Source organism: Rickettsiales bacterium Ac37b, from assembly GCA_000746585.2.
Classification (GTDB): Bacteria; Pseudomonadota; Alphaproteobacteria; order Rickettsiales; family Arcanibacteraceae; genus Ac37b.
This window is the reverse complement of the sequence record CP009217.2, coordinates 1,672,472-1,787,814: the sequence shown is the minus strand read 5'-3', so window position 1 is coordinate 1,787,814 and position 115,343 is coordinate 1,672,472. Positions and strand designations below refer to the sequence as shown.

Below are 115,343 nucleotides of genomic sequence, written 5' to 3'. Positions count from 1 at the left end.
TAAGAATAAAAGTTTACAGCCTATATCTTCTATTAAATTCCTAGTTCTAGCTGACTTATGGAACGTTGCATTATCAAGTATTACAACTTGACCAAATCTTAGTTCGGGCACCAAACACTGACTAACCCACTCGTTAAAAACTTCTGTATTACATGTGCCCTTGAAACACATTGGCGCAATAATTTTCTTCCCAACCTTACCTGCAATAAAGCTTTCTCAATCATGTTTTTTACCTGAGATATCACCATAAACTTTACTTCCTCTGAGACTGTATCCCCAAGAATAGTACAAATAGCTATCAATTCCACTCTCATCAATATAAACTATATCTTCCGCTTTATAGTTTGCGATAGCTGCCAAAAATAATTGCCGTTTTGCTTCATCCCGTTCACGATAGAGTGTGGTCTTTTTTTTCGTGTGATCCCCAAAGTCTTGAATGCCAAACAGATAGCAGCTGTAGACACATTAAAAACCTTTGCAAAATCAGATAATAGCCAATTGCTGTTTTTAGACACCTCGTTTAATAATTTGATTGGATCAAGCTTCTTCCATGGCTTAGCTGCTCGTGTGGCTGCTAAATTCCCGGATTTCGATCTCGATAACCATCTATAAATTGTTCTTTCACCTATGCCAAAAATTCTTGCAGCTTCTTCTCTGGTATAACCTTTATTAACATAGTGAATTACTTTTTTACGTAAATCTAAGGAATATGCCATTGCTTCTACTGTTTTGGGTTTATGAGCTTTTTAATATATCATATATCATGTCTTTATCAACTTAATTTACTATAGTATAGACCACTTTGAGAAAATCAGCTTATATATTTCAATATTTTATATTATTTAATTACAATTAATTATTATATTATTTATACTTAAAATTTAAGAGAAATTAGCAATTTAAAATACAATATAAATTATTGAATTAGGAGTAGGCTCAAATAGAACGAGGGCAGATAAAGTAAAGCCTACAAAGAGTAGGAGAGCTTTGATGGGACGATGTATGGAAGTTCAAATGCTTTGACTATAAAAGATATGCTAATAATAAAAATGCTATTTAATCAGTAGTATTCTTGTTAGATAAACTCAGCCAGTATTCAATTCTTTTTTTAATTTCTCGTTCAAAACCACGTTCTATAGGAGAGTAATAAACTGCCTTTTGCATATTATCAGGAAAATAATTTTGTCCAGAAAAACCTTCTGGTAAATCATGGTCATAAATATATCCCTTGCCATAATCATGTTCTTTCATCATGGAAGTTGGAGCATTTAAAATATGTTTGGGAGGGGGAAAAGATCCGGTTTCTTTTGCATCTTTTATAACCTTTTTATAGGCTAGATAGCTTGCATTTGATTTAGGAGCAGTTGCAAGATAAATAACCGCTTGGCTAATTGCTAGCTCTCCTTCTGGTGATCCTAGAAAATCGTAAGCATCTTTTGCAGCTATAGTTTGGGTAAGGGCATTGGGATCGGACATTCCTATATCTTCAACAGCACACCGTACTAGTCTCCTTGCAATATATAATATATTTTCGCCGCCAACTATCATACGTGCTAGGTGTACGGTTTCAGTAGTTGATGGTTAGGATTAATTCTAAAATTATTAGCATTTTGTGTGTAACAAGTCAAGATCATTTCAAAAGGCGTTTTTCTAGCAATAGAAGAAAGCCTTTTAGCATAATTATAAGCCATAACAAAAGCTTGTAGATGACTATCTAACTCTTCTCTACTAGTATAATGATACTTCTTAGTAGTAGCTTCTTTTATAGTCCTATTCATTCTTTCTACTTGACCATTGGTACTTGGACTATAAGGCCTTGTTGTGCGATGCCTGATACCGTAATCTTTACATTTTAGATCAAATCTATGTCTTGCTTTAGGAGCTCTGTACCTGGCTAAACCATTGTAAGCAAATTGAACACCATTATCAGTTAATATGGTATGTATCTTAAAGGGACAGCTACTTACCAAGTTATCAAGAAAATTAACTGTAGTATCGCCATTGCTATTATTATGCAGCTCAACATAAGCAAATTTACTCACTCTACATATTGCCACAAATATGTAAAATTTTCCCTCACCAATTCTTACTTCTGTGATATCAAGATGCATAAATCCTATTTCATAAGCCTTAAATTTCTTCTTCTCTTTGATATTATCTTCTTTGGGTAAACAAGATAAACCGTACCGTTTAAGGCATCGGTAAAGATTTGAACGAGTTAAATAAGGTATTTCTTTAATAAGTGCATCAAAGCAATCATCCAAAGGTAATTGCGTAGACTTACGAAAAGCAATAATCAAAGCTTCATCTTCGGGCTTCAAAATAGTAGTTGCTTTTTTAGGAGCATTAGAGCGATCTTCTACTCCTTCTTCTTTTCTTTGACGCCATTTTATCACAGTTTTAGGGTTAATATTATATTGTTCACTTAATTCTTTGATCGTAGCTTGCGATCGCTGTAATTCTTTTCTAATTGCGTGCGTAGTCGTGGCGCAGCCATGTAATATTTGTCCCACAATTCCTCCAAATTAATTATATCCCTAGCTCTTACTTATATACTCTTTTTTTCTTCCATCAACCCTTGAAATTGTACACCTAGGTTGTGTGCACTTAATATTTATCTCATCCATATAATCAAGGAAGCAAAAGCCAAGAATCCCATAAAAGAAGTAGCTTTCTTATCAAATCTTGCAAAAATTCTTCTAAAATGCTTTATTTTGCCAAAAAAACATTCTATTAAATGTCTTTCTTTGTATAAATCTTTGTCAAAATCTCGTAAAATCTTACGATTACGTCTTGGTAGAATAATAGCTTCACATTCCTGGTTTTCAATCTGTTCCAGTAATCTATTACTATCATAGGCCTTATCTGCTATAATATTACTGCCTTTAAATCCAGCTATCAACTCAGATGCTTGAGTGATATCATTCCTCTGTCCCCCAGTTAATCTGAATCTTAGAGCTTGTCCTAATCCATCGACTACTGCATGAATTTTAGTGGTAAAACCACCTTTGCTCCTGCCCAAACACTCTGCTTCTGCTGAATCTTTTTTATAACCAGCAGAACAAGGATGTGCTCGTATAATAGTAGAATCAATCATTATATTTTCTCCATCATAATCTCTGGTAAAATGGCTTAAAATATTGCTCCACAGATCTTTGGTACACCATGATTCATACCTCTTATGAATACTACGCCATTTGCCGTAATAACCTGGAAGTTCTCTCCATTGAGCACCTGTACGCATAATAAAATATACTGATTCTACAAATTTTCTGGTTACAAATTGATTTTTTATTCTGATGCCTTTGATAGTTTTTAAAGTTTGATAAATTGCTTTCCAATCTGATTTTTTTATGTAATAATTGCGCATGGTAATTCTCCTGTTTTGACAACGGAGATATTACCACCTATCCTTTATTTTTCAACCATCTTATACAGCTTTTTTTTTATTTAGGTGCACATGGCCTAGCTTTATTACATGCAACTATAATAAATAAAAGTATTATTAAATATCTTATTTTAAAAGAAATTATGCGGATCGACATCAATTTTAACTTTAATATTGCTATTTTTTTTAATTAAACTCAGCCAATAATTTAAATATTTTTGTAAATTTATACTACGTTCTGCTTTTACTAATATACGATATCTATATTTAGCCCGTAGTTTATACAAAAACGCTGGAACAGGGCCGAGCACTGTGATATTATCATATATAGGAGCAACTCGCACCAATTCTCTGCTATATTTTTGTACTTTTTCTTCATTATGTCCTGAAATAATAATAGCCGCTAATTTGGTAAAAGGCGGCATTTTGCCATGGCTTCTACTTATCATTTCATTTTTTAAAAATTCTTCTCTGTTATTGGAAGCCAGTGCTCTAATAATAATATTATTACTATTATAAGTTTGAATAATAATTTTACCAAATAGTTTTTCTCTCCCCGCTCTTCCTCCAACTTGATGTAATAATTGATAACTGCGCTCAGCTGCCCGCAAATCTCCTCCAACTAGACCTAAATCTGCATCCACTATACCCACCATGGCAAGGTTAGGAAAATGATGCCCTTTAGCAATTAGTTGAGTACCTATAATTATATCAACTTCATTGGCAAGTATAGAGTTAATTAATTGTTCTGCTTTGCTGGTAGTATTAACTGTATCCTTAGTCATCAATGCTATTTTAGCCTCGGGTATAAAAGATAACACCTCTTCTACTATACGCTCTACTCCAGGTCCACAAGCTCTTAATGTATCTTTAGAATTACATTCAGGGCATATCTCAGGATAAGAAGTACTATAACTACAATGATGACATTTAAGCTGCTTGAGTGCTTTATGTTCTACAAGCCAGGATGTACAAGATTTACAAATAAATCTATAACCACATTTACCACACAAAGTAAGGGGTGCATATCCTCTGCGATTTAAAAAGAGCAAAGATTGCTCTTTTTTGTGATAATTATCTATTAATTCTTTACGCATCAAACTAGAGAGCCAATTATTTTTATCAAGCTGTTCTGTGCACATATCTACTATACGTACATCTGGAGTAAATCCCTTATTATAACGATTATCTAAGGTAATATGATGGAATTTTCCTTTGTTACAATTATAAAAACTTTCCAAAGAAGGGGTAGCTGAGGCAAGTAACACGGTATTATTTTCTTTTGAGGCACGTAATACTGCCATATCACGAGCATGATAACATACTCCATCTTCTTGTTTATAAGATGCATCATGCTCTTCATCGACCACTATTAATCTTAATTTAGAAAATGGCAAAAATAACGCGCTTCTAGCACCAATAACTAATTTTGCTTTACTACTTACAATATCAGCCCAAACCTTTGCTTTATGTGCTGGAGTTAAACCTGAATGCCAAGAATATGGTGTAAAACCAAATCTTTGAGTAAAGCGCTGAATAATTTGGCTAGTTAGTACAATTTCAGGTAATAGTATTAAAGCTTGTCCTATATCTTCTTCTAATATTTTAGCAATAGATGCAAAATATACTTCTGTTTTACCAGCACCCGTTACCCCATCCATTAAAACAACATTATATTCTTTACTATCTATTTTATGATTAATTAAATGTACAACCTCTTTTTGATTATCAGATAACTCTGGCAATACAATATTATATCTTTCCCCATTTAAATTTCCATGTTGTCGTGCTTCATGAATTCGGTCTCTGTCACATACTATAGTACACTCATCTACCTCATCACTCATACTCCTGGTGGATAATTTTAAATGAGAAAAGGTATTATAGTCAGCGAAGTTAGAATGGTCACGTTGTCGTTCGTCCTTCACCGAGCATTTAGTCGGCTTCGAATCCTCACTCCTAGTGTCATTCTCAACTTCCCTAACTATATCTAAAGTACTTTTTTGATACTCGATTGTTTTTTCATAGAAAGCCATTTTTTTATGTAAATTTAGGCCATTTGGTATTACCATTTTTAAAATACCGCCTAACGAAACCATATTATAATTTGCGGATTTGATAATAAAGTGCATAAGAGATTCTGATAATATAGGTATCTTAATAGAGGATTTTACTTTTTTAAGCCTTTCCTGATCTACATTCGTAGAATTATGAATTGCCCATATAATTCCTACCATTTCTTTGTTACGAAATGGAACAATAACAAAAGAACCTATGACTATTTCCTGTTCTCCACACCATATATAGTCTAGCGGTCCTAGGTGATCGATAGGTAATAATATTTTTACTAACTTATTTGATAGCATCTATTACCAATTGCTTACTTAATAGTTTATTAGGATAAATATAACAAAAATAATTTAAAATAATATTAGAAACAAGAAGAAAATGCACAAAATAGTTACGCTACCAGACAAAAAAATTGTAAGCTAGGTTATATAGTTTTTTAATTTGCATACTCAGTTAGCTCTTCGCTTCCCTACCAATAGTTATGGTTAAAAAAGATTTCTTTATTATTACAAAAGCGATACTGATAAAGAAAGTAGCGCAATAATAAGTACCATGTAGGTAATATCCACTAGTAGCGAAAAAGGTAATCAAGTAATGTGCCAAACCTCACTAAATACCTATTTATGGTACTTTAATTAAATGTTCTAAATAGTACACATAATATGTTAATGAATAATTTTTGTATAAGTTAATAGATATAGTACTAATATATAAAATACTATTAAAATATCCTTTTAAGCTGTTAATATCTTGATTTGAGGTAATGAAAAGAAAATTTTTACCTAACAAATTATAGTCAACTTTTTTGGTTAAATCATAGTGATCACGGATAGCTGTAAAATAATTCCATTTATATATATCTACGGGATAAGATTTTACATAATAATTGAGTTCTACTAAAAGTTTACGATCATCTACTAATAAACTAGTTTGAGGATAAGCCAATTTAAGTTTTGTTATGGATTCGCCAAGTTCTTTCCATCCCTTTAATTTTTTGAATGGATCCCTAGTTAAAACTTGACCATTTGCTGCTAGTTTTACGTTAAAAAATTTAGCTAAATCATGGTAATTATAAAAAATCATTGCAGTTAAGAGATGTAAGATAAGAGAATATATTAATAAATGCCTTTTAGTAGAATAAAACGCAAAAGCAGTTGCTTGTACCGTAGCAGTAATATATATAGGAGCTGCCCAATTTGCAAAAGCGCCGGAAAGTAAACTAAGTATACTAATAATCAAGAAAAACGGAATAATAAATGACAATAGTATTTTCTTCTCCTCACGTAATGCTCGAAGAGAACGGATAAATAAATAAACCATAATAGGACCAAAAATTATAATTTGGGCTCCCCAAAATTCTAATAGTTTTTCAGGGTGAAATAATGAACGATGTAAATTACTGATTTCTTTAGTATGTTGATAACTAACAAAATGATTATTAAAATTCCATAAAAGATTAGGCAAGTAAATAAGAAAGACAATGATAAGGCCATACCACGTACGATAATTAAAAAGAAATTGTTTAAGAGAATGTTGCCTAGACCACAATATATATAATAATCCTGAAGGCAAAAAAATAATCATGTTATATTTACTTAAGCATCCTAAACCTATGCTAATTGCAGCTAGTGTCCAATATCCAATATTTTTAGTATCTTCTAAAATGCATAAAAAGAAATAGACACCTAATGCCCAAAAAAATAATAATAAAGTATCAGTAGTAATAAGAGCGGATGATAGGGTAACTGCTGGTAAAGTAATATATATAATTGCTGTAATTAAAGATAATAAAAGATTCTGATATAATTTGTAACTAATAGCAATTAAAACGAAACTTGTTAATAAATGCATAATTGGTGATCCTAAACGAATACAAAATTCTGTATCACCACAAACATTTGTAAATAACCGAATTAGCCATGCGATCATAGGCGGTTTAGAATAATAACCAAAAAACAGATTCCGTGACCAATCCCAATATTGTGCTTCATCTGCGTAGAGATTAAAGCCATTGATACTTAAAAAGTGGATACGATATAAGGTTATAATAATAAGAAAAATAAATAATATATAATTTAAAACTATATTATAAAATTTAGGGGAAAAAGACAGAAATTTTAAATTATACATTAAACTCAATTCATCGATATTACTTATATATTATAGTAAAAAAAATCTAATACGTACACAACGTCACTTCAAAGATCAGTATGTATTCCAATTTAATTAACAGTCGTATTATTATAAAATATTATAATATTGTAAAGTGTCTTTCAGATCATTGTTAAAGTTTTTTGCTAATAACTACTGCTGTACCATAGCAAAATACTTCTGTAGATGGCGTATTTGCACTAATATCTGAAGAATCATAATGAATTCCTATAATAGCATTTGCACCCAAAGAATGTGCTTGCTTTAACATATTTTTAAAAGCCTCATATCTTGTTTGTTCGCACATTTTGGTATAAGAGCCAATAGAACCACCGATAGTGCTCTTTAAAATACCAAGAAAACTTTGCTTTATAGTAGGTGCTCTTACCGTAATGCCTGTTACCAAACCTTTATACTCAATAATCTCGCATCCTTCTATTGTAAAAGTTGTAGTAACTAATATTTCCATAACACTACCCTATATATTATTTTGAAATAAAATTTTATTAAAAGAGGAGTCTAAGAAGATATATTTAATTTTTAGTTAAGATATTCGAGGATCAATATTTTATTATTTTAATAAAATATATAACTGATAAGATTAACCGAAACTTATAAGCAATTATAGTTTTACATTAATTAATTAATATAATAATTAATGTAATAAATTAATTCTAATTAAACATTTACACTTTATTATAAAAATGCTATAAATTTATTGTTATGAAATATAAAAATTATATAAAAAATGCTGAATACTACAAAATCATTTTCATTAATTGCTAATCAATTCGTAGTAAATTTTTTATTACAAATAGGGCATGCAAAAACTCAAGAAGATATAAATCAAATCAACAATATATTAGCAAATGAACCTAATAGTATTATGGCTACTAATAACAAGTCCTGTAATGTGTTACACGCTATAGCTTTAAATCCCAATAATATAGCTGACTCATTATTAGAAACAATTGAGCAATATATTACATTAGATTCTATGCATTTATATTACGATCAATGTTTTGGAGGATATACACCTCTTATGATTTCACTTTCACAAAAACAGGAAAATAATTTTTTTCCTCTACTAAATTCACAATATAGAATGCTAAAAAAATATATACCAAACCAAATACAACATAATCTAAAGTATACAATTAATATCCAAGATAATCTAGGTAAGTCACTTCTGCATTTAGCTGTAGAAATACAACATTCTGAGTACACTACAACTTTATTACAACAGGGGGCTGATCCTAATATGCTAGATAATTCTGGACAATCTCCACTGCATTTAGCTGTACTACAGAATTTTAACTACCCTAAAATTTTAGCAAAAGGCGTTGATAATCCCATTGTAATATATAACTGCAAAAAATCTATGCCTCATTTAGCTATTACACCCAGTTTCAATCACCCTAAAGCTTTATTACAACAGGGAGCTAATCCTAACATGCTAGATAATTCTGGACAATCTCCACTTCATCTAGCTATAGCAAAACATAACTACGAGTATACTGAAGTTTTATTAGAATATGCCGCCAATCCTAATATATAGTCAATTAAGTTGAGAATGGCATAGAGAAGCCATAATCAATAGCATCGCTAAGGTTATTAAAATTAGTAATGATAGGTTTGATTTTAGCTTTTAAATGAGCCCAATATTTTTCAATTGGGTTGAGATCAGGAGAGTAAGGTGGTAAGAATAAAAGTTTACAGCCTATATCTTCTATTAAATTCCTAGTTCTAGCTGACTTATGGAACGTTGCATTATCAAGTATTACAACTTGACCAAATCTTAGTTCGGGCACCAAACACTGACTAACCCACTCGTTAAAAACTTCTGTATTACATGTGCCCTTGAAACACATTGGCGCAATAATTTTCTTCCCAACCTTACCTGCAATAAAGCTTTCTCAATCATGTTTTTTACCTGAGATATCACCATAAACTTTACTTCCTCTGAGACTGTATCCCCAAGAATAGTACAAATAGCTATCAATTCCACTCTCATCAATATAAACTATATCTTCCGCTTTATAGTTTGCGATAGCTGCCAAAAATAATTGCCGTTTTGCTTCATCCCGTTCACGATAGAGTGTGGTCTTTTTTTTCGTGTGATCCCCAAAGTCTTGAATGCCAAACAGATAGCAGCTGTAGACACATTAAAAACCTTTGCAAAATCAGATAATAGCCAATTGCTGTTTTTAGACACCTCGTTTAATAATTTGATTGGATCAAGCTTCTTCCATGGCTTAGCTGCTCGTGTGGCTGCTAAATTCCCGGATTTCGATCTCGATAACCATCTATAAATTGTTCTTTCACCTATGCCAAAAATTCTTGCAGCTTCTTCTCTGGTATAACCTTTATTAACATAGTGAATTACTTTTTTACGTAAATCTAAGGAATATGCCATTGCTTCTACTGTTTTGGGTTTATGAGCTTTTTAATATATCATATATCATGTCTTTATCAACTTAATTTACTATACATAATGCTAAGCAAGAGTATAATAATGAAGAACAAAAACTAGAAGTGTTAATTACTAATGAATATGTGGGACAGGTAAATGTTGCTAAAAAAGAGCTGAATAAATTAAAGGAACTTCTAGAGCAAGAAGCAAATGGATTATATAGCTATTTTGTAGCAGAGCTTCCTAAATTAGTGGCACAGGAAAAGAATAAAAAAGAAGAAATTTCGGATGAAGAGTTTGTTGATTTTAATGAACTCACTAACCAATTTGTGTTAACACAAAGAAATCAAACTATATTAAATTCTGAGGTAAAAATAAATCCAGAAACATTGTTTATGCCTATGATGCGAGGTTATGGTGAATTACCATCCTTCCATATTGCTATGAGTGAAAATGCTAATCTTAAAGCATTGGTTGAAGAGTTTATAACTCTTGGCTTAGATAGCTTAGATTACATACAGACTAAAATAATGAATATAGTTTATGAGTGGGCAGGGGTTACTCATATAGATGAAAATGCTAGAATTGCCGCAGGTGGAGCTAATATTGAAGCTAGAAAAGTAGCATTTGTAGAGCAGTTAACTGGTCAAGCATTTAGGCAGCTTGGAGCTGCAAAATTTGTGGGGCAACATGCATCAACCTCAATCCAAAAAGTTTGGGATACAGCTTTGATTAGGATAAGTAAAAATTTATTGGTGCAAGGGCCGATGATGGAAATCTTCGCTAAAGCTGAGTATTTTTTCGATAATGATAATATTATGCTTAATACTAACTTTGCTGAAACAATTGCTATCCTGCAAAACTGGAAAGGAAAGCTTAGCTATTCTACGTGGGTGCAAATTGGCTATATACTTGCTACCAGTACGCAGGAACTTGGAATTTCTATCGAAGAGATTAAAGCCAAGTTATCAGAGCTAGCGGGAGAAGCTATAATGCTTAATTCGGGTATGTTTGGACTTATTGGTGATGATTTTGATAATATCATTAAGGGAACAAGCGGTAGTGATTATATCAAAGGATTAAAGGGCAATGATAAGTTATATGGCAGCGATGCTTCTGATCATCTAGAAGGGGATGAGGGTGATGATGAATTATATGGTGATAGCGGGAATGATCATATATATGGCGAAAAGGGTGATGACCATATTGAAGGGGGAGAGGGCGCAGACTATATGGATGGAGGAGAAGGAGAAAATACGCTTTCTTATGGCGATTCTCCGGTTGGTGTTAAAATACACTTGGCTAAAGGTGAAGCTAATTATGGTCATGCTGAAGGTGATAATTTTAAAAATTTTCAAAATATAGGTGGCTCTGAATTTAATGATCATTTAACTGGTGATGAAAAGGATAATTACATTAATGGTGAAGGTGGAGATGATGAAATCCATGGCGCAGAAGGAGATGATGATCTTTTTGGTGCTAAGGGCCATGATGCTCTATATGGGGAAGAAGGTGATGATACCTTGTCTGGTTTTGAAGGGATAGATAATATGGATGGGGGAGAAGGGGTGGATACTGCATCTTATCATCATCCTTATGCAACAGTTGGGGTAAATGTGGACTTAGCACGAGGCTATGGGATAGGTGGATATGCAAGTGGTGATACATACCAAAATATAGAGAATGTAGTTGGTTCAAAATTTAATGACGTCATTAAAGGGAATGCAGAAAATAATCTTTTGAAAGGTATGGAAGGTAATGATTTATTATATGGAGAAGCAGGAGATGATAAGCTTGTAGGTGGCAGCGGGGAAAATAAGATATTTGCTGGCGCTGGTAATGATTATATTCTAACAGGTATTGGGGCTGATGAAATAGATGGTGGAGAGGGTGAAGATACTATTAGTTATGAGTATGCAAGCTCTGGTGCTGTCGTAAATATGAAGCTGGGTATGAGTATAACTGGTATTGATCAAAACAATTTTATAAATATTGAGAATGTAATAGGCAGTGAGCATAATGACCAAATTAATGGCGATTATAAAGATAATAAATTATATGGTTTAGGTGGTAATGATGTTATAGAAGCAGGTGCAGGTAATGATATCATAGCGCCTGGTGAAGGCGATGATAAAGCATTTGGCGAGGATGGAGATGATTATTTCCTTGGGGATCTTGGGGCTGATGAAATAGATGGGGGTAAAGGGAAGGATACTGTTGATTATTCTAAATCTTTTGAAGGAATTAAAATAAATCTTGCTAAAAATATAACGTCTGGCGGAATTGCAGCTGGTGATAAATTATACAACATTGAAAATATAGTTGGTACCAATTTTGCAGATAATCTAATTGGTGATGATCATGATAACCAGCTGCATGGAATGGGCGGAGATGATAAAATCTGTGGCGGTAAAGGAAATGATATAATAAGTGGAGGTAAGGGTAAAAATCAACTATATGGAGAAGAAGGAAACGATCTATTTCTTTTACATGAAGGTATAAACAACGTGATTGGCGGAGAAGGATATAACACCGCTGATTATAGTAAAGCAAGTGCTGGGGTTAATATTAATTTAGCTGAAAAACAAGGAAAAAAATCTACTGGTGAAATTGATAGTTTTGTTGATATTAAAGGCACTATAGGTTCTAATTATGATGATATTATTATAGGTGATGAAGAAGATAATATTTTATCTGGCAATGCAGGAAATGATTATATTAATGGTGGTGAGTGGCATGATACTATTTCGGGTGGAGAAGGCAATAACACTCTCGTTGGTGAAGGGGGAAATGACATCTTCTTAGTGAGCGCAGGATCTAATGATATAGATGGAGGTAATGGAGTTGATACTATAAATTATAGCAATTTACGTGAAGATGAATATAAGCTGATAATCGAAAAAGAATTGGAAATGCGTAGCTCAAATCAATCTCTTCCTACTTATGCATTGCAGCAATTTAATGAACCTGTTTTAAGTGATACTAAGGGTTTAAAAATAGATTTAAACTTAGGTTATGTAGAAAAATCTGAAGGGTATGATATATTTACTAATGTAGAAAATATAGTAGGAAGCCATTATGATGATATTATTATAGGTGATAAACAAAATAATATCTTAGATGGTTTTGATGGTGATGATGAAATCCATGGTGGAGAAGGCAATGACATGCTCATTGCAAGAAGAGGAAAAAGCAAGCTATACGGGGATGAAGGAGATGATACCTTTAAAGTAATAGCCGGTACTGCTGATATTTATGGGGGTATAGGTCATAATAGTATTGATTTAATACTATATAATTTGCCGGCTCAGGTGAACCTAGATAAGAAATATATAATTTATGGAGAGCATGTTGCTAATATGTTAGAAAATATTACAGATGTTAGAGGAACTGCTTATAATGATGTAATATATGATAATCATGAAACAAATATAATAGCTGCTGGTAATGGTGATGATGAAATCTATTTAACTGATGGGGATGATTCAGTGAATAGCGAAAAGGGGGATGACAGGATTTATCTTGGAGGTATAGGCAAAAAACAAATCTGGGGAGGATTTGGTAAAGATACTTATATAATTACTCCTAAATATAGTTCTACTGCAGATAATAAAACGATTATAGTAGACTTTGAATATCAAACACCTACCGATAAAATAGACGTTAGTCAATTTCCAGCTATTCACAGTATAGAGGATTTATCCATAGAGCAGATTTACGATAATGACATAATGTATGCCAATATAAAAATCAGCGAAGATAAGGAAATCAGGCTATTTGATGTTAAAGTTTTTGATTTAACAGCAGCGCATTTTATTTTTACAGATCATTAGTTAAGTGTTATAGTAAATTAAGTTGATAAAGACATGATATATGATATATTAAAAAGCTCATAAACCCAAAACAGTAGAAGCAATGGCATATTCCTTAGATTTACGTAAAAAAGTAATTCACTATGTTAATAAAGGTTATACCAGAGAAGAAGCTGCAAGAATTTTTGGCATAGGTGAAAGAACAATTTATAGATGGTTATCGAGATCGAAATCCGGGAATTTAGCAGCCACACGAGCAGCTAAGCCATGGAAGAAGCTTGATCCAATCAAATTATTAAACGAGGTGTCTAAAAACAGCAATTGGCTATTATCTGATTTTGCAAAGGTTTTTAATGTGTCTACAGCTGCTATCTGTTTGGCATTCAAGACTTTGGGGATCACACGAAAAAAAAGACCACACTCTATCGTGAACGGGATGAAGCAAAACGGCAATTATTTTTGGCAGCTATCGCAAACTATAAAGCGGAAGATATAGTTTATATTGATGAGAGTGGAATTGATAGCTATTTGTACTATTCTTGGGGATACAGTCTCAGAGGAAGTAAAGTTTATGGTGATATCTCAGGTAAAAAACATGATTGAGAAAGCTTTATTGCAGGTAAGGTTGGGAAGAAAATTATTGCGCCAATGTGTTTCAAGGGCACATGTAATACAGAAGTTTTTAACGAGTGGGTTAGTCAGTGTTTGGTGCCCGAACTAAGATTTGGTCAAGTTGTAATACTTGATAATGCAACGTTCCATAAGTCAGCTAGAACTAGGAATTTAATAGAAGATATAGGCTGTAAACTTTTATTCTTACCACCTTACTCTCCTGATCTCAACCCAATTGAAAAATATTGGGCTCATTTAAAAGCTAAAATCAAACCTATCATTACTAATTTTAATAACCTTAGCGATGCTATTGATTATGGCTTCTCTATGCCATTCTCAACTTAATTGACTATAATATACCACCAATCTCTTTATTTTCAACCACTTTAGCCTATTCTTACTTTAGAAAACTTCACACAACCTAAATTGTCCATAAAGAATTAGCATTAAATGATCCCAGCTTAGAAAGCTTTTGTAATAACGATTGCTATTATATTTAGATATAATTTTTTTTTATAGATTCACGTGGAATTAACTTTAAAATTTGACAAAAAATACTACTGTTAAACATGGGCTGCTCCAAAATTAAGTTGTCGAAACCTGATTATGGCATTTATGCTGGAGCAGCTCTACATTTTATTCTCATGATTACTTGTTTCTCCGGCTACTTGTGCGCGCATGCGGTAATCTAGTAATACTATTCCTAACTTCCCTAGATACCCGCATACGTGGGTATGACCAAATAAAAACTTCTTTCTTTGCCCTATACTCCTGTACTTGCAGTTTTTTCAGCCAACCTTCCTTCAGCAATTTTTTGCTGCCATAAAGGTTTCTTAGATTTTTGAGTAATTTCCTGTGGTTCAGATTTGATAGGGGATAAGATTAAATTCTCATATTCTTTTAATTTTGCCGTACAATTTTCTAGATATTCCTTCACATTATATTTAGCTATATTTTTCCCTAGTAAATTTAATTCTACTTCCTCTATCTTATGTACTACCAAATTATTTAATAATTTAATCATAATATCTAAACCAGATCGTTTATATTGACTAAAAAATTCCTCAGATTTTTTACCAAATTTCTCTTCTATAATAAAGCTATTAACTAACGCTTCTAGCAGTTGGAAAGAATAATTTACATATACTTCTTTGAAGGGTTGATCAAAATTATATCCAAAATAATAGGTGGATTGTTGTAATAAATAATTAGTTACATCTCCAGCATTTTTTAATAAGTTATAGAAGGGTATTTTAGATTGTTCAAAGATATTGTGATCTTGATTATTTTTATATTTTTCATATAATTCGTACAATTCTGCATAACAATTTCCTACTATTTTATAAGATGCCCAAAATATCAATCTTTCTAATTCGCCTTCTTGTGCTTTTATCTTTGAATCATTATATGAGCTATAAGCATTATGATAATTGCCCTGGCATAAAAATTGATCACCTGTATCAAGTTTTTCTATTATTGTGAATATTTTTTCTCTAGATGATAATTCTTTTTCATAGGGCATAAGTCGTGCATTTAGGATATTATGTCTTACATTATTCAAATTCATTACTTCTGAAATTTTAAGCTCAAGAAATTCTGCACCAAGTTTAGGGTATTTTAAAGTATTATTGCCATATATATCTAAATAAAATGTTGAGATACCTTCTAGAAAATCTACCATATCCCATGCTAATGCTAATATACTTTCATTTTCTAAATGTGCTAATTTTCGGACATTAGGAGTTTTCATTAAATATTGATAATTTTTTTCAACTACTATGATCATATTTATTATAAACTCGTGAAATAATTCTGATTTGATTACCGTTGGTGATACTTCTTTTATTAAAGATAATGAATCATCATATAGTTCTGTGGCTTTATATATACTATCAAAAATTTCCCTATAAAGTTTTTCAAGTTTTATTATAGTTTCCTTATTTGCTAAAAGATTTTGTTGTGAAGCTTCTTGGTAAGCTTGTACTCCAGCAATTAAAGCCTTTTTTATATCACTTTGAGCTAACCCAAATAAAACGTCATAACATTTTAAAAGACTTAAAGGATTACTTTTTGCACCCTTAGAGTTAATTATTTTTATTATATTAGAGCGAATAGAAGGCTCCACTATATTTTCTTCTATTAATGTTAAAGCTTCCTTTACCTTATTATTCTCTATATTGTTCTTAATTTTTTTTATTATTAGATCTTTTTCCATGTTTTATAACCTAATTCCTTATTTTTAATAAAAATATATATTAAAATTTATATAACTTAAGATGATTCATCCTACTAATTTATCAATAACGATAAGCTGAAGGTTTTTCAACTACCCTTTCATTATTAATTTTTTCCTCCCAGGATTGAGGCTGATTAGTGGTATGAGTAATTTCTTTTGCTTCTAATTTTGAAGGAATTGGTATCAATTGCTCTATAGCATTTACAGCCTTAATATAATATGCTAACAATTCCTCTACATCATAGGTATCTCGTTTTGTTCCGAATAAATTTAATTCTACTTCTTTTAGATTATGGTCTAGTAAATTGCTGGCAAGGATATTTACAACATCTAAATTATATCTTAGCCATTTTAAAATAGGTTCATTTAAATTTTTACAAGAATTTTTTTCTATGCATAAGGTATTAATTAAAATTTCTAGTATTAATGTAGAGCATTTTATATTTGAATCTTGCAATTCTTTATCAAATCTATGGTGAATATATGATTTAGCTTGCTGTAATAGATATTCAGTGATGTCTGTGATATTTGTTAATAATTTATATAAAAGTGTTTCATGTGTTTTAAATAATTCTTTCTTGCCTGTTTTGTATAATTCTGATATTTCTGCCCAGTAAGCTCCTGCTATTTTATACGATATCCAAAATTGTACTTTATTTAAGCCCAAATCTTGTATAGCTTTTTTTGCTTCATTATAAAATTTATGAGCCCCTGAATAATTATTCTCAAGTAACAGTTTATCTCCAATATCAAAATATTCATTTACTTTTGCTATCTTTTCTTTTGCCTCAGCTTCTTGATTACATCTTTCTAATCGTGCATTTAAAATCTTTTCTCTTTTAGCATATAGGTTAATTACTTCTAAAATTTTAAGAGGCGTATTTTGAGGAGAAGTTGTATAATATTCTAAAGTATGATTACCATATGTATTCATATAAAATTTTGATAAATTATTTTGAAGCTGTGCCATATCTAGCAATAAAGATAATACCGTTTTATATTCTAGATGGGCTAGTTCTGTAATATTAGGGTTTTTCATAATATAGTTAAAATTTTTACCAACTATTGAGATAGCGTCTTTTATAAATTCTCTAAATACTGGTAAAGGGAATGTTGTTGATGGAGTTCTTTTTATTAACGATAATGTATTATTATAAAATTTTATTCCATCACGTAGATTATAAAAAATTTCTTTATAAAGTTTTTGTATGGAAATTTGAGTATTCTCATCTTTTAAAAGGTGATTTTTGGATGCCTCATGGTATGCTTCTAACCCATCACTTAAGTTTTTATCTATATATTCTTGAGTAACACTAAATAATAAATCATAATATTTCACAGCAATTAAAGGAGTAACTTCTAAAGCTTCAGCTTTCATTATTTCTATAGCTTTATAGCGGTTAGAAGGGTCAGGTATGTTCTTTATAAAATTTAAAGCATCATATGATTGGTTTTTACGTATTTTATACTTAATTGTTTTTATTAACTCTTTTTCCATATTTCATAATCCAGTTGCTTATTTTTAATAATATATTAATAAGTTATTTTTTTATAATTTATTATGAAATTATAATATTTGTTATAAAATAACAATACGCTTTTTATATGATGCAAAATATTATAGCTTTTATATAATTAATTAAGGTGGAATATGTGTAGGTTTTGCTTTATTCTTAGCCTAGTCCCAAATACACCTTAATTTACTTATAAAGATAAACTAGCCATTTTTTCAGCTATTCTTTCATTACTAATTTTTTGCTCCCATGATGCTGACTTATCCTTTTGAGTGCTAGGTTCTTTTGTTTCAGATATTTTATTAGAGGACGTTATCTGATCTAAATAGGTTAATTTTTGGCTGTAATGAGCTAATAGTTCTTGAACATTATATGTAACTGAATTTGTTCCTAGTAAATCTAGCTGTATATCTTCTATATTATGTGCTACTAGGTTACTAAGAAGCTTATTTATAATACTTACATTATATGATAAATATTCTATAATAGGTTTATTGGATTTTTGAGAAAAATTTGTAGTTACAGAACACGTATTAATTAATGTTTCTAATGTTAATTTAGAATGTTTTATATAGAAGTCTTGCATTTCATAATCAAAATTATATTCTAAATACCAAGAATGTTCTTCTAAAAGGTAATTAGCAATTTCTTCAGCATTAATTAATAGATTATAAAAAGTTGCTTGCTGTTTTTCAAATAGATTATTTGATTTATTCTTTCCATGCATTTCATATAACTCAGAGAGTTGTGTATAACAATTTACTACTATTTTATATGATGACCAGAATATCCATCTATTTAAGTTCAATTCCTTGGCGATTTCTTTAGTTTGATGATATTGATCATAAGCTTCATTATATTTTTTTTGGAATAAGAGTTGGTCTCCTGAATCAAGACTATCCTTTATTAAGACAGTATCTTCTTGATAAGTTAATTCTCTTTCATGTATTAATAATCTTGTATTTATGACATTACTTCTTGAATTATTCAAGTTTATTATGTCCGAAATTGCCATAGGTTGATATACACACCTATAAGTTTCAAGATCAATTGTAGGATATTCTAAAGTGAGATTACCATGAGTTTTCATATAATGCTCTAACAAAGACTTCTGCACTTCCATTATGTTCCATGCAGAATCTAATATAGATTTATCTTGAAGATGCGCTAATTTTTTTATGTTTGGGGTATTTATTAAAAATCGATAACTTTCTTCAGTTTTTATTATACAATTTTTTATAAAATTATCAAATATAGGGAGTTGTAAGGTTGTATGTATAGTATTTTCTATTAGATCTAAGGCTTCTTTATATAATTCTACTGAATTATAAATATTATTAAAAATTTCTTTGTAACATTTTTCTAGCTCAGCAAGTAAGGATTTATTTTCTGTAAAATTATTTTGTAAGTTTTGGTTGGCTTTTTCTAAACTATGTTGGAAACTCTTATAAAGACGGATATGATTATCAGTAAATAAGAAATCATAATATTTTACTGCAATAAGAGAGGGAGAGCCTTTCGTTTGATGTTTAATTGTTTCTATCACCCTAGAGCGCATAGAAGAATCTGCTATTTTATTTATTAAGCTTAATGCTTGATTTTGCTGGTCTTGAAGTATTTCAGTTATAATCTCATTTATTAATTCTTTTTCCATAGTTTATCATCCAATTTTGTACTTATGATCAACCACACATATAAATTATATCCAAATTCAGAAGATAGTAATCCAGTAATATGGTCAAATTCATTAGATACCCCTTTACACTTTAGGCTATCAATAATATTAATATATATTAATATTATATTAATACATTATAGTATTTATTATGAAATTACAATCGCTTTTCTTACTGGCAGGAAAAATAAAAATTAACATATTAGTATAATAGATACATTATGCATATAATCATTGCTTATGTAGTAATTTTTATATAAGTTATTGCTTAAACAATTTAAAATTTGCTATGAGCAAAATTTAATTAAGAATGTATTTCACACTAGGTATTTATGGCAAAAATTAATAGTATTTCAGGTTTTCCTGAATTTCTTCCAAATGATCAAATTATTTTTAATAAAACTTTAGAATTAATTAAAAATTATTTCGAAAAAAGCGGATTTATGCCTTTGGATACACCAGCTGTAGAGCGTATTACAACTTTGACTGCTAAAGGAATTGAGAGTCATGAAATATATGGTATTTACAGATTAGCTGGCAATGAGGGGGATAATAAAAAAGATTTAGCCTTACGTTTTGATTTAACAGTACCTTTGGCACGTTATGTTGCGCAGCATTATGATAAGTTAATTTTCCCTTACAGGCGCTATCATATAGCTCCAGTGTGGAGAGGGGAGAGGGCTCAAGCTGGCCGTTATAGGCAGTTTTATCAATGTGATATAGATGTCATTGGCGATGGGGAATTATCTATTATCCATGATGCCGAATTACCTGTAATAATATTTCAAATATTTAAGGCCTTAAATATAGGGAAATTTACTATTCGTATTAATAATCGTAATATTCTGAGGGGATTATTATTTTCACTTAATTTAGAGAGTGGGGAGATTATTAAAGAGGTTTTGCGTATTATAGATAAGATTGAAAAAATTTCTACCAATAATTTTAAATCCGAACTTATTAAATTAGGATTATCCGAAAAAAAAATAGAATTTTTATTGGAATTTATTAATAAAAAACTATCTAATAGTGAGTGGATTAATTATCTAAAAACACCTAAAGTTAATGAAGAATTTTCAAAAGGAGTAGATGAACTTGAGCAAGTAATAGGATATATGCGCATTTTAGGTATAGAAGAAGAGTATTTTGCTATTGATCCAACTATAGCACGAGGATTAGATTATTATACTGGTACTATATATGAAACTAGATTAGAAGAATATCCAGAATTAGGTAGTATTTGTAGTGGAGGTAGGTATGCCAATTTGGCTGAAAATTTTACCAATAAGGAATTACCAGGAGTTGGGTTATCTATAGGAATTAGTAGGCTAATACCTAAATTAATTGAGGTGGGTATATTAGAAAATAAGGTGTCTACTGTAGCTCCAGTAATAATAACCACCCAAAATCAAAATAGAATAAAAGGTTATCTTGAGATAGCCTCATTATTACGTACTGCAGATATTTATACGGAAATATATTTGCAACCTAAGAATTTAGCTGCGCAAATGAAATATGCCGGAAAAAAAGGATTTTTATTGGCCGTTATAGCTGATGAGTTAGAACTAGATGAAAATAGGGTAGTAATAAGAAATTTATTAACAGGAATACAGGTCAGTACCTCAAAAAGTAATTTAGTCGAGAACATAAAAAATATGTTAAAAGAAATGCAAGTTAAGAATTAACATGATTTATCTATGTTTTAAGAGACTAATTTGTTTCTTTATGCCTAGTATTTCTTACCTTTTCATGTACTATTACTTTGGTCATTACCACTCTCGCTACTCCTATTCAGAAGACATTTATTCTCAAAATATTATAAATATAACTAGGGTTCTTAGCACCTAATGTTTAAACTCTATGATAAGGCGCTGTTACCTTGTAATGCTATTAGACCTCTAAGCTTTTCTAAAATCCTTACCTCGATTTGCCTTATTCTTTCTCTTGATATGTTATAATATTGACTTAATTCTTCAAGAGTAGCAGGTTCGTCTTTTAACCTGCGTTCTGTTAAAATATGCTTTTCTCGATCTGTTAATGTATTAATAGCATTTTGCAATAAATTTGATTGATAGTTATATTCCTGCTTGCTTACTAACATTTTTTCTTGATTGGCACGTGTTTCAGGCAATAAATCTATTAATTCGCTACTATCATCATACTCAGAAGCTAAAGCATTTAAAGATATATCATTGCCGGACATTCTTTTTTCCATTTCTTTTACTTCAGCTGTTGAGACCTGAAGCTCATTGGAAATCATGTTAATTTCTTGATCATCCAAACTCTTGGTTCCAATAGCTTGAATTTTCTTTTTTAATTTGTTTAAGTTAAAAAATAGCTTTTTTTGTGCTGAAGTAGTGCCTATCTTGACAAGAGACCAAGATTTTAATATATATTCTTGTATTGCGGCTTTAATCCACCATACCGCGTAGGTAGATAACCTAAAACCTAACTCGGGGTTAAATTTTTTAACCGCCTGCATCAACCCTATGTTACCTTCAGAAACTAATTCTATCATAGGTAACCCGTAATTTTTAAAAGACATAGCAACTTTGGCCACTAATTTTAAATGGCTAGTTACTAATTTATGTGCAGCACTTATATCCTGATGTTCAGTAAAGCGTTTTGCAAGCATATATTCTTCTTCTTCACCTAAAGAAGGAATTTTTCTAATTTCTTGTAAGTACCTTAAAAAACCTGTTTCACCATTTAAAACTGGTAGTGATAACATTGTTGACATTTTATTGCTCCCTTAAAGAAAAATATAGCTATAACATAATAAATATGATCTAATTATATATTTTCAAGTAAATGTACCAAAAAAATACACCTTTTTTATATTATATGCATAATATAATATTTATGCAAGTAAATTAACCTTTTGATAACATTTTTGTAATATTAGGAAACCTTCATTGCAGATTTATTAAAGATGTTTAGCATTTAAGCGTTAATTTTTTATAATATATCATATTATTTTGAATTTATCTAGGAATAAAAATCTAAAGATGGTTTATATTAAGAGTATAGACTATTTTTGTCTCACGTGTTATTAAAGTAATGTATTAACTTAAGTATACTATATGATGGAACAATTATCTTTAGATCAACAAATTTCAGCTCAAAGTAAATCTGTTGAATTATTAACCATAGTTGAGGCAACTCAAGAATTAGAACGTTTAGCAAAAGAAATATCCTATCATAGCACTCTTTATTTTCAATATAGTAACCCCAAAATTAGTGACGCTGAATATGATAAGCTAGTGAAGCGTAATAATGATATTGAAAAGCGTTTTCCAAATTTAATACGTGAAGATAGTCCATCTTTTAAAATTGGTGCGCTTGCTGCAGAAAATTTTGCTAAAATAACTCACACCAAACCAATGCTTTCTCTAAGTAATGGCTTTTCAGAAGAAGATATACAAGAATTTCTTGATAGGATCCATAAAAAGTTGCTATCTGATGTTGGTCAAGAAAATGAAAAACCTAATATTTCTTTAAATAGTTTTACTGAAATGATATGTGAACCTAAAATAGATGGAGTTTCATTCTCAGCTAAATTCCAAAATAAATCTCTTATCTATGGAGCAACACGTGGAGATGGATTTGTTGGAGAAGATATTACCGAAAACCTTAAAACTGTTATAGATTTTCCACATCATTTAGAAGGGGATGTACCAGAACTACTTGAAGTCAGAGGGGAAATATATATTGATCATCACACTTTTGCTATTATTAATAGTCAGCGTGCCAAAGAAGGTCTCCCTGTTTTTGCTAACCCTAGAAATGCTGCTTCTGGATCCCTCAGACAGCTAGACTCTACAATTACTGCTGCGCGTAAGCTAAAATATTTCGTTTATTCTTTGGCATATATAGATAATACAGCACCAAATAATCAATGGGATGCTCTTCAACTTTTAAAGAAATATGGATTTCAAATTAATCCTAAGCTTGCATTATGCAAAAATCTTGCAGAAATGATGGAATTCTATACCAATCTTTATAATATTAGAAGCTCTTTAAGCTATGATATAGATGGGGTGGTTTATAAGGTAAATAGCTTTAGCTTACAAGAAAAATTAGGTTTTATAGCACGCACTCCAAGATGGGCTATAGCTCATAAATTTCCAGCTGAACAAGCGAAAACAGTTATAAAGCAAATTACTATTCAAGTAGGAAGAACAGGTAGTTTAACGCCTGTAGCAGAATTAGTTCCTGTGAATATTGGAGGAGTGATGGTATCGCGTGCAACTCTGCATAATCGTGATGAGATCCAGCGGAAAGATATAAGAGAAAATGATACTGTAACCATTCAAAGAGCCGGTGATGTCATTCCTCAAATAATAGAGGTAGATAAAAATTTGCGTTCCAAAGATAGTGTAGCTTTTATTTTTCCAGAATTTTGTCCATCATGTAAAAGCAAAGTGATTAAGGAGGAAGGGGAAGCAGTAACACGCTGTGTTAATAGTTTATCCTGCGCTGATCAAGTGGTAGAACATTTATGCCATTTTGTATCAAGACATGCTTTTAATATTGAAGGACTTGGAGATAAACAAATAAAATTTTTCTATAAATTAGGAATAATTAAAGATCCCGCTGATATATTTTCGCTTGAGGAATACAATAATCATACAGAAAATCCTATCCATTTGATGTATGATTGGGGAGAAAAATCTGTTAAAAATCTATTTTCTGCTATAAATAAGGCCAAATATATTACTTTAGATAAATTTATATATAGCTTAGGAATTAGGCATACAGGAGAAACTACAGCAAAACTACTTGCTAGATATTACCAAAATTTTGATAACTGGTTTAGTAAAATGCTCATAATACAAGATGATTTCTCGGAAGAATTTATCGAACTTCTATCAATAAATGGGATAGGGAGTAAAACTGCCCATGCAATTTATACTTTTTTTCAGCAGGAAAATAATAGAATCATTGTAGAAAAACTATCTAAAATTGTAACTATCTTAGAACTTAAAACCCAAACAACTAAGTTATCAGGTAAAACTGTAGTATTTACTGGGAATCTTAAAGCTATGAGCCGTAATATTGCAAAAGAAAAAGCAGAACTTTTAGGCGCTAAAGTAACTAATACCATATCTTCAGCAACAGATTATTTAATAGCCGGAGAAAATTCTGGTAGTAAACTAGCAAAAGCAAGAGCTTCAGGTACTACTATATTAACTGAAGAAGACTGGTTAAAAATGATTGAGTAATATGTATATTAATTCATACGTTGATTTTTGTTATTCGTCAGCTTTTATCATTTGATCCTCTGATCCTCTTTTTATTTTCTTATTTTATTTTTTATATTTAAACTTAGTTGAAAAATATCAATAATCGTCTAAATATTTTTGCCAGTTTATTTCATTTAAAGACTTTCAGAATCCTATATAGCAAATTTAAATATTACTTTGTTGCTAACATAGCATTTCTACGCTTTGTCTCTTACTCATCGTAATGTTAAATTCCCTTTGCTCTTCATGCACTTAGTATCAAACTTAAACTATTTTGACTATAATTAATTTTTTAATAGAATGGTATAATTAGATTTTTCCCTACAGACATCAGTAGTGAGAACAGGTATTCAATTAAACTATAATCAGGTAATCTCTAATTTATAAATTTAAAAGTTTTAATAATTTTTCCCGTTAAATAATAATAACTTTCTAGAATTTTATCTGATATATCTTGAGGGTTTGGATTTGACATTCTATTACTACCTGCTTTAATTTGTTCAATTACAAAGCACTTATTATCGTGTACAGTACGGTAACTTAGGCCTTTAGCATATTGCATCATGCCAGCTTCTTCTATATTAAATACTTGAAAATTTACATTATTAATATTAAGCGAACTATTTGAAGGAGAGTTTTCAGTACTTAGAACACAATTTTTAACAGTATTGGGGTTATTGCTAATGCCAATTCTTACTTCTGTCCAAAAATATTTGGGATAAACATCTTCTGTATTATTTATTATTAATACTGGCACACTTACTATTGCTGTACCTGTACCTAAACTATATTCAGCATCATGTGACCATTTATCTGTTATATGAGAAGAAGTAAGAAATTCTGAGCTAGTATGTAAACTATCAGGGTAACTAAATTCGAATCCATACTCAGAGTTTTTATAGGTAGTCCAAGTCGATTTTACTAATTCTTCTGCATCTTGTAATAATTCCGATGCTTTTAATGGATTAGAAAAAGACAGTGGAAGAAAGATAATCACTAAGAATTTTAAAAATGTTTTCATATAACACTCTACTAAATTTTATCTACCATCTATGAGACTAGCTAATAGATACTTTGTTAACAGCCCATAGCAAATTCACTTGAACTCGGGACGCAGTTAATTCAAAGCTCTCCTACTATTTTTTCTACTCTTAGACAAAAAATGTAAGTAATGAACCGAAATTATACCATACCCAAAAAAGCGGGTATCTCATGAATCTTGAACATTACTAGATTACCGCTTTTGCGGTAATAACAAAAAAGAGTATATCTGATATATAGCCTCTCTTACAATTTTTTGTCTGGTAGTGTAATTCCCAAATACAACTTAGTTTACTATAACCTAGATTATACCATAAAATTATATTATAAAAAACCAATATCATCAATAGAAGAAAAATATATGCTAAGTCTCGGTTAATTATTTGGTGATTTACCTTTTAATTTATAAACATAACTTATAATTTCGGCTACTGCTTGATAATGTTCTACTGGTATATACTGATCTATTTCAACTACTGCATATAATGTTCTTGCAAGTGGAGGATTCTCAACGATAGGTACGTCATGTTTTTCTGCAATTTTACGTATTTGCATAGCCATATGATCTTTTCCCTTAGCTACAACTTTAGGAGCCTGCATAGTTAATATGTCATATTGTAATGCAATAGCAAAATGCTCTGGGTTTGTAATAATAACATCCGCTGTCTTTACTGCTTTCATCATCAATTTACGAGCCCGTTCCATTCTAATTTTTTTAAGTCTACTTTTAACTTCTGGACTTCCTTCGCTCTTCTTATATTCATCTTTTAGTTCTTGTTTAGACATACGCATATTTTTATAGAATTCATGGCGTTGATATAAATAATCAAATAAAGCTACAAATAGCATGAAAATACATATACCTATCATCATTTTTATAATTAAAAATAATAAAAATGATATAATGTATATTATACTGTAATCATGTAAAATACTTAATTTTATAAGATATTTTTTGATTGAAAAAAAACAAATTAAAGTTAATAAAATTAATTTGATCACTGACTTAAATAACTCAGCTAAACTTCTAAAAGAAAATAACTTATTAAACCCTGTAATAAGAGATATATTAGATAATTTAGGCATAATTTTTTCTGTAGCAAGGGGTAGTCTACCTTGGTTTTGAATAAAAGATGAAAATATAGAAGTGACTACAATTAATAATAAAGGAATTATTAAGACGAGGGATAAATCTTTTAATACTTTTATTAAAACATGTCCTAAATTATTTTTATCCAAAGGAATTTGGTAAGAATTTTCTATATATAGAGAAAAATTAGTTTTAGCGATACTTCCAATTATAGGAGAAAACCAAGCAATAATCATGGTAAAGATAATTAGAATCAGGAAATGAGTTACTTCACGCGAACTTAGTATTTGTCCTTTTTGAAATGCTTCCTTTAGACGTTGTTCCGTAGGTTCCTCAGTTTTTTGTGAAGGATCTTCTTGATCACTCATCTACACATCCTAATTATGTCCTTTGCTATAAAATGATATAGTAAAAATATTTGAATTTGAGTACGGTGTTACTCGTTATTCCTTGTATCAAGAGTCAATTGCTTTCACTATAGATATCTATTATTAATGCACTCTTCGTTATAAATTGCAAACCTTATATGTATGCTACTGTTAATAAAATCTTTATTAGCAGTATTTTGATCTAATTTTATCTAAAAATACTTTGTTAATAATCCCATATAGCAAATAAATTTTATAACAGGGGAAAGTATAAACGATTTTTTAACTATTTCTTTTATATGCTTACAAACATATAATTATTATTAATGTTAATAGGATATATATGAAAACTGCAAATATTAAGGATTTGTATTCAGTAAAGAAAAAACACTTATTGGAATATTAGATAGTTATGTAATGAATGAAGCAAATAAATTAGGATTTACTACTAAGGAATTATATGAAAAATATCATAAATTATCTAATTTTAATGAAAAAACTAGAATGCTAGATTCTTTATTAAATAATCAGGATCCAAATTTAGAAAAACTCTTACATTATATAGCAAATAGAATACAGTTAGCTGCAAGAAAGCCTATTATAAAAAGGCAAAAAAATTACACTCAGCATAATGAAGAATTTAATACAAGTGATGATATATCAACTGCTCAAACAATAGCTGCAACTATTTTTGACACTATTAAAAATCTAGCTGATCAACATATGCCCTTAGATAATTTACTTGATAACCTAAAAAATATACATGTAGGATTGATTTTTACTGAACATCCTACTGATCCTTTATCGAAACATGCTAATCATGCTTTATCCAATATTAATAATAATACAACAAAAGCTGATTTAGAAAAATATATTGGAGAATTGTGGCATAATCCTTTAACCCCTTCAAACAAAAGATCGGTTATGGAAGAGATAGATCGTGATTTGATAATGCTACAAAAAGTATTTAATGTTTATCCACAGTTCATAAAACGCCTTAGAGAAGCAATAAAAACTTATTATCCTACAGCTTCAAGAGAGCAGCTTGTAATTTTAGATAATATTATGGCTGCAAAATTAGGAAATAACTTTTTGCAAGGTGGAGGTTGGGCAGGTTTTGATGCAGATGGTAACGATGAAGTGACGCCAGACCGTACTTTATATGCTTTATTAAAAAGAAGAACAACATCAATGGAGCAATATATTATATATATTAAAGATAATATTTTAATTTATTTAGATACAGTTAAAGATCATATCATAATTGAAGAATATAATAACCTAATCAATTCTATAAAAGATAAAAAGCTAAATTTAGAACAACAAATAAACAAGCTAGAATCTCATATTCAGGGTGTGAGTAATGATATAGAGCATTTTGAAGCGGTAAGTGAAATAGAACAAGAATGTAAAGATTATTATTTAACCAGTGAGTTATTGTTAACTACTTTAGATAGAATAAATAACAAGCACAGTATTTTACAAAACAATAAATCATATCAGGATTCTATATATGTTTTCACTGGATTAGTGAATAATTTTGGCATGGGTATGGGCCGCGCAGATATTAGGCAAAAATCTTATACCAATCTAAGAGCTATAACAGTAATTTTAGAAGATCTAAAATTAAATCAAGATGTTTCTAATTCTATTATTTTTACCCAATTTCTAAAAGAAAAAACATTTGTTGAATTAGAAGAAAAAGAAAAAATCTGTTTATTAGAAGAATTATTAAATAATTCTACAAACAGTAATTCAATTTTGAATCTAATACAGTATAAATTTCAAACAGGATATTATTTAAAAGATGAGGAGTCATATGCATATCTAAAAAAGAAAAAATCCTTTCCAAGTGATAGTAAAATTCCTTTAAATCAAGAAGTACATCGTGAATTATGGAGAAATAATATCAGTTGTAATAATGATCAAATAATTCAGAAGAGCATTATATCTAATACAGAACATTGTTCGGATTTGTTTATTCAGGATTTTTTACTTAATATTTTTAACTATAATAATAAAATTGTTACTATGCCTTTAATTGAATCTATGAAAGATTTAGAACATAGCGAAACCATTATACATGAATATATACTATATAAAATTGAAAATTTCTTTATAAAAACTATAAAGGCTGAAATAAAACAATATGGTAAAAGTAAATTGCAAGAGTTATTAGCTATTCCCGATATTAGTGGTATTAAAAGTTTACTTAAAGAAGGACCTAACTATTTTGTAGAACGTCGCAGAGCAAATCCTGAATTAGATCAATATCTTAAACAAATTAGGATTGAGAGCATGGTAGGATTTAGTGATTCTGAACGTGAATCTGGTACCTCTGCACTCCATTCAGTAGATAAATCTATACAATTGCAACGTGCTTTAGCTGACAAATATGGAATTCAATATAATTATTTTGGAGGAGCAGGAGGTGATATTGAAAGAGGAGGGGAGAGTAGAAATTGCCAGGAGCAAACCTTTCAAGGTAATGTTAAACGTAATTTAGCCTCTACAGAAAATGATTTATTATGGAAATTGGAAAAACAATTTAGTACAGGTTGCAAAGAATTGATATTTAAAGAAATTTTTGAAGAGAGTATGTATATTTTGTTAGAAAAATATAAAGATCTTTCTTCTAAGGCATATGAATTTCTATATGATATTGGCCATGGATATGGTAAACTTACTGCAGTATTATATGGTATAGGTGCACATAATACCATAGTTGATGCTAGTAATTTTTCTTCTCGAGCAACTATTTTGGGTAATAAATCCAATGTATCTTTTATGCCTTTGCCTAAATTACGTGCTATTACTAAGGTTCAAGACGATGAATTATCTAGGCATTATTTAGGATTAAATGTAGGCCCTGATATTGCAATGAAAGAATTAGGTACAGAAGATTTTATTAAATTATATAGAAATTCGTCTACACAAAGAGATATTATAGTAAAAACTGCTATTGGGATTGCTTTAACAGATTGGTCTATAGTATGGTTAAATTTTCCAAAAGAACTAAGGCCATATAACAATGACGGAACTCTTGATAAATTACGTTTAGCTAGTATGGCTTGGCAATCTCAAGAAGATTTAAAACTTTTAAAAAATCTTGAGGTAGAAAATATTATAAAAAAACATGATTATAAGGACCCAGAATATCGCCAGATTATTTCAATGGTGGCAAATTTAAACGCTATGTTACACCAGAATAATCTAGAATTTGCAGAAAATTTATTTAATACTCTAAAGCAAATTTATCCTGGGTATCAGGCTTCTGAAACATTAAAAAAATCAACTGATATACTGTTTTTTATGCCTGAGTTAAAAAAATATTATGATTTGCTATTATCCGAAATAGAGCCAATTTCAATTTTGACTAATTTAATAAGCTTAAATACGCAAGTATATGCTAAACATATATCAGAATTATTTGGTGATAATTCATCAAAAATTGTAGGTAATATTGCTGCTGCTTTTGAAGCATTTCGTATAGATCCAGTTTATCACTCTGATCCATTATATTTTGACCATCAAGAGCCAATAACTAACTTATCTAAGAAGTATGAAAATCGTTATATTAAGCAATCTCTTACCAATATTCAGGTAGAAAGCTCTATGCAATAAAAATATAAAAATTGCATTTCAAATATATAATTTATATTATAAAAACTTGAAAATTAGGAAAACGTTATTTAATAATGTTTTCCTAAGCAATTTTAAAATGTATTATCTAATTTACATTTAGTCATTATACTACTATATACTCAGATAGTAAAAGATAGTTGAATCTTTTAGTAGAAACTTATTAAATAATAAGTTATTTAATAATATGTAATATATATTTTACTGCTAAAACCTTTTTAAAAGAGAAAATAGTGCTAAAAATTAGATCTATATATAAACAATATCTGTTTTTCGTATTTATAGCACCATTAATGATTTTATTATTATCTTTTGTGGTTGGTTGGTTTCATTATAGTTCAATACAGCAAGATAAGCTAGCTCATTATAACGAAGACCAAGTCAGAATTAGTAATTTTATAGAAAGAAATTTTTATTATATATCGCATTTTTGCTTTTTAGCTGGTAAAAAAATACAAAAACTTCCATCAATATCTCCTAAAGAAGTGGCTACAATTTTGTATGATACCTTTGCATCTACAAGCGTATTACTTGAGGTAATAAATTTAAGTATATTTGATTTTACTACTTCCAATGGCCTAATTATTGCCAATTCCACTGGCACCACTTTTGATCCTCCACTGATTATTAACGAACATAATAGATCATGGATGAAAACAGCTCCAGAGCATCCATGGACGCTAGTATTTTCTAGTCCAGATGCGCCCATTAGTAATGTTGATCCTGTAAAAACTTATAGTATTATTCCTGTAGGTTATGGTATTACGAATGAACAAAACAAATTTATTGGTACTATTTCTTTGGGAATTAATATTGCTCAATTAACACATGACATTATTGAAACCATTGATAGCGATACAAGTTTTTTATTATTAACTGATGATTTTAAAATAGTTGCCTCATCTTCATTTTATATTCAGGATGTAAATAACGAATTAGCAATCAATGATAGCTATTTAACTTCTATTCAGGATTTATCTTTTGGCTTATTGCCTAAACCTATTGAATATAGAAATGAAGTTTTTGATTATTACAGCAAAATAAAAGATTATCCTTATATCATTTTACTTGGTAGAAGCAAAGTTATCGTAAACCAGGAATTTAATCATATAGTATTGCCTGAAATGCTAAAAACTATAGTAATATGCTGCTTTTTGTTAGCACTTTTATATTTTTTTAGTACACAAATAGTTAATCCTATTATGATTTTGTCTGAAAAAGCACGTTTAATTTCTACAGGTCATTTGAATATTACATTACCTAAACCTAATAGCATTGAAACAGCTCATGTAGTAGATACTTTAGAATTAATGAAGTCTACTTTAAAACAAGAGCAAAAATTAAAGCTTGAAGTTTTGGAGGCAAACGCAGAAGTACAAAAGATAAATGCTGAACTTGAACACAAAATTGAAGAGCGTACGGCACAATTAACAAAAGCACTTGCTGCAAAAACAGAATTTTTAAATAATATTAGCCATGAGGTAAGAACGCCAATACAAGGTATTACTGCTTTATCACAAGGTTTATCAAGCCATTGGGATAATTTTAGTGATGAGGAAAAATATAACTTAGCTTGTAAAGTGACAGAAAATGCAGAACGTCTTTTTAATTTAATTGGTCACATATTAGATGTTTCAAAGTTTTTTTCTAATAAAGTTACATTAGCTTGGCAAGTGGTTGATTTAGTACCTTTAATTAATGATATAATATATGAGTTTCATGCAATTTATTTATTTGATAAGAAAATAACAATTAGTTTTAGTAGTAATGTAAAACTAGCTATAGCTATTGTTGATAAAGAATATATTATACAAGTTTTTAGGAATTTGTTAGCCAATGCTTTAAAATTTACGGAATTTGGAAAAATTAATATTAAATTAAAAGAAACTGTACTATCTAGTAATAATGGTATTACACTTAAAGCTTTTCAATGTTCTATACAAGATAGTGGTATTGGTATACCAGATGAAGAACTAGCAAGTATTTTTGAACCCTTTGTCCAAAGTTCTAGAACTAAAACTTCTGCTGGAGGCACAGGACTTGGACTGACAGTATCTAAAGCTATAATTCAAGCACATGATGGTGTGATGTGGGCCGAAAACAATAAAGATAGAGGTGTTACTTTTTCTTTTATTATACCAACTAATCAAGATAAAATTTCTAATTTAAAATCTATAAATAATGAAGAAATTTTAGAGGATGAACATTTACAAAACTATCCGATGAATATATTAATTATTGATGATGAAGAAGTATGTTTAATGAGCATGAAAATCATATTACATAATAGTAATTATAATATTACTACAATTGATAAAGGGTTGGATGCTTTAATTTATCTTGAGTCTCATTCTAACGAAGTAGATTTAATATTACTTGATTTGATGATGCCTGATATTAGTGGTCTTGAAATAATATATAAAATTAAAAACAATCCCAAATTGTGTAATATACCTATTTTATTACAAACAGGTGTAAACGATGATACTGAAATTAAAAAGGCTTTTACAGCCGGTATTGTCGACTGTATACAAAAGCCCTATCAAAGAAAAGACATATTAAATAGCTTGAAGAAAATTTTATTATTAAAACATTATTCTTGAGTTAATCTAATTTAATTTAAGATATGCAAAAACATTTGAGTTTGTGTACGTATAACTTATTGTTTACTTAGATTTATCCGGTCTGTATATTTTCTGTGATTATTCCCATACAGGCGGAATCTAGTAATGTTCCAGCTCATTAGATACCCGTTTACACGGGTATGACCTAATTTCTTACTCATTACTTACATTTTTTGTCCGCAAGTAAGAATAATTGTAGGGATTACTCTCTCTAGTTTCTATTAATGATTAACATTTTTGTTATATGCTATAATTTCTCTTTAATACTATCAAATACATGATTAAATCTTCTTGGGATAAATTCAATAACCTCATAGGTAGCTGCTTTTTCTTTAATAAAAGGGTCTTGCTGAATAATTTTTTCTAATTCTTTTTTATTAGAACCAATTGCTATGATTATTCCTCCAATTCGAGGATTTTTGGCACCAGAAATTAAAAACTGACCCGAATTATAATACTGCTCTAGAAATTCTTTATGAGCTTCAAAAAGTTGATCAATTACTTCAAGTGGTTTTATGTAGGTTAAATTAATTATAAACATGTAAACCTTTTAAATTTTATAATTACTTACTAAAATATGGATAATAAAAATGTAAATAGCATAAAAATAAGCTCTTGCAAATAGGGTTTATACTTTTGAATAACAGGCATTCAAGAGTGTCTACTATGATGCTTGCATTTCCAGTATAAAAATCCTTACAAAATAATTATATATAGTAAGCGTAATAAATATATTTAATTAACTTATTAACTATTTTTTTAATAAAAAATTAACTATTTTACTAATAAGATTGATAATAGTTATCACTGAACTTTGAGTATAGAAGGAGAGATGAGATGGCTACAATTCAAACTATATTAAATCAAGTTATACATTGTAACGGTAAGCATTATACTATTACAACAGATGATTATCCAGTACATCTACAAAGAAACTTAAATCATCATATACAAGAAGTGAGATCAGATCAATTTACTGAGCCAGTGCCAGGCGTTTATATGGGCTTTAAAATAGAGACCAATCATGGTGTGTTAGTAGTAAATTCAACTAAAGTTCCGTGCCATGAAGACTTCTATCTTATTAATATATATCCACGCTTTAAATTAGAAAGTATTGTAGATGATCTTACTCCTTTTTTTCCTGAACATGTAAAGTGTATGAATTTATGTTTTGCCGGAGTAACTAATGAAAGCAATGATATTTGAATCCATATAATCAAACAAAATAAACAGGAGCTATTAGGATGGCTATAATGCGTGAAGCATATAAGCAAATAATGGATCGAATTATATATTGTAATGGTCATTATTATACTGTGAGAACAGATCATTATCCAGCAAATATGCAAGAATATTTAGATAAGCACATACAAGAGGTGAGAGAAGGTAAGTATGTTGATCCAGAACCAAGTAGTTATACAGGTTTTAAAATAAGTACCTCTTCTGGAACATTAGTAGTAAATTCAACAGAGGTTTCTTGTCCTGAAAATCTATATCTTATTAATGTATATTCACGTTTTCAAATAGAACATGTAATTACTAATAGCACTAATGCTTTTTTTCCTGAACACATTAAGTGTATGAATTTATGCTTTGCAGGAGTAACTAATGAAAATACTGAGATTAACATTGCTTTTTTCATTAGATTTTAATTATATCACTACTTATTTATTAATAAAAATAGAGGTGGTAAATGAAATTTAAGAGGAGCTATTATCATGTCCATAATACCAGCATATACATATCGGTTAAGAAGTAAAGTTATAGAATGTAATGGTGAGGAATACATTATTCTTAAGGGTAGTTATCCCAAGAATATAAGAGAAGATATAGATAATTTTAGAGCAGAACTCAGAGCAGGTCACTTTATTGAACCAAAACCTAATGGTTATATGGGCTTTAAAGTAAGTACCCATGCTGGTACATTAGTAGTAAATTCAACAGATATTACGTGCCCTCAAAATTTACATCTTATTGATATATATTCGCGTTCTAAGCTAGAAAAAGCAGTTCTTCACGATGATACTATTCTGTTTTTTCCTGAAAATGTGAAATGTATGAACGTATGTTTTTCAGGAATAATCATGGAAAGCAATGATATTGAAGCTGCATAATATTTTGCTAACTAACTCAACAATTAAAAGGAGATATTATCATGTCTGTAATACCAACACAATCAACCCAGTTAACCAATAAAGTTATCCATTGTCATGGCAAGAATTATACTCTTAATATAAGCAATTATTCAGTAAATCTAAAAACGTCATTAGATAAGCATATGGAAGAAATCACTACAGGTGATTATGATTCTTTCCAACCTAAAGGTGGTTATCCTGGATTTAAAATAGTTACAAACTCTGGTCTAACAATATTAAATTCCACTCATGTTCCTTGTCCTGAAGATTTACATCTTATGAATGTATATCCACGCTCTACAATGGAAACTATTTTTGTGGATGATATTAATACTTTTTTTCCTCCAAATGTTCATTGTATAAATATGTGTTTTGTAGGTACAACTACCACAAGCCATGATATTAATAATGGGTAATATTTAATGCATCTCAGAAAAACTTTAATTTTCTAAGATCCATAGTTAAAGTATTTGAGCATTACACAAGGAGTGAGCAATCAAAGCTTAGAGAAAGCAGGAGAATGACGAACGACGCTGTTCAAGTGCCAAGTACTTTGACTATAATATAGTCTTTCTATCATTTTTTATGATAAGGATGATTAGAATTGATAGTATAACTTCTATAAATTTGTTCTATTAAAAATACTCGTGCCATAATGTGGGTAAGGGTCATTTTACTTAGAGAAATTATATGATCTGCTTCATCCATAACCTGTTTACTATGACCATAAGCACCACCTATAATAAAGGCCAATTTACTTTCTTGTAGTTGAATATTAGTAATAAATTTTGCAAATTCATTACTAGAAAACATTTGTCCCTTTTCATCTAGGACAATTTTTTTATAATTTTTATCTATGGATTTAAGTAATAACTCACCTTCTTTAGTTACATTATTCGTATTTTTTACTTCGAACTCTTTGATAGTAACATTCCATGGAATACGTGTAATATATTCCTTTATAATATTATATTCTGCAGAGTTTTTGGACAATTTTCCTATTGCTGAAATAATAATTCTCATGTAACTTGATAATCATCTAGTATAAATTTTAGGATTCTAGTATTTATATATAATATTATGATGTTAAGCAAGAATATTAATAAAACCTCTTTACAGTTTGTATGTAATGAATGTGGAGCAATTGCAAAGAAATGGATTGGAAAATGCATAGATTGTGGTGCATGGAATAGTCTAGTTGAAGAGGTAGCGCCAGCTCGTAATACTAAAACGGCTAATATTGCTCCCAACGCTCTATTATTAAATAGTTTAAGTAGCAAAGAAGACATAGAAGTCTCAAAAATTAAAAGTAAAATTGTAGAACTTGATCGAGTACTCGGGGGAGGAATAGTGAGGGGATCTACTATATTAATTGGTGGAGAACCTGGTATAGGTAAGTCTACATTGCTGTTACAACTTGCGGCACAGCTTTCATTGGAAGGTACAAAATCCATATATATTTCAGGCGAAGAATCAGTTGAACAAATTAGATTAAGAGCAAAAAGGTTAGAACTTGCAAACTCCCCATTGCATGTGTTATCTGCGACTAATGCTACTGAAATTGTTCATACCTTAAATAAGCTGGATAATATAGAATTAGTTATTATAGATTCAATACAAACGATGTATATTGAGGAATTTACCTCCAACCCTGGTACGGTATCTCAAATTAGATCTACAGCTCATGAGTTTATAACCTTAGCAAAAAAATTAGATATAGTTATCGTATTCGTTGGTCATATTACTAAAGAAGGCAGTTTGGCAGGACCTAAAGTTTTAGAACATATGGTAGATGTAGTATTATATTTTGAAGGAGATCAAGGACATAATTTTCGTATTATTCGTGCCACAAAAAATCGCTTTGGAGGCGTTAAAGAAATAGGAATTTTTGAAATGGCTGAGGTTGGTTTAATAGAGGTAACCAATCCTTCATCTTTGTTTTTATCAAATATGGATGGAAATATTAGTGGTTCATCAGTTTTGGCTGCAATTGAAGGTACTAGAGCTTTAATGGTGGAAGTGCAAGCACTTATTTCTTCTTCTACTATGGTTATGCCACGAAGAGCTGTAGTAGGATGGGATATTAACCGTATGGCTATGCTTATTGCAGTATTACAAGTTAGATATGGTTTAAATTTAAGCGATAAAGAAGTATATCTTAATATAGTAGGGGGGTTAAAAATATTAGAACCAGCTGCAGATTTAGCTATTGCTGCAACATTAATTTCAGCTGCCACAAATATTATATTACCAGAAAAAACGATTATATTTGGAGAAATAGGCTTAGGAGGGGAGGTGCGTAACGTGAGCTATCCAGATATTAGGTTAAAAGAAGCTATAAAGCTCGGTTTTAAAAATGTTATTATGCCTAAAGGCACAAAAATTAATCAAAATTTTAAGCAAGAAATAAATATTTATGATATTACACACGTTAAGCAGCTAAAAAGCTTGTTTAGTAGTAATTTTAAGAGCCAGTAATAAAAAAAAAGGAAGCGCAGGAATGGTAGCTTGGGAAGCGATAAAAAGAAAATAGTATAATAGATTGTTGCTAATTTTAAATGGAAAATGGTATTATATATTTTGATACATTTTACATAAACTACAAAATTATTTGAGTAGTTTGTCAATTTTCGTTGTATTTATAATATTACTGATTATATTGTAAATATTATTTTTATAAGTTGTAGGAAAGAGCGTTTATATACCATAATAGCAAAGGCAATTTAAATAATACTAGGAGTAAGGAGAGAAGCGTAGAAATACTACGTGAGCGACGAATAACAAAGTAATATTTAAATTGCCTTTGCTATATTTTAAAATTTAGGTATATAACTTTAGACTATTGTTTTAACTCGTAATATGTATAAGATAATCTAGATATGGCTATTAATTTAAAACCAGTAATATTATCTGGAAAAGAGCTACTACCAATTATTGAAGGTGGTAAAGGTATAGGTGCAAGTAATGGACATAGTTCAGGTGCATTTGCTGCAAGTAATGCAATAGGCACATTTTCTGGTGTTAATGCATGTTCATATGATCAAGATGGTAACGTTATTCCAGTAGTATATCATGGTAAAACTAGGAAAGATAAACATGATGAATTGATAGCATATGGTATTCAAGGTGGTATTACACAAGCACGTATTGCTCGTGATATAGGTGGTTCATCAGGCTGCATACATATGAATATATTGTGGGAAATGGGCGGTGCAGAGCAGATTCTACATGGTGTGCTTGAAGGTGCAAAAGGATTGATCAATGGTATTACTTGTGGAGCTGGAATGCCATATCGCTTAGCAGAAATAGCGGCTAAGTATCAGGTATATTATTATCCCATTATTTCATCTATGAGAGCGTTTAGAGCTTTATGGAAAAGATCATATGAAAAATTTTCTTCTTTACTTGGTGCGGTAGTATATGAAGATCCTTGGCTTGCAGGTGGTCACAATGGTTTATCTAATAATGAGGATCCAGAAAAACCTCAAGATCCATACCCAAGGATAGTAGAATTACGTAAATTTATGAATGAGGTTGGATTAAATAATGTCCCGATAGTTATGGCTGGAGGGGTGTGGTATTTACGGGATATGAATAGCTGGCTTGATAATAAAGACGTAGGGCCTATAGCTTTTCAATTTGGTACAAGACCAATTTTAACTAAGGAAAGTCCAGTGCCAGAGGCATGGAAAAAGAAGCTTTTAACTTTAAAAGAGGGTGATATTTTTCTTAATAGATTTAGTCCTACAGGATTTTATTCATCTGCAGTACGCAATAATTTTATCCAAGAATTACAAGAACGTAATGAACGTCAGATAGAATATGTCACTACAGAAGATGATATGTATAATGCTAGCTTAGCGCTTGGACCAAGAGGGCGTCCTGTATATGTACGTTTGGATGATAAGATTAAAGCAGAGAAGTGGATGAATAATGGCTATACTGAAGCTATGAAAACTCCAAATTCAACTCTTATTTTTGTTACAGCTGCAAAGTCGGATGAAATATTAAGAGATCAAATTGATTGTATGGGATGTCTTAGTGCTTGTAAGTTCAGTAATTGGGCTGATCATGGTGATTATAATACTGGCAAAAGGGCTGATCCTAGAAGTTTTTGTATACAAAAAACTTTACAAGAAATAATTTTAAATGGTGATGTAGAAAATCAACTGATGTTTTCTGGTCATAATGCGTATAAATTTGCTACAGATCCATTTTACAAAAATGGCTTTGTTCCTACAGTCAAGCAATTGGTTGATCGTATTGTAACTGGCGATTAATTGAATTTGTATTGTAAATAATGTATATTATTGTTATATGGGAGATCGTCTAGTGGTAGGACAATGGACTCTGACTCCATTAACCTTGGTTCGAATCCAAGTCTCCCAGCCATTTATATAAAGGATTAAAATGGTACATGTAATTACTATAGGCAATGAGAAAGGTGGGGCAGGGAAGACCACTTCTGCTATGCACTTAATTTCCAGTTTATTGTGGCTAGGTTTTAAGGTGGCTAGTATAGATACAGATTGTCGTCAATTATCATTATCAAGATATATTGAAAATCGTAAAAACACTTGTATTAAGAAAAATATATCTTTACCTCTTCCAGAACATTATATCACTACGGAAAGCAAAAATTTACATATACCAGAGAAAGAAAAAGAAGAAGAGATACAACTTGTTAATTTAATTAATAAAGCACAAAATAATGATTTCATAGTGATAGATACTCCTGGAAGTAATAGTTATCTTTCAAGAATTGCTCACTCATATGCTGATACAATTATTACCCCAATAAATGACAGTTTTGTAGATTTAGATGTGCTTGCTAAAGTGAGCATTGATCAATATAAAATAGAGCAACCAGCAATTTATAGCCAGATGGTTTGGGAACAAAAAATGGTTAAAGCTAAACGTAGTGAAACCAGCATTAATTGGGTAGTAATGCGTAATAGATTAAGTAACCTTAATGCTAAAAACAAGCGTAATATAGGGAGTATATTAGGAAAACTATCGCAGCGTATTGGCTTTAGAATAATACCAGGCTTTGGAGAAAGAGTAATATTTAGAGAGTTATTCTTACATGGGCTTACCTTGCTTGATATTAGGGATAATAATTATAAAATATTAAATATACAATTAAACATGTCACACATAGCTGCACGTAATGAGCTCCGTAATTTTGTTACTTCTCTTGAAATACCTTTAATAGATCAAATTTTAAAACCCGTAAAAAAAGCTATAGGAGAAAAAGTATGATAGATAATAGTAAATTATATACCTCATTATTAACATTACTAGCCAACAGCTATGCTCTGTATATTAAGACTCAAAACTATCATTGGAATGTTACTGGTCCTAATTTTCATTCATTGCATTTGTTATTTGAAGATCAATATAAAGAGCTTGCTGATGCTATTGATATGATTGCAGAGCAAATTCGTGCCTTAAATTTTCATGTACCTGCGTCTTTTAGTGCCTATGCAAAATATAATACTATCAAAGATGGGTATGACAAAGCAGATAGTCAAACGATGATTAAAGATTTAGTAGAAGGGCAGTTAACAATTCTTTCTTGTTTAGCGAATGTAATGGAAGAGGCAAAACAAGTAGAAAATGAATCAGTATTTGATTTAGCTGTAGAGCGTTCTAGAGCCCATGATAAACAAACTTGGATGCTAAAAAGCTCTTTATAGCTGTGATAAAAGAATCAGAAAATAAATATCAAGTAATTTACTTATTTTGGTACTATAGGACCCTTAACACTCTTAGAGGTGTATAGCCTAGCGAACTTTAAATATTTCTAATATCATCAAATTTAGAGTGATTATAAGAATCATTCCAAAAGTGCCACTCTAAACAGCTACTATTATAAAATGCATTTAGCATTTTTTGCTGAATATCACTACTTGCCTTATCTGCCATAATATTATAAATTTCAATTACTTCATTAACAGACTCTAAGAAATCTTCTCCACTATAATTGTCAATCCAGCGTTTATATCGGTTTTTTTTACTAGAATTTTTGGCAACATATGATCCTACTTCGTAATAAATCCAAAAACATGGAAGTATTGCTGCAATTCCTACTTCAACCGGCTGGATAGAACATACTTGCAATAGATAATTAGTATAGCTAAATGTTGCTGGAGACAATTCCTGTGCATTATACGGTTTATAAAGATTAAGATTTTCTTGGAAAAACTTATGTATAATAGTTTGTTCAACAATAAATGCATTACTTGCATAACGTAAAAAATGACTAATATACTCAGCAGGCATTTTTGAAGCAAGGATAGCAAGAGATCTTGAATATTCCTTTAAATATATAGCATCTTGTTGTATATAGTAGGAAAACTTATCTTTTGGTAATACGCCACGCATTAATTCTTGATTAAAAGGATGTGATTTAATTAAATCAATAATTTTAGAAGAAAAATTCCATGCTCTATCTGAATGATTCATAAAAATCCTTAATAGCTTATAGTTATTTTACGAATTAAATATAAAGAGATAACTCTTGTATTTTTTCCGCTGGTAGTATTAACCAGATCAAGTTTGATTTGATTCTTAGCCTACAAATGAGCACTCCTGATAAAAACTGAATGTATTAAATATATAAAATAGTCAAATGTCAAGCGTAAAAATATCTACTTATTTTTATATAAGTCGTATAATATATATTATGGAAAATGAATGAGTATATTGCGGATATTCATGCTCAGAAAGACTTAATAATAAATTTAGATAAAAAGCCATTGAAAATAGTTGATAAAAATTTACCTATTTTATTATCAAAAAATGATTGGGATCTAAGTTGTGCTTATAATGATTTATCTTATCAAAAATTGAAATATGAGCTCATAGAAAAGCATAATTTAAAGATTGGATCTTCGGTTCCAAGTAAGACAATTTCAGTGCTTAAAAAAAGATTTTTGCCACACATCACTATTAAAGGTTTTTTAAAGAAAAAAACTAAAGCAAAACCAGCAACGAGTCCTTTTAGAATCAATACTACTTTCAAGAAGGATTCTGCTGAGATAGTTTCGCTTAGTATTTGGCATGATTATGCTGCTCATATTTAAACTATTACTTTAAATAGTGTCATCATGAGATAGGTAATGAGCTGTAAACCTTGGCCATAAAGCTTTTTGAATAAAGTATTCGACTTTTTTTACCACTTAAGTAGTGGAACATCATCACAAGAGGTACAAAAAGTTAAGGAATAATTTGGATAAATCGATCATAACAGACAGGGCTTTTGAATAAACTGCCTCCTGCAACATAGGTAAATGAAAACAGAAGCTCACAGAAAATATTATCACTCACTATGTATGTTTGAAATTTCACCGCTGAGGGATACTTCTGGCATTACTTCATTAGTTTGAGTTGCATTTGCTACTGTTTCTGGAGTTGTTTCAGTAGATTGGTTGTCGGGTACTGTTATTGATTGTTCAATAAGGTTTAATATAGTAAGGTCATGCGGGTCTGTTACTAAAGATTTTAATTAATATACTAGATGTACAATTTCAAGGGTTGATGGAAGAAAAAAAGAGTATATAATAAGAGCTAGGGATATAATTAATTTGGAGGAATTGTGGGACAAATATTACATGGCTGCGCCACGACTACGCACGCAATTAGAAAAGAATTACAGCGATCGCAAGCTACGATCAAAGAATTAAGTGAACAATATAATATTAACCCTAAAACTGTGATAAAATGGCGTCAAAGAAAAGAAGAAGGAGTAGAAGATCGCTCTAATGCTCCTAAAAAAGCAACTACTATTTTGAAGCCCGAAGATGAAGCTTTGATTATTGCTTTTCGTAAGTCTACGCAATTACCTTTGGATGATTGCTTTGATGCACTTATTAAAGAAATACCTTATTTAACTCGTTCAAATCTTTACCGATGCCTTAAACGGTACGGTTTATCTTGTTTACCCAAAGAAGATAATATCAAAGAGAAGAAGAAATTTAAGGCTTATGAAATAGGATTTATGCATCTTGATATCACAGAAGTAAGAATTGGTGAGGGAAAATTTTACATATTTGTGGCAATATGTAGAGTGAGTAAATTTGCTTATGTTGAGCTGCATAATAATAGCAATGGCGATACTACAGTTAATTTTCTTGATAACTTGGTAAGTAGCTGTCCCTTTAAGATACATACCATATTAACTGATAATGGTGTTCAATTTGCTTACAATGGTTTAGCCAGGTACAGAGCTCCTAAAGCAAGACATAGATTTGATCTAAAATGTAAAGATTACGGTATCAGGCATCGCACAACAAGGCCTTATAGTCCAAGTACCAATGGTCAAGTAGAAAGAATGAATAGGACTATAAAAGAAGCTACTACTAAGAAGTATCATTATACTAGTAGAGAAGAGTTAGATAGTCATCTACAAGCTTTTGTTATGGCTTATAATTATGCTAAAAGGCTTTCTTCTATTGCTAGAAAAACGCCTTTTGAAATGATCTTGACTTGTTACACACAAAATGCTAATAATTTTAGAATTAATCCTAACCATCAACTACTGAAACCGTACACCTAGGTTCTGTGAAGTTTTCTAAAAAATATGGTTTTTAGCAAATTTTTGAGCGAAAAAATAGCTTTTATTCGAAGGAATATTAATATATTTCAAGCAATAAAAGCTTTTTTTGCAGCCAAAAAGTGCTAAGAAAACAGTTGTTGAGAAACCTTCACAGAACCTAAAGTAACAGTATTGCTAAGAAGCTATTAATAAGCAAAATAAAGAATTTGTAACAAAAATTATTTGTCAACTATTCCTTTAGTATTATAAATAAGTGCTTTAGAAAAATCTGCATCTGTTATTTGAGCTCCTTCAATATTAGCAAAACTTAAGTTTGCTTGATTAAAATTGGCTTTTGTTAGATTAGTATATTTTAGAATTGCTCCATGTAAATTAGCGTTTTGAAAATTGGCTTGCTCTAAATTACTGTTTTCAAAGCTTGTATTAGTTAAATCGGTGCCTATAAACTGAGCATTTTTTAAATTAGTAGATTTTATAACAGAATCACTTAAATTAACTCCAGAAAGATTAATATTTCCTAAATCTAACGAAGAAAGATTTAAACCCAATAGTTCTTTGCCATTTTGTATTAATTTTTCTAACTCACTAATGGATGTAATTGCTCCTGAATTAGCAGGTATTAATACAGCTTGAGAATTATCTAAATTAATAATTATAGCATTATTTAAATTTGCCGTATAAATAGTGCTATTAGTAAAATCAGCGTTATTAATATTCGCTCCTCTAAATAATGCACCTGTTAATTTACTATTGGTAAATTTAGTTTTCCATAAAAATGTACTATTTAATATAGCATTTATAAGATTTGCTTCAAAAAAATTAGTGTTTTCTAGCTGTGATGCAGTGAAATTAACTCCTATTAATGAGGTGTTATTCAGTTTAGAATTTCTTAGCAAAGTATGATGAAAATTTGCTAAATTAGCTGTAGCAAAGCTTAAGTTAACACTTTCAAGACTACTATTACCTAGATATGCTAGAGTTAAATTAGTTTTTACCATATTAGCATTATCACCATCTATATGATCTAAGATGGCACCTTGTAAATTTGCTTCTTCCAAATTTGCTTTATAAATAGTACTCATAGATAATATTGCTCTGGTCAGGTTACTATTTTTCAAATTTATTTCACTCATTATAGCAAACTTTAAGACTGCACTTTGCAAATTTGTATTTTGAAAATTGGCTTCAGTTATATCCGCATTGCTTAAATCGGTAAATCTTAAGGTAGCACCTTCAAAATTAGTATATTGCAATTCAGTACTTGCTAAATTGGCATTATCAATTTTAGCATTTTTAAAAGTTGCTCCTTTGCAATCTGCACTTTCTAAAAAGATTTTTTGTAAATTGGCATTAGTAAAATTGGTATTACGTAATATAGCCCCATATAAATTATGCCCACTTAAGTCTACTGCACTTAAATCAACATAACTCAAATCTACGTTTTGTAATAATGTATCTTTAAAATTTACACCAAGCAATTTTGCCTTATATAAGTTTGCATTATTTAAATATGTATTTTCTAAGTTAGCATTGGTTAGATCTGCTTCTTGGAGCTCTGCAAAATTCAGGTTTGCTTTAGTAAAATTAGAAGATATTAATGAAGAATCTTGCAGCTGAATACCATTCATATTGGAATTACTAAAATCGGTATTATTGATTTCACTTTCTTGAATAATGGTATTTATTAATATAGCATTTTGAAAATTAACATTATTTAATTTTACCCTGGATAATATAGCATCACTAAAATCAGTATTGCTTAAATCAGCGTTGCTTAAATCTATACCTACTAACTTGATTCCTTTAAAGTTCGTACCAAATTTTTCTTTGAGATTAATTTTTTGGTTAGAATTATCAGCCAAATATTCTATTATTTTTTGTTGCAAAATTACATGTGTTTGAGTTGCATCTTTATTATTATCATTATTATACCACCATATAATAAAAAATATCATAAATGATAAGGAAACTACTATACCTATTAATATAAGTGGGGAAGTTTTGATATCTTCGATATTAAGTTGACTAACTTTCATTTATATCCCTACAGTTCTTATTGGGTTTAAGATGCGGTTATATAATCACAGATATAAATATAGTTTATACTATATTGAATAATTTTTAGTTAATAATTCAGCGATTTGTATAGCATTTAAAGCTGCCCCTTTACGTAAATTATCTGACACAATCCAAAGGTTAAAAGCATTTTTAAGTGTTTTATCACGTCTTATGCGTGAAACATATACATAATCATCTTGCACTACATCAATAGGAGTAGCATACCCCCCCTCCTCATTATTATTTAATACTACAATACCAGGTGCATCCTCTAAGGCTTGTATTAATTCATTTTCACTAATATTATTATTACATTCTATGTTAACAGAAATACCGTGTCCTACAAAAACAGGTACTCGTATGCAAGTAGCGGTTACCTCTATATTCTTGCCCATAATTTTTTTTGTTTCGTTCATTATTTTGTGTTCTTCTTTAGTGTAGCCGTCATTTAGGAAATCATCTATATGAGGTATAATATTAAAAGCAATTTGTTTAGAAAATTTATTAGAAGTAACACCTTGAAACATTAAAATATTCTTAGTTTGGTTGTATAGTTCATCCATAGCTTCCTTACCTGCTCCCGATACTGATTGATAAGTAGAAACCACTATACGCTTTATATCACCTATCTCATCTATAGGTTTAAGAGCAACTAGCATTTGAATTGTAGTACAATTAGGATTGGAAATAATATTAGTTTTATTATAGAGAGCTATATCGTTTGGATTTACCTCAGTTACCACTAATGGTATATCATTATGCATACGAAAATAAGAGGTATTATCAATTACAATACATCCAGATTTTGCAGCAATAGGAGCATAATGTTTTGATATAGAAGCACCTGGCGAAAATAACGCTATATTAGTACCAGAAAAATCGTAACCGTCTAAAGCTTGAACCTTTACTATATCTTTTTCACCAAAGCTGAGCTCTTTACCCAGTGAATCTCTTGATGCTAAAGCTACTAATTCTTTAACTGGGAATTGACGTTCTGCTAAAATATTAAGCATCTCTCTTCCCACGTTACCAGTAGCACCTACTACAGCAATTTTATAACTCATATAACCATATTATCCATAGAATTACACATATTTACTTAACTATCATTAATAATTTGATAAATCAAGTGTTATAGTAAATTAAGTTGTATTTGGGACTAGAAGTGAGGCGCGAAGCATAGAAATGCTTTGTAGGCAACGAACAACAAAGCAATATTTAAATTGCGTCGCAGCTATATCATTTCTGTCTTTGCTATGGGTGCCTAGAGAAAGAATAAAAGAGTCTTAATACTTTGGCTATTGTTAAGGGCCTTATTTACGCACTTTCTCTACGCAAATGATATATCTTTCTGTTTCAGGTTTTTCTTTATTAGCTAAAAGGCAATCGTTATAATCTTTAGCATAACGATTAAAAGTTTGAAGAGCAACATCAGGGGATTGACTGAGCAGTTCATTTACAAAATCTTGACTCCCTATTTCAAAGTGATGATAATCAATTGGAGTATCCCATTCCCCTCCCCATCTTATAAAACCATGCCTTGCAAAAACATCAACTATATTTTCAACCATACCGGCCCGTTCCTTTTTACCTGGACGTAGATTACTTCTATTGACAAACAATTCAGCGCTAGCTGGCGGATATATCTTAGCTGAACCATCTTCCTGAAACGAGATATAGGGATTTTGTAGAGGATTAATATCAATGGCAACGCCATAAGCATGCTTTGACCAAGAACTACCTCCTGTGGTAGGGCGGCCATTAAAAGCGGAAGTATTATTATCAATCATAGATAATTCATCATTACCTTGATAATTTTCCATTACAATTGCTTTCTGTATTGGAAAACGGAGTTTAAATAATTCAGAAAAAATCCCTACAGCTTGTTCTGCTACAGCATCAAATACAACAATATTCCCTTCTCCAACATTCCCTTCAAAATTTATATACTTAAAACTAACACGCCTTAAACGATCACAACTTACAGGATTATTGTTAGTAATTACCCCAGTGACTACCATGTTTTCACACTCTTTAGATGAAAGAGTATTAATTTTAGCAGATACTTCTGCACAACCTAAAAATATCATCCCAGCAAAAATCCATATAAATTGAAGAATACCTATATACATTATTATATCCTTTAGTATTTTTAAGTTAATTATTAAATAGAATTTAGCGTAATTGATAAAAACATTCAAGGATTTTTTATCTTCTGGTAATGATGTAGTATAAAATTAGGTCAAAAGATTGCTAATAAAGACTTTATTAACACTCCTGTATATAGTCTCATTGTATTATACTTAACTTACTATATTTATTAACAAAAATTAATAATTGTTGACAAACATAATTATTATATTTATAATGCAAAAAATTTAATATTAAACCCTAAATACGTGAACATAATGGCTACACCTAATAACAGTTTTATTAATCTAGATGTGTTTAAGAATACAACTTCTCTGGAAGAAGATTTTGTAATAATTGAGCCTGCTTTAAATAGTAAAAAAGCTCAATCTTTAGAAATGAAGAATGATGTAGAAATTAAAGAAGAAGATTTCATAGTTTTAGAATCTCAAGCACATAATAGCGTAGCTAGGGTAACAGTAGACGAAGACGAAATAGATGAAGATGATTTTGTTAAAATAGAAATGCCTTCTATGTTTCATGAAGAAAATGATTGGGTAATAATAAATAAGGATGCTGTAGAATTTTGTCCAGAATTGCCTCTACCACGTAATAATTTATTAGAATATGTAAGAAATAGTTATAAATATTTAAAAGATACTTATAATGATAATATGCAAGCCGTTAAGGACATCATTTCTCCTGAGTCAACGCCAATCTCTAGAGCTTTAGCAACAACAACAAACATATATAAACATGCTAAAAACATAGCTTTAATTGGAAGTGCTATTGGTTTTATGGTATTACATCCTACATTAGCCTTGTGTGTAGTTGGTGCTTCTATTGGCGCATGTATTTATGACAACTTTATTAAGGATGATAATAAACGCCCATGGACCAATTTCATGTTAGGTACAAGCTTATATACTGCTGCAGCTGTTTCATTATTCACTGCTCCATGGTTAGCGCTTGGGTTAGGATTTGGATGTGGAAGTTATATAAAGAATATGACCAAAGCTTTACCTCTGGCAGTAGCTGGTATTAGTGTTCCTGACTATTTGGCTGGTCCTCTCTCATTAATAGCAGGTTTTGGAATAAAGGCGGCTGAAAGAGTGTTTGGATACACCTTACCTGAAAATTGTTTTGTAAATAGGATGTATAAATATGGTATAGGTGCTACTACTTCAGTTGCAAGTAGTGCCTTAATCTATTTTGGTTACAAACATTTTGAGACTATGGGAGATAATTTTATTAATGTTGTAGCCAATACTATGGCTTTACCTATAAAGGGATATAATGCAATCATGGATTATTATAAACCAGAGCGTAGCTTCGTTATAATTGACGAATCAGAACAGGAAATGAGGCAAACTGCGCAAGTAGAAGAAAAATTTATTCCAAATAATACAAGTAAAGCTGCAATAGGTTTAGAGAATTTCATTTCTAATAATATGAAATGTAGTATGTCATTTGTAGAGCGTTTAATGCAAGATAGAACTCTAGTTAATGCTGCAAAAAAATGTAGCGGAATGTTTGTATAGAAATAATAAACATTTCCAGCAAATTATAGAAGAATTACCGATTAGGCATGCTATATAGTTTTTTGATTTTCTGTAATAAATAATTTAATCATACCCATATATACCTTTTTTGCTATATCCACTAAAATGGACTAACAATGTTGGTTTTATAGTATTATATCAATAACATCTCTTGACCATAGCATAATTTTAGCTTAATAAAATGATTATAGTAAATTAACTAGTTATCAATATCATTACAAATTATGCATACAAACTTAATAGGATTATCAAAATCAGAGCTAGCAGTTAAAACATCTACTATTGGAGTAGAAAATTTCCGCAACAAACAGTTATGGCAATGGATTTACCATAAAGGTATTAAAGAATTTAATGATATTACTAACTTCTCTAAAGATTTACAAAATAAGTTTTCTGAATATTTTTCTATTACCAGGCCAAAAATTGTTAAAGATTATATCTCTTTTGATGGAACGCGCAAATGGCTTTTAAAATTTGCAGATGGCGAAGAAGCTGAGACAGTTTATATACCGGATGAAACTCGTGGTACATTGTGTATATCCTCTCAGGTGGGATGTACATTAACTTGTAAATTTTGTCATACAGGCACACAAAAATTAGTAAGAAATTTAACAGCAGGCGAAATTGTAAGCCAATTAATTGTTGCGCTTGATTTAATGAATGAATGGCCAGCAGGGCGTGAAGGTAGAATGATCTCCAATATTGTGATGATGGGAATGGGTGAACCATTGTTCAATTATGAAAATGTGGCTTTAGCTCTAAAAATTATGATGGATCATGAAGGATTGTCTATTTCAAAGCGTAGAATTACTCTATCTACTTCTGGAGTTGTGCCGTTAATAGAAAAATGTGGACAGGAGCTTGGCGTAAATCTGGCTATTTCTTTACACGCTGTTACCGATGAATTACGTGATGAAATAATGCCTATTAATAAAAAATATCCCATTAAAACTTTACTTGATGCTTGTCGTAATTATCCTGCTGGCAGTAATGCAAGACGTATCACTTTTGAATATGTAATGCTTAAAAATATCAATGATTCTATCCATGATGCTAAAGCCTTAGTTAAATTAATTAAAGGTATTCCAGCCAAAATTAATTTAATACCTTTTAATCCATGGCCAGGTAGCAATTATGAATGTTCAGATTGGCAGCAAATAGAAGCTTTTGCTGCAATTGTACAATCAGCAGGTTATGCCTCCCCTATTAGAACTCCAAGAGGCCGCGATATTTTAGCAGCTTGTGGACAACTAAAATCTGATGGTATAAGAAAATCTAAATCTATTCTAAATTCTTAAAGCTATAAAAAATATAAAAACTTAGGTTCTTATCACGGAGAGTCTTATATATTTTAAGGCAAAATAACCGTGGTATTAATTTTATAGTAATTTGATTTGAATTCGTGACGCAGTTATAGCTGTGGCAATTTAAATATTACTTTGCTGTCCGTTGCCTATAATAGTATTTCTACGCTTTCTGCATCACGCCTCGTATTATTTGAAATTGGATTTGCTATAGTAAATTGTTTAACTTAATTGAATAATTACTTCATTAATAAAAATTAATATGTTATTGATAATGTAATAAAATAAATTATATTAATATATTAAAAAATTTTGATCCGAAGATATATTATGAAAAAACTATTAAATTTATTAAAGAATTCTTTAATAACTTATTTAGCTCTTTATGGAGCTAAACCTCAGCAAGTGAATGCTGCTTTTTCCAGTAAGAATTATGCTTTACAATCAGCTCTTGATTATTTACCTAACCTCAATAATGGTGAAGCACTGGCGGATTTTATAAGGTTAACTGTTGAAAATTCTAATGAATTTGCTATATATGATCTAGACCCTACCCAACAAGCTCTACATCTGCAAATAAAAGAAGATTTTTCTGAAAAAATTTTATTTTATATACATAAAGAATTTTATAAATATTGTGATAAAATTATCTATAAAGAATTTAGTCATAAAAATTTGCAATTATCCAATTTTCTTGCCGAACTGCATTTAGACTTTCTAGGCTTAACTGATTCTATGCTAGATAAAATAATTTGGAAATTGGTTGATAAATTTCGATATTCTTCCGAAGAATATGATAAAATTTTATCTGACTTATTTGAAAATGATTTCTTTACAAAATTTATGCCAGATATAGAGTTCAAAGATTTAATAGTCAAATTATTTGCTGGTTTGGGTTTTGAAAAACTTCAAACATTGATTTCTTTAATTCCAGAAGATTATTACGCTACTCATACACCTGGCTTAATAGTTAAAAATGATTACCGTTATACAGTAGCTTTCGAAGATTTAATTTTACTCAGAGAGGAGCTTTCAATTGCTCAGCAAATAAGTTTACTACAATTACTTATTGCAAAAAATTCATCATTATTTTTTCAGGAAAATGTACAAACCATTTCTAGCGGCTTAATATATGTTTATACTATGGATCAAAGTCTTGAGATAATAACATTCTTAAAAAATCAAAAAATTGATAATCTTGCATTACTATCTGCTGCTTTCGTAACTCTGACTACTAAATTTACAGATCTTTCTGATAAGCAAAAACAATATATAATATATGAACTTATTCATTTTTATAAAACCTATGATAATATTGGTACTTTTCTTGGGGCTTATAGAGCATTCCCTCTTTTAGAGAAAATTGCAGCGGCAGAAGAGTTGAGTGCTTTGAATATTAATTTAGAGAGAATCAGAGAAAATTTGATATCAAACGCACCATTTTATATAATTTCTAATAATACGAATGATACAAATAATTTTAGAAAAAAAAGGAATTTTATTTTCCATGGTGGGGTAATTGAAAATGAACTTTTATTTAACATCTTAAAAGAATTATCAGAATTTCATAATAGCTTAAAAGTGAGTTTAGCAGCAAAAGAAATACCAATAGCTGCCGATTTCAATCCTACATATGTACATAATTTAAATCGCCAATCATTTGGAGCTAAATCATCAATGCATCGCTAGGTTTTTATTTGTACCTAATTGTTATAACCCGTTTTTGATTCTTTTGTCTGCAAATGATAGTTTGATTTTTACAATATAAACGGATATTGTTGCAAACCAAACTATAATTTTTGCTCAAAAGCCTCTAAAAATATGCTCTGTGCAAAATTAGGTGCTAAGAACCATAAATAGAGAATCTAAAAATTCATATTTATACTCGTTCCTATATAATGTTCTTTCTTCTTATAAAATTGTCCATGTATTGATCTACCATTATAGTATTCTAATAAAAATTGTAACTGCTTACCCATTGCAAATTTATCTTTAAATTCCATCCCTGCCTTTAAAGAAATATTAGGATGCCAGCCATAATTTTTAGAAGTTTTTGAATATATACCTGCAATAGGTCTAGCATATCCCATGATATAATATTCCGTATGTCGATAATCAGCACCAACTATTAATTCTGCAGATTTAAAATTCTTAGGTTCAGCATGCACGATGTATCCTCCTCCAATGAAAGGCCTTAACCCATCGCTGAAATTATATGCAAAAATTGCTTCAACAGTTTCATAACTTAGATTAATTCTTTTAATTTTTTGTCCATCTCGGCTAAGCAATAATTCATCGCCTACATGAGAGCTAGTATGATATCCTCTAACTATATAATCAAATTTATTATTTTTTATAGTAAGAGCTAATCCTCCCATATAATCGGCATTTATTAATCTAGTAGGACTTGAGCCAATATCCATGGTTGAAAAAATGCCACCATGTACGCTAATTTCATATTTTATTCCATTTTCAGCTTCGTATATGGCCAGGGGTAATGCTGCCCCAAAATTAGGAGAGAAAACATTTTTAGCAAAAGGGCCTCTTATATAACGTTGATATGCAATAGTAAATCTAGGCCATTTAGGATCAGCTATTAATGGTTTAAATATTGAGCTCGCTGATAAAACTTTAACATCCTCTTCTTTGATTTCATCCGCATTTGAAGTAATAGAATATGCTAATAATATTAATATAAATATAATTCTAGTAATCATGATAATCCTTTTAAGACGTATGTAAAATTGTAGTGTTTACCACTACATGTAATGAATATAAAAATCAATACCTTAATTTTGTACAAGTTATTAATGAATATAACAGCTCAATCTATTTAAGGGAAGTATCGAAATAAAAAATAGTTCAATATATATTCTTAATTTTTTATTAATATGTTATTACTAATCATAACAATAATACTTAATTACCATTAATATTAAATTATATTACGCTAGCATTTTTTTCTTAACAATATTTTACTTTATATATTGAATAACTATTATTATTTTTTAATCTTATTATTTAAAATAGGTTATATTTATGTTCTTGCATGATACTAATAAATTATCATCTATGTTAATACGTTCAGGGCTGTTAATATTAGTATGTTGTGTATTGCATGCTATTTTTATAGATAAAAAAATACCTGACTATGCAGCATTTTTTTCTTTATTTTTTATTCTCCTGGCTTTTTTGGTTCATTATTTTGTTATACCTAAAGATTTTACGATTGGATACCTTATTTCTTGTTTTGCATTTTTAATAATGTGGCGTATTTCAGCTATGCATTCTGTTACAACTGTATCAATACCTTCTATTTTTATATTCATAGCTTTTTTATGTCAAATTGCTGACTATATTTATAATGATTTAAAATATCCTTCAGAAGGCTATCTAGTAAAAATATGGCACAATAAACTATTATGGCAAATGACATTATTACGTATGTATTTTGGTTTTGATATGGTTGGACATTTTACTGAAAAATTGTTTGCAGGTAGAGCATCATATTATCATTTAATAAATGTATTTATTCAACTAGGAGTTACTTTTAATACAGATCTTATTGTATTATTGGCTGGATTGTGTGAATTAGCCATTGCTATTGGTATTGGACTTGGAATCATAACTCGTCTAGCTGCGCTTGGTGCAGCTCTTTATTTTTTAATAGCTACTATTTTAGGACATCACTTTCTTGACGGATTTACATGGGTTAATCCTGGAGGTGGCTGGGAATATCCCATGTTAATGATAGTTTTTTATGTTAGTTTTATACTAGCTGGAGCAGGCAAATTTTCAGTAGATTCCTATATGGTACGAAAGAAACTTATACCTAAAATTTTATATCCCTATTGTAAATAAACTATTAGACCTATTATTAAGTATATTGACTTATAATTATACATATTATATATTTATTATATATAAATTAATGTTGTAGGATCTTATGGAAATTATTACACCTATCGGTGAACTTAAAACCCACTGTTATCAATTATTAGAAGAAATGCAAAAAACTAATGATCATCTCCTCATTACTAAAAGAGGCACACCTATCGCTAGGATTATTCCTATTAATCGTAACATTAAAATTTCTATTTTTGGATTGATGAAAGGCAAAGCAAAAATTATAGATAATATATTAGAATTATCAGATATAAAATGGAATGCTGAGCATGAATGAAAAAATTATACTTGATACTCATATACTAATTTGGAGTTTACTTGATCCTACTAACCTTACAAACAAAATAAAAGATATCATTGCTGATGCTCAAAATTCAGATAATTTGTATATTTCTTCAATTACTTTATGGGAAATAGCTATGCTCATTAGCAAAAAAAGAATTAATGTCTATGGTAGAATAGCAGATTTCTTAACTAATATTGAAAAAATAGAAGGCTTAACTGTATTAGATATTAATGCTAATATAGCAGCAGAAAGCATAATGTTACCTGGAGGATTTCAAGGAGATCCTGCAGATTGTTTAATTATATCTACTACCAGAGAGCTTGCTAGCACTTTGATTACTAGGGATCAGAAAATCATAAATTGGGCCACACAAGGATATCTCAAAACTATTATCGGTTAGCTGTAGCGAAAATAGCTAGCCATTTTAACACTATAGTAAAAACGTCTGAATTTGCCTGCGGCGTCGATCAATGTTCACCCAGCTCCTCATCACTTAGTATCAAACTTCAACTGTTTTTACTATAAAGCAGTGCTGCTATATCTTAATTTAAATAATAGTCTACAGTAATTACTACCCTAATCTTTTTGTGAATACTTGATATTTCATCTTTATTACTATTAGAATATACCTCACTACTATTAACAGCAACCATAGAAAAAACTCCCTGATTAGCCGTTTTAATCATACCTAGTTGACTGTTTGAGTCCTCTGCAAATTTATTAGCCGCTTCTTTAGAATTTTTGATTGCTTCAGTAAGCATTAATAATTTTAATTCATTAAATTTTGTAAATTGGTAAAGAGGACCTTTATAGGAGTAATCATCACCAACATCTATCAGTATCCCTTCTTTTATTAAGGATGCAATTTGCTGATAAGCCTCTTTAACTAGTTTAACTTTATTGCTTTTTAAGGTAACACTTGCGGTAATAATGTATCTACCATTTTCCAGCTCTTTATTACGATATTCTTGAGCCATTAGATCTTTTACACTATACTGGCTTAATTCAACTTCCTCATTGGCAAAGCCAAGTTGTATTAAATAGTCTTTTACTTTTTTACAATCTTGTTCAATTTTAGCATTAAGTTGCTGTAAATCATTGTCCACTCCTTTGATAGTAATTGGCCAAACCGCAAGATCTGCTTCTACCATCTTTTCTGATAATCCTTTAACAGTAACTACACGATCTAATTGTTTTGCTTTAAAAAAACTTTGCCCTACTAAATAGCCTAGCATAGTAAGCCCTATAGCAATTAATATACCCAAAATAGCTAATGATAAAACATTATTTTCACATTTGATTTTTTCGCCTAATTTCATATATTGCCTAACTTAAAATTTAAAAATCATTCTAGGCCCGATGCACCTAATTTGGTAAAAAACCTAGAGAGTATAATGTATAAAATTTTATAATCAATACCAAAATATAACTAAAGCTTACTTCATTTTCTTAATTTGAAAGAAAATTCAATTTTCAAAATATTCACTTATTAAACCTCCTCCAATTACTCCAGCAAGACCTATTACTATATCTACCTTATTATGAGAGTCATAACATCGAAGCAAAAAATAATCCCCTACTCCTGCTATTGTTCCCGCTAGATATTGATTATCGGAAAATAAAGTGGTCACAAGAGGAGCTAATATATGAGCATAATCTGCATGTTGAGGCGCCATATGAGGCATTATTACCTTTTCTTCAAATTTACGTTCAGCTTCAACTATTGGTCCTGCAAATAATGGAAAGAGCAATTTAATAAATGCTTGTTCATATTGTTTAGAAAAATGCATTGATAAAAAGCCTCCCATCATTCCATACACAAAATTTGCTTTCGTACCTAAATACTCATTTAAGGAACTATGAATCGTTTCAAGCATAGCTGTAACAACATTTTTACCAAAAATCTTCATTTTTATTCCTCATCAATTTTTTATATTTTACTATAAATATTTTTTATCTCATTTAGTATTGATGCTGTCAATTTTAATAAAATAAACTTGGTACCTGTACGATATTTTCTTCTTATTGCTATATTAAATACATCTATTATTAGTAAAAACCAAGGCTATCATTTCTAGACAAAAGAATCAAAAATCGATTTATAATAATTAGATGCTAAGAACTCTAATAGCTGATATTTATGTTACCTATTGATAGCACTTAATAACCCAGCGGAAACCGCTGTTTTGATAATTCCTTCAGTGTAGCCAGTTTTTATAGTAGTGCTATTAGTATGTAATGCATATGCATACACATTATGTGCAATTTGAGTAATAGTGTTTAGATCATAATGTATGCTATATTCTTCTAATAATTTAGCAACGGTTTCAAAAGCTTGGCAATATAAACTGTGATTATAAGGAAGTTTTCCAACAGGAATATCAGAAATTTGAGGTAAAATTTGAGAAAAGCTTGGTGTTATGGAAAAAATGGAATGATTATTTTGATCAAATACAATTTGACCATCTGCCATAAAAGAATAAAAGCCTTTAATCTTTCCTGAAGAGTTTCTAGCCGGCACATAACGGAAATTTAATAACCTATATATACCTTCTTTAAATTTCCATGGGTAACCAAAAGCAACTTCTTCCCCAGCTAAAACCTTCTTGATATAAGGTTTACATACAGCGTATCCTTGGTCTCCTATTAGATCTAGCATTTTTTTACCTATAATTTCTCTAGGAGGGGTATTAAATACTTCACTATATTTTTCATTCACATATTGGAACACTTCTTCTTTATCTACATAAGATATAAAAGTTGCATTATTACTTAAGAGCTCTAAATATTGTAAATCATCATGGGTTAAGTTAAATTCTTGCATCGGTAAACTACCTATGCCATTTACAAGCCATTGATAATCACAATCTACACCAATAAGTTTTACTGCTTCTATAAAATTATTAATACTTTTCATAGAAGGAATAGAACGTTTTAATTCCCAACTACATAAGCTATGGACAGAGATACCTATCTTTGTACAAAATCCTGCCCTGCTTAACCCAGTTAATGATCTAATATATTGTACTCTTTCGCCAAAACTATTTAAAATTTTAGATTCTTCCATGTATTTTATTATCCTATCATAAAAATTTATAAGATTTTTACAAAGAAATTAAAATCATGTCAATCATATATCATAACTTTTCATAAAAATTCGCTTGTGTTATCGTAATAATATTGCATAGACGTTATAATAAATTAGTATAAAACAATATAAATTTTCTAAATTTTACAAGAAATTTTTGTAATTTTTCTGCAAATAATAAAAATTAGATTAAAAATACAAAAAATATTTGTATTTTTTATTATTATACTCTTTACAATACAAAAATTATTTTGTAAAAACCTCCTGAAATTTCGCTTATAAATTTTATGGAGATATAAAAATGAAAAATCACATGAAGGATATAAATTCTGTTGAATCATATAAAAATTTAATAGTAGCCATAATGGAAAACAATTTACAAGGGTTCCTTGATATCATTGATAAACCATTATTAATTAATTTTAATACTGAAGAAATAGATTTATCAGGAGGCTTTGATATGATGCAGTATGCAGTTGCAACATATTTAGCAATATTATTTAAAAATCAAGCAATGTTTAAAATGCTTTGTACAAAAATGAAGTTATTTATGTGTATACATTCCTATAAGATAGTAAATTTATATATGTTTTTAGAAAGTTTTATTGCTTTAACATGCGAAAATGGTGCTAAGACTTTTGATGAAAACTTAGAAGAAAAATGCCCTTTGACTTCACAAATAGAATTAGGTCAGATATCAGACCTTTTAATAGATAAAGCATTTAAAATAACTAGGTAACTCATTATTCTCTAATATTGTAGGCTTTTTATATTTTAAAAAAATATATATAGTAAATTAAGTTGTATTTGGGACAAGGGCAGATAAAGCAAAGCCTACAATTAGTAGGAGAGCTTTGATGCGACAACGTCCCGGCTGCAAATCAATTTACTATATTAGAAAAAACTTTAGTTCTGTGCACCTAATTCAAATTAAAAAGCTATAATTTTGTGCACAGAAGCCTAACAATGGTAATACCATAATTCTAGGAATTATTGTTTTAATTTACCTATGTTTTGGTTTTGATGGATTTGGTCTATCAATATTATTTAAATCTTTATATAAAGCTTCTTCTATATAATATTTCGATAACTTAGAAATCTGCTGACTAATTAATTATTTCTTACTTTGAATATGAATCGGTTTCTTTTTCTAAATAATACTTAAAAGCTTTAATAGATAGCTCTTTTGGTTCTGCACTAGCTAAAACTTTTACTCCCTTTCTTAATGTAACCATATCCAATATGGTAATATCTGCCCCCTTCTCTATAAAGAATTTTAATACTTCTAAATATCCATTTTTCACAGCCCACATTAAAGGAGTTTCTTGATAGCTAGATATAGCATTTACATCAGCACCATTTTTAATTAGTAACTTTGATATTTCTAAACGCCCATCCCGTGCAGCTGACATTAAATAAGTTCTTTCGTTGCAATATGTAACAAGCTATTGTCATCCTTATCAATTGGAGCATTGACATCAATATTATTTTGTTCAATAAAATCTTTGAATTCAGAAAACTTTCCTTCTTCTACTAGTTTGGATAATTGCTCTTGCATGATATAAACCATAATTTAATTTTTAATATTTCATTAATTATTACATATATTTTACAATAAATAGTTAACGCTCTAATCATAATACAATTTTAAGTAATGATAGTATTACCAAATATGAAGAACTAAGTGGATGAGCAGCTATACATCTAATTTCTGAAAAAACTTAATATTACCTGAGCATAGAATAAGCTTTAAATTTATCATCTTTACCATTTTGCATATTATAGCCATCCAAAGGGGTGGGGCCTTTAATTTTTTCTTTTTTTATTTCTTTCCCTTTAGGAGCTTTATCTTCAGAATTCATAGATGGTTGATAGTTATTATCCTTTTCCCTAGTACTATCGGTAACATTTTTTCCAAATATTATGCCTGTACACAGTAATAAGCCTCCTGATAATATTAATCCAGGAGCAATACTACTGAATACCGATAATAATGGTATAAACATAATCATTACTGAAAGTATTAAAAATACTAAACCTATACTTATCATTCCCTTGGCAAATAGTAAATTATAAGTTTTATCGTTAGTCATATTTTTACTATTCTCTAATTTATTCTTATTATTATCAAGCCGTTGCTCTACTATCAAATTTATCTTTATTTGCTTGGCATAAGTATTATCTAGTATTTCTTTAAGTTCTAAATTAAGTTTTGATTGATCAATAGGTTGTAATTTTCGAATATTAAGGTCTAAATCATCACCAATTGCACAGCCATATTTTTTAATATTTTCTACATTACCAAAAATTCTTTTATCCTTAGTAATAATACCTGTTTTTTCCCAAATCTCGTCTATTATCCAATTATCTCCAAACTCTTGTTGCTCTGTAAAGGTTTGTATACGTCTATCTTCATTAGAGGATTTGCCATACCAAATACCTTCATATAATAACTGTTTTGCATTTACTGCTTTCAATTCCTGAGTATTACCACGTACAAAATTTAAGGCCTTATTTATTTTATTGCTAATACCCTCTTTAATATATTTAACCATACTCGTCTCTGCGATCACATAAGACATAATACGTTCTATCGTTACTTCAGTTAATAAATCTAAAGATTTATAGTCTTTAATGTTTGCAATTTGTGGAGAATATTTAGATGCTATTTCTTTTGCAATCATTAATATTAAATTACTAGCATCTTCTCCGCGAGGTAATATTTTATCCATCTCTACAAAACTTGAAATAATAGCCTGTTTATAACTGTTATAAACATAATCAGTTACAAAGGTGGTGAGTGCATATAACCAAGAATTTCCTCCCAAAGTATTTCCTAAATAGGATAAAGGTGGTACATTGAGTAATATCATTCCTCGATCTAATGCATCTTTCAATTTACCCACACTATCTGGAATTGCAAGTGCCTTACCTTTTGCGATCGACTCTATAGCATTTCTTCCTATCCTAAATTTCTCACAAAATAATTTTATAAATTCCTCCTGGGCGTTAATCCATTGATGCTCTTCCCTGGTAAATAATAAATTTTCTTTCGGTGTATTGTTTGTTAGATTATAAAAAAGCTTAAATTGACTGGTAATTTTTTGATCTAAATGATCTTTTTCAAGCTGGTTGATTTTATCAGTTTTAACAATAAATTTTATTAAGTTAATATTTGTATCACTGTCTAACAAACTATTTACTATTTGCTTAGATAGATTTTTCTGATCAGCTGGTTGATATAATTCAATAAATAATTTATTTGTATTGATTATTTCTACTAATATTGTTACAAAACGTACCATATTGTCTTCAAAATGCTTATCAATAAACATCTGAGTATAGGTTTGTTTTGTTAACCAATTTGCTGAAATATATCCTTCAGGAAAAAATATTTCTTGTAATCTTTGGCTTTTATTTTTAGTATCATGCGAAGCCCCTTTTTTTACTGCATTTTTTATTATCTCCTTCACAGAGTTTTTAAGCTCCTGCTCCAGAGAATTAGCAAAATATCTAGATTGGTACCCAATAATTTCATCAAATTTTTTTCTTACTTTTTGATTTGCAGAATCAATTTTTAAAGCTCGTCTTATAAAATCTAAAGCTAATTTATGGTCTTCATATGTGGGTACTATAGTTTCAATTTCAGCTGCAAGTAACAGTGTAGGCAGATGATTAGGTTCTATATTTAAAGCTTTATTTATTAAAGATTTTGCTAGTTCTATATTTAGATATGGTGTATAATTTATGAAAGAATGCGTTGCAGCTTGTATATTCAATAAGCCAACTGTTGCTTCTTTATTACCTAACTCTTCTGATCGATTAAATATTTTTTCAATAATTTTGAGTTCTCTAGGAGGCTTATTAATACCATTCCAATCATTTTTTTCCAAAAATATTGTGTATCTTAGCCAGCCAATTTTATTTAATACTTTAGCTTTATCTAAATTGTTAAGATTATGTTTACTATATAGTCTACGTGATACAGTATATGCTTCCAAAGCATCGTTAAGATTTTTTTCTTTTATATGCCACTCATCATTAAGGATCATGGATTTTTCATATATTTTACCAAGACGATAGTAAACAAATGCCATATTTTTTTCCAGTAGCACAAGCTCATCGTGAGATAACTTCTCCTTAGATAACCTATAGTAATCTACAGTTTCTTTATATAAACTATATGCTTCATAATTATTGGAAATTTTGCCTTTTTCAGCCAAAAAAGCCATACGTATTTTTGCTTCTATACTTCCAAATTCCATAGCTTTAGTATAATATAATTGTGCTAATTCTATATTTACACCTTCTACTGCCTCTAATTCACAAATAAAGCCTAAGGCAAAATTTACCTTGTCTAAATCACTATTTCTCTCTTTTAATTGTAATAGTAATTCATACGCATCCTTATATTTTTCCTCTTTTAATAATTTAAAAGCTTTTTCTTCCATTAACTTTGATATATTTTTTCCATCTATTGTCACATTAAGCATATTATTATCTTTTATGTATTATTAATATATTAATAATAACGTATAATAATTAAAGAATTGTAATTATATTTAGATATTATAAAAATTCAAGATGTAGAATATTGTATTTACCAGCAATTTATTATATATTGATGTTATTATTAATATTAAATATTAGAGTTTGTGGAGCAGATGATGATGCCAAAAAATTATTTAGCATTAGAAAAAAAATTTGAACAGCTAAATAATATTAACAATATAAAGGCTATGCTTCACTGGGATTCTGCTACCATGATGCCAGATGGGGGTGCTTCAGAAAGAAGTAAACAACTTGCATATTTAGAATCTCTATCACACACGTTACTTATTTCTGATGAACTTCAAGAATTATTAATGCAGAATGAAGAAAATCAGAATAATTTAGATGATTGGCAAAAAGCTAATGTAGAAGTTATCAAACATCTGGTATGCCATGCACGTGCAATACCCAAAAAACTAGTAGAAACCTTCTCTAAAGCCTCTTCAGCATATGAAATGCAATGGAGAAGTGCAAAAGCACAAAATGATTTTAAAAGCTTTTCAAAACTATTTAAAGAAGTATTAAATATTTCTAAAGATATAGCAAGATGCAAAGCTGAATTATTTGAGTTTAAACATGTCTATGATGGGCTCTTAGATCAATTTGATCGTGGTTGTACCTCAGAAAAAATAGATAATATTTTTGCTGAACTTTATCAATTTTTACCAAATTTTATAGAAGAAGTGAAGGAACACCAAAATAAATTACCTAAATTATTATCTATTTCAGGCCATTATTCAGATGAAAAGCAGTTTTTACTAGGTAAACAATGTATGCAATCACTTGGATTTGATTTTAACCATGGTCGTATAGATATAAGTAATCATCCTTTTTGCGGAGGTATACCTGGTGATACTAGAATTACTACACGTTATGATGCTAATAACTTTATTTCTTCTTTACTGGCCGTTGTTCATGAAACTGGACATGCCTTATATCAAAATAATTTACCTACAAAATATAGATCACAGCCTGTAGGTGCAGCCTATAGTCTAGCAATACATGAAAGTCAGTCTTTATTTCTAGAAATGCAGATTGCTAGCAGTAAAGAATTTATTACTTTTTTTCATCCTTATATAATAGATATTTTAGAACTTGATGAAAACAAACCAGAATTTTCTGTCGATAATATATTTAGACATATAACACATGTTAAATCATCCTTAATTCGGGTAGAAGCAGATGAAGTTACCTACCCTGCTCATATAATGTTAAGATATAAACTAGAAAAAGCTATGATTGAAGGCGCATTAACAGTTGATGAACTACCTGAAGCTTGGAATGATGAAATGTATAAATTACTTGGAATAAAAGCCACTAATTATAAAGATGGTTGTATGCAAGATATTCATTGGCCTTCTGGATTAATTGGATATTTTCCTACTTATAGTTTAGGTGCTATAATAGCCGCTCAACTTGGTGCTACTATAGCTACAAAATTAGGCAATATAGGCGATTATATTATAAGGGGAGATTTTATTACGCCTCTCACATGGCTAAAGGATAATATACATTCTTATGGATCAAAATATAATAGTGGGAGGTTAGTTGAAAATGCGACTGGTAATCCAATAAGTACTTCATATTATATTGATTATTTACGTAAAAAATATTTAAGCTAATTTATATTAGTAAAAACATTTAAACTACTCAAATGCTTTTATAGTATTCTAGTATGTGGTAAAATTTTACGTATATAAAACTATAAATATATCTCTTTTGGTTTTATTATTAAGAAAGAGCTTTTATAATATATCAACCAATATATCTATAAGTTTTTATGTTTATCTCGCATGACTCTAGATTTTTCTCTTTCCCAATCTTGCTTCTTTTCTACTTCACGCTTATCATAAGCTTTCTTACCACGAGCTAATGCAATTTCTATTTTTGCTAGATTTCTATGATTAAAATATATAGAAAGTACAGCGAGTGTTAGCCCTTTATTACGTAATTTACCGTCCAATCTTTTAATTTCTTTTTTATGTAATAATAGCTTTCGAATACGGTATGGATCATGGTTAAATTTATTAGCATTATTATATTCGGCAATGTATGAATTAACTAAATGTACTTCCCCATTTTTTACTTCAGCATATGCATCTAATACACTTGCTTTACCTGCTCTTAGAGACTTTATTTCGCTGCCAAATAAGACAATACCAGCATCAAAAAACTCTTCCAAATGATAATCATATTTTACTTTACGATTTTGAACAATAATACGTTTATTTGGAATAATTTTGGTCGCCATAATATTTCACTATATATTAGAATTTTTTAAAATTCCTAAGGAGATTAAAGAATCTTGAATAAGTTTTTGATTGGATACGCTTGGTAAAACTAAGGGCAATCTAACATCTGTTTTACATATACCAAGTAAGCTCGCAGCATATTTGACTGGCACAGGATTTGATTCACAAAACATAGTACGGCATAAAGGCATCAACTTAGATTGTAATGCAATGGCTTCTTTTATCTTATTATTATTCCATAGATTTTGTAATTTTACACATAATTCTGGAATAATATTCGATATAACTGATATACAGCCATTTCCACCAGCTGCATTAAAAGATAAAGCTGTTGCATCATCACCAGAAAGATAGCTAAATTCTTTTTCTAACATGTTATGAAGCAACATTGGACGAGTTAAATCTCCACTTGCATCCTTAATACCAATAATATTATTACATTCATGTACTAGCTTAGACAAAGTTATATCATGTAAATCTACAGCTGTTCTACTAGGATTATTATATATAATGATTGGTAAATTCACTGAGCGTGCAACATATTTAAAATGTTGATATAATCCCTCTTGAGTAGGTTTGTTATAATAGGGAACAATTAACATTAGTATATCAGCACCAGCTTTCTCTGCATTTTTACATAAAGTAATAGTTTTTTCTGTTGAATTACTGCCAGCTCCAGCAATGATTGGTATTTTTCCTTTAGCAATCTTAGCAGATAGCTCAATAATAAACTGTTGTTCTGCCTCAGTTAAGGTTGGCGACTCTCCTGTAGTTCCGCAAGGTACGATTCCACTAATCCCTGAAGATATTTGTGTTTCGACAAGTTTTACTAATGATTTTTCATCTATTTGGTTATTATCAAAAGGTGTAATTAAGGCTGTAAAAACTCCTTCTAACTTATACATTCTGCGCCTCCTTGCTATATACTAGATCATGATAACTAGAAATCAGCGACTGTGTAATACTCCCTATATTAAAATGATAATCATTAATTTGGATAACTGGTGTAATGCCAACTGCTGTACCAGTTAAAAATACTTCATCAGCTTGCTTCACTTCCTCTAATATGAGATGTTTTTCTATCACTTGAATATTTCTTTGAGAAGCTAATTCCATAATTGTTTGTCTAGTTATACCATTTAAAAAACAATCTGCAATAGGCGTATATAGTACGTTATCACGCACCATAAAAAAGTTAGCTACACTTGCTTCTGCAACATATCCTCGATAATCAAGTAATAAGGCATCATCATATCCAAGCTCTTCGGCTTTTAGCTTACTTAATGTTGAAATCATATACATTCCAGAAGACTTACTATTAGTGGGCATACTATTTGCCGGAGGTCTAACCCAATCAGATATAATTAATCTAGAACCTTTTTGATTATTTTGATAATAATCATTCTGTGATTGCCAGCAGGCAATAGCTACATGTATACTACTATTTTTAGCTGCAGCTTTCATAGTTTCACTTCCGCGCCAAGCAAAACTTCTAATATAGCTATTGGCTATATTTTGTAAGTTAACTAACTCTTGAGTGATGCGATTTAATTGTTCTACTTTATATGGTATTTTAAACCCTAGTAGTTCTGCAGAATCATGTAATCTTTGATTATGCTCATGCAACTTAAAAATTTTATAATCATAACTTCTAATACCTTCAAACACACAAGAAGCATAATGTAACCCATGAGTCAGCACATGAATTTTTGCTTCACGCCAAGGCACAAATTTACCATTATACCAAATAAAACCATCGCGATCGTCAAATGATAATGTTGTCATTATACTCATTTACTATTTAAACTCAAAAAATGTTTTCTTGCTTTTTCTAAGTCTTGTAGAGTATCAACTGATATTGGAATTCTGTCAACTATTGTGATATCTATTGGTATATTATTTTCAATTGCACGTAGTTGTTCTAACTTTTCAATGTTTTCTAAATAGCTTGGCTCTAAAGTGACAAACTGCTCTAAAGCTGACCTTCTATATGCATAAACACCTATATGATGATAATATTTAGGAGCATTATAAGGGACAGGATTTCTTGAAAAATATACAGCTTTGCCTGTAGTATTATTACTACTTAAACTTATTACAGGCTTGACTACGCTTGGCTCTAAAATTTCCTGATTATTATGAATTTCTGCTGCTGCAGTTCCAATCATGGCACTAGAATTTTGAAGTAAATTAGCTATATTTCTAATAATAGAAGGATCGATAAACGGTAGATCACCTTGTAAATTAATAATTATATCAAATTGCTTTTGGCGATCTATTTTACATAAAGCTTCATATATACGATCAGTACCTGAAGGGTGATAAGCTTCTGTCATAATAGCTATGCCACCAGCTTGAGTGACTACTTCTGCTATTTCATCATCATCACATGCAATAAAAACTGGTCCAAGTAAAGCAGCTAGAGCTTTTTCCATCACATGTACAATCATAGGTTTACCGCCTATATCAGCTAAAGGCTTACCTGGTAATCTTGTTGAACCCATACGAGCTGGTATTATAATTACTATATTATTTTCCATATAACACTATTTATTTTTGAAGTTTTAATTATTTATGCTTGACAACTGCGTCATAATTCATCATTTATCTTATTCAATAACTAATTGCAATTAAATTTTCTGCTAGTTATGAAATATTATATTTGGAGCCCGTAGCTCAGCCGGTAGAGCATCTGACTTTTAATCAGAGGGTCGCGCGTTCGAATCGCGCCGGGCTCACCAATATTTTCCTAGTGTTGGTGAGAAATTTTTTTTACATCTGAAGTGATTTTCTACATATTTTCTACATATTTTCTACATCTTGAAAGGACTGGCTCTATATCAAGTTAGAGAGACAAAGCTAAAATTAATAATTAAGCATATAAATTTTACTAACTATCTATTAATTTAAGAGCATAAACCTTCAATCGAACATATCATATACCTTTAATATCTCTGAAACTACTTAATAACTCAAACGAAATAACCCAAAATGACTTTTTCTATTGAACTTTAACACTTGACTTAAATAAATTAAGAAAGTAAATATAATTAAAAAACATTAATTATTTTAGTTATGCGTAATAAAATTGATAATAAAATTATTTTAAAAAGCCCTTTTTCAGTTAATACTCCCAATGAAGCTTATGGTTGGGAAAATATGTACCCATATTATTTACTATTTACTGAGCAGAATCAATTTTGGGAAGAAAAAGCATTTTGGTTTCAGGATTCCATGCATCATCCTGAAATACAATTACCATTTGAAACTATTATAGCTGAATGTATAAGAATAGGTCTAAGCCAAAATAACTCTAAGTGCAAAACAGTGATAATAATTTAATAAATTACTGTAAAATTTTTTATAAAGATTTAGTGAATTGTAACACTCTATCTTTTAAATTTAATAATTCGTACCACATAATTAAATTACCACTTACTATTCACCCTACAACTTCTAGCAATAATAATGAAGACATAATCTTACAATTTGATAAATCACGCATTATTAGAAATTTTTTACCTATTGCAAATAACTCTGCCCCAATTCCATTAGACAAAATGTTAATAAAATTAGATCTTGTTTATGTAAGAGCGGATGTAAGTGGTTATACCTCTTTAGTAAGAAAATTTAGTAAAAAAGGTTTTATATCTTTTTCAGTTTTTGTAGCTCAAAATGTTGTTTTCTTTAAGTATATAGTACCTAAAATATTTAACAAATATTCGTTAACTGAAAATGTAGTTCTTTTACACTCAATTACTGATGATATTGTCGCTTTAGGAAATCAAAAAATTATCTTAAAAATTATGTCTATCTTACAAAGGATTTATCATTTAAAATTCCAAGGAATTATAAATTATGGTCTTTCTCAAATCAATACCCAAAAAACTCCTAAAGAATTAGCATATGAAGCATTAAGTAACCTTAATGCTAAAGAGTATAAATAGGTAATATTTATCTTCCTAGAAATTCGGCTCGAATATCCTTTGTCCACCAATTTGAAGCTAGCATTAAATTCAAATCCTGCATTAATTTAATTTTAGGTATATCGTGCGTACCACACACTACCTTTATCCCTACAGCTCCTTTTTTAAAGGCTATATAAGCCATTTCTAAATATAACTCTTTACCAACACTTAACCAGAGTTCTGGCTTTAACACCATAAAATCATCAATGACACAGATTTTCTTTTTTTCATATTCAACGGGTAGTTCTTTAACATAGCCGGTTATAAATCCTTTCACACTCTTACCGTCTTTATAAGTAAGCATTATAATATGAGAATCATCTTGTTTACTGACGTGTAATTCTTGCATAAAATACTCATATTGGCTTTGGTCAGAATTAACGGCTTTTTTCCAAAACAATGGTTGCACTTTTTCGTACTGGGTTCTTTTTAACGCACTCAGAGCCACAGTAAACTTTATATCTTGTTGTTGTGTAAAATCAATTGAATTGTTTCTTATATTATAATTTATACTAGACCCAATCCACCATTTTGAGCACATACTGTAATTCTTAGATGAAAGTAGAGCTGCTTGGAATTTTTCATAGATAGGTACATCAATTACATTTTGTACTATTCCTCGTCTCTCAGCTATTCTAGTTATTTCAGTTAACAAATTACTTGCAGCCTTCTTTGATATCTGAGATGTTTTTACTACAATACTATCAATTAAACACGTTAGTCCTGGATCATAAACTTCTGGAGGGGTAATTTCTTGAGATATTGCAACTGCTACTGCACTATTTTCTTTAAATTCAATCATACTCATATTATTTTCATTATTAATTCTATTTTTTAAATACAAGCTATAGTTATTAATTGAATTTTTATGCATTTGCCATATTCCAGGGAAAAAATATGATTGCTTTTTCCATCTAATACTCATTAATTTAGATGCTTCCAAAAGGTCTTTGTATTCGATAATCTTAATCATATATTCCTTATTTATTATTATATAGTTTATTATATTATATTGATAAGTAGAAGTTGAAAATGTTTATTTGATGCTGTATTGGAATAGTACTTTTTAGCCTAATACCAAAAATAAGACTTCATTAATTGTCTTACAATTAAATATGTTGGAATTGTAAAAATTATCAAATTACTTGTCATGATGATATATGAGTTCTGTATAAATTCATAGAATACGTAATCACATTTATCTCCTAAGAAAAATTAGGAAAAACATGTGTAGAAATTTTTAGTCCAAAATATCTCCTCTTAAAATCATGGAAATCTGTGCCTCTAAACTAAAAAATCTAGCAGAGAGGAGATTTTCTTTATCTCCTAAGAAACAAAGATTTAACTTTAAGTAGCTTTGATCAGTGAGAAGCCTAGCTCCTTAGCCTTTTTCTCAAGGTTTTGTACCACTCTTTCAGCGTAATGCATAATAATCCATTCCTTTTTCAGTATAACTTTGGCCATATTGAAATAATTATCTATCTTGGTCATGAGCATGATCAAGATAATCATTTTTATAGTTTTACTTAATATTATCTTAAATTATTTTCTATCTTCTTCCTCAGTTAACTCTGACTCTTTGTCTTGTATCTCTAACTTTTTCTGAGTAGCAGACAGTACTATATTTTTCTCTGCTTAATTTAAAACATTTGAATCAGCTAGAAATTTTAACAATTCAATAAGAGAATAGCTTTCAAAGTGATGGTCACTTCTCACTATTACTTTTCATTAAATTCTCTCTATCAGTGTTGATCTTTAAATTTATGACTAAAAGTTTTTCTTTTAAAAACTTATCATGCTTACCTATAATATTTTTAAGCTCTGAAGTTAGTTTTGCTAGTAATAACGAAACATATTTATGCTGTCTTTCAGATGTCTTATGATTATATAAAGCTGTAAGTGCAGTTCTACTACTAAAAAAATAGAGCTATCCCCGAAGAAAAGCTCAAATATAATAAAAAAATAATATATAAAAAAACCGGAGTAAAATTATGGAAAAATTTCAAGAAGAAGCTGTAAAAATTGGGATTACAGTAGATCAGGCATTATCTTTGACACATCCATTACAGCTTAGAGCATTAAAGGCAGGTGCTACTTATGAACAAGCTTTGCATTTCATGGTTTTATCCCAAGTTGAGGCTTTTAAAAATGGTGTCCCTTATATAAAAGCAATAAAATATCCTAAATGTACTCCCTTTGAAGAAGCAAATATCCAATTAGCAAGGTTCAGGTGTGATCCCACACTGCATAATGGAAAAGATACTGATGAATTTTACTGGAAATGCATTCGAGCTTTTGAAAATGAAATTTGCGAAACTTCTGATTATAGGTGTCATGATATGAGTTGTATGGATAACTTGGATGGCACACAATATGTATGCATTAAGCTACTCGGTTGTCCTTCTAATTCTAATTATATGCATTATCAATCAGTATATCATAATTAAGGATAAAGTCTTACAAATTACCATAACAGATACAATAATTAAATAATTTATTTTCACTATTCTAAATTTTGGATAGCTTGTATTTCACGTTTTAATTCAGCTTCGGTTGGTAGGTGAAATTGATATTTGCTAGCAAATATCTGTTTTGCCTTCTCACCGAGAGTATATTTAACCATAGCATCGCTTTTCTCAGTACACAATACTAAGCCAATTGTTGGATTATCGTCTTAATTTTTTATTTCTGCATCAAAATAATTGACATATAATTGCATTTGACCTAAATCTCCATAAGTTAAAGCATGAGTTTTAATATCAATGATTATATAGCATTTTAAAATAACATGATAAAAAACTAAGTCAGTATAGTAATGATCTCCTTCTAATGTAAGCCTTTTTTGCCTAGCTACAAAAGCAAAACCTGTCCCGAGTTCAAGTAAAAACTGTTGTAAATTATTTATTAAAGCTTGCTCAATTTTAGATTCAATACACAAATGGGAATCTGGTAACCCTAAAAATTCTAACACTAAAGGCTCTTTTATAACATCCGCAGGTTTATTTACTTCATGCCCTTTATAGACAAGTTTTAATATCTCTTCCTTATTTTTAGTTTTTACTAATCGTTCAAATAGCATGCTATCAATCTGACGCTCTAATTCACGTTTAGACCAATTATTCTTTTTAGACCAATTATTCTTTATTGATTCAATTTCATAAAAATTACGTGCTTTTGGATTACTGACTCGAAGTAACTTAATATAATGAGACCAAGACAGGCTGAAATCTGGCATCTCCAATTTCCGAACCGCTGTTTCGGAAATTTGGTTATCATTATTTTTTTGATAAATTAAAAAGAATTTGCGAGCAAGTTCTAAACTATCCACGCTAAAACCACGTTTATATTTGTTTTGTAGCTTTATCGATAATGATTTTAATAATTGTTTGCCATATTTAGCCCTTACTTCCCCATTTTGCTCTTCCTCAATAATTTCTTTTCCTATAAGCCAATATGTTTTAACCATTTCAATATTCACAGAACGGCTAATGATTTGATGAGCATTATCAATATAGGTGGTAATTCGCGCATATATATCATTTACACGAGTTATATCAGCTAAATCAGATGATATTACGTTTTGAGAAGGAAGTTTTACCATAATTTATCCATTAATATTATCCTGTAATCTATAGACAGCATTAACCATCCAAGCTGGTATTAAAGTAACTATTTTGTTTAGGCTTTTAATATCTTCTTTAGATAATTTACTAGCACAAATTTGGAGTAGGTTATTATCAATATTATTTTTTCCCATATATGCCAAAGCTTGCAAAGCTAAATTAGCTTCAAAAGATATATTATCAACTATAGGAATTCGTGCATGTTTTAATATAATAGTTCTATTGCCAACTTTCTTATGTTTTGAGGCACCATTCGTCAAATACATAGCTTTAGCAGGTACTTGTGTTGAAAAGCCTAATAAATTAGCTGCCATAGCACCTGAAGGAAATATTGTATTACCAGTTTTTCTAGCTACAACACTAGCAATATCATCTGGGTTAGAAGAAATAGCACCAATGATAGGGTTAATTTTAGGAAAATCATAAATTCCTTTTTTAGGGTATTTGATTCTAATAGCCGCAACTACTGGCTCTATATTACCTGTATCAAATGCTATCACAACTGGTTTATTGGTAGCCATATGAAGAGTTGCAGCAGTTGCATATCCTTCAGCTATATACAAAACTTCTCCTCGAACAATTTTACCAATTATATGAAAACACGCCTGTTTTCTGCCACCAGCTAAAAATTGTTTGGAGCCACTCGGATATATCTTTTGTAAACTGCATAGTTTTCCAGCTATATCATACAAAGGTATATAAATAATATTATCCTTATCAAACTTAATGCCAAAGCTTTCAACTTGCTTTTTCTCTAAGTAAGGAGAAATTCCATTGTCTGATAAATTATTCCATAGCTCTAATGCTTCTTCTGCTACTTCTAACTGTAATTCTTGACGTTTTGCTTCTACCTCAGTTAATTTGGTATTTATCAATGTTTTTTGTTGATCACTTAGAGCTTCATTATTAAAGATAAATCTCTCTTTAATCCCTCTGGACAAAGAAAATACCAGCAGTTTTTATTACCCTTACCGTTATGAGCAAATCGATGAATATTTCCATCAATGATAATAGGCTGAATACAATAAATTCCCTGTTGCATCATTATTTGCACAAATTCATCTATAAATGAAGGTTGAAGTGTAGAAGTTAAAGGTTTTATTTGAGCATAATCATCCTTGTTTAATTGATTTGTTTTCACTTACTTACCTCAATTATTGTTGATGTTGATCTATAAATTTAATTAGGTCAGATAATTTGTATCGAATAAGCTTACCGATTTTGACCATTGGTAAATCATAACGTTTAGTACAAGCCCAGACAGCTAAGGTATTTTCTGCAATGCCTAAAAATTCTGCAGCTTCTTTTCTGGTTAATAATTTTTCTGGCATGGTTATATCTTCATGGTTTTTGATCATGATTATTTCCTTATATGAGGTTAATAGTTGAGTGATGTTATATAGTTAATTAGGTTGAGAATAATACAAGGAACGAGGCGCGATATGTACAAAACAAGTACATGAGCAACGAGTGACGCCGTTGTATTCCAACTTAATTGACTATATAAATTGCAGCACAAAAATTCAGCGCTGTAGTGTCTGTTTCAGTTAGAAGATTTTGTTATTATTTGAAATATTTGATGATAAACAGGTTAGATATACACACAATTCACAAGTATATATAATCTTTATAGTTCGGCATTTTTCACCCGTCAAGAGGAATTTTCTATCTTTCTGTATGTTGCATATAATTAACTTGCTCTGATTCAATAGAAATTCTAAAACCAAGCCCCTTTATGATAGACAGTGCTGTATCAAATTTAGGGGTAGTTTTACCAGAAAAAATCTTATATAAATTTTGCCTATTTAACTTACTTTGAGTAGCTAATTTACTAATACCACCTTGTGCTTCTGCGATTAATCTTAAAATATGTAAAAAAGCCTTTGTATCTCCATCACTTTCATACTATTCAATAGCCAGTTCTAAGAATGTTCTTGCCTCTTCTAGTTCTTTTAGCTTACCATACATATATTTGTCAAATTTTTGATATTTAATCATGTTTATTATACCCTATTACCTATTTTTCTTTCATTTTATATGGTTCGCCTGGTAATCCCTTAATGAGTTTGTTTTGTATTAAATCTACAGCTTCATCAAAGTTCCAATAGGTTTCAGCATTAATTAAATTATTAATATCATACTGAAATTCTTGATTAGCAATTTTTTCAATAAAATTTTTTTCAAATATGGCTCTACTAATATTTATCCCATCCTTTGCACAATATTTGGCAAATGCATCTATAACAAGATTGCAATCTATTAAGTTATTTTTAATAGCAATCCATAAATCAAATAAATCTCTTCCTTTTTTTCTTTGATATAACGCTCTAAGTTTAGTCCCCATAAGTTCATTGATAGAGAATGTCACTATTTTTGCTTTGCCCTCAAACCAGGGATTTTTAATTACGATTTCATGCTTTTCAAGTTCATAAATGTGGAAATGTTCGGTAATATTAATCTCTATTTTAAGTTTTTTAGGTGTCAGATTTATAGCTTCATAACGATATATAAGTTTTACACTACGCTCAGTGATTCTTCTTTGAGGTTCTCCAAGCCATGATAAAGCCTCTCTTATACTATTTATACTATCTCCTATACCTTCTTTTTTAATCTGTACTAAATCTATATCCTCACTATATCTTGCTGCTGGCTTTGTAAATAATTTGTTTAGCGCAGTACCACCTCTAAAAGCTAAATTGGATTGTATTTTCTGAGTTGAGTAAAGGTCGACTAATGCTCGGCTGATAATCAAATCTTGTTCTACTTGAAATAACTCATTCCATGGTGCTTCTTTTCTCCATTGCAACACTGCAAATTCTGGAATCATATATCACTCTCAATTATTGTATTTTCTATTATTTTCCATTTTGCATTTTTAGTAATTTCTGTATTTGGCACATTGTTCCCGAGTAATGGTATATATTTTACATATCGTCTATTATCCAAATCAGCTTTGATTATTTCTGCCATATCGTATGCTCCTATTTGTTCTAAAATATAACCTAACCTTTGCTTTATAGGATTTTCTGAACATCTTGCAACTATTTGTTTGAATTTAGTAAGATCAATTGATTCCTGTAACTCCTCTAAAATCGTTGCTATATGGCTTAAACCTCCGCTAGCTTTAGAATAAGTAATTAAATCAAAAGCCGTTTGCTCAGGAGTAGAAACATTTAATATACTTTTGGGAGTATTTTTCTTTTCAGTAATACTATCTAATATATTTTTCTTTATATAAAATTTGATCCGTACTTTACCACAATTTATCGATTGAGGCCAATTTTTATCAATAATCACTTGATATAATTGAACTGCTTGATGTGAAGCTCCAAAATATGATGCTGCACTCAGTAATGCTGCGTAATAATTACATCCTAAAAATTCCATTAAATATGGTATAAACTGTTCAGCAGGGATACAACCCTGAGATTGATATTCTGGAGGAACTATCACATAGAAGCCATATATTGGTTTTGCCAACCTACCTTTTATCTTTAGATGATTAATAGAAGATCTAATAGCACTCGCTGATTTACCTAAAGATTTTTGTGCTTCTTTAAGGGTAAAATAGCATTTTCCTTGTTTTGCTAATTTATCTACATAATCTGCAAACATAACTAAATAATCCATATATTATCCTAATTTAGGCATAGATATATATTATATAGTTATTAGAATCTTGTAAACTAAAATTTCTTACCTATTTTTAAACTTGCTGCCATCATAGCCTCAGTAGCCTTTTCTACCGAAGCTCTAACCGGATCCAGATTCAACCTAGCGTAGATTGCTGTAGCTTGCTGAGTTTTATGCCCCAAAGATTTACCAATTATAAAGCTATTAGCCCCTGTTGCTGCTTGCCAGCTACCTAAAGTTCTACGTAAATCATGAATACGTAAATCTTCTATATTCGCTGCTTTTAAAATTCTTTTCTAAGCTTTTTTAGGTTCCTGTATGTGACCTGAACTACTTGTATTACTTGGAAATACCCATTCATTAGTTTTAATTTTAAATCTTTGGGTAAGAATATTAACAGCTTGTTCTGATAAGGGAATAATTTGAGATTCACCATTTTTAGTATCCTTTATAAACCATTCAAAGCGTTCGAAATTAATATCTTGCCACTTCATAGTTTGGACATTATTACGTCTTGCTCCCGTTAATAAACAAATATAGAAAAAATCCCTAAATACTTCGCTTTGCTCTTCATTTAATGCTTTAAAAAACTTGGGTATTTCATCGCCTTGTAAAAATCTTTCTCTAGATTTTTCTTTAAATTTTTTTACTCCGATACATGGATTAATACCTTCCCAGCCGAAGATAATTGCTTGAGTAAAAATATTAGATAAAAGCGCGAGTACTCTATTAGCTGCATAAATACCGCTTTTATCAACAATTTTTGCATGTAATTCTATAATATCTGATTTCTGAATTGAGCTAATTCTTCTTTTTCCCAAATAGGAAAAATGTAATCGATATTTATCTTCATCATCTTTCCAGCGCTTTTTATGCAATTTAGAATGTTTATTCATATATTCATTGAATAATGCATCAAATAATATCTCTTTATCTATCTTTGCTTTTTCTTTTTTAGGATTAAGACCTTGTGCTATGTCGTTAATAGTAGAATATGCAGCTTTCCTTGCTTGCTCAATGCTCATCTCAGGAAATCTGCCTAATTTAATCTTGTCAGGCCTACCTTCAATCCTTTTATAGAGAAAAAATGTTTTTGTGCCACTTGCGAAAACCATCACACCTAAACCATTCTTTATCAGCTACATCTTTACGAAGGGCAATGAATTGACCCTTTACACATGAAGATTCTACATTATAAAATCTTACAAATTTATTATTCATACTCTCATTATACTCAAATACTCCTACTTTTGTAAACTTATAAAATGGTGGCTTATCATACCATGCTCTAATTTTAGCATTTAATACTTCTGCGCTCATATTTTCGTAGATACGTACATTATCTAATAATTCTTTAGCAACAAAGCCCCTACAATCAGAGAAAGAGTAATATTACGCACTTTAGATTTATGGGCTAGTTTTCTTTTACTCATATTAAAACTCAATATATTAAATTATAGATGTTAAGATGATTACTAATAGACAGCATTATTATGCTGCTTTTACCTTAGGTAACTCACTTTGATAAAATCCTAGATTTAGATCTTGTTCACAGTTTATCTTATCACCTAGGAAGGCATTCTGATTACGCATGGCAGCTATAACTGCATTACCTTTTGCTCCCACAGTACTAACACGTGAATGCATCAGCCTTTCATCACTTGGAACAAAAGCTAGGATTTTATACTTAAATTTATCACAAAACTTACTGGTTAGCTCAAGGATTTGGTTTGTCGCACCAACAACTTCATAAGCTGTGAGTATAAGGGGGAGCATATACTAATCCACCAACAGATATTTACGATCTATTAGTATATTGCTTTCAGATGTTTTAACACGCACCCAACTACCTTTCTCAAAATTAAATGGCTCTTTGCTTAAATCGGTTGTAATAAGATGTAATTTAAATAGAGAATCTATACATGAATCTATGGATGTATCATTATACTTATGCTCTACTTCTTGTGCATTTTCAAAATATATTCCTGTTGCAATCACTGAACCTGTTTCAACATAAATCAAAGATTTAACTTGTTCTTCAGGATTAGTAATCAGATGTGTATCTTCATAATCAACTTGTAAATCAATCTGAGCCCTGATTGTTCTGCCAACCAGTTTCATATCTTCTTCTTTAGTTCTAAAGCATTTATCAAAGTAATCAATAGGTTCATAATCCTCAAATTGCAAAGTCCAAACTGATTCTGCAAATGGTTCATAATGCACTTTTATTACTTTAAAAGTGGTTAGTAATTCTGGTGCTGTTAAAAAGTGTGTTATTATCATGGTTTTACTCCAAAATGATCATCAAAATATTTATAAGTACCAGGAATCATAGTTTGTTTTTTGTCCTTATATTTAAGCACTATAACTCCTTCACCTGGTTTTATTTTAGATGGTACATAATAAGCTTCCTGCTTGCCACCCTTTAAGTTCGTGTTCTTTAATAGCGCTTTTTCAATTACATCATCAGACACTTCATCAAATTTCTTAAGAGCCCGCATTCTCACTGCTGAATCTTTAGAGAAGATGTCTGTTAATGTATTAGATTCTAGCTCTAAAAACTTCTCCATTTTTGCAATACGATCTGGTTTTTTAAAGGTCGTATGCTCAATCAACTGGTTAGTACCATCAAAACCTTGACCCCATTTAGCTGCGATTTCTTTAAAGCCTGGCTGGTTAATTAGATCGTTTACCAATTCACCTCCAAACTTTTTTACATCTTTCATGCTAAGGCCACTATCCCAGAGCTTTTGCATATCACCATGCCCAAGATGTACCTCATGCAGTAACTCTTCCTTCATTTTGCCATATTTTACAAAACTCTGAGTTTCAGCATTACTCACCTCTAATCTTATAGCTGGTTCTTTCACTTTTGTATACCAATCATTCGATATTGGCCTGTAGCTTTCCCTAATATCATAAGGTTTAAAGATTTTAGTATGGTGATAGCTATCATCCGCATAACTCATTGTACCTTTGGAGTTGGTGAACTCATATTTAGGGGGTTTTGGTGCATCAGGTTTAACTTCAGCTACTAGTTTAAGAGTGTGTTTAGCTTCAGCCTTGGAAGCAGGTTTTAGCGGAGTAGGCTCTACCTTTAGGGTAGTGCCTTTAATTGGATGCTTTGTAGCTTCAATTGTTGGAGCATTATGTGTATCTGGCTTAGATACAGGTTTTGTAGCTTTCACCTCGAGTTTGGGTGTATTAGCTTGGTGTATCTGCCTTCGTTCCACCTTTACCAAAATAGCCTTTTAAATCTACTTTGGAGGCTAGTTTTGGCATCCTGGTCATCTTTACTATATGCTTGGTGCCTTTCCAAGCAGCAGCTCCCGCTCCACCCAAGGTTATTAGCGCAATGCCGTCTTTCACTATCTGCGGTGCATTTTCATTTACGCCATCAATTATATCAAACACTGCTTCTTTGGATTTCGTATATTTACTGCCTAGGAAATAAGTAAGAGTTCCATCTACTGCATTCATCTTCATTGCAGTATAATCAGCAACATTTCTTGCAGAGCTTTTAAAGCTATTGTAAGCTTCTGAATACTCTGTTGCAAACTTCTCTTCACCCATTACAACCATCGCATCTGCTGCATGTTTGCCGATAATCCAGAATTTATCCAGCTGCTTAAACACAAACAGTTGATTACTATTTTCTGCCCTAGCTAAATTCATGATGTAATGAGTGTAGCAGTTCTTTCTTGCGCTCTAAAATCTCCTGCGAAGCTTTAGCTAACTCACTTTCAGCAACTTCCCAGCTCCCAGCTGCTGCAACCAAAGTTTCTTCTTTAAAGGTCATAGTACCAGGTTTAATGTGTTCACCTAAATTATAGGTGCTTTTTTCAAGAGTAGGAAACGCAACTGTAGCTGGGTTTACCTTTGACTTAGCTTGTTTCTTAACCGATGATGGCTTAGCTTTTTCCTCTATACCTTTCTCATAGAGCTTATCAATATCCACATAATAACCAGTTGCCGGGTTAAAGAACATCAGCTTATTACCGAGTTTAACCGGCTCATATCCTTCTCTAATGGCACGTTTTTGATTCTCGGTCAGTTCTTTATTATCAGCTTTAGCAAGCAGTTCCTCTTTCTCTGGCTGTGGCAGATTACTCATCACCACTTTAGCTTTAAACAGTGCATCATGAGTGCCTTCATAGATCGAAGTGCCAAGCGCTTGACCTGCCTGGATATTGAGCGGATGGAAGATCCCTTTACTTACCATCTCCATAATATGTCGAGTAATGATTTGCGATAGCTCTGCTGTAATTTTTTCCTTATAGGCGCTAATTCCAGAAACTTTTAGGCCAGCAACCTCATGACATGCCTCTTTCACCCGGTCTTTCTCAGCCACATATGTACCAAGATTTAGTTCCCTCTCGCAGTCAATCTTACCTCCTGGGAAGGCATTCTGCTGCTCCATCTTATTTAAAATAGCATCACTTGATGCACCCATCACACCAAGACGGGTATGCATTAACTTCTTATCATCTGGCACCTTTGCAGCTAGCTGACCCTCAAACTCCTCGCAGAACTGATCTGTTAAGCTTAGCACCTTACTGGCCGCACCAACAACTTCATAAGCTGTGAGCACCGTACCTATATAAGGAATCCGCCCTCCAACTTCCCTAAGGATCTCCTGATGAATCTGCTTATATCCTGGAAGATAATGATGCATTAAAATCTCTTCTCCGCTATTTACAAGTGCTCTCTCTGCCACTCTATCATGCTTCCACAAATCATTTGCTGCTATCCGCTCTATTTCTTCTTGGTGACGGGATAGCATTTTTGATATCTTACTATAAACATGAGTTTCTATGTTATCTTTTTGTGTGTCAAATCCTATTCTGGTAACTTCATCAAGGGCTCGGCTAGTTACAGTAATTAGAGTATCTTTATAGACACGTTCTCCAAAAGTCATGCTGTCTTTTCCGGTCCATCCTTCTAAAGTTTTGCCGGCATTGCTTTGCCAAGATCCTTCTGCGTAACCTGCATCTTTAATATGCTTTGCAACTTTACTAGCCACCACCTTTAGGCCTGCAGTAATGGCATTAACAGCAAGATCTATAGTCTTACTCTTAAACACCTGCTTTAACTCCATCCCAATTCCTTGGACGGTATTTATTGCGGTAAAAAGAATGTCTTTGAGGCCATTTGCAATCAATCCACTACTAAAATGCGCTAAAAAGCCACCACTAGCCACTCCCAAAGCAGTTCCAGCCACTATCTGGATGACACTTAGCACCACACTTACAAAATTACCTAAAAAGCTTGATTTCTTTGGGGTTATATAGTAATCGACTTCAACAAAACCCCTAAGACCAAGCTCTCTTACATCATCTAACTCATCCTGCATGGTGTTTGCGGTTGGTATCATTTCTTCAAATTTTATAAACTCACCTTGCTGTATGTTAGCTTTGCCTGTGTCTTTTAATTGATCTATGAGTGATATTGATTGCTTAATGTTATTTGCATAGCTGGTATAGATCTCTATATAATCATGATATTGTTTAATAAGAGGACTGAGAGGATCAACCCCTGCCATCACAGCTAAAGCTTGGCCCTGACTATAAAGTGGCAGCATCACATCCTCTAGGTTCGATAGTGCTTCCTGCAAACTATAGAGAGATCTGTGTTTTTGATTATCCCTAATTTCAAGTACCGCTTTTAGATATAAGCTTGAAAAGGCAAAATCTGGATCTAATTTTATTGCTTTATTTAGGCCACTAGTATCCGCGCTATCAAAAGCTATATGAGCTTGATAGGTTGGGTTTTTGATGAATTTCCCAGCTACTATCTCTCTTCTGCATTTGGCAAAAAACTCATATAATTCTTCTTTCAGCAGCTTTTCAGTTTCTTCTACGTTCTTGCCTTCATCTACCCTACAAGACATTAAATGTTCTTTATCCTTCAGCCACACACCCCATAATTCACTGAGCTCTGCTGTAATCTCATTAAATTCATCGGTCCCGCGATTATTAAATTCAGCAAAAAACTTCCGGTATTCACTAAATAGCTTATCCTTGAGTAAGAGCATCGGAATTCCGCATTCCTTATCTTGCTCTAAACGCTCACTTTCCGCCTCATTCCTCCATTCTAAGAGGTCTTCAAAAGACTCCACTCCATAAAGAGCATAATCTGGATAAATGGCATATAAACGCTTTAAAGTTTGTTCATAATTTAAAATCATCTGGCCACTACCTGGGTTACCAGATCTTGCTGTGCGCCCATATACTTGCCAGTCTACGCGTTCATTATCAGGTAGATAGGTGAGTAAAACATGCAAACCACCACTTTCATTTAATTCATTGCTTACTTTTAAATCTATACCACGGCCAATAGCGCTGGTTGATACCAGAATTCTACCTACTTCAAGCTCTTCATCTATTACATGGCTATCTGTTCGATCATCAGTGTAAAGTCTTAAATGCTCTACCTCATAATACTCTCGTAGCATTTGATAAAAGATTTTGGCTTGCTGCATATGTGCAGCAACGAGTACCACTGCTCTTTTTTCATCACGTGCTATTTTAATTGCCGATTCTACAATCTTCTCTTCCCATACATATTTATGATAAGCCATAGGGGGATAGAGCACAAAATTCTTTACCTTAAAGCTTGGCATTTTGATAAAATCTACATCATATAACTCATTGAGTAAACTTTGATCAGAATCAATACCTATAGTTCCACTTAAGCCGTAAACTTTACCTTCTTTATAGTTACTGAAAAAATATACATTAGATGCAAAATTAATGGTTAAAGTTTCAGCTGTCATTTTTAGCCCTTCTTTGAGCTGTAAAAATTGCTGCACCCCATCAGCAAAGACCGTTCTCTCCTGAACTAAATTAGAAATTTTATCAAATGGACGTACGTCTCGATCACCATCTTCGGTCTTAACAAAAATATAATCTTTTTCCAACACATATGAATTAGCAATTAATACTGCTTTGATCCACGCCTCTTTTTGAATACGTATATAGCTGGTTAAATGACGCGGAACTTTAACCACCCTATGCTCCTCATCTAAAATAGCATGTTCTATATAACTGTTTAAATGCGAAATAATTACTCTGTCAGGATCATTGATAATGATACTTTCATAATCAACTACATCCTCTCCTTTAAAAATAGGATTATGCCATATATATTGCCCATTTTCTAATAACTCTAATTGATTTACAATTACTTTATACTGTGCCCAAATCGCTGTAAACATGGTTTGTAATAGCTCAAAACGACTAATCTTCTCAGAAAGCAGTACGGTATGTGAGCTTTGATCAATCAACATACTGTCTACTTCATCAACAATTACTATATCAGCTTGTCTTTCTCCCAAAACATTCCTGCCATTTTCATGGCGCAATTTATCTCCTATAAAATGCACCACATCACCATAGACAATAGGATGATTATAGGCTTCCTTCATGCCGCTGCTGGTGTGATCATCAGTATTATGTGAGCAAGAAAAGCCAAACATTTGATAGAATGTAAGCATGTCTTTGACAGCACTTCTTGCCAGTACATGCGAGGAAGTGACGATATTTACATTATGCCCTTCAAGTACCTTAAGTAAGGCAAGAATTGCTATAATAACTGTCTTACCTTCGCCAGTTCCAATTTCTGCTATCCGATGATCTGGCGCGTGGTAAAATGATAAAACAGAAATTAACTGCGCATCACGCAGCTGAATGTGATTGGTTAAATATAAAGCTCTTTTAGCAATAGCTATAACTTCTGCAATATTTTGCTGCACATTACTTACATCAATATGCCAATGCTTAATATCTTCAGCACTCCAATTATCAATATCTTTCTTTTTAGATATTTCACTCATCGCCTCAAAGCTTGCCCGAATCTCGTCATATTCTTCTAAATCTGAATTTAATTCTTCAAATTCTTGCCAAATTTCATCTGTAGATTTAGCTTTATTTTCTTTGAACTCAGCAGGAGGTATATTTTCTTCCGTGCCAAACACTTCATCTGAAATTGGATTATTATTTTCATTATCACCCAAATCATCATCTTGATCAGGTAGGATATCCTCTTCATCAAATTCATCTGGATCAGGATCTAATCCTCTAACTTCTGGAGATATATTCTCATTTATAACAGCTTTACTGGTAAGGATCTCCTGCGAAGTATCACTAAAACTCTCAGTTACATAACGACTTTCTTCTTTGTCAGCATAGCGCTCTGCAATTTCTTGGTCAGTAGCTATATGTACTTTAAAAGCTGTACTTTCTAAATCCTCAATATTAATAGCAGTTTCTTCTACCTTCTCATCCACGATTCCTTCAACACTAAGTGCATCATATTTTGCCTGCACATTAATATCACTATGTTGTTTGGTTACTGCTAAAATTGTTTTAGTTGTATGCTTCTCATAAAATTGTCTTTGACCAAGAATGTGAATATTATAATTATCACAATGAGCAGCAAAAAGAACTCCTCCTTCGCCTAAAATCCATTGTTTGTATCTTTCTCTTCCTTTATGTACTTTAGAATCTAATATATATGTATTTTCTAATTTTTCACTAACCTCTTCAAAAGAGTTAGTAATAATACCTCTGACATTAACATTACTATATTTATTAACCGGCCTATTTTCACTATCTATATAAAAATTACCACCTATATCAATCTTACCAGGATTACCAAGAGTATTAACCAATTCTCTTTCTAAAATACATCTTCCCTGAAGTGATGCTTTTCCATTATAATGCACCCACTTTAAAAGATTAGGATCTACATAGTGTTGTGCTTTCTGATATTCTCCAGCACGTGTCAAAAGTATTCTATTACTCTTTACATGTGCATCACTAGTAACCACCATATCAGCTGATTCAAGCTGTAGCTCAGCTATTCTGCCACCTAATTTATTCTGAATCTCTAACCTTTCTGCATATAATGCAGAATTAGGTTTTAATATTACATAATGGTCTACCATAACTTTAAGACCATTACCTATCCTTACCAAACCATTATTATGTATATAGAAATTGGAACCTTGCAGAAATCCTCTGCCACTGATCACTACTATCTTACCAAAATTATTTATAGTAAATTAAGTTGATAAAGACATGATATATGATATATTAAAAAGCTCATAAACCCAAAACAGTAGAAGCAATGGCATATTCCTTAGATTTACGTAAAAAAGTAATTCACTATGTTAATAAAGGTTATACCAGAGAAGAAGCTGCAAGAATTTTTGGCATAGGTGAAAGAACAATTTATAGATGGTTATCGAGATCGAAATCCGGGAATTTAGCAGCCACACGAGCAGCTAAGCCATGGAAGAAGCTTGATCCAATCAAATTATTAAACGAGGTGTCTAAAAACAGCAATTGGCTATTATCTGATTTTGCAAAGGTTTTTAATGTGTCTACAGCTGCTATCTGTTTGGCATTCAAGACTTTGGGGATCACACGAAAAAAAAGACCACACTCTATCGTGAACGGGATGAAGCAAAACGGCAATTATTTTTGGCAGCTATCGCAAACTATAAAGCGGAAGATATAGTTTATATTGATGAGAGTGGAATTGATAGCTATTTGTACTATTCTTGGGGATACAGTCTCAGAGGAAGTAAAGTTTATGGTGATATCTCAGGTAAAAAACATGATTGAGAAAGCTTTATTGCAGGTAAGGTTGGGAAGAAAATTATTGCGCCAATGTGTTTCAAGGGCACATGTAATACAGAAGTTTTTAACGAGTGGGTTAGTCAGTGTTTGGTGCCCGAACTAAGATTTGGTCAAGTTGTAATACTTGATAATGCAACGTTCCATAAGTCAGCTAGAACTAGGAATTTAATAGAAGATATAGGCTGTAAACTTTTATTCTTACCACCTTACTCTCCTGATCTCAACCCAATTGAAAAATATTGGGCTCATTTAAAAGCTAAAATCAAACCTATCATTACTAATTTTAATAACCTTAGCGATGCTATTGATTATGGCTTCTCTATGCTATTCTCAACTTAATTGACTATAGATAAATTGAAAAAGCAAAAGATACTAGCGAGTTTATTGCAACTGGCGATAATAATGGTGGAGGAGCTAACGACAATAATAAACCAACTTCCTATGAAGTAAAGCAGGGTGATACCTTATCTCAAATTGCCAAAAACCATGGTACAACAGTTGAGGAATTAGCTAAGCTAAATGGCATTAAAAACCCAGACAAAATCCAAGCTGAAACTACGATTAAACTGCCAAATGGCGCTAAATATAATCCATCAAAGCAAGCAAATGATAATCATCATACACAAGGGCAGAATAAGTTTCCAGCTGGAGCTCAAGATAGTAACTATATAGCTTCCAAAGCAGGAGCAAGTGCTTATAATGCGGATCATGCAGCAATTGACCGCGCAGTTGATGAAATCAAAGCTTCGGGCCTTGATAAAGATGCGATGAAAAAGGAACTGCATAAATTTGTGGATCAGTTAAGAAATGCAAGCCCTGAGCGCCGTAAAGAGATTATGACAGATTTATATAATCAAGCAAACCCTACTGAAAAGAGTCTATTTGCTAAAATTAGTGATAGCATAATCCAAACATCTCATGCTTTTGGTCCGGCAACGCCAGCAGTTTTAGCAGTTAGTTACTGCTTATCAAACCCAGTATGTAGCGCGCTCTTAGTTGGTACGGCAATTACTGTGTACCATGCCATACTCACCGAAGTGAATAAGGGCAATATTATTTATACCCCCGAGCATAAGAATGAGGGAAGCATACTGAGCACGCCAATACATCAAGAGGAAGGCAAAATCCTGTCCACACCAATGCCTGAAGCAGAAGGCATTAAAATTTTGCACACGCCAATCCCAACCAGCAAACAGTCAGTAGACCAAGGCTTTGAAATCCCTGATTCTGATGTGGATATGTCTATTTTATATAAAATCAAAATAGATAATAATGGGAAAATAGATTTTACTGACTTTGATATCAAGAATCACGAAGGTCAGGCACATAAAGGGCATACTGAATATAAACACATTGGTAGGGATATAGATTATTTGAGTGGAAGATTTGCTGAGCATAAGCAAAAAACAGGAAAAGATTTAACTGGATCTACCACCTACCCAGATTATGAAACAGCTAATAAGGTAGTAAAGGGAATTCTAGAACAGAATGAAAAGGCATTTGTAGATTGGATAAAGAATGCTGCTGTGGGCAAAAGTCAGGAATTTATAGGAAGTTTTACAGAAAATATAGGAGAAGGTTTAAAACCAGGAGAAACTAGGTTAACCCCTAGAAATAAAGCTGTTGTTCGAATACTTAAAACTCAAGATGGTCCTAAAATTATAACTTCTTTTCCAGTGGAGTGAACTATGGATATTGATCAACATAGATTTTTTTCAAACAAATATGATTGGATTTCATGTCTTTTAGGATATTTCCTAGAAGACACTTATCTTGATCTTGAAAAACCTGAAAATTTGTCGCCAAAAGAATTTGGAACGCAACTTGATCTTGGTACAATTAAGAGATATATCGAAACCTTTGAAGCTAAATATATAATGGAAACCATCAAGCAAGGAAGGGAAATTCTAGCATTAGAAGAATTTCCATCAAAATGGATAGCAGATACATGTAATTTTTCTTATCCGACTATTGAAGAACATAAGGAGTGGGTTACTTGGGTAATAGATGAGTTAGAAAAACACGCCAAGATAGCTGGTAAGTTTGTTACTGACAATCCTATAATTCAAGAGGAAAACAATGTTAACAAAACCATCTCCAAGGATAACAAAGACCTAAAACTTCCTGGGTTTGAGTTAGATTCTGGAGAATAATTTAATATAGCTATAAGGTTGTAGGCTTAATAGATTCTGGGATGAGTGATTTGATTAACTTGGTTTGTCAATTATTCAGAAAATACTAATTTATACAGTTGAAAAAATAAGAGATTTTTACTTTTCTTAAAGTTCAAGTATCAATGTTGCTGCCGCCATTTTCAAGGAAAAATAAACTGGCTGTTCCAGAAACCAAGTTTTAGCTTTTGGGAATATTGTATCTATAACATATTTTTTTGAATATCTTCTATAGGCTAGAACTAAACCTTGGAGTACCATTGCTTGGCTAAAATCTATATTATTAATATTATTATCATAACAAATTGCTACTATTCTCTTATATTTATTTCTATAGTTTTGCTTACAATGAACCTTTTGATTAAGCAGTAAGAAATGATAAAGTTGATAAAATTTTAACTGGAATACTTGCTATAATGGAAGCAATAATGTCTATTAGTAATCATCTTAACATCTATAATTTCATATATTGAGTTTTAATATGAGTAAAAGAAAACTAGCCCATAAATCTAAAGTGCGTAATATTACTTTTTCTCTTATTGTAGGAATAATGATAGGAGTAACAGCATGTAATTCATTATCAAGTTTTACTAATAATAACTCTGCGTTGTCATCAAATCAGGAACAAATACCTTCACCTACCATTAAAGAAGCAAATAATAATATTATACCACCTATTAGAATTTCTACATGCTTTACTCCACCATCTGGTTGTAGCAAAGTAATAACTGAAACGATAAATCAGGCGACTAAAAGTATATACGTTCAGGCATACGGGTTTACCGACGTAGGGATCGCAGATTCTTTAATCAGCCAAATATACATACAAATATGGTAGATACATATAACGAGGAAGTAAAAGATACTTTTATTCCACCTATCAAAAGCAAACCTACTAAACGTAAGAAAAATACCACCAACTGATATAAAAATATATCTTTAAAAGATAAAATCAAGTGCCATGTTTTACCTTTAAAGCTTGTTCAAGCTCAGCTATGATATTCTGTTTTTGGTAGGGTTTTTTGATGTAGGTGACAATGCCCCTATTGTGAACTATGAAAATACTCTACCTGAATATACAAGTCTAGTTTTTAATCTAGATAAAAAATGTATAAAATATGAATCACAGAGTTTAAACATTTGATAATACTATTTTACCAAAATGCTTATTTAACTGCATAAAATTATGTGCTTCTTCTATTTGTTCAAAGGAAAAAACTTTACTTACATATGGTTTTATTTTATTTTGTTCTATTAGGGGCCAAACTTTGTGGAGCAATCCTTTAGTCATTTTTATTTTAGTTTGAGTAGTTTGAGAACGTAGAGTTTTGCTTATAATTGAACCATTTTTCATTAATAGCCTTCCAACAGAAAAGGAAGCAATGCTGTTATTCATAACACCTATCAATAAGATTTTTCCTTCATAATTGATAAGGTGTAAATATTTTTCAATAAATTCTCCTCCATACATGTCTAAAACTAGATCAGGAGAAAAATTTGATAATTTTAAAGCATGTACAAAATTTTCTTTTCTATAATTTATAATTAAATCCGCTCCTAATTTTTGACAAAATTCTTTTTTTTCTTCATTAGAAACAAGTGCGCACACATGCATATTATATGATTTAGCTAGTTGAATAGCAAGTGTACTAATTCCGCTTGCACCTCCTGTCACTAATAGTTTATCGTTAGGTTTAAAAATAGAGTTAGGCCAAAAAAAATTCAAATAAAACTATATACGCTTTCAGGCAAGGAGGCTGCTTCAAGGTAGCTTAAGCTTGAAGGTATAGGTAATAATATGTCTTGATTTAATATTACATATTCAGAGTAACCGCCGCCTGGTAATAATCCGCAAACTTTTTCACCTATATTAAAGTGATTTACTTCATTCCCGATTTGAACAATTTCTCCAGCAACTTCTAATCCAGGTAAGTTTTCATAATTCTCTGGTGCAAAGTATTTGCCTTCTACTTGAAGCAAATCAGCCCTATTAATTCCTGCAGCTTTAACTTTAATTAGCACTTCATTTTTATCAGGAAGTGGCCTCTCAATCTTTCTATGAACAATTTTTTTATTTGCTATAATATATTGAAATATTTTTTGATTCATAAGCTAATTTTAATATTTTGAATTATACATTTTATTATATTCAAAATAATCTTTTTATCTACCACAAGATTTAGAGAAATATTAAGATTAATAAGATATATGAATTTTAGCTTCAGCTACTTGCTTTAGGTGAGTAGCTGAAACTGTACATCATTAACTTAGAGATAAGCTAGAGATTTTATTTGCTAGCTTTTGTTTTAGAATTGTTCGTTCCCAGGATTTAGATGTATTAGGTAAGGTAGCTGTCTCATTTGGTAAGGGTATTGCCACATTTGGTACTAATTTATCTAATTCCTTTTGTTTTTGAGTATAACGGATAAATAACTCATCTACATCATATTGTGATAATGTTGTTTCTAAAACTTGTACTTTTGTTTTTGGTATCTGGCTTTTGTTTTCCTTTGGTTTTCCATTTTGTTTTTCTTCTTTGCCATGTGGTAATGATAAATTTAATTCCACTTCTTTGATATTAGGTAATAGCAAATTTAATTCTATTTCTTTCACATTATGTTGCGATAAATTATTTAGCAAAATTATAATATTGGTATGAAATGATAAAGCTTCTAACGCAAATTGATTAGATTCTTTAAAAAAGATAGTGTCTATATATAAAGTATTTATTAAGATTTCTAGCATTAATTTAGAAAATTTTATATTAAAATCTTTCCATTCCTGATCAAAATTATATTCTAAATAGGCAAAAGTTTGTAATAATTCTTCAGTAACACGTGTTATATTAATTAATAAATCAGAAAAAAAAGTTTTTTTGGGAAGAAAAATATTTGCTTTATATTCTGTATATAATTCTAATAATTCTGTATAAGCACATATAGCTAACTTATATGATGACCAAAATACCCACCTCTTTAACTTGAATTCTTTTGCTATTTCCTGGAGATTATTATACGCTTCATAAGCGTCACTATATTTTTTTTGTAAAAAAGATAGATCCCCTAGTTCTAATATATCATTCATGGTCAATATCCTGTCGTGATACTGAACTTCAGCTTTATTTGCAACTATTCTTGGACATAATTTATTGCGTCTTACTTTATATAAATCAATCATTTCTAGGGTGGTACGAGATTCGTTTGTAATTTTAAAGAGTTGGGAGTCTATGCTAAAATAGAATAAAAGATTATTACCATAGGTGTTGAAGTAAAATGTTAATAATTTATTTTGTAATTCTACTATTTCCCACGCAAGCTCCAAGATGTTGTTTTCTCGTATATGGGCTATTTTTTTAAAAGTTGGAGTATTAATTAACAAATATTGATAGTAGTTTTCAATTCCGGATATTATATTATTGATAAATTTACTCCAGATAGGGAAAAAATTTGGTATTATATTAACTTGTAGTTGAGTACGTTGGATTAAAGGATAAGATTCTTTATATAAATACACTGCATTATATATGCTAAAAAAAAATATATTATAATGCTTTTCTAGTTCATTCATGGTGGCTTTATCTGGTAGAGACTGATTTTCTAAAGCCTGGTTATATAGTTGATTACTGTCTCTTAGACTATTATAAACATGGTTTCGATCGACACAATATAATACATCATAATAATCCATTGCGGCTAAAGGCATAACTTCTGAAGCTTTAGATTTAAGCTCCTTTATTACTTGAAAACGCAAATCAGTGTCTGTTATATTTTCTATTAGTTCTACAGCTTCAGAAGGGGTATTATTAACTATTTTATTTGCAATTGTCTCTACTAATTCTTTTATCATATTTTATAATCCAATTTTATATTTGTAACCAAAAGCATATATTATATTTACCTATACTTTAGGTTGTAAACATAATTATCTATACATACTGTAAGTTGTAATTTTTATTTATCAAAAAGTGATTATATTAAGCATAAAATAGTATAAGACGGCTAAAGATATGAAAGTGGTAACTTGGTAGTTATAGTTTCTTCAGCTTCTTGAGAAGAGAGGAATGATGAGTGAAACCTACTTTTTGTTAAGGTTAGCAAAGTTGTATTTGGGACGAGGGCAGATAGAGCAAAGGCAATTAAAATAATACGAGGCGTGAGGCAGAAAGCGTAGAAATACTATTGTAGGCAACGAACAACAAAGCAATATTTAAATTGCCATAGCTATAACCGCGTCCCGGATTCAACTTCTTTTACTATAGCTTTTTCACTTAGTGGAGATGTTGCGTGGCTAAAAAGACCTCTTTATTATTACCGCAAACGCGGCAATAATAAAGAAAATAGCATAATAATAAGCAAGAAAAAAGTGGTCATTCCATCCTTGACAATTCAGGAAGTTTACCATGACAATATTTAAACTTTTTATTAGAACCACAAGGACATATTTCATTACGCCCTACTCTTCCCCAACTATTGGGATTATGCTCATTCCACTCGCCTTTAGGAGTTCTTGCTCTCACTTGAGAAATTTTTTCCACATTATTATGTGATAAAGCTGGATCAAGACGAGATTCCTGCATTTTATGCTTAGGTTCATAACTTGGAGACAATATAGCATATTCATCTTTATTCTCATGAATTATAAGATGTGCAATACGCTCTATAAATAATCTTCCAAGATGAACAAGCATACTATCAAACATCATAAATGCTTCTTTCTTATATTCCTGTAAAGGATCTCTCTGACCATATGCCCGTAAATTAATACCTTGTCTTAATTGATCTAGTGAATATAAATGTTCTTTCCAGAGCTGATCTAAAGTGATAAGCAAAAATCTTTTTCGTGCCATTTTCATTAAATCTAAACCGTATTTTTGTTCTTTATTATTAAAGAAATTTTCCACTTCTTCCAAAATACGATTTAAAATCCCATGCTCATCAATATTTTCATTTGTTATCCAATCAGCTAGAGGAAGATTTAAAGAAAATAAATGATAAACTTCTTTTGATAAACCTTCAACATCCCATTCATCAGCATAAGAACGTGGAGGTATATGCTCTGAAACTAATTGATGACAAAGCTCTGTATACATTTCAGATAGCGTATCTTTTACATCATCCTTACCCATAATTTCAATACGTTGTTCATAAATGATCTTACGTTGATCATTCATAACATCATCAAATTTTAAAAGATTTTTGCGTGTTTCATAATTAAAAACTTCAACCTTATATTGTGCTTTTTCTAAAGCCCTACTAATCATTGGATGAAATATAGACTCCCCTTCCTTCATCCCCAGTTTTTGTAATAAGCCAGAAATCTTATCAGACCCAAAAATTCGCATTAAATCATCTTCTAATGATAAGAAAAATTTAGTACGCCCAGGATCACCTTGACGTCCAGAACGACCTCGCAATTGGTTATCTATTCTTCTACTTTCATGCCTTTCTGTACCTAAAACTAATAACCCTCCAGCCTCAAGCACCGCTAATTTATCTCTTTCATAATCAGCTTCCGAAAATTTTTCTGCTTCTACCATGTTAGGATTACCACCAAGCATAATATCGGTTCCACGACCAGCCATATTAGTAGCTATAGTTACTGCTTTTGGACGTCCTGCTTGCGCAATAATTAATGCTTCTTGTTCATGATATTTAGCATTTAATACTTGATGTGGAATATGTTTTTTCTTTAATAAAGATGATAAATATTCTGATTTTTCTATACTTACCGTACCAACTAAAATAGGCTGTTCATTTTTATGAGATTTTTCAATTTCATTTACAATAGCATTATATTTTTCTTTTACAGTACGATATATTTCATCCTCTTCATCTTTACGTTTTACTTGCATGTGTGTTGGAATTTCTACAACATCAAGCTTATAAATATCTTGAAATTCAGCTGCTTCTGTCATCGCAGTACCAGTCATGCCTGACAACTTAGGATATAATCTAAAATAATTTTGAAATGTTATTGATGCTAAGGTTTGATTTTCATTCTGTACAGTTACATTCTCTTTAGCTTCTAATGCCTGATGCAAGCCATCAGAATATCTGCGTCCCTCCATCACACGACCAGTAAATTCATCTATGATCATAATTTTATTATCTTTTACCATATAATCTACATCACGCTTAAATAATTCATGCGCTCTAAGGGCCTGATTTATATGATGCACTAATGATAAATTTTCCATATCATATAAATTACTTTCACTATTTAGCAATTTCATTTCTTGTAAAATAGTTTCAACTTTAGTAATACCATCATCATTTAAAGTAATAGTTTTAGATTTTTCATCTTTACTGTAATCAGTATTTGAGAGTTTTAATACGACCTTATTAATTTTATTATATAAATCTGAATTATCTTCAGTAGGACCTGAAATAATTAAAGGTGTACGCGCTTCATCAATTAAAATAGAATCTACTTCATCAATAATAGCATAATTAAAAGGTCTTTGTACAAAATGGTCAGGTGAATATTTCATATTATCACGTAAATAATCAAAGCCAAATTCATTATTAGTACCATAGGTAATATCAGCATTATAGGCTGCTTTACGATCGTCATCACTAATACCATGCACTAAACACCCAACAGTTAATCCTAAAAAATTATATAGCTTACCCATCCACTCAGAGTCACGCTTAGCTAAATAATCATTAACAGTTATAACATGCACCCCATAACCAGTTAACGCATTCAAATACGTTGATAAAGTAGCAACTAAAGTTTTTCCTTCACCAGTACGCATTTCTGCAATCATACCTTTATGCAGCACTATCCCACCCATTAATTGCACATCAAAATGACGAAGTCCCAGTATCCTTCTAGATGCTTCCCTAACTACTGCAAATGCTGGGGCTATCAAGCTATCTAGTTTTGCACCATTTTTAAGTTGTTCTTTAAATTCTATTGTTTTATTAGATAATTCCTGATCAGAAAGATTTTTTAAACTTTCCTCGAATGTATTAATTTCTTCGACTAATGGTTTCAAAGACTTTATTACTCTATCATTAACAGATCCAAATAAACGTCTTGCTATAGCACTAAACATCTTATACCTTTAAAAGTTATATACCTATATTATTTATAGATTTATAACTGGAGTTTATTATGCTGTAAATATAAGAATTATAAAACTATCATATTTTTACTTCAGATTTTATAAAATAAAAGTTATTATTCCTATGTTATAACCTATAAATTAACAAAATTTAATTGTACCCAAGTATAGTCAGCGAAGTTGGAATGGTCACGTTGTCGTTCGTCCCCTATCTAGCATTTAGTCGGCTTTGGATTCTCACTCCTAGTGTCATTCTCAACTTCCCTAAATAATAATAAGCTTCTGTAAGTACACTATGTATAAGAGAATAATTTCTACTATAGTAAAAACATTTGAATTTGCATACGGCGTCATTCGTTGCTCACCTAGCAATTAGTAGGCTTTGCTCCTCATTCCTTGTATCAAACTTCAACTGTTTTTACTATATATAAGATTGTTTTGGTTATATTATAGTCAATTAAGTTGAGAATGGCATAGAGAAGCCATAATCAATAGCATCGCTAAGGTTATTAAAATTAGTAATGATAGGTTTGATTTTAGCTTTTAAATGAGCCCAATATTTTTCAATTGGGTTGAGATCAGGAGAGTAAGGTGGTAAGAATAAAAGTTTACAGCCTATATCTTCTATTAAATTCCTAGTTCTAGCTGACTTATGGAACGTTGCATTATCAAGTATTACAACTTGACCAAATCTTAGTTCGGGCACCAAACACTGACTAACCCACTCGTTAAAAACTTCTGTATTACATGTGCCCTTGAAACACATTGGCGCAATAATTTTCTTCCCAACCTTACCTGCAATAAAGCTTTCTCAATCATGTTTTTTACCTGAGATATCACCATAAACTTTACTTCCTCTGAGACTGTATCCCCAAGAATAGTACAAATAGCTATCAATTCCACTCTCATCAATATAAACTATATCTTCCGCTTTATAGTTTGCGATAGCTGCCAAAAATAATTGCCGTTTTGCTTCATCCCGTTCACGATAGAGTGTGGTCTTTTTTTTCGTGTGATCCCCAAAGTCTTGAATGCCAAACAGATAGCAGCTGTAGACACATTAAAAACCTTTGCAAAATCAGATAATAGCCAATTGCTGTTTTTAGACACCTCGTTTAATAATTTGATTGGATCAAGCTTCTTCCATGGCTTAGCTGCTCGTGTGGCTGCTAAATTCCCGGATTTCGATCTCGATAACCATCTATAAATTGTTCTTTCACCTATGCCAAAAATTCTTGCAGCTTCTTCTCTGGTATAACCTTTATTAACATAGTGAATTACTTTTTTACGTAAATCTAAGGAATATGCCATTGCTTCTACTGTTTTGGGTTTATGAGCTTTTTAATATATCATATATCATGTCTTTATCAACTTAATTTACTATAAATAAATCTCCTGAAAATATTAGGATATATCAAGACAGCAAAGAAAACCTTATAAACCTTATCAATAGACGCATACAAGATAGTATTGATCTAAATTCTCCATGCATGTTGCCATTTAGAAATACTCCATTACATTATGCTGTTGTAATATCTTATATGCCAATTATAGAATTACTAATAAAACATAATGCATCAATAAATTGCCATAACAATTTGGGTGAATCCATATTATACTATGCAGCTATAATGGGAAACCAAGAAATAGTAGAATTTCTTATAAATCACGGTGCTGCAATTAATCAACAAAATATTTCCGGTCGTACAGCTTTGCATCTTACTTCTAGTAAAGGTTATTTTGAAGCAACGCAATTATTAATAGATCAAGGAGCCGATCCTAATATTAAAGATAATATAGGTAAGACAGCCCTACATTATGCTGCTGCGGATAATCATACTGATATTATGAAGTGCTTAATATTACATGGTGCAATATTAACTCCTGAAACTAAAAGGCGTGCTTTTAGAATAAGTAAAGATTTTGCTCAAGAACTTGAGAAATTAACTTTAGAATATGAACATAAAAATGCATATAAAACTTTAGATAAAGTACATGACCATACCAGTAAAGAGAGTGACACCAAAGCTAATAGACTTACAACAACCAACAATATAGAAGAAATTATAAAATCAGGGCCAAAAGCTCCTTTATCTTATATTATAAACCAAAACCAACAAAGACAGGAGCTGAAACAAATATCTATATAAACAAAATATATATCACTCACATTTTTATCCACAAATTATGTGGATAATGTTTCACAATAAATTTTATATACAAGTATTTATTTATCTTGAAAACCAAGTGTAGAATTAGAAGAAATTCGAGAAGAAAATGCAACATGTTTTTCAGGGAGTAACCCACTACTTTTTCTAATTTTAAAACTTTTATGAGGTAGTTCATTATAATTATCTAAAGGAGTAGGTCCTTGAATTTGGTCAAAACTTATTTCTTTTATTGTTTGTTCTTTATTTTCAGTATTAATTTGCGCTATATCAGTACTAATATTCCCTACTATCTTACTAGAAGCAATTTTACCCAATACCACACCTGTTACAGTTAATATACTTCCAGCTAATATTAAACCTGGAATTACGCTAGATAATACCGATAATAATGGAGCATACATAATCATTAAAGCAAGCATTCCAGATAACATACCTATAGCTATAATAGTTTTTGCAACAAGAGTACTATAATTTTGAGTATCATGACTCGCTTTAATATTAGCTAAATTACCTTTATTATTTAATACATTTTGTTCTCGATCAATAATAAAGTGTATTTTTTGCTGTTTACTGGAGATTTTATTTAGCGTTTCTTTAAGCTCTTTAAGCTCTAAATTAAGTTTTGATTGATCAACAGGTTGTAAATTTCTAAGAGTTATATCTATTTCATCACCTACCGCACATCCATATTTTGTAATATTTTTTATATTACCAAATATTCTTTTATCCTGAGTAATAATACCTGTCCTTTCTAAGAGCCCATCTGCTAGCCAATTATCTTCAAATTCTTTTTTTTCTCCCACAGTCCTTATACGTTTATCTTTTTCAGAAGATTTACCGTACCAAATGCCCTCATATAATAATTGCTTAGCGTTTACTGGTCTTGATTCTTTATAACTACCAAGGACAAAATTTAAAGCATTATTTACCTTATTACGTATACTTTCTTCAATTTGTTTAACCATACCTGTTTGAGCAAATGCATGCGATATCATACGTTCTATTGTAATTTCAGCTAACAGCTTTAAAGAATTATAGTCTTTAAGATTTGCAATTTGCAGTGCATATTTAAATGCTATTTCTTTGGCTATTTCCAAGATTAACCTATTTGCTTCTTCTGATCGTGGCAACATTTTATCTACTTCTTTAAAACTCGAAATCACAGCTTTCTTATAATGAGCATGCGCATAATCAGTAGCAAAAACTGTTAAGGCAGATAGGGCAGGATTCGCTCCTAAAGCATTACCTAAATAGGAAAAAGGTGGAGCAGTGGACAAGAGAGCAATTTTATCTGCTGCAGTTTTTACTTTATCTATAAGACTTACCATGGGAAGAGCTTTATCTTTAGCAATAGATTCTATATAATTTCTTTCTAATCTAAATTCCTCACAAAATAATTTTATAAATTCCTCTTGAGCGCTTATCCATTGATGTTCTTCTCTAGTAACCAACAAATGTTCTTTCTTACTACTATTTTTTATATTATAAAAAAGCTCAAATTGATCAGTAATCTCTTGAGTTATATGATCTTTTTCATGCTGCCCAACATCACTATCTTTATCTTTAATAATGAGCTTTATTACCTTAAGGTTTTCCTCATTTTCAAGCAGAGCCTTCACTATTTCTCTAGATAATTTTTGTTGATCTTCAGGATTATATAATTCTCTAAAGAATTTATTTTGATTAATAACAGAATTAATAACAGGGCTTATCTTTATAATAAAATCTACAATCTTTTGTTTAATATGCTCATCAAGGGAAGCTGGAGTATACATTTGTTTTGTAAACCAATTTGCTGAATGATATCCTTCAGGAAAAAATATTTCCTGTAATTTTTGGCTTTTATTTATAGTATCCTGGGATGCTCCTTTTTTTCCTGCATTTTTTATTATTTCCTTCACAAAGTTGTTAAGCTCCTGCTCCAGAGGCTTATCAAAAGTGCTAGAGTGAAAATTAATAATTTCATCAAATTTTTTTCTTACTTTTTGATTTGCAGAATCAATTTTTAAAGCTCGTCTTATAAAATCTAAAGCTAATTTCTGATCTTCAAATGTTGTCCGATCTTTAAATGTTGATGTCATAGTTTTAATTTGTGCAGCAAGGAAAAGTGTTGGTAAATGATTAGAATTTATCTCTAAAGCATCTTGGATTAAAGATTGAGCTAACACTAAATTTCTTTCAGGAGAATAATCGATTAAGAAATGTTTAACCGCTTGTATGTTTAATAATCCCAGCTTTGCTTCTTTGTTACCTAAACCACTTGATTCCTTAAATGTTTTTTCAATAACCTCTATTTCTTCTTTAAGCTCAGTAATATAATTTCTATCACTTGCTTCTAGAAATTTTTCGTATTTGAGCCACCCTATTCTATTAAGTACTCGTGCTTTGTCTAAATGATTAAACTTATGTTTGGTATATAATTCAGAAGACATAGTATATAATTCGAAAGCTTCTGATTTAATATTATCTTCATTGGAAAGCATGCCTTTTTCATACATTCTGCCAAGACGATAATAAACAAATGCTACATTTTTTTCTAACCGCACCAGTTCATCGTGAGATAGCTTATCATGATTTAATTTATAATGATCTATAATTTCCTTATATAGGATATATGCTTCCTCCCTATTTAGAATTCTACCTTTCTCAGCCAAAAAAGCCATCCTAATCTTAGCTTCTATACTACCGAGTTCTATAGCATCAGAGTAATATGACTTTGCTAACTCAAGGGTTGTACCTTCTATTGCTTCTAATTCGCAAATAAAGCCTAAGGCAAAATTTATTTTTTCCAAATTTCTTTTTTTACTCTTTAAGTGAAGTAGTGAGTTATAGGCTTCTTTATATTTTCCTTCATACAAGAACTTAAAAGGTTTTTCTTCCATAACTTGTAATATATCTTTACCATTTATGATTATGTTACGCACTTTGGCCTCATTGAAAAATCTTTATATTACTTTCCTATAAATAAATTCTATTATTAATATATTAAGTAAACGTTACTATATTAATTTATACTTTACATATTTTAAATATTCTTAGGGTAACATAAATTGTTATCAATAAATTTATATAGTAAATGGTTTAAATCCGGGACGCAGCTAGATCATGTCTTTATTTTTATAGTTTAATTACTCTATGTTCTTTTTTGACCTGGGCCATTTTTATTATTTTGCTGTTCTGCTTTTTTAACATTCGGAGTCTTTGGAGGAGTTAAATGCCCATGAGCTTCTTTCCCTATATTTTTATTTTCCTCTTTTTCTTGAGATATGTTAAAAGCCTTTAAATGATTTTGGGCTTTTTCCTTTAAAAATTCTAATTTATAACTATTTTTTTCAGGTTTTTCCTGAATTTGATCTATACTCGAATCTTTTTCTTTTTTCAGTTTGCTTTTATAGTAAATTAAGTTGATAAAGACATGATATATGATATATTAAAAAGCTCATAAACCCAAAACAGTAGAAGCAATGGCATATTCCTTAGATTTACGTAAAAAAGTAATTCACTATGTTAATAAAGGTTATACCAGAGAAGAAGCTGCAAGAATTTTTGGCATAGGTGAAAGAACAATTTATAGATGGTTATCGAGATCGAAATCCGGGAATTTAGCAGCCACACGAGCAGCTAAGCCATGGAAGAAGCTTGATCCAATCAAATTATTAAACGAGGTGTCTAAAAACAGCAATTGGCTATTATCTGATTTTGCAAAGGTTTTTAATGTGTCTACAGCTGCTATCTGTTTGGCATTCAAGACTTTGGGGATCACACGAAAAAAAAGACCACACTCTATCGTGAACGGGATGAAGCAAAACGGCAATTATTTTTGGCAGCTATCGCAAACTATAAAGCGGAAGATATAGTTTATATTGATGAGAGTGGAATTGATAGCTATTTGTACTATTCTTGGGGATACAGTCTCAGAGGAAGTAAAGTTTATGGTGATATCTCAGGTAAAAAACATGATTGAGAAAGCTTTATTGCAGGTAAGGTTGGGAAGAAAATTATTGCGCCAATGTGTTTCAAGGGCACATGTAATACAGAAGTTTTTAACGAGTGGGTTAGTCAGTGTTTGGTGCCCGAACTAAGATTTGGTCAAGTTGTAATACTTGATAATGCAACGTTCCATAAGTCAGCTAGAACTAGGAATTTAATAGAAGATATAGGCTGTAAACTTTTATTCTTACCACCTTACTCTCCTGATCTCAACCCAATTGAAAAATATTGGGCTCATTTAAAAGCTAAAATCAAACCTATCATTACTAATTTTAATAACCTTAGCGATGCTATTGATTATGGCTTCTCTATGCCATTCTCAACTTAATTGACTATAGTAGGCTTATCCCCTCGTTCCGTGGATCAAATACGGGCTATTTTCACTATACTTAAAAAGTTAAAACTTCCCAAGTATAAAGTCAATACCAAATATTACAACTTTGTTGTAATATTAATGTAATATAAAAATTATTAGGTGCTAAGATCCTGGAAAGTTAGTTTAAAATTTTTACGGTAAAATTTTTTAAAAGCTTTTGGTAATTCTTTTCTGAAATGCGCAGTAACATGTATATTTTATCTTCTTGTTCCTGACGTTCTATTACTGCTGAGTTACTATAAATCCATGCTAATACTTTACCATCTAAATTCTCAATTTCTATTTTTATTACCTTATCATTCATGCTTAATTTATGGTCTATATATTCCAATAACTTATCACAATTTATTCCAGTAGATGCTGATATATACAAAACATTATCTGATACCGAATTAGAAATTTCCTTTGTTTCCTCTAACAAGTCCATTTTATTTAACACTTCTATAGTATGGTGATATATTTTATCCTCAGTACCCAGACTAACTAAAATCTTGTTTACTTCCTCTTTTTGCTTTAATCTATTTGGACTAGATATATCTTGGACATGTAAAATTAAATCTGCTTGCTTCACTTCCTCAAGCGTTGCCCTAAATGACACTATGAGTTCTGTTGGAAGATCCGAAATAAATCCAACTGTATCCGATAAAATAATTTTTTTACGAGAGGGCAAAGTTACAATACGCATCGTTGGATCAAGAGTTGCAAAAAGCATATCAGCAGCCAGTAATTTAGCGCCTGTCAGCCTATTAAATAAAGTAGTTTTACCCGTATTAGTGTATCCTACTAAAGATATTATAGGGTATGGCACTGCTTGGCGCGATTTACGATGTTCAGCACGTGTTAATTTTATTTTTTCTAATTCACGTTTAATTTTTGTAATCTGCTGTGTAATGATTCTACGATCAACTTCTATTTGCTTTTCTCCTGGCCCTGCTAAAAAACCATGACCACCACGTTGTCTTTCCAAATGCGTCCAAGTTCTCACTAACCTACTTTTTTGATACTGAAAATGAGCCAAATTTACTTGTAACTTACCTTCTTTTGTTTTAGCCCTGTCACCAAAAATTTCTATTATAAGCGCAGTACGCTCTATAACTTTACATTTCCATGCTTTTTCTAAATTACGCTGCTGTATGGGAGAAACTTTTTCATCTATAATTACTAACGTAACATCTAATTGCTTAATTATATTAGCATATTCACTAACCTTACCAGACCCTATAAAGCTCGCTGAGGAGATTTTAGATAAAATAACTATTTCCTCCAGTACAATCTCTAAATTAATGGCTTTTGCGAGTGCAACTGCTTCAGCTAATCTATCTTTTGCTTTATATTCTACAAAATCCTTTTTCAATACAGGATGTATTACTAATGTGATCTCAGATATATATTTCTCCCTAATCTAATAACTATAATCTTTAAGAAAATAGCTCTAAATTACCACCAATAGCAGCAGTATTAATAGTACAACTTCTCTCTAACATAAAACGTAATAAATAATTAGGGCCCCCGGCTTTTGGTCCTGTACCAGAAGCTCTCTCACCTCCAAATGGTTGCAGACCTACTACCGCACCTATAGTTGAACGATTTACATAAATATTTCCTACTTTTATTTTAGACCTAATATATTCTATTTTTGTACCTATTCTGCTTTGAATACCAAAAGTTAAGCCATATCCTGTAGAATTTATTTCATCAATTATTTGATCAAGATTTTCAGAATTATATCGGATAACATGTAAAATCGGTCCAAAAACTTCTTCTGTTAATTCATTAATTGATTGAATTTCAAAAGCATGAGGTGCTACAAAATATCCCATTTTTCTAGTTTCATCATTAATTTCAGTAGCATATAGGAATTTAGCAGATTTTTTCATCATTTCTATGTGCTGCTGCAAGGTATCTTGAGAATTTTTATCTATAACCGGCCCTATATCGACTGATAAATCATGAGTATCACCTATAGTAAGTTCACGCATAGCCCCGATTAATAAATTTACTAACTTATTAGCTATTTCTTCTTGTACATATAAAACACGTAATGCTGAGCAACGTTGACCGGTAGAACCAAAAGCAGATTGTATAATATCATCAATTGTCTGCTCAATTAAAGCAGAGCTATCAACAATCATACAATTTTGACCACCTGTTTCAGCAATAAATGGTACAATATCTGCATCCCGCGCAGCTAAAGTACGATTAATAGATCTAGCAGTATAAGTAGAACCTGTAAAAGATACACCAGCTATTCTGTTATCTTTTAACAAATAATTACCAACTAACGAACCTTGAGCGGGTAAAAAATGCAATACATCATATGGAACTCCTGCTTCATACATTAATTTTACTGCTAAAAATGCAATTAACGAAGTTTGTAAGGCAGGTTTAGCAATCACCACATTGCCTGCAACTAATGCAGCTACAACTTGTCCTGTAAAAATAGCTAAAGGAAAATTCCAAGGACTAATACATACAAAAATACCTCGGCCATGAAGAGAAAGTTCATTACTTTCACCAGTATAACCAGCAAGCTTTTGGTTAGCTTTCATTAATTTTCTGGCTTCACATGCATAATATCTACAGAAATCTATTGCTTCTCTTATTTCTGCAATAGCATCAGCAATAGTCTTACCTCCTTCACATATCAATAATGCAGCTAATTCTATCTGATTTTCATGAAATACATCAGCTACTTTTTCTATAATAATACTTCTTCTTTCGACATCCATTGATGACCAAGAATTAAAGGCTTTAGCTGATGCCTCTAAGGCTAGGTCACAATCCTTTTCAGAGGCCTTCCTCATTTTCCCTATTTCTTTTTCTAAATCACATGGCTGAACACAACGAATTATTTCACCATCTTTATTAGATTGACCATTAATGATTGGATAAGCTTCCCAAGTTTTTTGCATAAATTTTGGTAACTGTTCGCGTATATTTTCAACTTGGTATATATTACCTAAATCAAAGCCTTGAGAATTTTCCCTATTATCTTTATAGATAAATTTAGGTAATTTTATTTCTTTGGATGGTAAAAAATTCTCTTGTATTGTTAATTTAATAGGATCTTGTAATAGTTCTTCTTCAGCTACATCGTTTGCAAACATATGTACAAAAGAATTATTAGCACCATTCTCAATTAAGCGTCTAATTAAATAACATAATAAATCATGATAATTACCTACAGGCGCATAAATACGACAATTTACTTTTTCATGTTCTATAACATAGTCATATAAAGGTTTTCCCATACCATACAAACATTGAAATTCGAATTGTCTTCCTTCTGCGATTGATAAAATACTCGCTACGGTTAAAGCATTATGGGTGGCAAATTGTGGATATATATAATTACTATAGCTAAACATCTTACTCGCACATGCTAAATATGAAAAATCAGTATGATATTTATTGGTATATACTGGAAATCCTTCAAGACCAAGCATCTGCGCTTTCTTTATTTCACTATCCCAATAAGCACCTTTAACTAACCTGATAGGAATTATTTTATTATGCTTTTTTGCTAAATCTGCTAAATAATCAATCACGAATGGAGCTCGTTTCTGATAAGCCTGTACAGCAATACCTAAACCATTATAATTTACAAACTCTTCATCTGTAAATAGCTCTTCAAATAATAGTAAAGAAATATCTAAACGATTTGCTTCTTCTGCATCTAATGTAACATTAATACCTTTCTTTTTAGCATGAGTTATTATGCATTTCACTGTAGGTATGAGTTCATTAATTAATCTATTTTTTTTTAATAATTCATATCTTGGATGTAAAGCACTTAATTTTACAGAAATACTAGTTTTTTTATGTAAAGAAACCTCAGTATTATGCTCTCCTATAGCATCTATTGCCTGTAGATAATGATCAAAATAAAATTCTGCTTGTTCTTGACTACGAGCACCTTCACCTAAAATATCATAGGAAAACATATAATTTGGAGTACGACCTGAATTTTTGAGAGCTTGTTCAATGTTTTCTCCAATAACAAATTTTTGTCCCATAATGGTTATAGCTTTTTTAAGAGCTGTCCTAATTATAGGATCACTAACCCTTCTTACTATAGAACCAAGCAAATTTTTTGTTTTATCCAAACTCAAAATTTTTCCAGCCACAGATAAGCCAAGGGTAGCAACATTAACAATTTTAGATTTGTCTTGCCCAACATGTTTTAACCACTCAGCACTTCCACATTTATCCGCTATCAATTCATCCATAGTGTTTTTATCAGGTATACGCAATAATGCCTCAGCCAAACACATTATAGCAATACCTTCTTCATTAGTTAAATTATATTCATTAATAAATTGATCAATAATTGTTATATTATCTGAATCATTTATACTATTAATATATTTTTTTGCCTTTGAATTAATTATTTCAGATTTGTCTTGAAAAATTTTAGTATATTCTTGTAATTGCTGTAATAATATAGACTCATCACTAAAAGCAATGCTACTTATATCTGTTAATTGGTTAAATGATTTCATAATTATCTTTCTCTTATTGTTATTAAACTTTATGCTGGCAATTAATTTTTATTGCAAAAACATTTAAATTTGTTACGGTTACACCTCGCTCTCCTACTAATTGTAGGCTTCGCGTGTATCAATTATCAACTGTTTTCATTAAACGCATTAAATCTTTATCAACAGTCAAACGAGCCGCTAGTCCATTACCATTCATAATCACCCTATATACTTGTAGATTTTCTATAACCCTTTGTAAATAATTACGTGTTTCATAAAATGGCACCATTTCCATCCAATCTATCAAATCATCTAACTTATTAATATTTCTTGGATCTCCTATAGTATTGATCCATTTATCTACATTTGCAGATCCTGCATTATAAGCAGCTATAGCTAGTATATACGAGCCTTTATAATCTTTTAGTAAACTATATAGGTGATTACTTCCTAACTTTATGTTATAAGACGGATTAGCAGTTAAATCAACCTTACTGTATTTTACGCTTAAATTTTTTGCAACTTTTTGTGCAGTAGATGGCATAAGTTGCATCATTCCTAATGCTCCAGCCGTACTTTTTGCATCTTTATTAAACACACTTTCTTGTCTAATAATAGAATGTATTATAGGTTTTTCCAGGTCAAAATTAGCAAGTTTGGGCAATACAGGATAGGAAGATTTTACAAATAACAATTTTTCCCTATTAGCTAGTTTAGTTATTTCTACTATTAAATATAAATTTTGTGTCTTATATATATGATCTACAATAAGTTTTGCTTCACCTTGAGTTTTAGAGTTTAGAATTGCTGCTTCAGCAAACATTTTTGCTAACTCGAGTTTCTTTAATTTAAAAAATAAATCAAATACATTTAGAAGCTCTATATTACTTGTATTAATTGTTCCCTTTACATTACGAACAATCTCTTTAGGCAAAGTAATAGTATTATGACCTAATTTTAGCAAGGCTAATTGACCGTAAAATGTATAGGGATAACTTGCAGCAATTTTATACCATTCTTGAGCAAGCTGTTTATCATTCAACTTGGTATATGCAATAGCAGACCAATATGCACCTCTAGCAAGACTAATAGGAAATTTTACATTATTATAAAAAGTATAAAAATGACGAGATGCTTGTTCAGGATTATTTAAAAACTTAAGTGCTATCCAACCCGCTAACCATTCAGCATCTACTTCACTACATCTACCATCATGATGGTGATTTTTAGCTATTTTATAAGCATTATGATAATCTTTTACATATAATAATTCTCTGATATATCTCGAACGTAAGCTCCACCATTGTTTTTTGTTTTCATTAGAACTAGGATGAATAGATAATAATTGTACTACATTTTTTATGTCATCTTTATGGTGATGAAAATGTGCCATAGCATAAATTAATCCAGGATCAAAACGTAATTTAGGTGGTAAATGTTTCATTGAATTTTGTGGTATATGTATTTTTTTAAGTAATTTTATTCGTAATAAAAAAAATTTTTGATAATCGGGAGAAAGTTTTGGCAATAGCCGTTCAGCTTGAGCAAATTCATTTTTCCACAGTAATTCATTAACGCGTTTTATGTGGTCTTGATTATTCAATATCATACTATATTTTGCTAAAAAATCTCTCTCTTGAATAGCACTAAGATTACTTTCAAGCCAGATTTTTTTTACTAAATTTACTATATCTTTATTTTGCTTGGTTAGTACTTTATTATCTCCTAGTAATTTACTTTGCGCATCTAATAGCATTTTCATTCCATGATAAGTGGTAGGAGGATGTTTTTTAAACCAGTTAACCACCGTATTTGGGCTGACATTAGTATCTATTGCTGTCTCGGCTGTTTGTATAAGTCGATTTTGCATGGGCCAATAAGGTTTTTTAGTAATAAAATTTTGTATTTCATTAAACGCCCCTCCCTGACCTGATTTATATTGCATCCAAAGAATTATATCACTTATTAAAGTATCTTTATTATACTCAGCTTTACCCCATGCCTCTTGATATTTTCCACATTCAATTAAATATAAAGATTCTGCCAATATATCTAATTTATTTTGATTTAATGAGGAAGCATAAACCACATTTAAATTAGATACCAAATTTCCTATTAGGAGGATAAATAGAAATCTATTAAATCTATATTTATAAAATAATTTAATGCTAACTATATGTAACATATTTATCCCTCTAATCACAGCCATGCGTACAATTTATCATACTAATATCTTTAGCACTTATCTATATTAATTTTAAAGTATAATCTTTCTTAACCAAACTAAATTTAGTTAATAATACAAGGAAGATAGAGTAAAACCTATAATTAGTCATTATAGTTTTTTCAAATTCCTTAGCAGATAGTAATGATGAGCTAAACCCACTTTTTGTTAGGTTAGCGAAGAAGAATGCATATGCTAATTCAGATCAAGAAACTATATGCTCTCTTCAAGTATAATCACCCCATTTACTTTTATACCATCTTTTAGACTTATAACACTACCGGACAAAAAATTGTAAGAGATAGTATAGCAAACACTATATCTTTCACTTCTTCCTGAGGAGTATTGTTGCGTGGAAGAGATAAAGAAGGGTATCATACCATTCTTATATTTATTCGTTTACTTTGAATCATGCAACAAAGTTGGATGGAAGAAATAAAATAGGTAAATTTCCTATATTTTCCTTATTTTTTAATTAAAAAATAAAAATTTTTGAAAAAATTAAAAAATGGTACTTCCATAGATCAAAAATTATATATACCCTAAGAAGTATCAGTAATCGTTTAAAGAATAGGCTAGGATTTTTAAGAGAAGTTACAAGGACCAAGAAGTTAAAAATTAATTAAGACTGTAGGCAAGCATGCAGTAATAATTTAATACTTTAACACTACTCACCAAGTAACTTCTTATGTACAAGATTATGAGAATCTTTAAATGTAATAGCTGGCAAAAATATTTAGACGATTATTGATACTTTAAGCTTGAATATTTAGAGATAAAAAAAGAAAAAATACAAAGAGGTTAAAAATAAAATGATAATATAACTAAAACATTTGAACTTTATATTTTGATCATTACCATTTTGGTTACTCATGAGATACCCGTTTATGAGTATAATCTCATATCTTGGTCATTATTTGGGCCTTCTGCGTGCGAAAATAGAAGCCTTTGATCAATTATTAAAATATTACAAAACCTTCTCCTAGAAAATAGCTGAAGCTATTTACTTTGCGATTCTAAGGCTTATTATTTGTGGTAAATTTATAAATTAATTATATAGTATATTATTAACATATAAGGTAAAATTATCAATAAGAGTTAATTGCTTAATTAAAATTTAATTAATAAAAATTTGAGCTAATCTAATTAATAAGATTAATAATATATTAAAAGGAGAAGAACATGGAAGATTATTATTCAACAAATTTTATTTCGGAGGAGGGAGGTGATACACTGGAAGGGGAAGAAGCCTATAATTTCGGGTAATTACAACACTTTCTCCTTCATTCTCCCGAACTTGTATCTACCGAAGGAAAAGCAAAAGCACTCTTTAGTGCCCTTCGGGTATGTGTAGACCTTCAGGAGAAACTAGAACTAGTATTAGACATATTAGGAACGAGTATACCAAATGATTACCTAGAAAAAGCATTAATTTACGCAGTTAAAATAGATCTCTATTCCATAATTTTGCCCCTACACACCTCGGCAGTATCAAGAGTTGAAATATTATTAACGAAAATAGGAAGAGAGAATATTACTCAAGATTGTAAGGAAGAGTTATTTAGGGAAGGAGGTAAGATAAATAGACCTGATGTATTGTTAAAAATATTAAATGAAGTAGGAGATGACATTCCTCAAGAATTAAAGCAAGAAGTATTTAATGAATCGGTTAAGGAAGAACAGTTTAATACAATGAAAGTATTATTAAACCAAGCAGGCGATTATATTGATCAATAATGGAAGGAAAAAGCATTAGAGTTAACAGTTATAAGAGAGAAGTACGATATAGCAACCATCATATTAACTCAAATAGGAGAGTTATCTCAAGAGTTTATAGCTAGAGCTGAGCAACCAGGATATTATAGTAAAATAGAGGCTTTATTAAACGGTGAGATAGAAGTTCAAGAAGAATCCACTATAACTAACGATAATTATGATAGCCTATCTACGGTAGGAGATAGTGGTAATATACGCTACCCCCATGACGAGCAATAATTAAGGAACTAAAGCTTTAATATAATCAATAACTCCATTTTTTATGAAAGAATGGAGTTATTTAAGCTAGATCTTCCTAAATAAATATTGCTTGATTTTAATATTGACTTAAAATAGACCATATATATTATTTTTTACATTTAAATATAGTTTTTTGAGAAGATTTATATATGGATAATAAGGGTCATAGGCTACTATCATTTGGTAGAAGACGTGGAAGAAAATTATGTTCTATCAAAAATAATTTGATCACCTCTTTATTAGATGATTTAAAAATCAACAATATGGAAGATATTTTCGGGTTAAATTCTACCTATCAAGAAATATATATTGAAATAGGTTTTGGCACAGGAGAATTTATTACCACTCAAGCTATTAATAACCCTAATATAGCTTTTATAGGATGTGAGCCCTTTATTAACGGAACCGCAAATTTATTAAAATTAATCAAAGAGCATAATATAAATAATATAAGAATATGGCCAGATGATGCTCGTTTATTATTAGAGCAATTACCATCTTCTATAATTCATAAAATTTTTATTTTATTTCCTGATCCTTGGCCCAAATCCAAACATCATAAAAGAAGACTGATTAACGAGCAATTTTTGCTTCTTTTACATCATGTCTTAAAGGAAAATGCAAGTATTTTACTCGCTACGACCATACAGAATATGCACATCATATTTTAGAACATTTTTTATCTAATCAAGGTTTCATATCTAATAATGAACATGCCGATTATAAAACTCCTCCAGATAACTGGGTTCAAACAAAATATCAACAAAAAGCTGAAGCTCTAAATATTAATAGCATGTTTTTCACTTTTTATAAAACTAGCCAAAAAAAATAAGATGAACAATATAGATATTCTCTATAAAATTACTAATATAAAACAATTAAAAAGCCGTATACAACACTGCTATTTTGAAATCCGATTATTAGTCCTACAACTTAAATCAATAGAGCAAACTATTAAAAATTTTACTGATGAATATTATAAATCTATAGGAACACTTAAAAATAATATTACTCCTCAGAGTAATTATTTCCGCCATAACTCAGAGATGCAAGCTAGACTTAAACAATATAATCATATTTTAGACAACAAGCTAAAATCTATTTATAGAAAATTGGTACTAGTTTGCCATCCTGATATTACCAAAAATAAATCAAAAGAAATTTTTCTTCATGTGACAAAAGCTTATAAAAATAAAGATTTAAATAATCTTCTTCATCTGGAAAATACACTTTGTAATAATGATTCTTCAACTAACTATATTAGTTCATTAGAAACATTCAGAAGATTGCAATCTGAATATAATACTATATCTGAGTATCTTGCCTATTTAAAACAGCAAAAACATCTATTACTAACTAGCCCAGCATATTTATTAAGAAAAAAAGTATATCTTGCTCGAGAAGAAGGTGTTGATCTAATAGAAAAAATTAAAGACATTTTAAAATCAGCTGTTTAAAGGAATATCTTCTATAGCCCCTACCTATGTTATTATTCTCAAACTGAGCTTTTCTTTGATTATAAGCAGATAGAAATGAAGATCAAAGCCTACTAATTACTAGGTAAACATTGATCGATGCCGTACGCAAATTCAAATGTTTTTACTATATAGCCATTGCAAAGAGAGCAGAACAAAAAAAACTGTTTTTAATTACACAACAAGGCTTTCTCCAAGAGAAGCCTTGTAAAATATAGAGTTTAAACGTATGGACTAAGTATTAAGTATAGATACAAAGCTATTTTTAATAATATATTTATAAAAGCTATATTAATAATGGCATCACTACGTATAAAGAACTAACATCTTCTGCATCTCTTATAACTACAGGCGCATAATTATCATCACCAAATAAGAATTCTACAGTTTTACCTTTTATTACACTCATTACATCTAGCAAATAACGAGAATTGAAACCTATCTCTATATCTTTTTCTGAATGCGATATTTCTAAAACTTCCGTAGCTGCTCCATGAATTTCATCTACAGCAGATAAAGTTAACTTATTATTCTGAATCATAAATTTTACTGCACGTAGCTTTTCAAATGAAATTGTAGAAACTCTATCCACAGCTTGGGTAAAGCTCTCACTATCAACCCGAACTACATACTGATTATTATAAGGTATTAAGGTATCATATTCAGGAAAAGTTCCATCTATTAATTTAGAAATTAACACTAATTCCCCGCATGTAAATTTAATTTTTGTTGTAGATATTTCTATCAGTATCTCAATATCGTTACTGCTAATTAATTTACGAACTTCTAATATTGTTTTACGTGGTATAATAATACCTGGTATATTTTCTGTACCTACGGGTAATTTAGGCAACTCCACTCTACTTAATCTATGACCATCTATTGCTACAGCTCTAAAAGCTAACTTCCCATCCTTGTTAATAGTATGAATATATATACCATTTAAATTATAACGTGTTTCTTCTGTTGAAATAAAATGACGATTTTTATCAAATAACATTACTAATTCTGAAGAGCTCATCGAAAATTTATGCGACATTTCTCCATATCCCATTACAGGAAAACTTTCTGCTGATAAAAAAGGTAAAGAAAAATGACAATTACCTGCAATCACATTTAATCTAGACTGTTTTTTAACATCAACTGTTAATTCTATATTAATATTTTCAGGTAATTTTCTTACTATATCATGCAAAGTATGTGCTGATACAGTTAAAACTCCTGATACATTAATTTCTGCCTTAATTTTTTCTATAATAGCAATTTCTGTATTAGTCGCAGTTAATTCAATAATACCATCTTGAGCTAATAATTTAATATGAGATAAAATTGGAATAATATTATTTTTTTCAACTATTGATTGAGCATGAGATAAAACTTTTAACAAATCAGTACGGCTTACAAGAACAGAAAATCCATTTTTTTCTTGAATAGCATTTCCCACTGTATCTTCTTCTATTTTTTCCAATAAATCCAGTTCCATAAAATTCTTTATACCCCTATCATATTAAGCTTTTTCAATTAATGCTGAAACATACGCATAAGCATCTGTATTTCTTCATTAAATTCATTATCACCATTACAAAGTTCTTCTATTTTACGTATTGCATGTAAAACTGTTGTATGATCTTTTCCTCCAAATTTACGACCAATCTCAGATAAACTACGTGGAGTTAGCATTTTAGATAAATACATAGCAATCTGTCTTGGTCTTGCTACCATACGCAATTTCTTTGAAGACGACATATCTGCTACTCTTAAACTATAACGCTCAGCTATGCGTTTTTGTATTTCTTCTATAGTAATCACTCTTTCATTAGCCCTTAGAAGATCACGTAAAATTTCCTGCGTATTTTCAAGATTAATTTCTTTTTTAACAAAGGTAGAATGAGCTACTACTTTGTTAAGAGCTCCTTCAAGCTCTCTAACATTCGAGGTAATTTTAGACGCTAAAAACTCTAACACTATTTTGGGAACATGGCACTCTAATTGCTCTACTTTAGACTCCAAAATACCTAATCTAAGCTCATAAGTTGTACTGTGAACATCAATAACTAATCCCCATCCTAAACGAGATCTAATCCTTTCTTCTATACCCTCTAAATCCGAAGGGGATCGATCACAAGAAATTACTATCTGCCTATTATTATCAACTAAAGCATTAAAAGTATGAAAAAATTCCTCCTGCGTACTATCCTTACCGCAAATAAACTGCACATCATCTATCATTAAAACATCAACTGATCTAAATTTTTCTTTAAAAGACATAATATCTTTATTTCTTAAAGCTTGTACAAATTGATACATGAATTTTTCAGCAGACATATATACAACTTTACGCCAAGGTGTAGTTTCATGTATATGCCAAGCTATGGCATGCATTAAATGAGTTTTTCCAAGCCCCACTCCACCATATAAAAATAGAGGATTAGATTCAGATTGCACTTTAGAAGACTCTGCAGTAGCCCTTGCCGCAGCATAAGCTAACTCATTCGGCCCCCCTACAACAAAGTTTTCAAAAGTAAATCTTTTATCTAATGATGAAAATACCATTTCTTCTGTAGGTATTGTATCTTCATTTTTATTCTGCAAAGATTCAGTAGAAGCAATAGAAGGATGCATTAGTGACTTTTTATGACCGCTATCTACTATAATATCTAACTGCCTTATTGATTTATCATGCTCATGCCATAAATTTTGGATGATATGGGAATAATAATTATATATCCATTCTTTAATAAACCTAGTAGGTGCTGACAATATTAATTGCCCATTATTGAATGAAATA

At 30.6% G+C, this 115,343-nt stretch carries 94 protein-coding genes, 2 tRNA genes and 4 pseudogenes (2 of these 100 running past the window's edge); 42 read left to right on the top strand and 58 right to left on the bottom strand.

The window, feature by feature from the left end; all coding sequences use genetic code 11:
- The 8 genes and pseudogenes from NOVO_08775 to ybjQ form a co-directional block, all read right to left on the bottom strand.
- Positions 1–171 carry the 5' portion of a hypothetical protein gene (locus NOVO_08775; protein AIL66074.1) on the bottom strand. The gene continues 138 nt to the left of window position 1, outside the view, so the window shows 171 of its 309 coding nt (coding positions 1–171); its start codon is at positions 169–171; its stop codon lies beyond the left edge, outside the window.
- A gap of 152 nt (positions 172–323) precedes the next feature.
- Positions 324–716 (bottom strand): Transposase, encoded by a 393-nt coding sequence (locus NOVO_08770; protein AIL66073.1) that lies wholly within the window; start codon positions 714–716, stop codon positions 324–326.
- A 340-nt stretch (positions 717–1,056) separates the two neighbouring features.
- Positions 1,057–1,548, bottom strand: a pseudogene (rarA_3, locus tag NOVO_08765) (recombination factor protein RarA, C terminal domain only).
- A gap of 5 nt (positions 1,549–1,553) precedes the next feature.
- Positions 1,554–2,513, bottom strand: coding sequence for an Integrase core domain protein (locus tag NOVO_08760; protein ID AIL66071.1), 960 nt, complete (start codon positions 2,511–2,513; stop codon positions 1,554–1,556).
- Positions 2,514–2,614: 101 nt separating this feature from the next.
- The gene (locus tag NOVO_08755; GenBank protein AIL66070.1) at positions 2,615–3,370 is read right to left on the bottom strand and encodes a Transposase; all 756 of its coding nucleotides are present in this window, start codon (positions 3,368–3,370) and stop codon (positions 2,615–2,617) included.
- Between the two features lie 149 nt (positions 3,371–3,519).
- Positions 3,520–5,754: a Primosomal protein N' gene (gene priA, locus NOVO_08750; protein ID AIL66069.1), complete on the bottom strand. Its 2,235-nt coding sequence runs from the start codon at positions 5,752–5,754 to the stop codon at positions 3,520–3,522.
- 325 nt (positions 5,755–6,079) lie between these two features.
- Positions 6,080–7,588, bottom strand: coding sequence for a 4-amino-4-deoxy-L-arabinose transferase (locus NOVO_08745; protein AIL66068.1), 1,509 nt, complete (start codon positions 7,586–7,588; stop codon positions 6,080–6,082).
- Between the two features lie 154 nt (positions 7,589–7,742).
- Complete coding sequence (ybjQ, locus tag NOVO_08740) at positions 7,743–8,078, bottom strand: Heavy-metal-binding protein (protein ID AIL66067.1); 336 nt, start codon at positions 8,076–8,078, stop codon at positions 7,743–7,745.
- Between the two features lie 279 nt (positions 8,079–8,357).
- On the opposite strand from ybjQ, the gene NOVO_08735 reads away from it, so the two are divergent.
- Positions 8,358–9,167, top strand: a complete 810-nt coding sequence (locus tag NOVO_08735; GenBank protein AIL66066.1) for an Ankyrin repeat protein — start codon at positions 8,358–8,360, stop codon at positions 9,165–9,167.
- 4 nt (positions 9,168–9,171) lie between these two features.
- Here NOVO_08735 and NOVO_08730 read toward each other — a convergent pair whose 3' ends face one another.
- Together NOVO_08730 and NOVO_08725 are read right to left on the bottom strand one after the other, a co-directional pair.
- Positions 9,172–9,480 carry a hypothetical protein gene (locus NOVO_08730; protein ID AIL66065.1) on the bottom strand — a complete coding sequence of 103 codons (309 nt, stop codon included), beginning with the start codon at positions 9,478–9,480 and terminating at the stop codon, positions 9,172–9,174.
- Between the two features lie 152 nt (positions 9,481–9,632).
- Positions 9,633–10,025, bottom strand: coding sequence for a Transposase (locus NOVO_08725; GenBank protein ID AIL66064.1), 393 nt, complete (start codon positions 10,023–10,025; stop codon positions 9,633–9,635).
- 119 nt (positions 10,026–10,144) lie between these two features.
- Here NOVO_08725 and cya point away from each other — a divergent pair, with 119 nt between their 5' ends.
- The 3 genes from cya to NOVO_08710 all read left to right on the top strand — a co-directional run bounded on the left by cya (position 10,145) and on the right by NOVO_08710 (position 14,791).
- Complete coding sequence (gene cya / locus NOVO_08720) at positions 10,145–13,855, top strand: Ca2+-binding protein, RTX toxin (protein AIL66063.1); 3,711 nt, start codon at positions 10,145–10,147, stop codon at positions 13,853–13,855.
- A gap of 82 nt (positions 13,856–13,937) precedes the next feature.
- Complete coding sequence (locus NOVO_08715; GenBank protein AIL66062.1) at positions 13,938–14,330, top strand: Transposase; 393 nt, start codon at positions 13,938–13,940, stop codon at positions 14,328–14,330.
- A gap of 152 nt (positions 14,331–14,482) precedes the next feature.
- Positions 14,483–14,791 (top strand): hypothetical protein, encoded by a 309-nt coding sequence (locus NOVO_08710; protein ID AIL66061.1) that lies wholly within the window; start codon positions 14,483–14,485, stop codon positions 14,789–14,791.
- A gap of 418 nt (positions 14,792–15,209) precedes the next feature.
- Here the strand turns inward: NOVO_08710 and NOVO_08705 are convergent, their stop codons facing one another.
- From NOVO_08705 to NOVO_08695, 3 genes are all read right to left on the bottom strand, one after another.
- A complete protein-coding gene (locus NOVO_08705) occupies positions 15,210–16,661 on the bottom strand; it encodes a hypothetical protein (GenBank protein AIL66060.1) in 1,452 nt (483 codons plus the stop codon).
- Between the two features lie 82 nt (positions 16,662–16,743).
- On the bottom strand, positions 16,744–18,180 hold the full coding sequence (locus NOVO_08700) for a hypothetical protein (protein AIL66059.1): 1,437 nt from the start codon (positions 18,178–18,180) through the stop codon (positions 16,744–16,746).
- A 206-nt stretch (positions 18,181–18,386) separates the two neighbouring features.
- A complete protein-coding gene (locus NOVO_08695) occupies positions 18,387–19,850 on the bottom strand; it encodes a hypothetical protein (GenBank protein ID AIL66058.1) in 1,464 nt (487 codons plus the stop codon).
- A 353-nt stretch (positions 19,851–20,203) separates the two neighbouring features.
- On the opposite strand from NOVO_08695, the gene hisS reads away from it, so the two are divergent.
- Complete coding sequence (gene hisS / locus NOVO_08690; protein ID AIL66057.1) at positions 20,204–21,556, top strand: Histidine--tRNA ligase; 1,353 nt, start codon at positions 20,204–20,206, stop codon at positions 21,554–21,556.
- 173 nt (positions 21,557–21,729) lie between these two features.
- Here the strand turns inward: hisS and rpoH are convergent, their stop codons facing one another.
- Positions 21,730–22,611, bottom strand: a complete 882-nt coding sequence (rpoH, locus tag NOVO_08685; GenBank protein AIL66056.1) for an RNA polymerase sigma-32 factor — start codon at positions 22,609–22,611, stop codon at positions 21,730–21,732.
- Positions 22,612–22,954: 343 nt separating this feature from the next.
- Here rpoH and ligA point away from each other — a divergent pair, with 343 nt between their 5' ends.
- Positions 22,955–25,096: a DNA ligase gene (gene ligA, locus NOVO_08680; GenBank protein AIL66055.1), complete on the top strand. Its 2,142-nt coding sequence runs from the start codon at positions 22,955–22,957 to the stop codon at positions 25,094–25,096.
- A gap of 397 nt (positions 25,097–25,493) precedes the next feature.
- Here ligA and NOVO_08675 read toward each other — a convergent pair whose 3' ends face one another.
- Both NOVO_08675 and flhB read right to left on the bottom strand, forming a co-directional pair.
- Entirely contained in the window at positions 25,494–26,138 is a 645-nt protein-coding gene (locus tag NOVO_08675; protein AIL66054.1) for a hypothetical protein, read from the bottom strand.
- Positions 26,139–26,533: 395 nt separating this feature from the next.
- A complete protein-coding gene (gene flhB, locus NOVO_08670; GenBank protein ID AIL66053.1) occupies positions 26,534–27,616 on the bottom strand; it encodes a Flagellar biosynthetic protein flhB in 1,083 nt (360 codons plus the stop codon).
- 417 nt (positions 27,617–28,033) lie between these two features.
- On the opposite strand from flhB, the gene NOVO_08665 reads away from it, so the two are divergent.
- Together NOVO_08665 and evgS are read left to right on the top strand one after the other, a co-directional pair.
- Positions 28,034–31,240: a phosphoenolpyruvate carboxylase gene (locus NOVO_08665; GenBank protein AIL66052.1), complete on the top strand. Its 3,207-nt coding sequence runs from the start codon at positions 28,034–28,036 to the stop codon at positions 31,238–31,240.
- 311 nt (positions 31,241–31,551) lie between these two features.
- Positions 31,552–33,861, top strand: coding sequence for a Sensor protein evgS precursor (evgS, locus tag NOVO_08660; GenBank protein ID AIL66051.1), 2,310 nt, complete (start codon positions 31,552–31,554; stop codon positions 33,859–33,861).
- Between the two features lie 268 nt (positions 33,862–34,129).
- On the opposite strand, the gene NOVO_08655 is transcribed toward evgS, so the two are convergent.
- On the bottom strand, positions 34,130–34,423 hold the full coding sequence (locus tag NOVO_08655) for a YCII-related domain protein (GenBank protein AIL66050.1): 294 nt from the start codon (positions 34,421–34,423) through the stop codon (positions 34,130–34,132).
- Between the two features lie 296 nt (positions 34,424–34,719).
- Between NOVO_08655 and NOVO_08650 the strand changes: the two genes are divergently transcribed.
- The 4 genes from NOVO_08650 (at position 34,720) to NOVO_08635 (ending at position 36,433) form a co-directional block, all read left to right on the top strand.
- Complete coding sequence (locus NOVO_08650) at positions 34,720–35,088, top strand: hypothetical protein (protein ID AIL66049.1); 369 nt, start codon at positions 34,720–34,722, stop codon at positions 35,086–35,088.
- A 38-nt stretch (positions 35,089–35,126) separates the two neighbouring features.
- Positions 35,127–35,534, top strand: coding sequence for a hypothetical protein (locus NOVO_08645; protein AIL66048.1), 408 nt, complete (start codon positions 35,127–35,129; stop codon positions 35,532–35,534).
- Positions 35,535–35,600: 66 nt separating this feature from the next.
- Positions 35,601–35,996, top strand: a complete 396-nt coding sequence (locus NOVO_08640) for a hypothetical protein (protein ID AIL66047.1) — start codon at positions 35,601–35,603, stop codon at positions 35,994–35,996.
- A gap of 41 nt (positions 35,997–36,037) precedes the next feature.
- Positions 36,038–36,433 carry a hypothetical protein gene (locus NOVO_08635; GenBank protein AIL66046.1) on the top strand — a complete coding sequence of 132 codons (396 nt, stop codon included), beginning with the start codon at positions 36,038–36,040 and terminating at the stop codon, positions 36,431–36,433.
- A 160-nt stretch (positions 36,434–36,593) separates the two neighbouring features.
- On the opposite strand, the gene rlmH is transcribed toward NOVO_08635, so the two are convergent.
- On the bottom strand, positions 36,594–37,040 hold the full coding sequence (gene rlmH / locus NOVO_08630; GenBank protein ID AIL66045.1) for a Ribosomal RNA large subunit methyltransferase H: 447 nt from the start codon (positions 37,038–37,040) through the stop codon (positions 36,594–36,596).
- A 57-nt stretch (positions 37,041–37,097) separates the two neighbouring features.
- Here rlmH and NOVO_08625 point away from each other — a divergent pair, with 57 nt between their 5' ends.
- The 5 genes from NOVO_08625 to mrgA all read left to right on the top strand — a co-directional run bounded on the left by NOVO_08625 (position 37,098) and on the right by mrgA (position 41,716).
- Positions 37,098–38,495, top strand: a complete 1,398-nt coding sequence (locus NOVO_08625; protein AIL66044.1) for a DNA repair protein RadA — start codon at positions 37,098–37,100, stop codon at positions 38,493–38,495.
- Between the two features lie 401 nt (positions 38,496–38,896).
- Positions 38,897–40,297 carry a Nitronate monooxygenase gene (locus NOVO_08620; protein AIL66043.1) on the top strand — a complete coding sequence of 467 codons (1,401 nt, stop codon included), beginning with the start codon at positions 38,897–38,899 and terminating at the stop codon, positions 40,295–40,297.
- Between the two features lie 38 nt (positions 40,298–40,335).
- Positions 40,336–40,409: transfer RNA gene (locus tag NOVO_08615), tRNA-Gln, on the top strand.
- A gap of 18 nt (positions 40,410–40,427) precedes the next feature.
- Entirely contained in the window at positions 40,428–41,279 is an 852-nt protein-coding gene (locus NOVO_08610; protein ID AIL66042.1) for a Chromosome partitioning protein MipZ, read from the top strand.
- Complete coding sequence (mrgA, locus tag NOVO_08605; protein AIL66041.1) at positions 41,276–41,716, top strand: Metalloregulation DNA-binding stress protein; 441 nt, start codon at positions 41,276–41,278, stop codon at positions 41,714–41,716. Before NOVO_08610 ends, mrgA begins: the two co-directional genes overlap by 4 nt.
- Before the next feature lie 97 nt (positions 41,717–41,813).
- On the opposite strand, the gene tenA is transcribed toward mrgA, so the two are convergent.
- The gene (gene tenA / locus NOVO_08600; protein ID AIL66040.1) at positions 41,814–42,485 is read right to left on the bottom strand and encodes a Thiaminase-2; all 672 of its coding nucleotides are present in this window, start codon (positions 42,483–42,485) and stop codon (positions 41,814–41,816) included.
- Between the two features lie 227 nt (positions 42,486–42,712).
- Here tenA and NOVO_08595 point away from each other — a divergent pair, with 227 nt between their 5' ends.
- Positions 42,713–43,105, top strand: a complete 393-nt coding sequence (locus NOVO_08595) for a hypothetical protein (GenBank protein AIL66039.1) — start codon at positions 42,713–42,715, stop codon at positions 43,103–43,105.
- A 512-nt stretch (positions 43,106–43,617) separates the two neighbouring features.
- Positions 43,618–44,577: an Integrase core domain protein gene (locus NOVO_08590; GenBank protein AIL66038.1), complete on the top strand. Its 960-nt coding sequence runs from the start codon at positions 43,618–43,620 to the stop codon at positions 44,575–44,577.
- A gap of 218 nt (positions 44,578–44,795) precedes the next feature.
- On the opposite strand, the gene pipB2 is transcribed toward NOVO_08590, so the two are convergent.
- The 3 genes from pipB2 to NOVO_08575 form a co-directional block, all read right to left on the bottom strand.
- Positions 44,796–46,613 (bottom strand): Pentapeptide repeat protein, encoded by a 1,818-nt coding sequence (gene pipB2, locus NOVO_08585; GenBank protein ID AIL66037.1) that lies wholly within the window; start codon positions 46,611–46,613, stop codon positions 44,796–44,798.
- Positions 46,614–46,682: 69 nt separating this feature from the next.
- Positions 46,683–47,699: an Aspartate-semialdehyde dehydrogenase 2 gene (asd2, locus tag NOVO_08580; GenBank protein ID AIL66036.1), complete on the bottom strand. Its 1,017-nt coding sequence runs from the start codon at positions 47,697–47,699 to the stop codon at positions 46,683–46,685.
- 249 nt (positions 47,700–47,948) lie between these two features.
- Positions 47,949–48,767 (bottom strand): hypothetical protein, encoded by an 819-nt coding sequence (locus tag NOVO_08575; protein ID AIL66035.1) that lies wholly within the window; start codon positions 48,765–48,767, stop codon positions 47,949–47,951.
- Between the two features lie 276 nt (positions 48,768–49,043).
- Between NOVO_08575 and NOVO_08570 the strand changes: the two genes are divergently transcribed.
- The 3 genes from NOVO_08570 (at position 49,044) to NOVO_08560 (ending at position 53,320) form a co-directional block, all read left to right on the top strand.
- Positions 49,044–50,306 carry a hypothetical protein gene (locus tag NOVO_08570; GenBank protein AIL66034.1) on the top strand — a complete coding sequence of 421 codons (1,263 nt, stop codon included), beginning with the start codon at positions 49,044–49,046 and terminating at the stop codon, positions 50,304–50,306.
- Between the two features lie 245 nt (positions 50,307–50,551).
- Positions 50,552–51,625 (top strand): Ribosomal RNA large subunit methyltransferase N, encoded by a 1,074-nt coding sequence (rlmN, locus tag NOVO_08565; GenBank protein AIL66033.1) that lies wholly within the window; start codon positions 50,552–50,554, stop codon positions 51,623–51,625.
- Positions 51,626–51,961: 336 nt separating this feature from the next.
- Entirely contained in the window at positions 51,962–53,320 is a 1,359-nt protein-coding gene (locus NOVO_08560; GenBank protein ID AIL66032.1) for a hypothetical protein, read from the top strand.
- A gap of 176 nt (positions 53,321–53,496) precedes the next feature.
- Here the strand turns inward: NOVO_08560 and NOVO_08555 are convergent, their stop codons facing one another.
- Positions 53,497–54,348 (bottom strand): hypothetical protein, encoded by an 852-nt coding sequence (locus NOVO_08555; GenBank protein ID AIL66031.1) that lies wholly within the window; start codon positions 54,346–54,348, stop codon positions 53,497–53,499.
- A gap of 322 nt (positions 54,349–54,670) precedes the next feature.
- Between NOVO_08555 and NOVO_08550 the strand changes: the two genes are divergently transcribed.
- From NOVO_08550 to NOVO_08540, 3 genes are all read left to right on the top strand, one after another.
- The gene (locus tag NOVO_08550; protein ID AIL66030.1) at positions 54,671–55,492 is read left to right on the top strand and encodes a DoxX membrane protein; all 822 of its coding nucleotides are present in this window, start codon (positions 54,671–54,673) and stop codon (positions 55,490–55,492) included.
- Between the two features lie 85 nt (positions 55,493–55,577).
- Positions 55,578–55,814, top strand: coding sequence for an antitoxin (locus NOVO_08545; GenBank protein ID AIL66029.1), 237 nt, complete (start codon positions 55,578–55,580; stop codon positions 55,812–55,814).
- Positions 55,807–56,223 carry a Ribonuclease VapC22 gene (locus NOVO_08540; protein ID AIL66028.1) on the top strand — a complete coding sequence of 139 codons (417 nt, stop codon included), beginning with the start codon at positions 55,807–55,809 and terminating at the stop codon, positions 56,221–56,223. Before NOVO_08545 ends, NOVO_08540 begins: the two co-directional genes overlap by 8 nt.
- 142 nt (positions 56,224–56,365) lie before the next feature.
- On the opposite strand, the gene NOVO_08535 is transcribed toward NOVO_08540, so the two are convergent.
- The 3 genes from NOVO_08535 to NOVO_08525 all read right to left on the bottom strand — a co-directional run bounded on the left by NOVO_08535 (position 56,366) and on the right by NOVO_08525 (position 58,890).
- Positions 56,366–57,142, bottom strand: a complete 777-nt coding sequence (locus tag NOVO_08535) for a hypothetical protein (protein ID AIL66027.1) — start codon at positions 57,140–57,142, stop codon at positions 56,366–56,368.
- Between the two features lie 147 nt (positions 57,143–57,289).
- Positions 57,290–57,733 (bottom strand): hypothetical protein, encoded by a 444-nt coding sequence (locus NOVO_08530; GenBank protein AIL66026.1) that lies wholly within the window; start codon positions 57,731–57,733, stop codon positions 57,290–57,292.
- 233 nt (positions 57,734–57,966) lie between these two features.
- On the bottom strand, positions 57,967–58,890 hold the full coding sequence (locus NOVO_08525; GenBank protein ID AIL66025.1) for a PAS fold protein: 924 nt from the start codon (positions 58,888–58,890) through the stop codon (positions 57,967–57,969).
- Positions 58,891–59,212: 322 nt separating this feature from the next.
- Here NOVO_08525 and NOVO_08520 point away from each other — a divergent pair, with 322 nt between their 5' ends.
- Entirely contained in the window at positions 59,213–59,650 is a 438-nt protein-coding gene (locus tag NOVO_08520) for a hypothetical protein (GenBank protein ID AIL66024.1), read from the top strand.
- A 382-nt stretch (positions 59,651–60,032) separates the two neighbouring features.
- Here the strand turns inward: NOVO_08520 and NOVO_08515 are convergent, their stop codons facing one another.
- The 3 genes from NOVO_08515 to NOVO_08505 form a co-directional block, all read right to left on the bottom strand.
- Positions 60,033–60,323 carry an Ankyrin repeat protein gene (locus tag NOVO_08515; protein AIL66023.1) on the bottom strand — a complete coding sequence of 97 codons (291 nt, stop codon included), beginning with the start codon at positions 60,321–60,323 and terminating at the stop codon, positions 60,033–60,035.
- Positions 60,323–60,481: a hypothetical protein gene (locus NOVO_08510; GenBank protein ID AIL66022.1), complete on the bottom strand. Its 159-nt coding sequence runs from the start codon at positions 60,479–60,481 to the stop codon at positions 60,323–60,325. Before NOVO_08510 ends, NOVO_08515 begins: the two co-directional genes overlap by 1 nt.
- Before the next feature lie 157 nt (positions 60,482–60,638).
- Positions 60,639–63,404: a hypothetical protein gene (locus NOVO_08505; GenBank protein ID AIL66021.1), complete on the bottom strand. Its 2,766-nt coding sequence runs from the start codon at positions 63,402–63,404 to the stop codon at positions 60,639–60,641.
- A 174-nt stretch (positions 63,405–63,578) separates the two neighbouring features.
- On the opposite strand from NOVO_08505, the gene NOVO_08500 reads away from it, so the two are divergent.
- A complete protein-coding gene (locus NOVO_08500) occupies positions 63,579–65,084 on the top strand; it encodes a Thermostable carboxypeptidase 1 (GenBank protein AIL66020.1) in 1,506 nt (501 codons plus the stop codon).
- Between the two features lie 146 nt (positions 65,085–65,230).
- On the opposite strand, the gene smpB is transcribed toward NOVO_08500, so the two are convergent.
- The 4 genes from smpB to kdsB are packed head-to-tail and all read right to left on the bottom strand — an operon-like array spanning position 65,231 to position 68,254.
- The gene (smpB, locus tag NOVO_08495) at positions 65,231–65,713 is read right to left on the bottom strand and encodes an SsrA-binding protein (protein AIL66019.1); all 483 of its coding nucleotides are present in this window, start codon (positions 65,711–65,713) and stop codon (positions 65,231–65,233) included.
- Between the two features lie 9 nt (positions 65,714–65,722).
- Positions 65,723–66,619, bottom strand: a complete 897-nt coding sequence (gene mosA / locus NOVO_08490) for a dihydrodipicolinate synthase (protein AIL66018.1) — start codon at positions 66,617–66,619, stop codon at positions 65,723–65,725.
- Positions 66,612–67,508 (bottom strand): Branched-chain-amino-acid aminotransferase, encoded by an 897-nt coding sequence (gene ilvE, locus NOVO_08485; GenBank protein AIL66017.1) that lies wholly within the window; start codon positions 67,506–67,508, stop codon positions 66,612–66,614. The genes mosA and ilvE overlap by 8 nt, the downstream gene beginning before the upstream one ends.
- The gene (kdsB, locus tag NOVO_08480; protein ID AIL66016.1) at positions 67,505–68,254 is read right to left on the bottom strand and encodes a 3-deoxy-manno-octulosonate cytidylyltransferase; all 750 of its coding nucleotides are present in this window, start codon (positions 68,252–68,254) and stop codon (positions 67,505–67,507) included. The genes ilvE and kdsB overlap by 4 nt, the downstream gene beginning before the upstream one ends.
- A gap of 125 nt (positions 68,255–68,379) precedes the next feature.
- Between kdsB and NOVO_08475 the strand changes: the two genes are divergently transcribed.
- From NOVO_08475 to NOVO_08465, 3 genes are all read left to right on the top strand, one after another.
- Positions 68,380–68,455: transfer RNA gene (locus tag NOVO_08475), tRNA-Lys, on the top strand.
- Between the two features lie 334 nt (positions 68,456–68,789).
- Positions 68,790–69,056, top strand: coding sequence for a hypothetical protein (locus NOVO_08470; protein ID AIL66015.1), 267 nt, complete (start codon positions 68,790–68,792; stop codon positions 69,054–69,056).
- Positions 69,032–69,661 (top strand): hypothetical protein, encoded by a 630-nt coding sequence (locus tag NOVO_08465; GenBank protein AIL66014.1) that lies wholly within the window; start codon positions 69,032–69,034, stop codon positions 69,659–69,661. Before NOVO_08470 ends, NOVO_08465 begins: the two co-directional genes overlap by 25 nt.
- Positions 69,662–69,668: 7 nt before the next feature.
- On the opposite strand, the gene NOVO_08460 is transcribed toward NOVO_08465, so the two are convergent.
- Complete coding sequence (locus NOVO_08460; protein ID AIL66013.1) at positions 69,669–70,655, bottom strand: putative acetyltransferase; 987 nt, start codon at positions 70,653–70,655, stop codon at positions 69,669–69,671.
- A gap of 1,018 nt (positions 70,656–71,673) precedes the next feature.
- Between NOVO_08460 and NOVO_08455 the strand changes: the two genes are divergently transcribed.
- Positions 71,674–72,129, top strand: a complete 456-nt coding sequence (locus NOVO_08455; protein AIL66012.1) for a hypothetical protein — start codon at positions 71,674–71,676, stop codon at positions 72,127–72,129.
- 227 nt (positions 72,130–72,356) lie between these two features.
- Here the strand turns inward: NOVO_08455 and NOVO_08450 are convergent, their stop codons facing one another.
- The 13 genes and pseudogenes from NOVO_08450 to secA2 form a co-directional block, all read right to left on the bottom strand.
- Complete coding sequence (locus tag NOVO_08450; GenBank protein AIL66011.1) at positions 72,357–73,283, bottom strand: hypothetical protein; 927 nt, start codon at positions 73,281–73,283, stop codon at positions 72,357–72,359.
- A 3-nt stretch (positions 73,284–73,286) separates the two neighbouring features.
- Positions 73,287–74,246: a DNA primase TraC gene (gene traC, locus NOVO_08445; GenBank protein AIL66010.1), complete on the bottom strand. Its 960-nt coding sequence runs from the start codon at positions 74,244–74,246 to the stop codon at positions 73,287–73,289.
- A complete protein-coding gene (locus tag NOVO_08440; GenBank protein ID AIL66009.1) occupies positions 74,198–74,446 on the bottom strand; it encodes a hypothetical protein in 249 nt (82 codons plus the stop codon). The genes traC and NOVO_08440 overlap by 49 nt, the downstream gene beginning before the upstream one ends.
- Positions 74,447–74,459: 13 nt before the next feature.
- On the bottom strand, positions 74,460–74,663 hold the full coding sequence (locus tag NOVO_08435; protein ID AIL66008.1) for a Helix-turn-helix domain protein: 204 nt from the start codon (positions 74,661–74,663) through the stop codon (positions 74,460–74,462).
- A gap of 659 nt (positions 74,664–75,322) precedes the next feature.
- Positions 75,323–76,132: a hypothetical protein gene (locus NOVO_08425; protein ID AIL66007.1), complete on the bottom strand. Its 810-nt coding sequence runs from the start codon at positions 76,130–76,132 to the stop codon at positions 75,323–75,325.
- Positions 76,129–76,935 carry a hypothetical protein gene (locus tag NOVO_08420; GenBank protein ID AIL66006.1) on the bottom strand — a complete coding sequence of 269 codons (807 nt, stop codon included), beginning with the start codon at positions 76,933–76,935 and terminating at the stop codon, positions 76,129–76,131. Before NOVO_08420 ends, NOVO_08425 begins: the two co-directional genes overlap by 4 nt.
- 56 nt (positions 76,936–76,991) lie before the next feature.
- Positions 76,992–78,053 (bottom strand): annotated as a pseudogene (locus tag NOVO_08415) (Putative prophage CPS-53 integrase; disrupted).
- The gene (locus NOVO_08410) at positions 78,013–78,258 is read right to left on the bottom strand and encodes a hypothetical protein (protein AIL66005.1); all 246 of its coding nucleotides are present in this window, start codon (positions 78,256–78,258) and stop codon (positions 78,013–78,015) included. Before NOVO_08410 ends, NOVO_08415 begins: the two are co-directional and overlap by 41 nt.
- A gap of 171 nt (positions 78,259–78,429) precedes the next feature.
- On the bottom strand, positions 78,430–78,714 hold the full coding sequence (locus NOVO_08405; protein ID AIL66004.1) for a hypothetical protein: 285 nt from the start codon (positions 78,712–78,714) through the stop codon (positions 78,430–78,432).
- A gap of 3 nt (positions 78,715–78,717) precedes the next feature.
- Positions 78,718–79,221, bottom strand: coding sequence for a hypothetical protein (locus tag NOVO_08400; protein ID AIL66003.1), 504 nt, complete (start codon positions 79,219–79,221; stop codon positions 78,718–78,720).
- Positions 79,218–80,171: a hypothetical protein gene (locus NOVO_08395; GenBank protein AIL66002.1), complete on the bottom strand. Its 954-nt coding sequence runs from the start codon at positions 80,169–80,171 to the stop codon at positions 79,218–79,220. The genes NOVO_08400 and NOVO_08395 overlap by 4 nt, the downstream gene beginning before the upstream one ends.
- The gene (locus NOVO_08390; protein AIL66001.1) at positions 80,143–80,613 is read right to left on the bottom strand and encodes a hypothetical protein; all 471 of its coding nucleotides are present in this window, start codon (positions 80,611–80,613) and stop codon (positions 80,143–80,145) included. The genes NOVO_08395 and NOVO_08390 overlap by 29 nt, the downstream gene beginning before the upstream one ends.
- A complete protein-coding gene (secA2, locus tag NOVO_08385) occupies positions 80,600–85,972 on the bottom strand; it encodes an Accessory Sec system translocase SecA2 (protein ID AIL66000.1) in 5,373 nt (1,790 codons plus the stop codon). The genes NOVO_08390 and secA2 overlap by 14 nt, the downstream gene beginning before the upstream one ends.
- Positions 85,973–86,067: 95 nt before the next feature.
- Here secA2 and NOVO_08380 point away from each other — a divergent pair, with 95 nt between their 5' ends.
- From NOVO_08380 to NOVO_08360, 5 genes and pseudogenes are all read left to right on the top strand, one after another.
- The gene (locus tag NOVO_08380) at positions 86,068–86,460 is read left to right on the top strand and encodes a Transposase (GenBank protein ID AIL65999.1); all 393 of its coding nucleotides are present in this window, start codon (positions 86,068–86,070) and stop codon (positions 86,458–86,460) included.
- 152 nt (positions 86,461–86,612) lie between these two features.
- Positions 86,613–86,921 carry a hypothetical protein gene (locus NOVO_08375; GenBank protein AIL65998.2) on the top strand — a complete coding sequence of 103 codons (309 nt, stop codon included), beginning with the start codon at positions 86,613–86,615 and terminating at the stop codon, positions 86,919–86,921.
- A 428-nt stretch (positions 86,922–87,349) separates the two neighbouring features.
- Entirely contained in the window at positions 87,350–88,267 is a 918-nt protein-coding gene (locus NOVO_08370) for a hypothetical protein (protein ID AIL65997.1), read from the top strand.
- A gap of 3 nt (positions 88,268–88,270) precedes the next feature.
- Positions 88,271–88,735, top strand: coding sequence for a hypothetical protein (locus NOVO_08365; protein ID AIL65996.1), 465 nt, complete (start codon positions 88,271–88,273; stop codon positions 88,733–88,735).
- Positions 88,736–89,234: 499 nt separating this feature from the next.
- A pseudogene (locus NOVO_08360) lies at positions 89,235–89,591 on the top strand (Phospholipase D precursor; partial).
- Positions 89,592–89,885: 294 nt separating this feature from the next.
- Here the strand turns inward: NOVO_08360 and NOVO_08355 are convergent.
- The 5 genes and pseudogenes from NOVO_08355 to NOVO_08330 all read right to left on the bottom strand — a co-directional run bounded on the left by NOVO_08355 (position 89,886) and on the right by NOVO_08330 (position 97,133).
- A pseudogene (locus tag NOVO_08355) lies at positions 89,886–90,862 on the bottom strand (Zinc-type alcohol dehydrogenase-like protein; disrupted).
- A gap of 153 nt (positions 90,863–91,015) precedes the next feature.
- The gene (locus NOVO_08345) at positions 91,016–92,599 is read right to left on the bottom strand and encodes a hypothetical protein (protein AIL65995.1); all 1,584 of its coding nucleotides are present in this window, start codon (positions 92,597–92,599) and stop codon (positions 91,016–91,018) included.
- A gap of 520 nt (positions 92,600–93,119) precedes the next feature.
- Positions 93,120–95,813, bottom strand: a complete 2,694-nt coding sequence (secA_2, locus tag NOVO_08340; GenBank protein ID AIL65994.1) for a Protein translocase subunit SecA — start codon at positions 95,811–95,813, stop codon at positions 93,120–93,122.
- 466 nt (positions 95,814–96,279) lie between these two features.
- Positions 96,280–96,588: a hypothetical protein gene (locus NOVO_08335; GenBank protein AIL65993.1), complete on the bottom strand. Its 309-nt coding sequence runs from the start codon at positions 96,586–96,588 to the stop codon at positions 96,280–96,282.
- A gap of 152 nt (positions 96,589–96,740) precedes the next feature.
- A complete protein-coding gene (locus NOVO_08330) occupies positions 96,741–97,133 on the bottom strand; it encodes a Transposase (protein AIL65992.1) in 393 nt (130 codons plus the stop codon).
- A gap of 179 nt (positions 97,134–97,312) precedes the next feature.
- On the opposite strand from NOVO_08330, the gene NOVO_08325 reads away from it, so the two are divergent.
- On the top strand, positions 97,313–97,972 hold the full coding sequence (locus tag NOVO_08325) for an Ankyrin repeat protein (protein ID AIL65991.1): 660 nt from the start codon (positions 97,313–97,315) through the stop codon (positions 97,970–97,972).
- Between the two features lie 77 nt (positions 97,973–98,049).
- Here NOVO_08325 and NOVO_08320 read toward each other — a convergent pair whose 3' ends face one another.
- Positions 98,050–100,917: a hypothetical protein gene (locus NOVO_08320; GenBank protein ID AIL65990.1), complete on the bottom strand. Its 2,868-nt coding sequence runs from the start codon at positions 100,915–100,917 to the stop codon at positions 98,050–98,052.
- Between the two features lie 540 nt (positions 100,918–101,457).
- Between NOVO_08320 and NOVO_08315 the strand changes: the two genes are divergently transcribed.
- On the top strand, positions 101,458–101,850 hold the full coding sequence (locus NOVO_08315) for a Transposase (protein AIL65989.1): 393 nt from the start codon (positions 101,458–101,460) through the stop codon (positions 101,848–101,850).
- A gap of 152 nt (positions 101,851–102,002) precedes the next feature.
- On the top strand, positions 102,003–102,311 hold the full coding sequence (locus NOVO_08310) for a hypothetical protein (protein AIL65988.1): 309 nt from the start codon (positions 102,003–102,005) through the stop codon (positions 102,309–102,311).
- A gap of 166 nt (positions 102,312–102,477) precedes the next feature.
- Here the strand turns inward: NOVO_08310 and hflX are convergent, their stop codons facing one another.
- From hflX to slt, 3 genes are all read right to left on the bottom strand, one after another.
- Positions 102,478–103,713, bottom strand: a complete 1,236-nt coding sequence (hflX, locus tag NOVO_08305; GenBank protein AIL65987.1) for a GTP-binding protein HflX — start codon at positions 103,711–103,713, stop codon at positions 102,478–102,480.
- 64 nt (positions 103,714–103,777) lie between these two features.
- Complete coding sequence (gene putA / locus NOVO_08300) at positions 103,778–106,861, bottom strand: Bifunctional protein putA (protein ID AIL65986.1); 3,084 nt, start codon at positions 106,859–106,861, stop codon at positions 103,778–103,780.
- A 118-nt stretch (positions 106,862–106,979) separates the two neighbouring features.
- Positions 106,980–109,025, bottom strand: coding sequence for a Soluble lytic murein transglycosylase precursor (gene slt, locus NOVO_08295; protein AIL65985.1), 2,046 nt, complete (start codon positions 109,023–109,025; stop codon positions 106,980–106,982).
- 1,506 nt (positions 109,026–110,531) lie between these two features.
- Here slt and NOVO_08290 point away from each other — a divergent pair.
- The 3 genes from NOVO_08290 to NOVO_08280 all read left to right on the top strand — a co-directional run bounded on the left by NOVO_08290 (position 110,532) and on the right by NOVO_08280 (position 112,537).
- Complete coding sequence (locus NOVO_08290; GenBank protein ID AIL65984.1) at positions 110,532–110,801, top strand: hypothetical protein; 270 nt, start codon at positions 110,532–110,534, stop codon at positions 110,799–110,801.
- 428 nt (positions 110,802–111,229) lie between these two features.
- Complete coding sequence (trmB, locus tag NOVO_08285) at positions 111,230–111,751, top strand: tRNA (guanine-N(7)-)-methyltransferase (GenBank protein AIL65983.1); 522 nt, start codon at positions 111,230–111,232, stop codon at positions 111,749–111,751.
- Between the two features lie 162 nt (positions 111,752–111,913).
- Positions 111,914–112,537, top strand: a complete 624-nt coding sequence (locus NOVO_08280; GenBank protein AIL65982.1) for a hypothetical protein — start codon at positions 111,914–111,916, stop codon at positions 112,535–112,537.
- A 304-nt stretch (positions 112,538–112,841) separates the two neighbouring features.
- Here NOVO_08280 and dnaN read toward each other — a convergent pair whose 3' ends face one another.
- Entirely contained in the window at positions 112,842–114,038 is a 1,197-nt protein-coding gene (gene dnaN / locus NOVO_08275; GenBank protein AIL65981.1) for a DNA polymerase III subunit beta, read from the bottom strand.
- A 38-nt stretch (positions 114,039–114,076) separates the two neighbouring features.
- Positions 114,077–115,343: the 3' portion of a Chromosomal replication initiator protein DnaA gene (gene dnaA, locus NOVO_08270; GenBank protein ID AIL65980.1), read on the bottom strand. It continues 134 nt past the right edge of the window; the window shows 1,267 of its 1,401 coding nt (coding positions 135–1,401); the start codon falls outside the window, past its right edge — the gene reads right to left on this strand; its stop codon occupies positions 114,077–114,079.

Bases quoted from the DNA above. Each gene is read 5' to 3' on its own strand.
- flhB (AIL66053.1), bottom strand. From the start codon at position 27,616: ATGAGTGATCAAGAAGATCCTTCACAAAAAACTGAGGAACCTACGGAA.
- dnaN (AIL65981.1), bottom strand. From the start codon at position 114,038: ATGGAACTGGATTTATTGGAAAAAATAGAAGAAGATACAGTGGGAAAT.
- NOVO_08450 (AIL66011.1), bottom strand. From the start codon at position 73,283: ATGGTAAAACTTCCTTCTCAAAACGTAATATCATCTGATTTAGCTGAT.
- NOVO_08610 (AIL66042.1), top strand. From the start codon at position 40,428: ATGGTACATGTAATTACTATAGGCAATGAGAAAGGTGGGGCAGGGAAG.
- NOVO_08525 (AIL66025.1), bottom strand. From the start codon at position 58,890: ATGGAAGAATCTAAAATTTTAAATAGTTTTGGCGAAAGAGTACAATAT.
- NOVO_08500 (AIL66020.1), top strand. From the start codon at position 63,579: ATGATGCCAAAAAATTATTTAGCATTAGAAAAAAAATTTGAACAGCTA.
- NOVO_08515 (AIL66023.1), bottom strand. From the start codon at position 60,323: ATGTCAGCTGCACGGGATGGGCGTTTAGAAATATCAAAGTTACTAATT.
- mosA (AIL66018.1), bottom strand. From the start codon at position 66,619: ATGTATAAGTTAGAAGGAGTTTTTACAGCCTTAATTACACCTTTTGAT.
- NOVO_08325 (AIL65991.1), top strand. From the start codon at position 97,313: ATGTTGCCATTTAGAAATACTCCATTACATTATGCTGTTGTAATATCT.
- NOVO_08655 (AIL66050.1), bottom strand. From the start codon at position 34,423: ATGTTTATAATTAATTTAACCTACATAAAACCACTTGAAGTAATTGAT.
- NOVO_08370 (AIL65997.1), top strand. From the start codon at position 87,350: ATGAAAAAGGAACTGCATAAATTTGTGGATCAGTTAAGAAATGCAAGC.
- NOVO_08380 (AIL65999.1), top strand. From the start codon at position 86,068: ATGGCATATTCCTTAGATTTACGTAAAAAAGTAATTCACTATGTTAAT.
- NOVO_08405 (AIL66004.1), bottom strand. From the start codon at position 78,714: ATGCTCCCCCTTATACTCACAGCTTATGAAGTTGTTGGTGCGACAAAC.
- NOVO_08280 (AIL65982.1), top strand. From the start codon at position 111,914: ATGAACAATATAGATATTCTCTATAAAATTACTAATATAAAACAATTA.
- NOVO_08665 (AIL66052.1), top strand. From the start codon at position 28,034: ATGAATGAAGCAAATAAATTAGGATTTACTACTAAGGAATTATATGAA.
- NOVO_08375 (AIL65998.2), top strand. From the start codon at position 86,613: ATGTGTTTCAAGGGCACATGTAATACAGAAGTTTTTAACGAGTGGGTT.
- rlmH (AIL66045.1), bottom strand. From the start codon at position 37,040: ATGAGAATTATTATTTCAGCAATAGGAAAATTGTCCAAAAACTCTGCA.
- NOVO_08770 (AIL66073.1), bottom strand. From the start codon at position 716: ATGGCATATTCCTTAGATTTACGTAAAAAAGTAATTCACTATGTTAAT.
- NOVO_08700 (AIL66059.1), bottom strand. From the start codon at position 18,180: ATGGAAAAAGAGTTAATAAAAACAATTAAGTATAAAATACGTAAAAAC.
- pipB2 (AIL66037.1), bottom strand. From the start codon at position 46,613: ATGAAAGTTAGTCAACTTAATATCGAAGATATCAAAACTTCCCCACTT.
- NOVO_08640 (AIL66047.1), top strand. From the start codon at position 35,601: ATGTCCATAATACCAGCATATACATATCGGTTAAGAAGTAAAGTTATA.
- NOVO_08410 (AIL66005.1), bottom strand. From the start codon at position 78,258: ATGAGCGCAGAAGTATTAAATGCTAAAATTAGAGCATGGTATGATAAG.
- NOVO_08725 (AIL66064.1), bottom strand. From the start codon at position 10,025: ATGGCATATTCCTTAGATTTACGTAAAAAAGTAATTCACTATGTTAAT.
- NOVO_08730 (AIL66065.1), bottom strand. From the start codon at position 9,480: ATGTGTTTCAAGGGCACATGTAATACAGAAGTTTTTAACGAGTGGGTT.
- NOVO_08695 (AIL66058.1), bottom strand. From the start codon at position 19,850: ATGGAAAAAGAATTAATAAATGAGATTATAACTGAAATACTTCAAGAC.
- tenA (AIL66040.1), bottom strand. From the start codon at position 42,485: ATGAATCATTCAGATAGAGCATGGAATTTTTCTTCTAAAATTATTGAT.
- NOVO_08560 (AIL66032.1), top strand. From the start codon at position 51,962: ATGAAAAAACTATTAAATTTATTAAAGAATTCTTTAATAACTTATTTA.
- NOVO_08550 (AIL66030.1), top strand. From the start codon at position 54,671: ATGTTCTTGCATGATACTAATAAATTATCATCTATGTTAATACGTTCA.
- NOVO_08595 (AIL66039.1), top strand. From the start codon at position 42,713: ATGAATGAGTATATTGCGGATATTCATGCTCAGAAAGACTTAATAATA.
- evgS (AIL66051.1), top strand. From the start codon at position 31,552: ATGATTTTATTATTATCTTTTGTGGTTGGTTGGTTTCATTATAGTTCA.
- NOVO_08470 (AIL66015.1), top strand. From the start codon at position 68,790: ATGCGTAATAAAATTGATAATAAAATTATTTTAAAAAGCCCTTTTTCA.
- NOVO_08575 (AIL66035.1), bottom strand. From the start codon at position 48,767: ATGTATATAGGTATTCTTCAATTTATATGGATTTTTGCTGGGATGATA.
- NOVO_08365 (AIL65996.1), top strand. From the start codon at position 88,271: ATGGATATTGATCAACATAGATTTTTTTCAAACAAATATGATTGGATT.
- NOVO_08650 (AIL66049.1), top strand. From the start codon at position 34,720: ATGGCTACAATTCAAACTATATTAAATCAAGTTATACATTGTAACGGT.
- NOVO_08530 (AIL66026.1), bottom strand. From the start codon at position 57,733: ATGAAGATTTTTGGTAAAAATGTTGTTACAGCTATGCTTGAAACGATT.
- NOVO_08510 (AIL66022.1), bottom strand. From the start codon at position 60,481: ATGGTTTATATCATGCAAGAGCAATTATCCAAACTAGTAGAAGAAGGA.
- NOVO_08425 (AIL66007.1), bottom strand. From the start codon at position 76,132: ATGATTCCAGAATTTGCAGTGTTGCAATGGAGAAAAGAAGCACCATGG.
- NOVO_08570 (AIL66034.1), top strand. From the start codon at position 49,044: ATGGCTACACCTAATAACAGTTTTATTAATCTAGATGTGTTTAAGAAT.
- NOVO_08520 (AIL66024.1), top strand. From the start codon at position 59,213: ATGAAAAATCACATGAAGGATATAAATTCTGTTGAATCATATAAAAAT.
- NOVO_08460 (AIL66013.1), bottom strand. From the start codon at position 70,655: ATGATTAAGATTATCGAATACAAAGACCTTTTGGAAGCATCTAAATTA.
- NOVO_08675 (AIL66054.1), bottom strand. From the start codon at position 26,138: ATGAAAACATTTTTAAAATTCTTAGTGATTATCTTTCTTCCACTGTCT.
- rlmN (AIL66033.1), top strand. From the start codon at position 50,552: ATGCATACAAACTTAATAGGATTATCAAAATCAGAGCTAGCAGTTAAA.
- asd2 (AIL66036.1), bottom strand. From the start codon at position 47,699: ATGAGTTATAAAATTGCTGTAGTAGGTGCTACTGGTAACGTGGGAAGA.
- rpoH (AIL66056.1), bottom strand. From the start codon at position 22,611: ATGTCAACAATGTTATCACTACCAGTTTTAAATGGTGAAACAGGTTTT.
- NOVO_08310 (AIL65988.1), top strand. From the start codon at position 102,003: ATGTGTTTCAAGGGCACATGTAATACAGAAGTTTTTAACGAGTGGGTT.
- NOVO_08540 (AIL66028.1), top strand. From the start codon at position 55,807: ATGAATGAAAAAATTATACTTGATACTCATATACTAATTTGGAGTTTA.
- ilvE (AIL66017.1), bottom strand. From the start codon at position 67,508: ATGAGTATAATGACAACATTATCATTTGACGATCGCGATGGTTTTATT.
- NOVO_08345 (AIL65995.1), bottom strand. From the start codon at position 92,599: ATGATAAAAGAATTAGTAGAGACAATTGCAAATAAAATAGTTAATAAT.
- NOVO_08705 (AIL66060.1), bottom strand. From the start codon at position 16,661: ATGGAAAAAGATCTAATAATAAAAAAAATTAAGAACAATATAGAGAAT.
- hisS (AIL66057.1), top strand. From the start codon at position 20,204: ATGGCAAAAATTAATAGTATTTCAGGTTTTCCTGAATTTCTTCCAAAT.
- ligA (AIL66055.1), top strand. From the start codon at position 22,955: ATGATGGAACAATTATCTTTAGATCAACAAATTTCAGCTCAAAGTAAA.
- NOVO_08505 (AIL66021.1), bottom strand. From the start codon at position 63,404: ATGCTTAATGTGACAATAGATGGAAAAAATATATCAAAGTTAATGGAA.
- ybjQ (AIL66067.1), bottom strand. From the start codon at position 8,078: ATGGAAATATTAGTTACTACAACTTTTACAATAGAAGGATGCGAGATT.
- secA_2 (AIL65994.1), bottom strand. From the start codon at position 95,813: ATGTTTAGTGCTATAGCAAGACGTTTATTTGGATCTGTTAATGATAGA.
- NOVO_08315 (AIL65989.1), top strand. From the start codon at position 101,458: ATGGCATATTCCTTAGATTTACGTAAAAAAGTAATTCACTATGTTAAT.
- NOVO_08555 (AIL66031.1), bottom strand. From the start codon at position 54,348: ATGATTACTAGAATTATATTTATATTAATATTATTAGCATATTCTATT.
- priA (AIL66069.1), bottom strand. From the start codon at position 5,754: ATGCTATCAAATAAGTTAGTAAAAATATTATTACCTATCGATCACCTA.
- NOVO_08420 (AIL66006.1), bottom strand. From the start codon at position 76,935: ATGGATTATTTAGTTATGTTTGCAGATTATGTAGATAAATTAGCAAAA.
- slt (AIL65985.1), bottom strand. From the start codon at position 109,025: ATGTTACATATAGTTAGCATTAAATTATTTTATAAATATAGATTTAAT.
- NOVO_08435 (AIL66008.1), bottom strand. From the start codon at position 74,663: ATGATCAAAAACCATGAAGATATAACCATGCCAGAAAAATTATTAACC.
- NOVO_08715 (AIL66062.1), top strand. From the start codon at position 13,938: ATGGCATATTCCTTAGATTTACGTAAAAAAGTAATTCACTATGTTAAT.
- NOVO_08330 (AIL65992.1), bottom strand. From the start codon at position 97,133: ATGGCATATTCCTTAGATTTACGTAAAAAAGTAATTCACTATGTTAAT.
- NOVO_08455 (AIL66012.1), top strand. From the start codon at position 71,674: ATGGAAAAATTTCAAGAAGAAGCTGTAAAAATTGGGATTACAGTAGAT.
- NOVO_08400 (AIL66003.1), bottom strand. From the start codon at position 79,221: ATGATAATAACACACTTTTTAACAGCACCAGAATTACTAACCACTTTT.
- NOVO_08635 (AIL66046.1), top strand. From the start codon at position 36,038: ATGTCTGTAATACCAACACAATCAACCCAGTTAACCAATAAAGTTATC.
- NOVO_08710 (AIL66061.1), top strand. From the start codon at position 14,483: ATGTGTTTCAAGGGCACATGTAATACAGAAGTTTTTAACGAGTGGGTT.
- putA (AIL65986.1), bottom strand. From the start codon at position 106,861: ATGAAATCATTTAACCAATTAACAGATATAAGTAGCATTGCTTTTAGT.
- NOVO_08625 (AIL66044.1), top strand. From the start codon at position 37,098: ATGATGTTAAGCAAGAATATTAATAAAACCTCTTTACAGTTTGTATGT.
- NOVO_08535 (AIL66027.1), bottom strand. From the start codon at position 57,142: ATGAAATTAGGCGAAAAAATCAAATGTGAAAATAATGTTTTATCATTA.
- NOVO_08620 (AIL66043.1), top strand. From the start codon at position 38,897: ATGGCTATTAATTTAAAACCAGTAATATTATCTGGAAAAGAGCTACTA.
- NOVO_08645 (AIL66048.1), top strand. From the start codon at position 35,127: ATGGCTATAATGCGTGAAGCATATAAGCAAATAATGGATCGAATTATA.
- trmB (AIL65983.1), top strand. From the start codon at position 111,230: ATGGATAATAAGGGTCATAGGCTACTATCATTTGGTAGAAGACGTGGA.
- NOVO_08390 (AIL66001.1), bottom strand. From the start codon at position 80,613: ATGAATTTAGCTAGGGCAGAAAATAGTAATCAACTGTTTGTGTTTAAG.
- NOVO_08545 (AIL66029.1), top strand. From the start codon at position 55,578: ATGGAAATTATTACACCTATCGGTGAACTTAAAACCCACTGTTATCAA.
- NOVO_08745 (AIL66068.1), bottom strand. From the start codon at position 7,588: ATGTATAATTTAAAATTTCTGTCTTTTTCCCCTAAATTTTATAATATA.
- NOVO_08335 (AIL65993.1), bottom strand. From the start codon at position 96,588: ATGTGTTTCAAGGGCACATGTAATACAGAAGTTTTTAACGAGTGGGTT.
- mrgA (AIL66041.1), top strand. From the start codon at position 41,276: ATGATAGATAATAGTAAATTATATACCTCATTATTAACATTACTAGCC.
- smpB (AIL66019.1), bottom strand. From the start codon at position 65,713: ATGGCGACCAAAATTATTCCAAATAAACGTATTATTGTTCAAAATCGT.
- NOVO_08735 (AIL66066.1), top strand. From the start codon at position 8,358: ATGCTGAATACTACAAAATCATTTTCATTAATTGCTAATCAATTCGTA.
- kdsB (AIL66016.1), bottom strand. From the start codon at position 68,254: ATGGAAAATAATATAGTAATTATAATACCAGCTCGTATGGGTTCAACA.
- NOVO_08755 (AIL66070.1), bottom strand. From the start codon at position 3,370: ATGCGCAATTATTACATAAAAAAATCAGATTGGAAAGCAATTTATCAA.